At 71.9% G+C, this 100,416-nt stretch carries 99 protein-coding genes and 1 pseudogene (1 of these 100 running past the window's edge); 53 read left to right on the top strand and 47 right to left on the bottom strand.

Features of this window, described 5'->3' with window-relative positions; genetic code table 11:
• Positions 1-349 precede the first annotated feature (349 nt).
• Entirely contained in the window at positions 350-1,183 is an 834-nt protein-coding gene (locus ACZ6S4_RS02830) for a class I SAM-dependent methyltransferase (protein ID WP_465473235.1), read from the bottom strand.
• A gap of 107 nt (positions 1,184-1,290) precedes the next feature.
• Here ACZ6S4_RS02830 and ACZ6S4_RS02825 point away from each other — a divergent pair, with 107 nt between their 5' ends.
• Both ACZ6S4_RS02825 and ACZ6S4_RS02820 read left to right on the top strand, forming a co-directional pair.
• Positions 1,291-1,977, top strand: coding sequence for a winged helix-turn-helix transcriptional regulator (locus ACZ6S4_RS02825; protein ID WP_465473234.1), 687 nt, complete (start codon positions 1,291-1,293; stop codon positions 1,975-1,977).
• A 110-nt stretch (positions 1,978-2,087) separates the two neighbouring features.
• Positions 2,088-2,819 (top strand): SDR family oxidoreductase, encoded by a 732-nt coding sequence (locus tag ACZ6S4_RS02820; protein ID WP_465473233.1) that lies wholly within the window; start codon positions 2,088-2,090, stop codon positions 2,817-2,819.
• Between the two features lie 6 nt (positions 2,820-2,825).
• Here ACZ6S4_RS02820 and ACZ6S4_RS02815 read toward each other — a convergent pair whose 3' ends face one another.
• From ACZ6S4_RS02815 to ACZ6S4_RS02795, 5 genes are all read right to left on the bottom strand, one after another.
• Positions 2,826-3,095 carry a hypothetical protein gene (locus ACZ6S4_RS02815; RefSeq protein ID WP_465473232.1) on the bottom strand — a complete coding sequence of 90 codons (270 nt, stop codon included), beginning with the start codon at positions 3,093-3,095 and terminating at the stop codon, positions 2,826-2,828.
• Between the two features lie 90 nt (positions 3,096-3,185).
• Positions 3,186-3,764, bottom strand: a complete 579-nt coding sequence (locus ACZ6S4_RS02810) for a DsbA family protein (RefSeq protein ID WP_465473231.1) — start codon at positions 3,762-3,764, stop codon at positions 3,186-3,188.
• A 20-nt stretch (positions 3,765-3,784) separates the two neighbouring features.
• Positions 3,785-4,804, bottom strand: a complete 1,020-nt coding sequence (locus ACZ6S4_RS02805) for an aldo/keto reductase (RefSeq protein ID WP_465473230.1) — start codon at positions 4,802-4,804, stop codon at positions 3,785-3,787.
• Positions 4,805-4,813: 9 nt separating this feature from the next.
• Positions 4,814-6,199, bottom strand: a complete 1,386-nt coding sequence (locus tag ACZ6S4_RS02800) for a sensor histidine kinase (protein WP_465473229.1) — start codon at positions 6,197-6,199, stop codon at positions 4,814-4,816.
• Positions 6,196-6,861, bottom strand: coding sequence for a response regulator transcription factor (locus ACZ6S4_RS02795; protein WP_465473228.1), 666 nt, complete (start codon positions 6,859-6,861; stop codon positions 6,196-6,198). The genes ACZ6S4_RS02800 and ACZ6S4_RS02795 overlap by 4 nt, the downstream gene beginning before the upstream one ends.
• 144 nt (positions 6,862-7,005) lie before the next feature.
• On the opposite strand from ACZ6S4_RS02795, the gene ACZ6S4_RS02790 reads away from it, so the two are divergent.
• Together ACZ6S4_RS02790 and ACZ6S4_RS02785 are read left to right on the top strand one after the other, a co-directional pair.
• Positions 7,006-7,575 carry a hypothetical protein gene (locus ACZ6S4_RS02790; protein ID WP_465473227.1) on the top strand — a complete coding sequence of 190 codons (570 nt, stop codon included), beginning with the start codon at positions 7,006-7,008 and terminating at the stop codon, positions 7,573-7,575.
• A gap of 145 nt (positions 7,576-7,720) precedes the next feature.
• A complete protein-coding gene (locus tag ACZ6S4_RS02785) occupies positions 7,721-9,637 on the top strand; it encodes a glycosyltransferase family 2 protein (RefSeq protein WP_465473226.1) in 1,917 nt (638 codons plus the stop codon).
• Between the two features lie 61 nt (positions 9,638-9,698).
• Here the strand turns inward: ACZ6S4_RS02785 and ACZ6S4_RS02780 are convergent, their stop codons facing one another.
• The 3 genes from ACZ6S4_RS02780 to ACZ6S4_RS02770 form a co-directional block, all read right to left on the bottom strand.
• Positions 9,699-11,528 carry an anthranilate synthase family protein gene (locus ACZ6S4_RS02780; protein ID WP_465473225.1) on the bottom strand — a complete coding sequence of 610 codons (1,830 nt, stop codon included), beginning with the start codon at positions 11,526-11,528 and terminating at the stop codon, positions 9,699-9,701.
• 161 nt (positions 11,529-11,689) lie between these two features.
• Positions 11,690-12,334 carry a hypothetical protein gene (locus tag ACZ6S4_RS02775; protein WP_465473224.1) on the bottom strand — a complete coding sequence of 215 codons (645 nt, stop codon included), beginning with the start codon at positions 12,332-12,334 and terminating at the stop codon, positions 11,690-11,692.
• A 94-nt stretch (positions 12,335-12,428) separates the two neighbouring features.
• On the bottom strand, positions 12,429-12,668 hold the full coding sequence (locus ACZ6S4_RS02770) for a hypothetical protein (protein ID WP_465473223.1): 240 nt from the start codon (positions 12,666-12,668) through the stop codon (positions 12,429-12,431).
• 197 nt (positions 12,669-12,865) lie between these two features.
• Between ACZ6S4_RS02770 and ACZ6S4_RS02765 the strand changes: the two genes are divergently transcribed.
• From ACZ6S4_RS02765 to ACZ6S4_RS02735, 7 genes are all read left to right on the top strand, one after another.
• Positions 12,866-13,240: a response regulator transcription factor gene (locus ACZ6S4_RS02765; RefSeq protein ID WP_433727191.1), complete on the top strand. Its 375-nt coding sequence runs from the start codon at positions 12,866-12,868 to the stop codon at positions 13,238-13,240.
• A gap of 10 nt (positions 13,241-13,250) precedes the next feature.
• Positions 13,251-15,242: an ATP-binding protein gene (locus tag ACZ6S4_RS02760; protein ID WP_465473222.1), complete on the top strand. Its 1,992-nt coding sequence runs from the start codon at positions 13,251-13,253 to the stop codon at positions 15,240-15,242.
• Positions 15,243-15,282: 40 nt separating this feature from the next.
• Positions 15,283-16,191, top strand: a complete 909-nt coding sequence (locus tag ACZ6S4_RS02755; protein WP_465473221.1) for a serine hydrolase domain-containing protein — start codon at positions 15,283-15,285, stop codon at positions 16,189-16,191.
• 30 nt (positions 16,192-16,221) lie between these two features.
• Positions 16,222-17,283, top strand: a complete 1,062-nt coding sequence (locus tag ACZ6S4_RS02750; RefSeq protein WP_465473220.1) for a LacI family DNA-binding transcriptional regulator — start codon at positions 16,222-16,224, stop codon at positions 17,281-17,283.
• A 69-nt stretch (positions 17,284-17,352) separates the two neighbouring features.
• Positions 17,353-19,068: a glycoside hydrolase family 13 protein gene (locus tag ACZ6S4_RS02745; protein ID WP_465473219.1), complete on the top strand. Its 1,716-nt coding sequence runs from the start codon at positions 17,353-17,355 to the stop codon at positions 19,066-19,068.
• A complete protein-coding gene (locus ACZ6S4_RS02740) occupies positions 19,055-19,822 on the top strand; it encodes an aminoglycoside adenylyltransferase domain-containing protein (protein ID WP_465473218.1) in 768 nt (255 codons plus the stop codon). The genes ACZ6S4_RS02745 and ACZ6S4_RS02740 overlap by 14 nt, the downstream gene beginning before the upstream one ends.
• Positions 19,823-19,868: 46 nt before the next feature.
• A complete protein-coding gene (locus tag ACZ6S4_RS02735; protein WP_465473217.1) occupies positions 19,869-21,044 on the top strand; it encodes a sialidase family protein in 1,176 nt (391 codons plus the stop codon).
• Positions 21,045-21,072: 28 nt separating this feature from the next.
• On the opposite strand, the gene ACZ6S4_RS02730 is transcribed toward ACZ6S4_RS02735, so the two are convergent.
• The 4 genes from ACZ6S4_RS02730 to ACZ6S4_RS02715 form a co-directional block, all read right to left on the bottom strand.
• On the bottom strand, positions 21,073-21,684 hold the full coding sequence (locus ACZ6S4_RS02730) for a DNA-3-methyladenine glycosylase family protein (protein ID WP_465473216.1): 612 nt from the start codon (positions 21,682-21,684) through the stop codon (positions 21,073-21,075).
• Entirely contained in the window at positions 21,681-21,872 is a 192-nt protein-coding gene (locus ACZ6S4_RS02725; protein ID WP_465473215.1) for a hypothetical protein, read from the bottom strand. Before ACZ6S4_RS02725 ends, ACZ6S4_RS02730 begins: the two co-directional genes overlap by 4 nt.
• Before the next feature lie 112 nt (positions 21,873-21,984).
• The gene (locus ACZ6S4_RS02720) at positions 21,985-22,797 is read right to left on the bottom strand and encodes a hypothetical protein (protein ID WP_465473214.1); all 813 of its coding nucleotides are present in this window, start codon (positions 22,795-22,797) and stop codon (positions 21,985-21,987) included.
• Positions 22,794-23,342: an RNA polymerase sigma factor gene (locus ACZ6S4_RS02715; protein ID WP_465473213.1), complete on the bottom strand. Its 549-nt coding sequence runs from the start codon at positions 23,340-23,342 to the stop codon at positions 22,794-22,796. The genes ACZ6S4_RS02720 and ACZ6S4_RS02715 overlap by 4 nt, the downstream gene beginning before the upstream one ends.
• Positions 23,343-23,410: 68 nt before the next feature.
• Between ACZ6S4_RS02715 and ACZ6S4_RS02710 the strand changes: the two are divergent.
• Positions 23,411-23,790 (top strand): annotated as a pseudogene (locus tag ACZ6S4_RS02710) (VOC family protein).
• Here the strand turns inward: ACZ6S4_RS02710 and ACZ6S4_RS02705 are convergent.
• Positions 23,784-26,012 (bottom strand): serine hydrolase, encoded by a 2,229-nt coding sequence (locus tag ACZ6S4_RS02705; RefSeq protein ID WP_465473212.1) that lies wholly within the window; start codon positions 26,010-26,012, stop codon positions 23,784-23,786. The pseudogene ACZ6S4_RS02710 and the gene ACZ6S4_RS02705 sit on opposite strands and share 7 nt — an antisense overlap.
• 149 nt (positions 26,013-26,161) lie before the next feature.
• On the opposite strand from ACZ6S4_RS02705, the gene ACZ6S4_RS02700 reads away from it, so the two are divergent.
• A complete protein-coding gene (locus tag ACZ6S4_RS02700; protein WP_465473211.1) occupies positions 26,162-26,881 on the top strand; it encodes a mycothiol-dependent nitroreductase Rv2466c family protein in 720 nt (239 codons plus the stop codon).
• 28 nt (positions 26,882-26,909) lie between these two features.
• Here the strand turns inward: ACZ6S4_RS02700 and ACZ6S4_RS02695 are convergent, their stop codons facing one another.
• Positions 26,910-28,118 (bottom strand): pyridoxal phosphate-dependent aminotransferase, encoded by a 1,209-nt coding sequence (locus ACZ6S4_RS02695; protein WP_465473210.1) that lies wholly within the window; start codon positions 28,116-28,118, stop codon positions 26,910-26,912.
• Between the two features lie 10 nt (positions 28,119-28,128).
• Positions 28,129-29,880, bottom strand: coding sequence for a sensor histidine kinase (locus ACZ6S4_RS02690; RefSeq protein WP_465473209.1), 1,752 nt, complete (start codon positions 29,878-29,880; stop codon positions 28,129-28,131).
• A gap of 143 nt (positions 29,881-30,023) precedes the next feature.
• On the opposite strand from ACZ6S4_RS02690, the gene ACZ6S4_RS02685 reads away from it, so the two are divergent.
• Genes ACZ6S4_RS02685 through ACZ6S4_RS02675 form a run of 3 tightly spaced genes read left to right on the top strand, consistent with a single transcriptional unit; the run spans position 30,024 to position 32,964 of the window.
• Positions 30,024-30,398 carry a response regulator transcription factor gene (locus ACZ6S4_RS02685; protein ID WP_465473208.1) on the top strand — a complete coding sequence of 125 codons (375 nt, stop codon included), beginning with the start codon at positions 30,024-30,026 and terminating at the stop codon, positions 30,396-30,398.
• Positions 30,398-31,504, top strand: coding sequence for a HEAT repeat domain-containing protein (locus tag ACZ6S4_RS02680; RefSeq protein ID WP_465473207.1), 1,107 nt, complete (start codon positions 30,398-30,400; stop codon positions 31,502-31,504). The genes ACZ6S4_RS02685 and ACZ6S4_RS02680 overlap by 1 nt, the downstream gene beginning before the upstream one ends.
• Positions 31,501-32,964 carry a glycosyltransferase family 2 protein gene (locus tag ACZ6S4_RS02675; RefSeq protein WP_465473206.1) on the top strand — a complete coding sequence of 488 codons (1,464 nt, stop codon included), beginning with the start codon at positions 31,501-31,503 and terminating at the stop codon, positions 32,962-32,964. Before ACZ6S4_RS02680 ends, ACZ6S4_RS02675 begins: the two co-directional genes overlap by 4 nt.
• Here ACZ6S4_RS02675 and ACZ6S4_RS02670 read toward each other — a convergent pair.
• Entirely contained in the window at positions 32,929-33,585 is a 657-nt protein-coding gene (locus ACZ6S4_RS02670) for a DUF3159 domain-containing protein (RefSeq protein ID WP_465473205.1), read from the bottom strand. The genes ACZ6S4_RS02675 and ACZ6S4_RS02670 overlap by 36 nt on opposite strands.
• A 204-nt stretch (positions 33,586-33,789) precedes the next feature.
• Between ACZ6S4_RS02670 and ACZ6S4_RS02665 the strand changes: the two genes are divergently transcribed.
• Positions 33,790-34,971, top strand: coding sequence for a PP2C family protein-serine/threonine phosphatase (locus ACZ6S4_RS02665; protein WP_465473204.1), 1,182 nt, complete (start codon positions 33,790-33,792; stop codon positions 34,969-34,971).
• Here ACZ6S4_RS02665 and ACZ6S4_RS02660 read toward each other — a convergent pair.
• Complete coding sequence (locus ACZ6S4_RS02660; protein WP_465473203.1) at positions 34,952-35,647, bottom strand: phosphatase PAP2 family protein; 696 nt, start codon at positions 35,645-35,647, stop codon at positions 34,952-34,954. The two genes, ACZ6S4_RS02665 and ACZ6S4_RS02660, sit on opposite strands and share 20 nt — an antisense overlap.
• A gap of 414 nt (positions 35,648-36,061) precedes the next feature.
• On the opposite strand from ACZ6S4_RS02660, the gene ACZ6S4_RS02655 reads away from it, so the two are divergent.
• The gene (locus ACZ6S4_RS02655; RefSeq protein WP_360547465.1) at positions 36,062-36,667 is read left to right on the top strand and encodes a response regulator transcription factor; all 606 of its coding nucleotides are present in this window, start codon (positions 36,062-36,064) and stop codon (positions 36,665-36,667) included.
• A 33-nt stretch (positions 36,668-36,700) separates the two neighbouring features.
• A complete protein-coding gene (locus ACZ6S4_RS02650; protein ID WP_465473202.1) occupies positions 36,701-37,297 on the top strand; it encodes a VanZ family protein in 597 nt (198 codons plus the stop codon).
• On the opposite strand, the gene ACZ6S4_RS02645 is transcribed toward ACZ6S4_RS02650, so the two are convergent.
• Positions 37,273-38,373, bottom strand: coding sequence for a glycosyltransferase (locus ACZ6S4_RS02645; RefSeq protein WP_465473201.1), 1,101 nt, complete (start codon positions 38,371-38,373; stop codon positions 37,273-37,275). The two genes, ACZ6S4_RS02650 and ACZ6S4_RS02645, sit on opposite strands and share 25 nt — an antisense overlap.
• Before the next feature lie 411 nt (positions 38,374-38,784).
• Here ACZ6S4_RS02645 and ACZ6S4_RS02640 point away from each other — a divergent pair, with 411 nt between their 5' ends.
• Genes ACZ6S4_RS02640 through ACZ6S4_RS02625 form a run of 4 tightly spaced genes read left to right on the top strand, consistent with a single transcriptional unit; the run spans position 38,785 to position 43,736 of the window.
• Positions 38,785-40,770, top strand: a complete 1,986-nt coding sequence (locus ACZ6S4_RS02640; RefSeq protein WP_465473200.1) for a polysaccharide biosynthesis protein — start codon at positions 38,785-38,787, stop codon at positions 40,768-40,770.
• 29 nt (positions 40,771-40,799) lie between these two features.
• Entirely contained in the window at positions 40,800-42,056 is a 1,257-nt protein-coding gene (locus ACZ6S4_RS02635) for a nucleotide sugar dehydrogenase (RefSeq protein WP_465473199.1), read from the top strand.
• Complete coding sequence (locus ACZ6S4_RS02630; protein ID WP_465473198.1) at positions 42,053-42,685, top strand: sugar transferase; 633 nt, start codon at positions 42,053-42,055, stop codon at positions 42,683-42,685. Before ACZ6S4_RS02635 ends, ACZ6S4_RS02630 begins: the two co-directional genes overlap by 4 nt.
• Positions 42,675-43,736, top strand: a complete 1,062-nt coding sequence (locus tag ACZ6S4_RS02625; RefSeq protein ID WP_465473197.1) for a hypothetical protein — start codon at positions 42,675-42,677, stop codon at positions 43,734-43,736. The genes ACZ6S4_RS02630 and ACZ6S4_RS02625 overlap by 11 nt, the downstream gene beginning before the upstream one ends.
• Here ACZ6S4_RS02625 and ACZ6S4_RS02620 read toward each other — a convergent pair.
• The gene (locus ACZ6S4_RS02620) at positions 43,658-44,674 is read right to left on the bottom strand and encodes a helix-turn-helix domain-containing protein (protein WP_465473196.1); all 1,017 of its coding nucleotides are present in this window, start codon (positions 44,672-44,674) and stop codon (positions 43,658-43,660) included. The genes ACZ6S4_RS02625 and ACZ6S4_RS02620 overlap by 79 nt on opposite strands.
• A gap of 74 nt (positions 44,675-44,748) precedes the next feature.
• Here ACZ6S4_RS02620 and ACZ6S4_RS02615 point away from each other — a divergent pair, with 74 nt between their 5' ends.
• The 10 genes from ACZ6S4_RS02615 to ACZ6S4_RS02570 all read left to right on the top strand — a co-directional run bounded on the left by ACZ6S4_RS02615 (position 44,749) and on the right by ACZ6S4_RS02570 (position 53,002).
• On the top strand, positions 44,749-45,702 hold the full coding sequence (locus ACZ6S4_RS02615) for a helix-turn-helix domain-containing protein (RefSeq protein WP_465473195.1): 954 nt from the start codon (positions 44,749-44,751) through the stop codon (positions 45,700-45,702).
• A 116-nt stretch (positions 45,703-45,818) separates the two neighbouring features.
• Positions 45,819-46,100: a hypothetical protein gene (locus ACZ6S4_RS02610; protein WP_465473194.1), complete on the top strand. Its 282-nt coding sequence runs from the start codon at positions 45,819-45,821 to the stop codon at positions 46,098-46,100.
• On the top strand, positions 46,033-46,830 hold the full coding sequence (locus ACZ6S4_RS02605) for a helix-turn-helix domain-containing protein (RefSeq protein WP_465473193.1): 798 nt from the start codon (positions 46,033-46,035) through the stop codon (positions 46,828-46,830). The genes ACZ6S4_RS02610 and ACZ6S4_RS02605 overlap by 68 nt, the downstream gene beginning before the upstream one ends.
• Positions 46,831-46,867: 37 nt before the next feature.
• Positions 46,868-47,668 carry an alpha/beta fold hydrolase gene (locus ACZ6S4_RS02600; RefSeq protein WP_465473192.1) on the top strand — a complete coding sequence of 267 codons (801 nt, stop codon included), beginning with the start codon at positions 46,868-46,870 and terminating at the stop codon, positions 47,666-47,668.
• Positions 47,668-48,477, top strand: a complete 810-nt coding sequence (locus ACZ6S4_RS02595; RefSeq protein ID WP_465473191.1) for an alpha/beta hydrolase — start codon at positions 47,668-47,670, stop codon at positions 48,475-48,477. The genes ACZ6S4_RS02600 and ACZ6S4_RS02595 overlap by 1 nt, the downstream gene beginning before the upstream one ends.
• Positions 48,474-49,265: an MBL fold metallo-hydrolase gene (locus ACZ6S4_RS02590; protein WP_465473190.1), complete on the top strand. Its 792-nt coding sequence runs from the start codon at positions 48,474-48,476 to the stop codon at positions 49,263-49,265. Before ACZ6S4_RS02595 ends, ACZ6S4_RS02590 begins: the two co-directional genes overlap by 4 nt.
• Before the next feature lie 48 nt (positions 49,266-49,313).
• Positions 49,314-50,114: an SDR family NAD(P)-dependent oxidoreductase gene (locus ACZ6S4_RS02585; protein WP_465473189.1), complete on the top strand. Its 801-nt coding sequence runs from the start codon at positions 49,314-49,316 to the stop codon at positions 50,112-50,114.
• A gap of 35 nt (positions 50,115-50,149) precedes the next feature.
• Positions 50,150-51,334, top strand: coding sequence for a spore photoproduct lyase family protein (locus ACZ6S4_RS02580; RefSeq protein ID WP_465473188.1), 1,185 nt, complete (start codon positions 50,150-50,152; stop codon positions 51,332-51,334).
• Positions 51,335-51,368: 34 nt separating this feature from the next.
• Entirely contained in the window at positions 51,369-52,115 is a 747-nt protein-coding gene (locus ACZ6S4_RS02575; RefSeq protein ID WP_465473187.1) for an MBL fold metallo-hydrolase, read from the top strand.
• Positions 52,116-52,174: 59 nt separating this feature from the next.
• The gene (locus tag ACZ6S4_RS02570) at positions 52,175-53,002 is read left to right on the top strand and encodes a DUF72 domain-containing protein (protein ID WP_465473487.1); all 828 of its coding nucleotides are present in this window, start codon (positions 52,175-52,177) and stop codon (positions 53,000-53,002) included.
• 316 nt (positions 53,003-53,318) lie between these two features.
• Here the strand turns inward: ACZ6S4_RS02570 and ACZ6S4_RS02565 are convergent, their stop codons facing one another.
• The 3 genes from ACZ6S4_RS02565 to ACZ6S4_RS02555 form a co-directional block, all read right to left on the bottom strand.
• The gene (locus tag ACZ6S4_RS02565) at positions 53,319-54,071 is read right to left on the bottom strand and encodes a hypothetical protein (protein WP_465473186.1); all 753 of its coding nucleotides are present in this window, start codon (positions 54,069-54,071) and stop codon (positions 53,319-53,321) included.
• A gap of 234 nt (positions 54,072-54,305) precedes the next feature.
• Positions 54,306-54,647 carry a hypothetical protein gene (locus ACZ6S4_RS02560; RefSeq protein ID WP_465473185.1) on the bottom strand — a complete coding sequence of 114 codons (342 nt, stop codon included), beginning with the start codon at positions 54,645-54,647 and terminating at the stop codon, positions 54,306-54,308.
• Positions 54,648-54,767: 120 nt separating this feature from the next.
• A complete protein-coding gene (locus ACZ6S4_RS02555; RefSeq protein WP_465473184.1) occupies positions 54,768-55,499 on the bottom strand; it encodes a carbon-nitrogen hydrolase family protein in 732 nt (243 codons plus the stop codon).
• Positions 55,500-55,660: 161 nt separating this feature from the next.
• On the opposite strand from ACZ6S4_RS02555, the gene ACZ6S4_RS02550 reads away from it, so the two are divergent.
• Both ACZ6S4_RS02550 and ACZ6S4_RS02545 read left to right on the top strand, forming a co-directional pair.
• Positions 55,661-56,206 carry a GNAT family N-acetyltransferase gene (locus tag ACZ6S4_RS02550; RefSeq protein ID WP_465473183.1) on the top strand — a complete coding sequence of 182 codons (546 nt, stop codon included), beginning with the start codon at positions 55,661-55,663 and terminating at the stop codon, positions 56,204-56,206.
• Positions 56,207-56,773: 567 nt separating this feature from the next.
• A complete protein-coding gene (locus ACZ6S4_RS02545; protein WP_465473182.1) occupies positions 56,774-57,238 on the top strand; it encodes a DIP1984 family protein in 465 nt (154 codons plus the stop codon).
• A 333-nt stretch (positions 57,239-57,571) separates the two neighbouring features.
• Here the strand turns inward: ACZ6S4_RS02545 and ACZ6S4_RS02540 are convergent, their stop codons facing one another.
• The 11 genes from ACZ6S4_RS02540 to ACZ6S4_RS02490 all read right to left on the bottom strand — a co-directional run bounded on the left by ACZ6S4_RS02540 (position 57,572) and on the right by ACZ6S4_RS02490 (position 69,954).
• Positions 57,572-58,186: an SGNH/GDSL hydrolase family protein gene (locus ACZ6S4_RS02540; protein WP_465473181.1), complete on the bottom strand. Its 615-nt coding sequence runs from the start codon at positions 58,184-58,186 to the stop codon at positions 57,572-57,574.
• Positions 58,187-58,215: 29 nt separating this feature from the next.
• Entirely contained in the window at positions 58,216-59,004 is a 789-nt protein-coding gene (locus ACZ6S4_RS02535) for a GNAT family N-acetyltransferase (protein ID WP_465473180.1), read from the bottom strand.
• Between the two features lie 2 nt (positions 59,005-59,006).
• A complete protein-coding gene (locus ACZ6S4_RS02530; protein ID WP_465473179.1) occupies positions 59,007-60,251 on the bottom strand; it encodes an FAD-dependent monooxygenase in 1,245 nt (414 codons plus the stop codon).
• 9 nt (positions 60,252-60,260) lie between these two features.
• Entirely contained in the window at positions 60,261-61,274 is a 1,014-nt protein-coding gene (locus ACZ6S4_RS02525; RefSeq protein WP_465473178.1) for a GNAT family N-acetyltransferase, read from the bottom strand.
• 14 nt (positions 61,275-61,288) lie between these two features.
• Complete coding sequence (locus ACZ6S4_RS02520; protein ID WP_465473177.1) at positions 61,289-62,455, bottom strand: hypothetical protein; 1,167 nt, start codon at positions 62,453-62,455, stop codon at positions 61,289-61,291.
• A complete protein-coding gene (locus ACZ6S4_RS02515) occupies positions 62,452-63,681 on the bottom strand; it encodes an O-antigen ligase family protein (RefSeq protein WP_465473176.1) in 1,230 nt (409 codons plus the stop codon). The genes ACZ6S4_RS02520 and ACZ6S4_RS02515 overlap by 4 nt, the downstream gene beginning before the upstream one ends.
• Before the next feature lie 73 nt (positions 63,682-63,754).
• Positions 63,755-65,059 (bottom strand): lipopolysaccharide biosynthesis protein, encoded by a 1,305-nt coding sequence (locus tag ACZ6S4_RS02510; protein ID WP_465473175.1) that lies wholly within the window; start codon positions 65,057-65,059, stop codon positions 63,755-63,757.
• Positions 65,052-66,770, bottom strand: a complete 1,719-nt coding sequence (locus ACZ6S4_RS02505) for a tyrosine-protein kinase domain-containing protein (protein WP_465473174.1) — start codon at positions 66,768-66,770, stop codon at positions 65,052-65,054. The genes ACZ6S4_RS02510 and ACZ6S4_RS02505 overlap by 8 nt, the downstream gene beginning before the upstream one ends.
• Positions 66,757-68,064 carry a glycosyltransferase family 4 protein gene (locus tag ACZ6S4_RS02500; protein ID WP_465473173.1) on the bottom strand — a complete coding sequence of 436 codons (1,308 nt, stop codon included), beginning with the start codon at positions 68,062-68,064 and terminating at the stop codon, positions 66,757-66,759. Before ACZ6S4_RS02500 ends, ACZ6S4_RS02505 begins: the two co-directional genes overlap by 14 nt.
• Entirely contained in the window at positions 68,061-69,191 is a 1,131-nt protein-coding gene (locus ACZ6S4_RS02495) for a DegT/DnrJ/EryC1/StrS family aminotransferase (RefSeq protein WP_465473172.1), read from the bottom strand. The genes ACZ6S4_RS02500 and ACZ6S4_RS02495 overlap by 4 nt, the downstream gene beginning before the upstream one ends.
• Positions 69,184-69,954 carry a polysaccharide deacetylase family protein gene (locus tag ACZ6S4_RS02490; protein WP_465473171.1) on the bottom strand — a complete coding sequence of 257 codons (771 nt, stop codon included), beginning with the start codon at positions 69,952-69,954 and terminating at the stop codon, positions 69,184-69,186. The genes ACZ6S4_RS02495 and ACZ6S4_RS02490 overlap by 8 nt, the downstream gene beginning before the upstream one ends.
• 205 nt (positions 69,955-70,159) lie before the next feature.
• On the opposite strand from ACZ6S4_RS02490, the gene ACZ6S4_RS02485 reads away from it, so the two are divergent.
• The 5 genes from ACZ6S4_RS02485 to ACZ6S4_RS02465 all read left to right on the top strand — a co-directional run bounded on the left by ACZ6S4_RS02485 (position 70,160) and on the right by ACZ6S4_RS02465 (position 74,749).
• Positions 70,160-71,173 carry a lipid II:glycine glycyltransferase FemX gene (locus ACZ6S4_RS02485; RefSeq protein ID WP_465473170.1) on the top strand — a complete coding sequence of 338 codons (1,014 nt, stop codon included), beginning with the start codon at positions 70,160-70,162 and terminating at the stop codon, positions 71,171-71,173.
• 42 nt (positions 71,174-71,215) lie between these two features.
• Positions 71,216-71,785 carry a DinB family protein gene (locus tag ACZ6S4_RS02480; protein ID WP_465473169.1) on the top strand — a complete coding sequence of 190 codons (570 nt, stop codon included), beginning with the start codon at positions 71,216-71,218 and terminating at the stop codon, positions 71,783-71,785.
• Between the two features lie 90 nt (positions 71,786-71,875).
• The gene (locus ACZ6S4_RS02475; RefSeq protein ID WP_465473168.1) at positions 71,876-72,283 is read left to right on the top strand and encodes a YciI family protein; all 408 of its coding nucleotides are present in this window, start codon (positions 71,876-71,878) and stop codon (positions 72,281-72,283) included.
• Positions 72,283-73,512 (top strand): RNA polymerase sigma factor, encoded by a 1,230-nt coding sequence (locus ACZ6S4_RS02470; protein WP_465473167.1) that lies wholly within the window; start codon positions 72,283-72,285, stop codon positions 73,510-73,512. The genes ACZ6S4_RS02475 and ACZ6S4_RS02470 overlap by 1 nt, the downstream gene beginning before the upstream one ends.
• A 70-nt stretch (positions 73,513-73,582) precedes the next feature.
• Entirely contained in the window at positions 73,583-74,749 is a 1,167-nt protein-coding gene (locus ACZ6S4_RS02465; protein WP_465473166.1) for a MarP family serine protease, read from the top strand.
• 420 nt (positions 74,750-75,169) lie between these two features.
• On the opposite strand, the gene ACZ6S4_RS02460 is transcribed toward ACZ6S4_RS02465, so the two are convergent.
• Positions 75,170-75,430: a hypothetical protein gene (locus ACZ6S4_RS02460; RefSeq protein ID WP_465473165.1), complete on the bottom strand. Its 261-nt coding sequence runs from the start codon at positions 75,428-75,430 to the stop codon at positions 75,170-75,172.
• A 177-nt stretch (positions 75,431-75,607) separates the two neighbouring features.
• Here ACZ6S4_RS02460 and ACZ6S4_RS02455 point away from each other — a divergent pair, with 177 nt between their 5' ends.
• Positions 75,608-76,096 carry a GNAT family N-acetyltransferase gene (locus ACZ6S4_RS02455; protein ID WP_465473164.1) on the top strand — a complete coding sequence of 163 codons (489 nt, stop codon included), beginning with the start codon at positions 75,608-75,610 and terminating at the stop codon, positions 76,094-76,096.
• 5 nt (positions 76,097-76,101) lie between these two features.
• Here the strand turns inward: ACZ6S4_RS02455 and ACZ6S4_RS02450 are convergent, their stop codons facing one another.
• On the bottom strand, positions 76,102-78,453 hold the full coding sequence (locus ACZ6S4_RS02450) for a glycoside hydrolase family 65 protein (protein ID WP_465473163.1): 2,352 nt from the start codon (positions 78,451-78,453) through the stop codon (positions 76,102-76,104).
• 202 nt (positions 78,454-78,655) lie between these two features.
• On the opposite strand from ACZ6S4_RS02450, the gene ACZ6S4_RS02445 reads away from it, so the two are divergent.
• Entirely contained in the window at positions 78,656-79,615 is a 960-nt protein-coding gene (locus ACZ6S4_RS02445) for a redoxin domain-containing protein (RefSeq protein ID WP_465473162.1), read from the top strand.
• Between the two features lie 6 nt (positions 79,616-79,621).
• On the opposite strand, the gene ACZ6S4_RS02440 is transcribed toward ACZ6S4_RS02445, so the two are convergent.
• The gene (locus ACZ6S4_RS02440) at positions 79,622-80,020 is read right to left on the bottom strand and encodes a hypothetical protein (RefSeq protein WP_465473161.1); all 399 of its coding nucleotides are present in this window, start codon (positions 80,018-80,020) and stop codon (positions 79,622-79,624) included.
• Positions 80,021-80,180: 160 nt separating this feature from the next.
• Here ACZ6S4_RS02440 and ACZ6S4_RS02435 point away from each other — a divergent pair, with 160 nt between their 5' ends.
• Together ACZ6S4_RS02435 and ACZ6S4_RS02430 are read left to right on the top strand one after the other, a co-directional pair.
• Positions 80,181-80,783 carry a hypothetical protein gene (locus ACZ6S4_RS02435; protein ID WP_465473160.1) on the top strand — a complete coding sequence of 201 codons (603 nt, stop codon included), beginning with the start codon at positions 80,181-80,183 and terminating at the stop codon, positions 80,781-80,783.
• 675 nt (positions 80,784-81,458) lie between these two features.
• Positions 81,459-82,121 (top strand): hypothetical protein, encoded by a 663-nt coding sequence (locus tag ACZ6S4_RS02430; protein WP_465473159.1) that lies wholly within the window; start codon positions 81,459-81,461, stop codon positions 82,119-82,121.
• A 5-nt stretch (positions 82,122-82,126) separates the two neighbouring features.
• On the opposite strand, the gene ACZ6S4_RS02425 is transcribed toward ACZ6S4_RS02430, so the two are convergent.
• The gene (locus ACZ6S4_RS02425) at positions 82,127-82,822 is read right to left on the bottom strand and encodes a phosphatase PAP2 family protein (RefSeq protein WP_465473158.1); all 696 of its coding nucleotides are present in this window, start codon (positions 82,820-82,822) and stop codon (positions 82,127-82,129) included.
• A gap of 131 nt (positions 82,823-82,953) precedes the next feature.
• Here ACZ6S4_RS02425 and ACZ6S4_RS02420 point away from each other — a divergent pair, with 131 nt between their 5' ends.
• The 3 genes from ACZ6S4_RS02420 to ACZ6S4_RS02410 are packed head-to-tail and all read left to right on the top strand — an operon-like array spanning position 82,954 to position 86,278.
• Positions 82,954-84,396, top strand: coding sequence for a glycosyl hydrolase family 79 C-terminal domain-containing protein (locus ACZ6S4_RS02420; RefSeq protein WP_465473157.1), 1,443 nt, complete (start codon positions 82,954-82,956; stop codon positions 84,394-84,396).
• Between the two features lie 47 nt (positions 84,397-84,443).
• Entirely contained in the window at positions 84,444-85,733 is a 1,290-nt protein-coding gene (locus tag ACZ6S4_RS02415) for a BNR-4 repeat-containing protein (RefSeq protein WP_465473156.1), read from the top strand.
• A gap of 29 nt (positions 85,734-85,762) precedes the next feature.
• Positions 85,763-86,278, top strand: a complete 516-nt coding sequence (locus ACZ6S4_RS02410; protein ID WP_465473155.1) for a GNAT family N-acetyltransferase — start codon at positions 85,763-85,765, stop codon at positions 86,276-86,278.
• Positions 86,279-86,292: 14 nt separating this feature from the next.
• Here the strand turns inward: ACZ6S4_RS02410 and ACZ6S4_RS02405 are convergent, their stop codons facing one another.
• A complete protein-coding gene (locus tag ACZ6S4_RS02405) occupies positions 86,293-89,580 on the bottom strand; it encodes a TIR domain-containing protein (protein WP_465473154.1) in 3,288 nt (1,095 codons plus the stop codon).
• A 144-nt stretch (positions 89,581-89,724) separates the two neighbouring features.
• Between ACZ6S4_RS02405 and ACZ6S4_RS02400 the strand changes: the two genes are divergently transcribed.
• From ACZ6S4_RS02400 to ACZ6S4_RS02390, 3 genes are all read left to right on the top strand, one after another.
• The gene (locus ACZ6S4_RS02400) at positions 89,725-90,690 is read left to right on the top strand and encodes a tetratricopeptide repeat protein (RefSeq protein WP_465473153.1); all 966 of its coding nucleotides are present in this window, start codon (positions 89,725-89,727) and stop codon (positions 90,688-90,690) included.
• 155 nt (positions 90,691-90,845) lie between these two features.
• The gene (locus ACZ6S4_RS02395; protein ID WP_465473152.1) at positions 90,846-91,304 is read left to right on the top strand and encodes a hypothetical protein; all 459 of its coding nucleotides are present in this window, start codon (positions 90,846-90,848) and stop codon (positions 91,302-91,304) included.
• A complete protein-coding gene (locus ACZ6S4_RS02390; protein WP_465473151.1) occupies positions 91,301-91,861 on the top strand; it encodes a hypothetical protein in 561 nt (186 codons plus the stop codon). Before ACZ6S4_RS02395 ends, ACZ6S4_RS02390 begins: the two co-directional genes overlap by 4 nt.
• A 57-nt stretch (positions 91,862-91,918) precedes the next feature.
• On the opposite strand, the gene ACZ6S4_RS02385 is transcribed toward ACZ6S4_RS02390, so the two are convergent.
• The 3 genes from ACZ6S4_RS02385 to ACZ6S4_RS02375 form a co-directional block, all read right to left on the bottom strand.
• Positions 91,919-92,491, bottom strand: coding sequence for a hypothetical protein (locus tag ACZ6S4_RS02385; protein ID WP_465473150.1), 573 nt, complete (start codon positions 92,489-92,491; stop codon positions 91,919-91,921).
• On the bottom strand, positions 92,488-92,997 hold the full coding sequence (locus ACZ6S4_RS02380; protein WP_465473149.1) for a SigE family RNA polymerase sigma factor: 510 nt from the start codon (positions 92,995-92,997) through the stop codon (positions 92,488-92,490). The genes ACZ6S4_RS02385 and ACZ6S4_RS02380 overlap by 4 nt, the downstream gene beginning before the upstream one ends.
• 97 nt (positions 92,998-93,094) lie before the next feature.
• Positions 93,095-93,541: a MarR family winged helix-turn-helix transcriptional regulator gene (locus ACZ6S4_RS02375; RefSeq protein ID WP_465473148.1), complete on the bottom strand. Its 447-nt coding sequence runs from the start codon at positions 93,539-93,541 to the stop codon at positions 93,095-93,097.
• Positions 93,542-93,614: 73 nt separating this feature from the next.
• Here ACZ6S4_RS02375 and ACZ6S4_RS02370 point away from each other — a divergent pair, with 73 nt between their 5' ends.
• Complete coding sequence (locus tag ACZ6S4_RS02370) at positions 93,615-93,980, top strand: VOC family protein (RefSeq protein WP_465473147.1); 366 nt, start codon at positions 93,615-93,617, stop codon at positions 93,978-93,980.
• The gene (locus ACZ6S4_RS02365) at positions 93,977-94,885 is read left to right on the top strand and encodes a DNA-3-methyladenine glycosylase family protein (protein ID WP_465473146.1); all 909 of its coding nucleotides are present in this window, start codon (positions 93,977-93,979) and stop codon (positions 94,883-94,885) included. The genes ACZ6S4_RS02370 and ACZ6S4_RS02365 overlap by 4 nt, the downstream gene beginning before the upstream one ends.
• Here the strand turns inward: ACZ6S4_RS02365 and ACZ6S4_RS02360 are convergent.
• Together ACZ6S4_RS02360 and ACZ6S4_RS02355 are read right to left on the bottom strand one after the other, a co-directional pair.
• On the bottom strand, positions 94,875-96,311 hold the full coding sequence (locus ACZ6S4_RS02360; RefSeq protein ID WP_465473145.1) for an aldehyde dehydrogenase family protein: 1,437 nt from the start codon (positions 96,309-96,311) through the stop codon (positions 94,875-94,877). The two genes, ACZ6S4_RS02365 and ACZ6S4_RS02360, sit on opposite strands and share 11 nt — an antisense overlap.
• Positions 96,312-96,690: 379 nt before the next feature.
• Positions 96,691-97,107, bottom strand: coding sequence for a hypothetical protein (locus ACZ6S4_RS02355; RefSeq protein WP_465473144.1), 417 nt, complete (start codon positions 97,105-97,107; stop codon positions 96,691-96,693).
• A gap of 783 nt (positions 97,108-97,890) precedes the next feature.
• Here ACZ6S4_RS02355 and ACZ6S4_RS02350 point away from each other — a divergent pair.
• Positions 97,891-99,261 carry an FAD-binding oxidoreductase gene (locus ACZ6S4_RS02350; RefSeq protein WP_465473143.1) on the top strand — a complete coding sequence of 457 codons (1,371 nt, stop codon included), beginning with the start codon at positions 97,891-97,893 and terminating at the stop codon, positions 99,259-99,261.
• 17 nt (positions 99,262-99,278) lie between these two features.
• On the opposite strand, the gene ACZ6S4_RS02345 is transcribed toward ACZ6S4_RS02350, so the two are convergent.
• From ACZ6S4_RS02345 to ACZ6S4_RS02335, 3 genes are all read right to left on the bottom strand, one after another.
• Positions 99,279-99,836 carry a dihydrofolate reductase family protein gene (locus ACZ6S4_RS02345; RefSeq protein ID WP_465473142.1) on the bottom strand — a complete coding sequence of 186 codons (558 nt, stop codon included), beginning with the start codon at positions 99,834-99,836 and terminating at the stop codon, positions 99,279-99,281.
• A gap of 94 nt (positions 99,837-99,930) precedes the next feature.
• Complete coding sequence (locus ACZ6S4_RS02340) at positions 99,931-100,188, bottom strand: hypothetical protein (protein ID WP_465473141.1); 258 nt, start codon at positions 100,186-100,188, stop codon at positions 99,931-99,933.
• A gap of 13 nt (positions 100,189-100,201) precedes the next feature.
• Positions 100,202-100,416 carry the 3' portion of a hypothetical protein gene (locus tag ACZ6S4_RS02335; RefSeq protein ID WP_465473140.1) on the bottom strand. Its footprint extends 751 nt past the window's final position, so 215 of the gene's 966 nt are visible here — the last part of the coding sequence; its start codon lies off the right edge, out of view — the gene reads right to left on this strand; it ends in the stop codon at positions 100,202-100,204.

The raw sequence follows: 100,416 nt of genomic DNA, 5'->3' as shown, positions 1-100,416 counted from the left end.
CGTGCGGCCGGGCAGCCTGTCGGGCCCTGCGGCCGGGCAGCCTGTCGGGCCGTGCGGCCGGGCAGCCTGTCGGGCCGTGCGGCCGGGCAGCCTGTCGGGCCGTGCGGCCGGGCAGCCTGTCGGGCCCTGCGGCCGGGCAGCCTGTCGGGCCCTGCGGCCGGGCAGCCTGTCAGGCTCCGCGGCCGCCGCGCAGCCTGTCGGGCCCACCGCGGCCGCCGGGCTCAGGTATGGTGCGCGATCATGGGCGCGATCAAACCGTGGCATCTGCTGATCTGTCTCATCGTCGTGGCGGTGATCATCGGCGGGCTCGTGGTCGCGGGCCGGGCCAGCCGCCGCAAGTAGGCGCGGCTCAGCCCGTCCGGCGGCCGGTCCACAGCAGGTAGTCCCAGTGCATGACGCCGTTGCCGCGGTCGTGGCTGCGGGCCAGGCCGGCCAGGTCCTCATCGAGCGCGGCCACGCGTTCCGGGTCGCCGGCCAGGTTGCGGTAGGCGGCGACGGTCGGGCCGTAGTGGGCCTTGAAGAAGTCGCGGAACTGCTCCCCGTCGGCGAAGCGGTCGATGACCGCGCTGTCCACCGTGGCGGTGACCTCGGCGACCCGGTCGCCGAAGAGGTCGCGGACGTGCTCCGCGCTGCCCCACAGCGGCGGCGGCTGGGTGCCCGGCGGGGGCGGCGGCGTGTACGCCTTCATCCGGCCGAAGAGCTGCCCGATGAAGCCCGGCGGCGTCCAGTTGATCATGCCGATCGTGCCGCCCGGCCGGCACACCCGCACCAGCTCGTCCGCGGCGGCTTGGTGGTGTGGTGCGAACATCACGCCGACGCACGACAGGACCACGTCGAACGAGCCGTCGGCGAACGGCAGCGCCTCGGCATCACCCTCGCGCCAGTCCACCACCGCGCCGCGCCCGGCGGCCAGGGCCCGGCCGGCCTCCAGCAGCGACGGGGTCAGGTCGCAGGCCACCACCTCGGCGCCGGTGAGCGCGGCCGGGATCGCGGCGTTGCCGGTGCCGGCGGCCACGTCGAGCACCCGCTGCCCCGGCCCGGTACGGCAGGCCTCGACCAGCGTCGCGCCGAGCCCCGGGATCACCTCGGTGGCGACGCTGGGATAGTCGCCGAGTGCCCACATCGCCCGGTGGCGGGCTTTCAGGGCACGGTCGGCCCCGGTCGTGTCCGGCTGAACGGTCATCAGCTGAGCTCCCTTCCTCGGCAGCGACGCTACGGAGCCGCCGGGAACCCGGACCAGTACAGGATGTGTACTGCCCGCACCGGCGGAACGGGCCTACGCTGCTGGCCATGGGCGCCTCGTATCACCAGTTCTGCCCCGTGGCGAAGGCCATGGAGCTGCTCGACGAACGCTGGACCCTGCTGATCGTCCGCGAGCTGGTGTCCGGCAGCAGCCGCTTCAACGACCTGCGCCGGGGACTGCCCCGGATGTCGCCGACCCTGCTGTCCAAGCGGCTGCAACAGCTGGTCGCGGCCGGCGTCGTCGAGCGGCGGCCGGCCGACGGCGAGGTCCAGTACACGCTGACCGTGGCCGGACAGGAACTGCGGCCGATCGTCGAGGCGGTGGGCGCCTGGGGAGTGCGCTGGGTCGGTGAACTCGGCGACGCGGACCTGGACCCGAAGCTGCTGCTGTGGGACATGCACCGCAACATCGACCACGCGGCGGTGCCGTCCGGCCGTACCGTCGTCGCCCTGACCTTTCCCGACGTGCCGGCGCCGCATCCCCGCTCGTGGTGGCTGGTGATCGCCGACGGCGAGGCCGACGTGTGCGACGCGGACCCGGGCCACGAGATCACCGTCAGCCTGACCGCGGACCTGCGCGCGCTGGTCGAGGTCTGGCGCGGCGACCGCACCTGGACCGAGGCGCTGCGGATCGGGCAGATGCGGGTGCACGGACCCGAGGCGGTACGCCGGGCGCTGCCCGGATGGTTCACGCTGTCGCTGTTCGCATCGGTGCCCCGGCCCGCGACGGTGTGAGGGGGTCCTGGCACTCCCAGGATCAGCGGGGATCTCCCGGCCGCCGGGAGCCCGGGGGAGTCTCCAGGTAGACGGTTCGGCAGTCGCCGGACAGCTACAAGGAGGCCCTGGTGGAGATCACCCAGCGCACAGTTCTCATCGTCGGCGGCACCTCGGGGATCGGGCGCGGGCTCGCGCGGCGGTTCGTGGACGCCGGCAGCACGGTCATCGTCGGCGGCCGCAGCCCGGAGCCGCGGGAGGGGCTGGAGACCGTCCGGATCGACGTCACCGATCCGGAGTCGGTCCGGCGCGCCCGCGACGAGGTGCTGGCGGCGCACCCCGGTCTCGACGTCGTCGTCACGATGTCCGGCGTCATGCTCACCGAGGACCTGCGCGATCCGGCGCACTTCGCCGCGGCCGAGACGACGATCGCCACGAACCTGCTCGGCACCATCCGCGTGGTCGACGCCTTCACCCCGCACCTGCTGACCCGGGGCGCCGCGACGATCATCACGGTGAGCTCGGGCATCGCCTTCCTGCCGTTCCCGCTCATGCCCAGCTACGGCGCGTCGAAGGCGGGCGTGCACGCCTACACCGAGGCGTTGCGGGCTCAGCTCGCGGGAACCGGCGTCGAGGTGGCCGAGCTGGTTCCGCCCGCCGTCGCCACCGCGGGACAGGAGCAGGTCAACCCGGCGGCGCTGCCGCTCGACGGCTACCTCGACGAGGTCATGGGGCTGCTGGCGACGGAGCCGACACCGCCGGAGATCCTGGTCGAGGGCGTACGGATGCACCGGTGGGCCGAGCGTGACGGCACCTACGCCGAGCTGGTGGAACGGCGCTCGCAGGCGCTGGCCGGCCGCTGAGCAGGATCAGTCGTTGTGGACGATCGCCTCGGCGACGCGGCGCAGCTCGCCCTGGTCCGGGCTGAAGCCCGCGGCGATGTCCGGGTGCAGGCCCGCGCGGGTCTGCTTCAACAGCTGGCCGGTCACCGTGTCGACCGGCTCGCCCGCGTAGTCGTGGCTGACCTTGTCGGTCGCGTTCTGCAGGGCGGACGTGAGCTGCTCCTCCAGCGGGCCGCGCAGCCTCTCCTCCACCGGGCTCAGCGATGCGGGGTCCAGGTGGATCTGCGGCTCGTGCATGGAGTTCTCCTCGTTGTACCGGTGACGGGTCGTACCGGTTGCGGCGCGACGCTGTGTTACCCAACCACGTCGCGCCGGCAAACCTGGTATCTAGGAGCGGCCGCGCTTGAGTTCGAAGAACGTGTCGCTGCGGGCCAGCGGGACGACCGCGTCCCAGATCGCCAGGGCTTCCTCGCGGCCCGGGACCTCGTCGATGATCGGCCCGTGCACGCCGCGCCCGGCGCCCTCGATCAGCAGCACCGGGGAGCCGATGTCCGGGCCCGCCGAGCCGAACGCCAGCTCGTGCGACGCGCGGACCGCCTCGTCCCAGGACTCGTCGTCGAGCACGGTCTTGGGATCGGGGACGCCCGCGGCCTCGGCGGCGGCCACCACGATCTCGTCGGTGAGCGCCTCGCCCGCCTCGAACGTCCGGTTGCCGAGCTCGGTGTAGAACGTGGCGATGGTGTCGTCGCGGTGGTCCGCGCGCAGCGCCTCGACCAGCCGCAGCGCCCGCGACGACGCCGCCATCATGGGCTTGTACTGGTCCGGGACGTTGTCGCCGTTGAGGATGGACAGGCTGAATGCGCGCCAGTGCAGTGTCACGTCGCGCTCCGGCGCCACGCCGACCAGCCAGCGCGAGGTGCGCCAGGTGAACGGGCATGCCGGGTCGAAGAAGTAGGTGGCCTCCATGGCTGCGATACTAGGCCGGGTCACAGAGTGCGGTTGCGCTGGTCGAGCCCGAGCGGCCCGTACGGGTAGTCCGGCGCGTGCAGGTCGCTCGCCTCGTCGAGAGCCGCGATCTCCGCCGCCTCGAGGTGCAGCTCCGCCGCCCGCAGGTTGGTCTCCAGCTGCTCGACCGTGCGGGCCCCGAGGATCGTCGAGGTCACGCCGGGCCGGTCGGTGACCCAGGCCAGCGCCACCTCGGCCATCGACACGCCGCGGGCCTCGGCCACGGACTGCACCGCGTCGATGATCGCCCAGTTCCGGTCGGTGCCGCGCCGCTCCCACGCCTCCATGCCGCGCCCGGGGTCCTCGCCGAGCCGGGTCGCGCCGCTGGGCCGCTGGTCGCGTCGGTACTTGCCGCTGAGCCACCCACCACCGAGCGGGCTCCACGGCAGCAGCCCGAGGCCGGCGTCGCGGGCGGCGGGCACGATCTCCCACTCGATCTCGCGCACCAGCAGGCTGTACTGCGGTTGCAGGGTCACCGGGGCGGCCAGGCCCAGCTCGCGGGCCAGGTGCACCGCCTTGGTGAGCTGCCAGCCGGTGAAGTTGGAGAAGCCGTAGTAGCGGATCCTGCCCTGGCGCACGAAGCTGTCCAGGGTGCGCAGGCTCTCCTCCAGCGGGGTCACCGGGTCCCAGGAGTGCGCCTGGTAGAGGTCGACGGTGTCGAGGCCGAGCCGGGTCAGCGAGGCGTCGAGCGCGCGGGTCAGGTGCCGGGCGGACAGTCCGGCGCCGTTCGGGTCGGCGGCCATCGGGAAGCGGCCCTTGGTGGCCAGCACGATCGGTTCGGTGACGTCGGTGCTGCGCGAGGCGAACCAGCGGCCGATGATCCGTTCCGACTCGCCGGCGGAGTAGACGTCGGCGGTGTCCACGAGCGTGCCGCCGGCCTCGGCGAACCGGTCGAGCTGGGCGTGCGACACCTCCTCGTCGGACTCGGCGCCGAAGGTCATGGTGCCCAGGCAGAGACTGGAGACGGCGCAGCCGCTGCGGCCGAGAGTGCGGTATTCCATTCCAGCAACCTACGTCGCGGCGGGCAGTTCCACCCGGAAGCGGGCGCCGGCCGGGCTGTCCACGTACGTCAGCTCACCGCCGTGCGCCGCCACCAGGCCGCGGGCGATCGGCAGGCCCAGCCCGGCACCGCCGGTGTCGCGGGAGCGGGAGGTGTCGCCACGGCCGAACCGTTCGAAGATCAGTGCCCGGTCGGCGGCGGGCACGCCGGACCCGGTGTCGGCCACGTCCAGCACCACGCGTTCGCCGTCGCGCCGCACGGTGACCGTCACTGTCCCGCCCGCCGGGGTGGCGTGCCGGGCGTTGTCGAGCAGGTTGGTGACGATCTGGCCCAGCCGCACCGGATCTCCGTGCACCACGGGTGCCGGCTCGGCGGAGACGGCGAAGCTCAGCTGCGGCGCCAGCGTGCGGGCGCGGGCGACCTCGGCCTCGGCCAGCCGGGCCAGGTCGACCGGTTCGGTGGCGAGCCGGATGCCGCCCTGGCCGAGCCGGGCCGTGGTGAGCAGGTCGTCGACCAGCCGGGCGGCGCGGCGGGTCTCGCGGATCATGGCCACGGCGACCCGTTCCCGCTCCGGGCGGTCCAGTTCCTCGCGCAGCAGCAGCTCGGCGTTCGCCTGCAGCCCGGCCATCGGGGTCCGCAGCTCGTGCGACGCGTCGGCCAGGAACGAGCGCATCCCGGCCTCGGCGGCGTTCGCGGTGGCCAGGGCCGCCTCCAGCTCGTCGAGCATCGAGTCGAACGCGGCCGCGGTACGGCCCAGCTCGGAGTCGGTGCGCGGGTGGCCCAGCCGGCGTCCCCGGTCGCCCGCGGCGATCCGCCCGGCCAGCGCGGTCATGTCCTCCAGCGGGCGCAGCGCCGCGCGCGACAACCGGGCGGCCGCGAGTCCGGCGAGCAGCAGGGCCAGCAACCCGCCGACAACCTCCAGGAAGACCAGCCGGCGCAGCGCGTCGGTGATCTGGCTGGTGTCCAGGCTCAGCGTGAGGACCTGGTTCCCGCTCAGCTCGGTGCGCACGAAGATGACGCTGCCGGCCGTCTCCACCGGCACCTCGGCACGGACGCCGGTGGGCCGCTGCCGGGCCGGGCCGCCGGTGGGGAAGCGCCGGCCCGGTGGCGCCGGGTCGGACGCCGCCGCGACACAGCCGCCGCCGTCGCGGACGCACAGCCGGGCGGTCACCCCGTCCCCGCGCAGCCGGTCCACGAGCTGCTGGGCGCTGAGCCGCGGGTCGAGCTGCCCGGCGAGCGCGACCCGGTCGGCCAGCCGGGTACGGGCATCAGAGTGCAGCCGGGCGGAGAGCACGATGTCGACCACGGTGAAGAGCACCACCAGGATCACGGCGAGCAGGCCGAGCACCGCCCAGGTGACCCGGCCACGCAGCGACAACGGCCGCAGCAGCCTCACGGGCGGACGACGTAGCCCAGGCCGCGGGCGGTGTGGATGAGCCGCGGGCCGTGCTGCTCGAGCTTGCGGCGCAGCGCGCTGACGTGCACCTCGACCAGGTTGGGGTCGTACTCGTCGTAGCCCCAGACCTGGGTGAGCAGCTGGGTCTTGGACAGGACCCGGCCGCGGTGCCCGGCGAGGTAGGCCAGCAGCTTGAACTCGGTCGCGGTGAGCTCCAGCGCCTGTCCCGAGCGCACCGCCAGCCGGGCGTCCTCGTCCACCACCAGGTCTCCGACCTGCACGGTGGAGGGCACTCGGCCGAGCCGGCGCAGGATCGCCCCGACCCGGGCCAGCACCTCGACGGTGGCGAAGGGCTTGACCACGTAGTCGTCGGCGCCGGCGGCGAACCCCCGGAGCCGGTCGTCGACGGCGTCGCGGGCGGTGACCATCAGCACCGCGCAGTCGCTGCGCCCGCGCAGCGCCGCGGCCAGCGCGAAGCCGTCGCGGCCGCCGGGCAGCTGCACGTCGAGCAGGGCCAGATCCGGCCGGTACGCGTCGACGACCTGCTCGAAACCGGCGCCGTCGGCCGCCTCCCGCACCTCGTGCCCCGCACCGCGCAACGCCGCCGCGAGCGGTGCCCGGATCGCGTCCTCGTCCTCCACGACCAGCACTCTCGCCACCATGGCCGAAGTATCCGCAGCGCGCCTGTGCGTGTTCGAGCACCGAGCTGAAGAACAGCTGAAGACCGCCGCCGATTCAGGCCTGCTTCAGTTTCGCGGGCGACGGTGGGACGAGCACCGAAACCGACATCCAGCACTGGAGGAGCTTTGCCACCGAACTTCAGCACCCAGCGGGCCCGGCGCGTCGCCGTGGCCGTGGCTCTCGGCGGCGGTCTCGCGCTCGGCGTCGCCGGGCTGGCCCAGGCCGCGGACACGCCGGCACCCAGCGGCTCCGCGGCGCCGTCGGCGGGCGCGGCCGCCCCCGGCCGCGGCCCGGGGCATGAGCACACACCGCACCTCGCCGGCACGGTGAAGTCGATCAGCGACACCCAGATCCTGATCACCGACCACAGCGGCTTCACCCGTCAGATCAACATCACGAGCAAGCCGGACGGGGTCGCGGTCGGCACCCGGATCCACGCCGTGGGCACGGTGAACGCGGACGGCGTCTCGCTGGACGCCACCTCGGTCGTGGTCGCGCCCGAGGGCGAGGGCAAGCGGGGCGGCGGCTGGGGCCACCGCGGCGGTGGGGGACCGGACGGTCGGGGACCGGGCGGCGAACGCGGCGGACCGCCGGCCGCGCCGAGCACGCCACCGTCGGCCGGATCGACCGCACCGAGCACGCCACCGTCAACCGGCTCGGCCGCACCGAGCGCCCCGGCACCGTCAGCGAGCTGACTGTGCGGTGAGACACCGGTGCGGGCGGCAATCCTCAACCCGCCGCCCGCGCCGTCGATTGCTCGGGAGTGAACCCACGCGCCCGCCGCGCAATCCCCGGCCTGCTGCCCGCACCGCTGTCCCGTCCCGCGTCCCCGAGGCGCCGATGAGCCCCGGGCCCGCGCCCGAGCAGATCCTCGAGCGCCGCATCCCCGGCAAGCTCTACGGCCGGACCGCCACCGAGATCACCGGCCCGGTGCAACCGGCCACCGAGGTCGTCCGCTACCGGCGGGTGCTCGGCCGCGGCCAGCACCGGCTGATGCTGGGCATCGCCTCGCTGCACATCGCGCTGGCCGCCGCCCTGGTGGTCTACCTGCTGCTGCCGGGCAACCTGCCCCGGTTCCAGCCCGGGCAGCCGATCGCCAACACCGTCATGGTCGTCGGGCTGTTCCTGATGATCGGGTTGCAGGTCATCGTCGGCCTGCGGACCTGGGTGCTGGCCTTCTTCGCCGCCCGGGCCTGCGACCCGGTGCCGATCCCGGCGCCGCCGGGCCTGCGGGTCGCCGTGCTGACCACGATCGTGCCCGGCAAGGAGCCGGTCGACCTGGTGATGACGACCCTGCGGGCGATGAAACGGGTACGCCACGAGGGCCCCGTCGACGTCTGGCTGCTCGACGAGGGCGACGACGAGGAGGTCCGCCGCCGCTGCGAGGAGATCGGCGTACGGCACTTCAGCCGTAAGGGCCACCCGGAGTGGAACCAGCCCAGCGGCGAGTTCAAGGCGCGGACCAAGCACGGCAACCACAACGCCTGGCGGGCCGCACACGAGGCCGACTACGACGTGGTGGCCCAGATGGACCCCGACCACGTGCCGTACCCGAACTTCTTGGAGCGGACGCTCGGCTACTTCGCCGACCCGGACACCGCGTTCGTCGTCGCGCCGCAGGTGTACGCGAACATCAGCGAGTCCTTCGTCGCCAAGGGCGCGGCCGAGCTGGCCTACATCTTCCACGGGATCATGCAGCGCGGCGGCAACGGTCACGGCGCACCGCTGCTGATCGGCACCAACCACCTCTACCGGCCGGCCGCGTTCCAGCAGATCAAGGGTTATCAGGACTGCATCATCGAGGACCACCTCACCTCGATGGTGATCTACGGCGCGGTCAACCCGGTCTCCGGCAACACCTGGCGCGGTGTGTACACCCCGGACATCCTGGCGGTGGGCGAGGGGCCGGCGACGTACTCGGACTTCTTCAGCCAGCAGAGGCGCTGGGCGTACGGAATCTGGGAGATCGCCCGCCGGCACTCGCCGCGGTTGCTGCCCCGGCTGCGGTCCGGGCAGCGGTTGTCGTTCTTCGCCCTGCAGTCGCACTACCCGACCACCGCGCTGTCCTGGGTGATCGGCGTCGTGCTGAGCGCGGTCTACCTGGTCGGCGGGGTCACCATCACCCGGCTGCCCGCGCTGGCCTGGGGGGTGCTGTTCGTGGCCAACATCGTCGTCGGGATGGTGTTCTACCAGTTCACCCAGCGGTTCAACCTGGTCGAGCACGAACGCCGCTCGTGGGGGCTGGCCGGGATGGCGCTGGAGCTGATCACCGCGCCGATCTACGTGGCCGCGGCCGCGGCGCAGCTGGCCGGCCGGCCGCTGGCCTACGTCGTCACGGCCAAGGGCGCTGCCGCCACCGGCGACACCTGGCGGACCTTCCGGCCGCACCTGGGCTGGGCGGCGCTGGCCGCGGGCTGCATCATCACCGGGCAGCTGCTGGACCACGACTACCCGTCGCTGTACGTGTGGGCCGGTCTCACCCTGCTCATCTCGCTGGCGCCGGTGCTGCACCTGCTCACCGTGGCGGGTGTGGCGGCGGGCTCCCGGCTGCTGTCGCGGGTGCCGCGGCCCTCGGTCACCGCGCAGCGGCGCATCGGCGAGCGTCTGGTCGCGCAGGGCCTGTTGACCGTACGGGAACTGGAGGAGCTGCTCGACCTGCAGGCGACCTCGGACCTGGCCTGGCAACGCCTGGGTGACCTGGCCGTCCAGCAGGGGTACGTCGACGAGCGGCAACTGGCGGCGGCCACCGGCCGGTAGGAGTGGGTCGGTGGTCCAAGCGGAGGCTCTCGATCCGCTTGAACCACCGACTTCACTATCGCTACCCCGCAGCGGCAGGACTAACCACTTGAGTGACAAGTGGTGGGATCAGTTCAGTGAGGACGGTGATGCCGTCCGCGCTGAGCACCGACTCCGGGTGGAACTGCACGCCGGCGAATCCCTGGCCGCGCAGCGCGTGCACCGTGCCGTCCACCTCGTCGCGGGCGATCTGCACCTCGCCGTACTCGGTGCTGAGCCGGTCGTCCGGGCTGAGCGCCGTGAAGCTGGAGTAGAAGCCGACCCGGCGGACCGCGCCGAACAGCGGGATGTCGCGGGCCACTCCCTGGTACGGGCTGTCGCGGCGGTGCAGCCGCAGTCCCAGGGCGGCGGAGAGCACCTGGTGGCCCAGGCACACGGCCAGCAGCGGCTGCCGGGTCGCCAGCAGCTCGGCCACCAGCGCGCGTACGCGGACCATCTTGGGCTCGTCCGAGGCGGGGTCGCCGGGGCCGGGTCCGACGACCACCAGATCCGCCGGCGGTACGACGGGCACGGTCCACGGCACCACGGTGACGGCCAGGCCCAGGGCTTTGAGCTGGTGGGCCAGCATCGCGGTGAACGTGTCCTCGTTGTCGACGATCACGGCCGTACGGCCGTCGAGGTCGGGGACGGTCAGGGCGCCCGGGCGGCGCTGGTCCAGCCAGAAGCGGGCGAGGCCGTCGTTGCGGGCAGCCAATGCCGCCTGGATCGCCGGGTCGTCGTCGTTCGGGCGTACCGGTGGGTGTCGCAGCGAGGACGCGCCCAGCGCGGCCAGCACGCCCGCCGCCTTGGTGTGGGTCTCGGCCACCTCGCCCGCCGGCGTCGAGTGCCGGACCAGCGTGGCCCCGACCGGCACCCGCAGCCGGCCCGCCGGGGAGATCTCCGCGGTGCGGATCAAAATCGGGGCGTCCAGCGTCTGCCGGCCCTCGTCGTCGTGGCCGAGCAGGGCCAGCACGCCCGCGTAGTAGCCGCGGCCGCGGCGCTCGTGCCGGGCGATCACCCGGCAGGCGTTCTCCACCGGGCTGCCGGTGACGGTCGGGGCGAACATCGTCGCGCGCAGCACCTCGCGCACGTCCAGGGAGCCGCGGCCGGCCAGCAGATACTCGGTGTGGGTCAGGTGCGCCATCCGCTTGAGGTAGGGCCCGACGACCTGCCCGCCGTGCTCGGCCACCGCGGCCATCATCTTGAGCTCCTCGTCGAGCACCATGTACAGCTCGTCGATCTCTTTGCGGTCGGCCAGGAAGTCGGTGAGCTCGCGGGTGCCGTCGTGCCGGAACGTGCCGCTGATCGGGTTCATCATGGTCAGCCCGTCGGTCACGCTGACGTGCCGTTCCGGGGTGGCGCCGACGAGCGTACGGGTGCCGGTGTGGACCAGGAACGTCCAGTAGGCGCCCTGCTCGTGGGTGAGCAACTGGCGGAACGCCGACCGCGCGGCTGCCAGCGGGTCGCCGTCCACGTCGGCCGTGAAGACCCGGTGGATGACGAAGTTGGCGCCCTCGCCGTGGCCGATCTCGTCGCGCAGCACCTCGGCGACGATCTCGCCGTACGCCTCGTCGGAGAGGTCGAACCCGCCGTCGCGCAGCGCCACCGGCGCCTCGGGCAGCTCGGCGATGATCTCGCCGAGCGGCCGGGTGGTCCGCGAGCCGATCCGCAGGCACTCCAGCGGCGCGCCGTCGTCGACGCAGGCGAAGCCACGTTCCGCGATCTGCCGGTACGGCACCAGCGCGAGGGTCTGCGGCCCGGGCCGGCCCGGGGTCAGCGGGATGTCGGCGAGCGTGTCGACGGTGACGACATCGCCGGTCAGCACGTCGACGTGGTCGGCGCCGTCACGGTGCAGCAGGGCGAAGGGTTGCATCGGGTCCTCGTTCCGGGCTGGGGTCGCCGCCGAGGACCGGGCCGTACGAAAAAGGCCGCCTCGTCGGAGGCGGCCGCGATGGTGTGATCTACACGCGGGTGGGTGTGGCCGCCGGGTCGGCGGGCCACCACATGCTCAATCGCGCGTGCATGCCGGTCATCCTAGGGGCCGTCGCGGTAGCAGCGCCAGCTCCGGGCGTCACCGGCGCGTCCGAGATCCGCCCACGCGGCAGTGCCGTAGCGCCAGCGGCAGAGCGCGTCCATGTCGACCGCGACCCCGGCCCGGCCGATCCGCGCGCAGGCCCAGGTGTCCGCGGTGGCGGTCGCGAGGCTGAACCGGCCGTGCGTGGCCCGGCAGTAGGACCCGACCAGCGGGCCCACGTCGGCGTCCGCGCCGGGGCCGAGCAGCACCGGGGCGGGAGCGCTGGGGGACGCGGAGGGCGACGCGGAGGAAGGTGCCGGGCTGAGCTTGGCGGCCTGCCGGACCGCCCGCAGCTGCGGCCGCGTGGCGGTCGGGGCCGGCGGGTCGGTCCAGGTCGGCGGCGGCGGCACGGAGACGGTCGGCAACGGTACGGCGGCCCGCGGCGTCCCGGACCCACGCGCCAGCATGGTGACCGCCGCCAGCAGCAGCACGGCGAGCACGGCCGGCACCCACAGCAGCCGCCGCCGGGAGCGGGGGAGGCGGAACTCGACGGTCGCCCGGTCGGCGAAGGGAGCCTCGGCAGCGTGCCGGGGCGCCGCCGTACGCACCGCGAGCAGCCGGCCGATTCCGCCGGCCCGGTGACGCGCTGTGACGTCGACTGGCATTCAGCCACCGTACGAGCAGCGCGGACATCCCGGTTCCGTCGTCACGGTGCGTATTCGAGGCGAAGGGGTGAGCGCCTGTCGCCGTACGGGGGAGTCAGGCGGCGGCGTACGCCCGGCGTACCGCGGTGCGGGCCCACTGCATGCGGCCGAGCGCGCAGTCCGGGTGCTCGCCGAACTCCTGGGCGACCAGGGCGGCGCAGCCGCGCTCGCCGAGGCGGTCCACCGTCGCGGTCACCGCCGCTCGGATGAGCTCGGGCGTCGGCTGCTGCGAGCGCTGCAGGTGGGAGACGAACAGAGCCTCGGTACGGATGTCGTCGGGGTTCACGGAAGTCATCAGATCCTCCTGCCGTGCGTCTCGGTCGGGTGTCGTGGTTCCAGGACACCCCGGCGGGGCTGCGAGAGCGGCTGCGCACCAGTTGCTGTGCGGTTGCGCCGAGCGGCAGTCACACCCGGTACTAACCGGATATCGTGCGATTAAGTAGCGTAAGTAGGCCGAGCTTTCCCGGGCGGCCTCGACGAGGGGAAATGGCCGTGACGGTGGTCCTGGTCGCCGACGACGACGCCGACATCCGTGACCTGGTGGCGTTCAAGCTCGAGCAGTCCGGCCTCGAGGTGATCGCGGTGGAGGACGGGCAGGCGGCTCTCGAGCAGGCCCGGGCCCACCGCCCCACGCTGGCCGTGCTGGACGTCTCGATGCCCGGGCTCTCCGGCATCGACGTGTGCCGGATGCTGCGGGCGGAGCCGGCCACCGCCGGCATGCTGATCATCATGCTCACCGCCCGGGTGCAGGAGCAGGACGTCGAGGGCGGCTTCAGCGCCGGCGCCGACGACTACGTGACCAAGCCGTTCAGTCCCCGCGAGCTGGTCTCCCGGATCCAGGCCCTGCTGAGCCGAGCCCGGGCCTGAGCCGGCTCCCATGCGCCGTGACCCCTCTGTCGGGCGCCTGCTGACGAGGTCGTTCGCCGTCCTGGTGGCCCTGATCGTCTGTTCCGGGCTGGCCGAGATGACCACGGTCCTGGTGCAGCACCGGGTGGTCCGCGAGCTCTCGACCCACGTGCAGCCGCTGGAGCTGGCCAACGCCCGGCTGCGGGCGGTGCTCGGCGACGCCCAGCGGGGCCTGCGCGGGTATCTGCTGACCGGCGACGCTCAGGTGCTGGACACGTACCTCGCCGCCCGCGGCGAGTACACGCTCGCGAGCCTGAACCTGCTGGAGCTGGCGACCGACGCCGAGGAGCCGGCCGTCGACGCCCAGCTGATCCGGGCCGACATCTGGTGGGCCCTGGCCGAGCAGCAGCGCCGGGCGCCGCCCCGCAGCGACGCCGCGGCAGAGTACGTGACCGAGGGCAAGCCGCTGTTCCAGGCCTTCGTCAGCGAGAACGAGGCCTTCGACCGGGCCCTGGCCCGGCGCGTCACCACCCTCCAGCGGCGCAGTTCCTGGCTGGGCGGCGTCACCGTGGTCGTCGTGATCGTGCTGACGCTGGTGGCGGCGGCGACGGCCGGGGTCACGGCGCTGCTGACGGCCCGCCGGATCACCCGTCCGCTCGGTGGTGTGGCCCGGGTGCTCGACGAGCGAGGTGCCGGCCGGCTCGACGCCCGGGCCGACACGAGCCGGGGGCCGACCGAGATCCGGGCGGTCGCGGCCGCGGTCAACGCCATGGCCGACGAGCGCGAACGGATCCGCGCCGCCGACCGTGACGTGGCTCGGCTGCGCAGCGAGGTCCGCGAGCTCGGCTACCGCATCCGTGCGCACCTGCGGGTGCAGGACGCGATCGGCGAGGCGATCCGCGGCCTGGCCGCCACCATGAACGCCGACCACGTGCTGGTCCGGATGGCCCCCGGGCAGACCGGCGTGCCGCAGCACGCGAGCCTCGATGACGAGCACGTGGCCGGCCGCCTCGCCCCGCTCGCCGCCTGCGACGTCGGCTGGCTCTCCGGCGGTGACGTGTGGACCACCGACGACGCCGCGCCCGCCGGGGACGTGCAGCCGCCGGAGGCCGAGATCCGGGCCTGCGCCGAGGCCGGGGCCGAGGCGGTGCTGACCGTGGCGGTCAGCGTCGGGGAGGAGTGCCTGGGTGCGCTCACCCTGCTGCGCGATCACGGCCCGGCCTTCACCCCGGTCGACGTGCGGCTCGTCGAGGTGGTCGCCGCCGACCTGGGCCGCGGCGTGCACCTGGCCCGCCTGTACGAGCGCGAGCAGCACCTGGTCGCCCGCCTGCAGGAGCTGGACACCGCCAAGACCGACTTCATGTCCACCGTCTCGCACGAGCTGCGCACCCCGCTGACCAGCATCTCCGGCTACGTCGAGCTGTTGCTGGACGCCGAGGCCGGCGAGCTGAACGCGCCGCAGGCCAAGATGCTGGACGTGATCGGCCGCAACACCCGGCGGTTGCGGGACCTGATCGAGGAGATGCTCATCCTCTCCAAGATCGAGTCCGGGGCGTTCTCCACCTCGCGGGAGCCGGTCGAGCTGGTCTCGCTGGTCGAGCACGCGGTCGAGGTGATCGCGCCGGCCGCGGCCAAGGCTCAGGTCACCCTGCACACCGACGTGCAGGGCCCGCTGCCGCTGCACGCCGATCCCGATCAGCTCGACCGGGTCCTGATGAACCTGCTGGCCAACGCGGTGAAGTTCACCCCGGCCGGGGGCGAGGTGCGGGTGGCGGCCCGCCGCGAGGGGGCCGAGATCGTCCTCGTGGTCGCCGACACCGGCATGGGCATCCCGGCGGGGGAGCAGAAGGCACTGTTCACCCGCTTCTTCCGGGCCAGCAACGCGGTCCGCCAGGCGGTTCCCGGCACCGGCCTGGGCCTGGCCATCGTGAGCACGGTGGTGGACAACCACGACGGCCGGATCGAGGTGGAATCGACCGAGGGCGCCGGTACGACCTTCACCATCCGGCTCCCGGCCGCCTGAGGCCTCCGCATCCGTGCTGAACAGGGATAGCCTGTCGGCCATGCGCACACTCGAGGGCCTGCGCGGCGCCGCGCTGGTGACCGTCGGCGGGTCCGTCGCGGTGCAGTCCGCCGGCCCGCCCGTCACGCTCGCGACCCGCTTCCCGATCGCCTCGGTCGGCAAGCAGTTCGCCGCCGTGGCCGCGCTGCTGCTGGCCGAGCGCGGCCGGCTCGCCCTGGACCGGCCGGTCGCGCCCTGGCTGCCCGGCAGCCCGCCCTGGTGGCGTGAGGTGACCCTGCACCACCTGCTGACCCACACCTCCGGCCTGCCGCACTGGGGTGCCGAGCCGGGATTCGACGTGAGCGCGGCGATGGCGATCGCCGACCGGCTGGGGCTGATCCCGCAGGGGACGCCGGCCAGCCGCCCGGGCCTGCGCTGGCTCTACAGCAGCCCGGGCTACCTGCTCGTGGCGTCCATTGTCGAGCAGGCGGCGCAGCAGCCGTACGGCGACTTCCTCGCCGAGCACGTGTTCGCGCCGCTCGGGATGACGGCGACCACGATCGGCCGGCCCGCCGACGACGCGGTGGCCGGGGAGACCCTGCCCCCGCTGGCGGGCACCAGCGACGTGTGGTCGACGGTCGGCGACCTGGCCCGCTACCAGGAGCAGCTCCACGCCGGCGCGCTGCTGGGCTTCGAGTCGTACGCGGTGCTGACCGGCCCGCTCGCCCCCACGGCCGAGGAGCCGCGCCCGGGGCGTTCCTACTTCGCCGGCCACTACGGCTACGGCCTGTTCGTCGGCACGGTCGGCGGTCACCGGGCCTACTTCCATCCGGGTGACCTCCCGGGATTCGTGTCCTTCGCGGCCTGGCTGCCGGAGCGGCGGGCGAGCGTGGTGCTGCTGAGCGACGACGAGCACGCCGACGTGCACGCGGTGACCCGGCTGCTGCTGACCGCCGCTGCGTTATCGTAAGCGCTCACCTACTGCAGCGAGGTCGGGCGGATGCCGTCGAGAAGCACCGGCGAGCAGCCGCGCCGTCGCGGTAAGCCCACGTCCAGCGACGTGGCGGCGGCCGCGGGGGTGTCGCGTTCGGCGGTGTCCTTCGCCTTCAACAACCCGCAGCGCATCTCCACCGCGACCCGCGACCGGATCCTCGCGGCGGCGCAGGAGCTCGGCTACACCCCAAACACGCTGGCCCGGATGCTGCAGTCCGGTGCCACCCAGTCGCTGGGCGTGCTGCTGCCGCAACGGCTGGCCCGGATCCTGGAGAATCCGTACTACGCCCGGTTCCTGATGGGCGTCGGGCAGGTGTGCGACCAGGAGGGCTACACGCTGCTGCTGACCCCGCCGCTGCAGGACTCAGTTCTCAAGGCGATCCCGTACGCGGCGGTGGACGGCTTCATCGTCTGCGGGCTGGAGACCGACCGCGGTGAGGTCGCCGAGCTGGTCCGCCGCGACATCCCGTTCGTGCTGATCGACAGCGACCGGTACGAGAACGCGCCCAGTGTGGACGTCGACGACCACGGCGGCGCCCGCGAGGTCACCCGCTATCTGCTGGAGCTGGGCCACCGGCGGCTCGCGGTGGTCTCGATGGATCCCGGCCCGGACCGGGCGGTGCGCGGTTACCGGGGGCCGCTGGCCCGGCGGATGGCCGGTATCACCGAGGCGCTGGCCGAAGCCGGGCTGAGCCTGGACGACATCCGGCTGGCCGAGGTGCCGGTGACCCGGACGGACGGCTACCGCGCGACCCGCGCGCTGATGACCGGGCCGCGGCCGCCGACGGCGATCCTGGCGCTGTCCGATGTGCTGGCCTACGGGGCGGTGGACGCCCTGCAGGAGCTGGGCGTCGCGGTGCCCGGCGAGGTGTCGGTGACCGGCTTCGACGACCTGGCCGAGTCGGCCTGGTTCCGGCCCCGGCTCACCACGGTCCGCCAGCCGATCGTGACCAAGGGCCGCACCGCGGCGGACTTCCTCATCTCGGCGATCCGCGGCGAGGACCAGCACCCGCACCAGTCGCTGGGCACCTCGCTGATCGTGCGCGACTCCACGGCAAAACCGGCCTGATCGAGACGGCCGAAAAAAGCGGTCGCGAGCTATGTAACACGAGTTAGTAACCTGCTAGCGTCAGCCGCCATGACCGATCAACTGACCGCAGACCCGACGGCTGAGCGCGACGGCGCCGCCGCGACCGCGCCCACCTCCTGGTGGCGGGACGCGGTCATCTACCAGATCTACCCACGCAGCTTCGCCGACTCCGACGGCGACGGCATCGGCGACCTGCCGGGCATCCGCAACCGCCTGCCGTACCTGCGTGACCTGGGTGTCGACGCCGTCTGGCTGTCGCCGTTCTACGCCTCGCCGCAGGCCGACGCCGGCTACGACGTGGCCGACTACCGCACGGTCGACCCGATGTTCGGCACCCTGGCCGACGCCCGCGCCCTGATCGGCGACGCCCACGACCTCGGCCTGCGGGTCATCGTCGACCTGGTGCCCAACCATTCCTCGGACCAGCACGAATGGTTCCGCCGGGCGATCGCCGAGGGCCCCGGCTCCCCGATGCGCGCCCGCTACCACTTCCGGCCCGGCCGCGGCGTCGCCGGCGAGCTGCCGCCCAACGACTGGCCGTCCATCTTCGGCGGCCCGGCCTGGACCCGCACCACCGACCCGGACGGCACCCCGGGCGACTGGTACCTGCACCTGTTCGCGCCGCAGCAGCCCGACTTCAACTGGGACCACCCGGCGGTGGCCGACGAGTTCCGCACCATCCTGCGCTTCTGGCTGGACCTGGGCGTCGACGGCTTCCGCATCGACGTGGCCCACGGCCTGGTCAAGGCCGCGGGCCTGCCGGACCTGGGCACCCGCACCGAATGGCACCTGCTCGACGTGGGCGTCAGCCCCTGCTTCGACCGCGACGGCGTGCACGACATCTACCGCAGCTGGCGCCGGATCCTCGACGAGTACCCGGGCGAGCGGATCGCGGTGGCCGAGGCCTGGGCGCCCACCCTGGACCGGGTCGCCAACTACGTCCGCCCCGACGAACTGCATCAGGCGTTCAACTTCAGCTACCTGGGCACCGCCTGGGACGTCGCCAGCCAGCGGCGGGTCATCGACGAGTCCCTCGAGGCCATGCGCCGGGTCGGGGCCCCGGCCACCTGGACCCTGTCCAACCACGACGTGGTGCGGCACACCAGCCGCCTGCTGCAGGCCGACGCGGGTGACGTGGCGGGACGCCGGCCGGCCGAGGTGGACCCGGTGGCCGGCCTGCGACGGGCCCGGGCGGCGACTCTGCTGCTGCTGGCGCTGCCCGGTTCGGCGTACCTGTACCAGGGCGAGGAGCTCGGCCTGCCGGAAGTGATCGACCTGCCGCCGGAGGTCCGCCAGGACCCGGCGTTCCACCGCGCGACCGGCCAGGACGGCTACCGCGACGGCTGCCGCGTGCCGATCCCGTGGGAAGGCGACCAGGCGCCGTACGGCTTCGGTCCCGAGGGCGGCGCGAGCTGGCTGCCGCAGCCGGCAAGCTGGGCCCGGCTGAGCGTGGCGGCCCAGCAGGGCGACCCGGCGTCCACGCTGGAGCTGTACCGGGCGGCGCTGGCGTTGCGCCGGGCCGATCCGGCGCTGGGCGCGGCGGACAACCTGCGCTGGTGCGAGGGGCCGGACGGACTGCTGGTCTTCGAACGCGGAGATTCGCTGCGGTGCACGGTCAACATGACCGGCGCGCCGATCCGCATCCCGCGCCCGGGTCAGGCCCTGCTGACCAGCGGACCGGTGGACCTGTTGGGCGCGGAGGCGGAAATTCCGGCGGACACGACCGTCTGGTGGGTGCCAGGATCGCCGGATGGAGCAAGTTGAGCGGGTCGCCGCACTGATCACCGAGGTCGCCGGGGTGGAGCTGGTCGGTGCTTACCTGCACGGCTCAGCCGTCCTCGGCGGCCTGCGGCCGGCCAGCGACGTCGACATCCTCGCGGTCACCCGGCGGTCGCTGGACGAGGATCAGCGGCGAGCCCTGATCACGGGCCTGCTGCCGGTCTCCGGTTCCGCGGCCGGGGCCCGGCCGGTGGAGCTCACCGTCGTGGTCCAGGCCGCGGTGCGCCCCTGGCGCTACCCACCGACCGGCGATTTCCTGTACGGCGAATGGCTGCGCGCCGACTACGAGGCCGGCCTGATCCCCGCGCCCGAACACATGCCCGGCCTGGCCCTGGAGGCCGCGGTGGCCCTGGCCGGGGACCGTACGCTGGCCGGGCCCCCGCCGGCGCGGGTGCTCGACCCCGTGCCCACCGAGCTGCTGTTCCGGGCCGGCGTGGACGGTATCCCCGGGTTGCTCGCCGACCTGGCCGAGGACACCCGCAACGTGCTGCTGACCTTCGCCCGTATCTGGACCACGCTGGGCACCGGCACGATCGTGGCCAAGGACACCGCGGCGGACTGGGCGCTCGCCCGGCTGGCCCCCGAGCACCGGCCGGTGCTCGCCTTCGCCCGTGACCTGTATCTGACCAGCTCCTATGCCGACGAGACCTGGAGCGACGAGCTGAAGGCTCAGGTCAGGCCGCACGTCGACGCGGTCCTGGCCCGGATCGGCCGCCTGCGGGACGCGGGAGGGCAATGACACAATCGGCATCGCCATGACCGTCCACAAGTGAGACAGGCGGAAGATGCGAATCGCACGAGTCCTCTACCGCGGCGCTGCCGCCGCGATGACCGCGGTGCTGGCAGTGACGCTGGCGCCCCAGCCGGCGCAGGCAGCCATCGGCATCATCGGCACGATCACCACGGAGGAGGACGGCTACGAGCCCCGGTTCCCGTCCTTCGTCGAGCTCCAGGACACCAACGACCGCATCATGGCGGTCTGGCACCGGGCCCTGGAGCACGAGTCGGTCGGCCGGATCGAGCTGTCGTTCTTCGACCCGGCCACCGGCAAGTGGGACGGCCCGGTGCCGGCGCTGGACAAGCAGACGCCGTGGCAGGGCATCGACACCCGGGACCCGAACCTGACCCGGATGCGCGACGGCAAGGTCGTCATGACCTTCTTCGCGCAGGGCAAGGTCTACTACTCGTACTGGCAGGCGCCCTGGACGCGCTTCACCGACCCGGTGGAGCTGCGCGTGGCGGGCATGCCGGCGAGCGTCGCCACCCACGGCAGCGTGCTGCCCCTGACGAACACGGCCACCTCGGTCGACGAGGTGCTGATCCCGTTCTACGCGGATGGCTCGGCCGGCGGCTCGTACTACATGCGGGCGAAGTACCAGCCCGGCACCGGCCAGCTCCTCGCACCGCAGTCGTTCCGCCGGATCATCGCGAACGACGACTCGCCGGCCACCGAGAACCTGCGGTACACCGAGCCCAGCTTCGTGCAGGTCGGTGACACCGTCGTGGCCGGCATCCGCGCCGAGGCCATCCTGGCCAGCCCGCCGGCCGGGCAGACCGGACGGCACGCCCGGGCGTTCGTCCTGGCCCGGTGGAACGCGTACAGCGACACGGCCGCCTTCAACATCCAGCGTCCGCAGATCAACGGCGCCGGCTTCTACGCCAGCTCGCACCACCTGCTGAAGGTCGGCGACCCCGCCGACCCGGACATCTTCCTCACCTACGGCAACCGTTACGACTACAGCCACCGGCCCACCCGCGGCGTGCTGTTCGACCCGCTCGCCGCGACGTGGAGCGCCACCGTGACCAAGCAGCTCTACGACTCCGGCCACTACGACCAGGCCAACCCGAGCAGCATCGAACGCGAGCGGGACTGGTACTGGACCCTCGGTTTCAACGTGAACACGAGCTCCCCGGACTACGCGAAGCTCCAGATCGTCCGCAGCCAGCGCGCGGACTTCTGACGTACCACCGGCACACCACGAGGCCCGGTCACCGACCGGGCCTCCGTGGTGTCGAGAGGTAGTAGTGCCACAGCAGCTTCGCCGCGATCGCCCGCCACGGGCGCCACGCCTCGGCGACCTCCAGCAGCTGCTCGGGGGTCGGGCGGCTCGGCAGGCTCCACAGCTCCGCGACCGCCTGCGCCACGGCGATGTCGTGGGCCGGCCACGCGTCCGGCCGGCCCAGCGCCATCAGCCGGTAGATGGTCGCGGTCCAGGGGCCGATGCCCGGGATTGTGCCCAGGGCCGCGTCGACCTGCTCGTCGTCCAGCGCGGCCAGCCCGTCCAGGTCGAGCGAGCCGTCCCGGACGGCCGTGGCCAGCGCCCGGGCGTAGCGGGTCTTCTGCCGGCTGAAGCCGACGGCCAGCAGCTGAGCGTCGTCCAGGAGCAGGAATCCGCCCGGCGTGAGCGGGTCGACCGCCGCGGTCAGCCGGGCGAAGGCCGCCTGCGCCGAGGCGAGCGAGATCTGCTGCTCCAGCACGATCCGCAGCAGCGTGCTGAAGCCGGGCTCGCGTTCCCACGCCGGTGGCGGCCCGAAGCGCTCGACGATGCCGGCGAAGGTGGGTTCGCGCCGGCTGAGCGCGGCGATGGCGGCTGCTGTCACTCCCCGGACTGGCCGGTGGCGCCGGGCTTGTTGGCGCCGGTCGCGTTGATGCCGGAGTTGCTGCTGCCGTGGGCCGGCGTGGTCGCGGTGGGCGCCTGGTCGGTGATGAAGTCGCCGGTCTCCGGGTTGCCGGTGATGTGCTGGTCGGTGCTGGCGGCGTTGGTGACGACGCGGTCCTCGCTGCTCATGGGGTTCCTCTCGGTGGTCGCTGCGGTGCCTCGCCACCGGTACTACCCCATCGGACCCGGGTGACTCGCGAACCGGCCGCGCCACCCGGTCGGGCGGCGCGGCCGGTACCGGTCAGTCCAGCTTCGGTGCGTCGTGCAGGTCCCTGGCGGCCAGGCCCGCGACCGTGCTGCCGTCGGCCAGCCGCAGGGTGAGGGTCGTGCCGCCCGGCGCGTCCACCGCCTCCGGGTACCAGGCGACGAAGTAGCGGTCCTTGACCGTGGCCTGCACCTTCTTGCCGCCCGGCAGCACGACGTCGACCCCGACGACGGCCGACCCCAGATGCCCGGCCATCAGCCGGGCGTAGCCCTCACTGGTCTTGAGCTGCCCCCAGCCCTGCAGCTCGACACCCTTGCGGCCGAGCGCGGCGTCGGTCACGGGCGACTCCATGATGCTGCCCTGGTGCACGTCGCCGGCCTTGTCGCGGAAGCACGTGGCGGTCCACCGCGGCGTGGCGATGGACAGGTAGCTGTAGTCGCCGCGGCGCTCGCCGAGGACCATCTTGGCCGCGGCGAGCTCGGCCGCGGTGTAGCTGTACTCGGGCTGCAGCTTCTCCCGTACGCACTCCTGGCTCAGCTCGCGGGTGTCGCCGGTCGGCAATGCGGCCGGGGTGGCGGTCCAGGACGCGTACGCCTGGTCGCCGCCGCCCAGGCCGGGCACGATCAGGGCGGCGCCGGTGACCGCCACGGCGGCCGCCCCGGCGAGGGCCCACCGGGTGCGCTGGCTCCGGCGGGCGGCGGGCACGGCCACTGCGCCCTCGGCGGTACGGGGAACCGTGACGATGTGCTCCAGCAGCGCCTGGGCGGACGCCTGCCGCACCCGTCCCCGGGTCACCGGCGTGGCCGCGGCGCGCAGCCGATTGTCGAGGTCGAGTCGGTTGTCGTTCATGAGCTGGCTCCCGGTTCGGTGGGGACGGCGGTGAGGTGTTTGCGCAGGCGGCGCCGGGCGCGCAGGAGCCGCAGGCTGAAGGCGGTGGCGGAGATGCCGAGCACCCGGGCGGCCTGCGGGCCGGTCAGGTCCTCGAACACGGTCAGGGTGAGCACCTGCTGGTCGCCCGGGCTGAGCCGGGCCCAGGCCCGGGTCAGGTCGATACGGGCGGCGACGTCGTCGGGCGGCGCCCCGCTCTCCGCGGCGCCGGGCTCGCGCAGGATGCGCAACGCGACGGCCTGCTGACGGTGGTCGCTGCGGCGGCTGTTGCGGAGCAGATGGTGCGCCACGGTGAACAGCCAGGCCCGGGCCTGATCGAGGTCGGGCGGGACGTCGTCGAGGCGGCGCCACGCGGTGAGGAAGACCTCGGCGACCACGTCCTCAGCGGCGAGGGCGTGCGTGCGCCGCTCGACGAAGAGGAGCAGATCGTCGTACGCGGCCTCGAACAGGGCTCGGAAGGCGGCCTCGGCGGCGGGCTCGGCACCCGCCGGAGGGTCGGCCGTCATGGGGGCATGGGATCTGGTCACGTCCACTCATGTCCATCACGGGGCGGATCACTACTAACCTGCTGACCATGGTCTCGCTGATCCGTAACGTCTCGTTCGACTGCGCCGACCCGTACGCGTTGGCGGTCTTCTGGGCCGAGGTGATCGGCCACCCGGTCCACCCGGAGTGCGCACCCGGCGACGAGGAGGTCGTCATCGAGCCGCCGGGCGGGCCCCGGTTGTACTTCCAGGCGGTGCCCGAGAGCAAGCAGGTCAAGAACCGGGTGCACGTCTGCCTCGAACCGAGCGACCGGGACCGCGACGCGGAGGTCGACCGCCTACTGGCGCTGGGCGCGTCGGTGCTGGGCGACCACCGCACGCCCGACGGCGCCGGCTGGGTCGTGCTGCTCGACCAGCCGGCAACGAGTTCTGCGTCACGCGCTCCAGCGCCGAACGGCATTCTCAGTAGGCCGAGATGGTCACGGGCCGGTAGCCCGCCTCCTTCTGCTGAGCCCAGCGCGGCTGGTACGTGTAGAAGTTCCAGGTGCTGAACGAGCGGGTCGGCGGCCCGTCATCCCGGGTGGCGATCGCCGCCCAGCGCACCGCCGGGCCCACGGTGTAGACATCCTTGTCGGTCAGCCGGAAGCCGTCGGCCGCAGCCGCGTCGAACCAGGCCTGGTACGCCGCCGCGGTCGCGCCGTGGATCGCCCGGTACGGCGTCGCCGTGCTCGTGCCGCCGGCCACGCCCGGGTCGGCCAGCCACACCGCCGCGTAGCGGGCCTGCCCGGCCAGCTCGTAGCCGTCCACCGAGATCAGGCGGTAGCCCTTGGCGTCGTACTCGTCGGCGTGCTGCTGGTATTCGGCGCCGGTCATCCGGATGTGGCTGAGCCAGGCCCGCTTGTCCGGGTTGGCCGTCCAGACCGAGGCGTAGCGCGGTTCGCCGTTGTCGAGCCAGCCGGAGACCTTGGTCATCCGGTAGCCGGCCTTGCTCAGCTCGTCGAAGCGGGTGGTGAACGCGGCGAACGTCTGCCCGTGGGTGGCGGCCCAGGGCGTGCCGTCGGTGTTGCGGACCCAGGTGCTGGCGTAGGTCGTACCGGTGTCGCCGAGGTGGCCGTTGACGTCGACGAGCCGGAAGCCGTCGGCCTTGGTGGCGTCGACCAGGGCCTGGTAGCCGGCGGCCGGGGTCGCGCGGTGCGAGCGCCAGTCACGCCCGTCGCGTTCCCAGATGGTCGAGTAGTACGGGCCCTGGGCCAGGAAGTCGTCGGCGGCCCGGCACAGCCGTTGCTCCACGGCGGCCCAGTCGAAGCTGCCCCAGGCGTGCTGGTTGGTCAGCAGCACCACGTTGAGCCCGTTGACGCAGCGGGCCGCCACGGTCTGGGTCGCCGCGAGCCGGCCGTTGTGCGAGTACGCGGTCTTCGTGCCGGCCGGGAAGTTCCAGTAGGTCCCGGCCGTCCGCGGGGTGCCGAAGTTCCACCAGTGCGCGTAGAACGTCGCCACCGCCGAGGCGGACATGGACAGCCCGCCGTGCGCGGCCATCGACTCCAGCACCCAGCCGCCGTCGGCGTAGCAGCGCCGCTGCCCGGCCTCGCCGGCGAACGTGCTGATCGGTACGTTGGCGTTCCAGTTCTTGTCGACGCACCAGTACGCGGGCTCGCGGGTGTTCCGGGTGAGCCGCTTGGTACGCGAGAGCACCACGTCACCGGACGCGATCCCGAGCGGGGCCAGCAGCCGCTGGAAGACGTAGTCGCGGTACGGCAGCCCGCCGGCCTTCTCGATCACCAGTCCCAGGATCAGGTATCCCAGGTTGGAGTAGTGGTACTCGGCGCCGGGGGCCACGTCGAGCCCGAGCCCGAGCATGAACTCGGTGAAGTCGCGCGGCGTCGGCGGCGCGTCCAGCTTGCGGGCCTGGTAGACCTCCCACGCGCGGAACAGGTAGTCGGTGGTCTTGTTGTTGTCGAAGCCGCCCCGGTGCCCGACGAGGTCCTTGACGGTCAGGTCGGCGATCCGCTCGTCGAAGCCGGCGGGCAGCTTGACCGTCAGGATGCAGTCGGCCGGACCGTCCGGGACGCAGAAGACGTGGTCGCTCTTCTTGAGCAGCTTCCGCTCGTCGAGGTCGTGGATCGCCGCCGCGGTGAGCGGCTTGGTGATGCTGGCGATGCGGAACAGCTCGTTGTCGGGTGTCACCGGGCCGAGGTCGGTGATGTCACCGGGCGGGGCGTTGCGGGCCCACCACGGGCCGACCCGGCCGTAGCCCTGGTCGTAGATGGTGCCGCACTCGTTGGCGACGGCGAGCGACGCCGTCATGAAGCCCCAGTCCTGCATCATCTTGGTGACCTGGGCGTCGAAGCCGGCGAACCGGGACTCGGCGAAGGCCGGCACCTCGCAGCCCAGCTCGCGGTGGCGGTAGAGCGGCGGTGCGGCGCCGTCGGTGAGCACGGCCGCGGGTGGTTGCCCGGCCGCCTCGACGCGGATCGCGTCCGCGCCGGCCGGTGGTGGAGTCACCTCCTCGCCCGGCCGCATCCGGTCGCCTGCCTTGTGCAGCAGGTCGCGGACGGTGCGGACGGACTGTTGCAGCCGGCCGGGATCAGGCTCCGCGGTGGGAGCCGCGGGAGCGGCGGGGGCCGGGGCTGCGGCGAGCCCCAGCCAGAGGATGGTCGCGGCGGCGACGGCCAGACCTTTACGCGTACGCATGCAGTGCCTCCTGGGTCGAAGAGCGGGTTCGTCCCAGGAGGCGTACCAGGGTTGAGCAGGCCGGACGGGCGAGTTCCGCGCTGAGCGGACGGACACCGGGGCCGGTGGTGCCGGTGGCTATTGGAAGGATGAGTGGGAGAGTCACCCTCGTGACATCTGACATCAACTTCTACTTCGATCCGATCTGCCCGTTCGCGTGGATGACGAGCAAGTGGATCCGGATCGTGCAGGCCCAACGGGACTACACCGTCGACTGGCGGTTCATCTCGCTGCGCCTCATCAACTCGCACCTCGACTACGGCAGCCACTTCCCACCGGAGTACGAAGCCCAGCACACCGCCGGGCTCCGGCTGCTGCGGGTGGCCTCGGCCGTACGGGAGAAGCACGGTCGCGAAGCGATCGGCCCGTTGTACGCCGCGTTCGGCGCCCGCATCCTCGAGACCGCCCCCGACGAGGGCCGGGCGCCCGGCTGGCAGGGCACGCCCGACCTGGCCGCCGCCGCGCTCGCCGAGGCGGGACTGCCGGTCTCGCTCGCCGGGTTCCTCGACGACACCTCCCGGGACGGCGAGATCCAGGCCGAGTCGGACGAGGCGCTGGCGTTGACGGGTAAGGACGTGGGGACGCCGATCGTGCACTTCGAGCCGCCCGGCGGCGTGGCGTTCTTCGGCCCGGTGATCAGCCGGCTGCCCGACGAGGAGCAGGCTGCCGAGCTGTGGGACCACGTCGTCGGCCTGGCCCGGTTCCCAGGATTCGCCGAGCTCAAGCGCAGCCTGCGCGAGCAGCCGCAGCTGCCGTCGTTCGGCGTCACCGCCGAGGAGACGGGCAAGATCGAGGACTGGCACGCCGGCAGCCGGCGTCTCAAGAAGTAGGCCCGTCATCCCTGGAGCCGAGGGGAGGTCATTGGCGGTATGTCTCGAGGAAGCGGCGCAGCCGGTCGGTGGCGTCGTCGAGCACGTCGACCGGGGCCAGGAAGACCATCCGCAGGTGGTCCGGGGTGGGCAGGTTGAAGCCGGTGCCGTGGGAGAGCAGCATCAGCTGCTGCTCCAGCAGGTCGATGATCATTTTCTGGTCGTCGCGGATCTTGTGGATCTCGGGGTCCAGCCGGGCGAACAGGTACAGCGCGCCGGCCGGCCGGACGCAGTCGACGCCGGGGATCTCGTTGATCTTGCGCCAGGCGTGGTTGCGCTGCTCGTAGAGGCGCCCGCCCGGGCGGATCAGCGTGGTGATGCTCTGGAAGCCGCCGAGCGCGGTCTGCACGGCGTGCTGGGCCGGCACGTTGGGGCACAGCCGCATGTTGGCCAGCAGTTGCAGGCCCTCCAGATACTCCGACGCGTGGGTGGTCGGCCCGCTGACCGCCATCCAGCCCGACCGGAAGCCGGCCGCCCGGTACGCCTTGGACAGCCCGCTCATGGTCAGCACGAGCAGGTCCGGCGCGAGCGCGGCGGCACACTCGTGCTTCGCGTCGTCGTACAGGATCTTGTCGTAGATCTCGTCCGCCAGAACCAGCAGGTTGTGGCGCCGGGCGATCTCCAGCAGGCCCAGCAGGGTCTCCCGCGAGTAGACCGCGCCGGTGGGGTTGTTCGGGTTGATGATCACGATGGCCCGGGTGTTCGGGGTGACCTGGGCGGCCACGTGCTCCAGGTCGGGTGCCCAGTCCTGGGTCTCGTCGCAGCGGTAGTGCACCGGCCGCCCGCCGCACAGCGTCACCGCGCCGGTCCACAGCGGATAGTCCGGGCTCGGCACCAGCACCTCGTCGCCGGTGTTGAGCAGCGCCTGCAGCGACATCACGATCAGTTCCGAGACGCCGTTGCCGAGGAACACGTCGTCGGGCTGCACACTGGAGACCCCGAGAGTCTGGTAGTACTGCGCGACGGCGACCCGGGCGGAGTAGATGCCCCGCGCGTCGCTGTAACCCTCGGCGTCGCCCAGGTGCATCACCATGTCAGCGACGATCGGCTCCGGTGTGCTCAGTCCCCAGGGCGCCGGGTTGCCCAGGTTGAGCTTGAGGATGCGGTGCCCCGCGGCCTCGAGCTCCTGGGCGCGGCGCAGCACCGGGCCACGGATGTCGTACCGGACGTTCTTGAGCCTGCTCGCCTGCTCGACCATGCGGCCCAGCCTAAGCCAGGTCGGCGGCCAGCAGCTCGGGTCCGGTGACCGGCGCCACCGGCGAGGCGGCCAGGGTGAACCAGAAGACGCTGCCGCCGCCCGGGTTGGCTTCGACGCCCAGCTCGCCGCCGTGCAGGGCGACGATCTTGCGGCAGACGGCCAGGCCCAGCCCGGTGCCGGGGAAGCCCTCGGCCGCGGGCGCCCGGTGGAACGGCGCGAAGATCCGGGTGCGCTGCTCCTCCGGTACGCCGATGCCGCGGTCGGCGACCTCGACGCGGACCAGGCCGGGGGCGTGCTCGCGGGCCGCCACGGTCACCCGGGCCGCCGTACCGTGCCGGACGAAGCGCACCGCGTTGTCGACGAGCTGGCTGAGCAGCTCACCGAGCAGATCGGGGTCGGCGGTGACGGCGGGCAGCTCACCGACGTCGATGCTGGGTCGTTCGCCCTCCACGTGGTCGAGGCGCGCGGCCACGACACCCAGGGCCAGCCCGCCCGCGTCGACCGGCACGAGCTTGAGGGCGGCGTCGTTCGTGGTCGAGTAGGTCAGCAGGTCATCCACCAGCGTCAGCATCCGGCCGGTGCTGCGGCCGATGCGATCCAGGAAGCCACGCGTGGCCGGGGCGAGCGACGGGTCGCTGTCCTCCAGCAGCAGCTCGGTGAAGCCGGCGATCGTGTGCAGCGGGGCGTGCAGGTGATCGGAGGCCGCCCGGGCAAAGCCGGCCAGTTCCTCCTCCTGCTCGCGCACCTGCTGCTCGGCGGCCAGCGCCTGCTCCCGCAGCCGCTGCTGGACCTCCTGCTCGCGGGCCAGCTCGGCCCGGTGCCGGTCGAGGTCGGCGCGGCGCTCGGCGGCGGCCCGCCGGGCCCGCGCCTCGGCCCGGGCGCGGCCCCGGTCCGCGGCCAGCAGGACCGTGGCGACCAGCATGCTGATCAGGGCGGCGCCCAGCAGGGTGAGCGGTGCGGCGGCGGTACGGGCGGCGCTGATCAGTTCGGTCGTCGGACGGACCCGGACCTGCCAGGTGTGCCCGGCGGTGGCGACCTCGACGGTGCTGCCGGCGTCCCCGATCGGGTCACCGCCCTCGGCCCAGCGGGCGACCTCGTGGGTCACGCCGTCCGGGGAGGTCTCGGTCAGCACGGTGGCGACCCCGGTGACGCCGGCCCCGCGCAGCGACTCGCGCAGCAGGTCCGGGGCCCGGACGGCGAGCACGACCCAGCCGCGGAACTCCCGGTCGTGCACGGGGGCGATGAGCTGGAACGCCGGCTGGCGGTGGGCCGGCGGCAGGCCGAGGTCGGCCGGCAGCACGTGCGCGGGACTGGCGATCAGCCGGCCGCTGTCGCGGGCCACTTCCAGGCCGCGGGCCAGCTCGGGCTCGGCGGACAGGACGGTGCGGGCCGGCGGGGTGCTGCCGTCGACGGTGTGCTGGGCGCGCACGGTGCGGTCGGCGCCCACCACGACGATCTGGTGGGCCCCGGGCAGGCGTTCGCCGGCGATCCGGGCCACCGTGGGGGCCAGGGAGGCGGTGGGCTGGGTGGCGGCGGCGGCCACGAGGTCGTGCATCGTGTCCGCGTACCGCTGGAAGGTCGTGTCCAGGGCGCCGCGCACGCTCGCGGTCCGCAGGGCGAGCGCCGCGGTGCCGGCGTCGCGCGCGGTCGCGGCGAGCCCGCCGGCCGCCGCCGCGCCGGTGCCGAGCCCGAGGGTCAGCACGGTCGCGGCGAGGGCGACGCCGCGCCGGCCGGGCGAGCCGGCCACCTTCCGGATATTCACGCACCCTCTATCGACGCCGGCCCGGGACGGTTGAGAGGCTGCGCCGGGCGTTGCCGCTTTGCTACCGTTCGCCGCGAACGATGCTCACAAAACGGATATATTTGGCGGTGCAGGTAGGCCGGACCGCGCGGAGTGGGAGGACGATGAGCACGATCCTCCTTGTCGAAGACGATCCGGACATCCGCCACCTGGTCTCGTACAAGCTCACCAAGGGCGGCTTCGACGTGGTCGAGACGGCCGACGGGCTGGCCGCGCTGCGCGCCGCCCGGGAGAACCCGCCGGACCTGGTCCTGCTCGACGTGCGGATGCCCCGGATGTCCGGTATCGAGGTCTGCCGCGAGCTGCGCGCCGGCCCGCTGCCGGCGACCGTCCCGATCATCATGCTCACCGCGCGGTCGCGGCCCCAGGACCTCGAGCTGGGGTACGCGGCCGGCGCCACCGAGTACATCGTCAAGCCGTTCAGCCCCCGTGACCTGCAGGAACGGGTGGAGGCCGCGCTGGCCCGGGTGAACAGCTGATGCTGGGCCTGTTCACTGTCGTGCTCGAGGTGCTGGCCGGTGTCGTCGCCGTGACCGTGGTCGCCATCGTCGGGGTCCGGGTGGCCCGCAAGATCCGGCACCGCCGCCAGGCCGCCTTGGCCGCCGGACCGCGCCGGGCGTTGCTGGCCTTCGTCGCGGACAACGGCGAGCACGGCGCCCAGGAACTGGTCGCCATCCCCGACGAGGCCTGGCGGGCCGCCGAGCCCGGCGCCCTGGCCCTGCTGGGCAAGCTGCGCGGGGAGGCGCACCTCGCGCTGGTCTCCGTCTTCCTGCAGCGCGGCATCGCCCGTACCGCCCTGGGGAACCTGCACTCGCACAGCCGGGTCAAGCGGGCCCGGGCCGCCCAGGTGCTCGGCGACCTCGAACTGCGCCAGGCCGTGCCGGAGCTGTGCCGGCTGCTCACCGACCGGCACGACGAGGTCCGGGTCGTGGCCGTCCGCGCGCTGGGCCGCATCGGTGACCCGGCCGCCGCCTGGCGGATCATCGCCAGCCTGGACCGCTCCGACCCGGTGCCCTCGCTGCTGGCCACGCACACGCTGGTGCAGCTCGGCGCCGAGGCCGAGGTGACCCTGTCGGCCGCGCTCGACCACCCGCAGGCCCGGGTCCGCGCGGTCTGCCTGGACGCGCTCGGCCTGCTCGGTGCCACCGGATCCGTGGACCGCATGGCCCGGGTGCTGCGCGAGGACAGCTACCTCGACGTACGGGTGGCCGCCGCCACCAACCTGGGCAAGCTCGGCACCCGCAGTGCCCTCGAACCGTTGCAGCAGGCGCTGAGCCCGTCGCGGCCCGCGGCGCTGCGGGCCGCCGCCGCCCGGGCCCTGGGGGAGCTGGGATCCCCCAGCGCGGTGCCGATCCTGGCCGACCTGCTCGGCGACGACGAGTTCCAGGTCGCCCACGAGGCCGCGCACGCGCTGCGCCGGCTCGGCCGGGCCGGCGCCGAGGCGCTCGCCGCCGCGATCGGGGCCGAGCGGACGCAGTCCGGGGCACACGCGCGGCCGTCGGCCTCGGCCAGCCACGCCCAGGAGGCCCTGGCGCTGTCGCGGGTCGGGGCCGAGCACGGGGAACGTGTGGGGGCCGTGGCGTGACGGCCGGGCTCATCCGCGACATCCTGCACTACACCGACGTCACGATCTTCGCCTACTTCGTCGCGCTGAACAGCAGCTACCTGGTGCTCATCGTGCTGGCCGGGCTGGAGTTCGGCCGGCACCTGCGGCGGGCGCCGTTCGCCGGGGCCGACGACATGTTCCGCAGCCCGCTGACGCTGCCCGTGTCGGTGATCGTGCCGGCGTACAACGAGGGGCCGGGGATCGTCGCCGCGGTCACGGCGATGACCGCGCTGCGCTATCCGCGCTACGAGGTCGTGGTGGTCGACGACGGCTCCAGCGACGAGACGTTCGAGCTGCTGCGGGCCGAGTTCGACCTGGTCGAGGTGCCGCGGGTGGTGCCGGGCGAGGTGCCGTACCAGTCGCGGGTGCTCTCCGTGCACGTCGCCCGGGCCAACCCGGAGACTCTGACCGTGGTCCGCAAGACCAACGGCGGCAAGGCCGACGCCCTCAACGTCGGCATCAACCTGGCCCGGCACCCGCTGATCTGCATGGTCGACGCCGACTCGGTGCTGGACCCGGACGCCCTGCTGTCGGTGGCCAAGCCGTTCGGTGACGACCCGCTGCGGGTGGCGGCGTGCGGCGGCGTGGTGCGCATCGCCAACGGGTGCAAGGTCGTCGGCGGCCGCGTGGTGGACGTCCGGATGCCCCGGCAGTGGCTGGTCCGCATCCAGGTGGTCGAGTACCTGCGCGCGTTCCTGATGGGCCGCACCGGCTGGTCCCGCCTCGGCGGCCTGGTGGTGATCTCCGGCGCGTTCGGGGTCTTCCGCCGCGACCTGGTCGTCGAGATCGGCGGCATGGCCACCGACACCATCGGCGAGGACGCCGAGCTGGTGGTGCGGCTGCACCACCACCTGCGCCGGCGGCGCCAGGACTACCGGGTCATCTTCGTCGCCGAACCGGTCAGCTGGAGCGAGGCGCCCGCCAGCCTGCGGGTGCTGGGCCGCCAGCGGCGGCGCTGGCACCGCGGCATCGCGGAGATCCTGCGCAAGCACCGCGGCATGATCGCCAATCCCCGGTACGGCCGGATCGGGCTGATCGCGCTGCCGTACTACGTGGTCTTCGAGCTGCTGGCGCCGTTCGTCGAGCTGGCCGCGCTGGTGCTGCTGCCGCTCGGGCTCTGGGTGGACGCCGTCGACCTCGCCTTCGTCTGGCGCTTCGTGCTGGTCGCCTACGGGTACGGGCTCCTGGTCAGCCTGGCCTCGCTGTTCATCGAGGAGGTGTCGTTCCACCGCTATCCGCGCTGGGGTGACCTGGTGCGCGGTGTGGTGGCGGCGATCCTGGAGAACTTCGGCTACCGGCAGATCCTCGCGGTGTGGCAGGTCCGGGGCGCGCTCGGAGCCCTGCACGGGCGCCGGGCCGAGTGGGGCGTGATGCACCGCGCGGGCTTCGACACCGGTCGCGAGTCAGCCGAGCCCGTCAGCGTGGGCGTCGACCGCTGAACGCGGATGCCGCAGGCCGGGGTGCCCGGCCGGCAGGCTGCGCCGGATCACCCACCAGCTCACCGCCAGGCAGGCGGCCACCAACGGCCAGGTGAGCAGGCCCCGGGCGATGCCCAGCGCCACCACGGCGTGCGCGGCCCAGAGCGGCAGGAAGACGGCGAGCCGGACGAGATACTGCGCGACCCACACCCAGCTGCCCAGCGAGTACGCCCGCAGCAGCGCCGGATCACGCCGCCAGCGGGTCCGCTGGCCGAGCACCGCGCCGACGATGACGCCCAGCAGCGGCCACCGGACGACGATGCTGACCGCCCAGGCCAGCGCGCTCGCCGCGTTCGTGACGATCTGCACCAGGAAGAAGTCCTCGGCCCGGCCGGTGCGCAGGGCGATGAGCGCGGCGACGCACACGCCGAGCAGCCCGACCAGGACCGCCCGCGGCTTGTCGCCCTGCCGCAGCCGCCACCCGGCGACGATCAGCGCGGCGACGATCGCGGCGCCGGCGCCGACCCAGATCGACCGGCCACCGGCCAGCCACCCGGCGACGAAGACGACCGGGGGCACGGTCGCGTCGAGCGCGGCCCGCCGCCCGCCCAGCAGATCGGCCAGCGACTCCGGTTGCGCCACGTCCCACCCCGCTCTCGACTTAGGCCAGCCTAACCGGCAGGCGGGGGCATCAGGGCACAGGGTGCTGCGCCGGTTCTGCGATCCGGCCGGCGCGCGCTACGGTGAGCCCGATCGGCGGCTGTCGCCGCCGGCAGGCGACGCGGCGAGCTGCGCGGGGATTGGCCGGGGCGTTGTCCGGGGAAGGGCATGGCGGGGGTGATCCGGGTGTCCGACTCGATGGAAGCGGTACGGCGACTGCTCGACCTGCGCTATCGGAGCCGGCCGGAGGATCTGCCGACGGCGCTGAGCGACGTCGCGCCGCTGCTCGACGCCGTCAGCGTCACCGTGCTGCTGGTCGACTACGAGCAGCTGTCGCTGTGGCCGCTGCACGGCACGTCGGGCAGCCTCAAACCGCGACCGGTGGACGGGACTCTCGCCGGGCACGCCTTCTGCACCGCGGAGACGACCAGCGAGAAGAAGTGTCTCTGGCTGCCGCTGCTGCACGGCGCGGAGCGTCTCGGCGTGCTCGAGGTGTGGTTGCGCGAGGCGCCGGGCGACCGCGAGCAGCGTGACTTCGGGGTGATCGCCGCGCTGGTCGCGGAGCTGATCGCGAGCCGGCGCTTCTACGGTGACGCGGTGGAGCGCACCCGGCGCCGGTTGCCGATGCAGCTGGCCGCCGAAATCATCTGGAACCAGCTGCCGCCGCTGACCTTCGCCGCGAACGGTGCCCTGGTCACGGCGGTCCTGGAGCCCTGCTACGACGTGGGCGGGGACGCGTTCGACTACGCGGCGAACGGCGACATCGTGCACGTCGCCCTCTTCGACACCGTAGGGCACGGGATCAGTGCGAGTGCGCTGACAACGTTGACTTTGAACACGTACCGCAATGCCCGTCGCTCCGGGCTGGGCCTGGCCGACACGTACCGCTCGATCGACAAGTGGATCCGCGCGCAGTATCCCGGCGCTTTCGTGACCGCCGTGCTCGGTGAGCTCGACACCGGCACCGGCCTTTACCGCCGGATCGCCGCGGGGCATCCGGCCGAGCTGCACATTCGCCGCGGCCGGGCGCTGCCCGCGTTGCCCACGCCGACGGCGTTGCCACTGGGCCTCGGGCACATGCTGCCGCGGCAGCCGGGCGTCACCGAGCTGCTGCTCGAGCCGGGCGACACCCTGATGCTGTACACCGACGGGATCACCGAGGCGCGCTCGGCCGACGGGGAGCTGTTCGGGCTGGACCGGCTGGCCGACTTCATCGTCAAGGCGATGGCCCAGGGCTCACCGGCCGAGACCATGCGCAAGCTGATCCACGCGATCGTCTCCTACGAGAACGGTGAGCTGCGCGACGACGCGACGGCTGCCCTGGTGCAGTGGCAGCCGTCGCCGGTCGTCACGCCTTCGCCGTGGTGAGCCGCCCCGGCCCGGTGCGCGACCCGCGGATGCCGGTGCGGTCGAGAACGGCGCGGGCCATGACCAGCACGCAGATGCCTCCGTTGAGGAACGAGGCGACCACGTCACTGGGGTGGTGCATGCCGCGGTACATCCGGGTCAGCGCCACGCCGATGGGCACGATCAGCAGCAGCCAGGCGGCCCGCTTGAGCCAGGTGCGGTTGGCCACCCGGAAGAGGATCAGGGCCAGGCCGAGGTAGAGCGCGACCGCCGCGGAGGTGTGCCCGGACGGGAAGCTCGACGTCGGCGGGGACGTGTCCATCTTCTCCACGTCCGGGCGGGGCCGGTCGATGACCAGTGTGGTCAGGTAGAAGACAACGGCCTGGGCGCAGACCGCGGCGCAGAGGAAGATCGGCTCGCGCCAGCGCTTGAGGACCAGGCGCAGCGCGAGCGCCGCCAGCACGGTCACCGCGATGATCGCCGGGGTGCTGGCCAGGGTGCTGAAGATCAGCGAGATCAGGCTGATGTCGTGGGTGCGGTCGCGCTCGAGCTCGCGGTTGACCGAGTCCTCGATCGTGAACGGCCACATGTGCATCATGACCTTGGTGATGAGCAGACCCAGGGTGATCATGACGCCCAGCAGGACGGCGACGGGGGCGAACACCCGTTTGAGGGCCTGAACCGCGATATCTGCCATGGCCGGCGCATTACCCGTCCGCGTTCCTCCGCGAAACTACACCGGCCTTTCCGGCTTGTCCCCAGTAATGCGACAAGGAGGGTTTTGAAATCAGATGGGGAGCTCACCGAACGCGTCAATACGGTTGCCGGCGGTGAAGATCCGGCAGACTTGCCTCGGTCGATCGGTCAACCCGGGTGTCGGCGACCGGTCCCAGCGATAGGTTGACATCCGTGGACGGTGCCGCAATTCATTGGCACAAATTCGTGTTGAGCTGCGGAAACTGTCGGTTCAACAACCGGACGTGTGAATTTGTCGATCCCGATGGGCCATCCACCGAGCTGGCGTCTCCGAAGTAGACCTGTGGGAGTAGGCAGGCCCGACAAGTGGACGACCCGGCCCGGTGCCGGGCGTCCCTCGCTGAAGGGTGGTGCGATGATCCGGGTCGCGGTGGTACGGGACGAGGGATATTTCGGTGTCCCGGTACGGGTACTTCTGGAATCCAAGCCTGATCTGCATTACGTCGGCACCCTGCCGTTCGCCGGTGATCTCGCCCAGCGGGCGGCGGAGCTGTGGCCGACGGTGATCGTCATCGACACCGAATACATGGTCAGTCAGGTGCTGCCGATGGCGGCCGAACTGCACGCCACCATCCCGTCCTGCGCCATGCTGCTGCTCTGCGACCCGGCCAAGCGCGGCATGCTCCCGCCGCGGCGCTGGGCCGGCGGGCTCAACTTCCTGCTCAAGGACGTCTCCGGGGCGGTGCTGGCCGACTCCGTGCGCCGCCTGGCCGCCGGTGAACGCGTCGTGTCGCCCCTGCTGCAGGCCGCCTCGCTCAACACCGACCGGGGTCTGAGCACCCGCGAGCTGGAGGTGCTCGGGCTGGCCGCCGAGGGGGAGTCGGTCAGCGACATCGCCGGCCGGCTCTACCTGTCCGGCGGTACGGTCCGCAACTACCTGTCCGCCGTCATCACCAAGACCGGTGCCCGCAACCGCCTGGACGCCATCCGGATCGCGCGCAAGGACGGCTGGTTGCGCTGAGCCGCGCCGGCCGGGCACGTACCGTTGACCGGGATGCCATTTCATCAGCTCGACGTGCCGGCGCTGCCCATCCTGCTGCCGCTGGGCGGCGTGCTCATGATCGTCTCCTGGGTGCTGCTGCACCGGCGCGGCCTGCTCAGCGCCCGGCGCCTGACCACGGCCTGGATCGCCGGCTGGTACGCGGTGGCCGTGGTCGGCGCGACCCTGCTTCCGCTGCACCTGGCCTGGGGTCCCGGCGCGGGTCCGCCGGAGCTCTACCGCATCATCCTGGTCCCGCTGATCACCATGCGGGTCGACGACTTCCTGCTCAACATCGTGATGACGCTGCCGCTCGCGGCCCTGCTGTATCTGGTCGCCGGCCTGCGCGAACGCCGCCGGGTGGTGCTGACGGGCTTTCTGGTCAGCCTGGCCATCGAGATCACCCAGGCGGTCATCTGCCTCGCCTGGCACGGCAACCGCTGGGCCGACGTGAACGACCTGACCGCCAACACCCTGGGCGCCTGGCTCGGCTTCCTGATCTTCTGGCGGGCCATGCGCCCGGCGCGGGTCCGCGAGCTGGTGCGGGGCTGGTCGCTGGTGGAGGATGAGCCCGCGGTGCCGCCGGTTCACCGTCCCGCGACCCGGTCGTAGAGCCTGGAGACCGAGGCGGCCACGGCGGCGGCGCTGTAGCGGTCACCGGCCGAGCGGGCGGGCAGCCGGGCGCCGTGGCGTTCCCGGTGACAGAGCACTTCGGTGCGCAGCGCCCGGACCAGCGACTGCGGATCGCGCGGGGAGAGTCGGTGGGCGCCGTCGAGGACGGTCCGCCCCGCGGCGAGCTGGTCCAGGGGCGGGCAGGTCGCGTACAGGGCGGGCAGGCCGGCGGCGAGCGCCTCGAGCACGACCAGCCCGGCGGTGTCCGGGCCGGGCGGTGACGCGAAGACGTCCATCGCGCAGAGCATCTCCCGGGCGTGGTCCACGGTGCCGGCGAACCGGACCCGGTCGGCCAGGCCCTCGATGACGGCGAGCCGCTGCAGCGCGACCCGGGCCGGGCCGTCGCCGACCAGCAGCAGGGTCACCCCGGGCAGCTCGCCGACCGCCCGGATCAGCCGGTCGAATCCTTCGCCGTACTCCAGCCGGCCCACCCCGCCGACGACGGGTACGCCGTCCGCGATCTCCAGCCGGGCCCGGGCGGCCGCGCGCAGGGCCGGGTCGAAGCGGAACTCGGCGGCGTCGACCGCCTTGGGAATGACGGTGATCCGGGCGTCCGGCACACCCCAGGCGCGCAGCCGCCCGGCGACCGTCGGTGTCACCGCGATCGTGGCCTGCCCGGCGCGCTCACCGGCGAGGTAGAGCGCACGGACGGAGCCGGACGCCGGACGGTCCTCGACGGACCGCGGGCTCAGGTGGTGGGCGGTGGCGACGACGGGCCGGACGCCGGCCAGCCGGGCGGCGAACCGGCCCTGCACGCAGGCGCGGTAGAGGTGGGTGTGCACGACGTCGAAGCGGCCGAGCCGGATGAGCCGGCGCAGCCGCACGATCGTGGCCGGGCCGCCGTCGGTGCCGAGCTCGTGCACCGCCGTACCGGTGGCACGCAGCGCCGTCGCGAGCGGCCCCGGCCGCGCCAGGGTGACCACCTCGCAGTCGTGCGGCAACCGGGGCACCAGCAGGCGCAGTTGTTGCTCGGCCCCGCCGGCCGCCAAAGTGCTGATGACGTGCAGCACCCTCATTTTCCCCTCTTTCCTCGGCGCGGCCCACTGGCGACGCTGCCAGAGTCGGGGCGGACAATGAAAGTCGCAGATGTCATGCCCAACATGAATGCCACCGAACGTGCAAAACGCATTACCGGCCCGGCCGAACGGATGTATCAGCGCGCCGAAAGTGCCTGTACAGCAGGCGATCGAGAGCGCGCGATCACCCCGCGTACTGAACATGAGCGAGGCTCATGTTGGCCGTGACAATTGCTACTGTGATCGATCTGGCGCGACTGGCACGCTTTATTCGCAAGCGCTGAAAAGCGACGAGCGACGAGCGGCACGCGCAATTGACGTCACCATTTGATGCGGCGCGCGCCCGCTCCCTTTCCTTGCCAGTTCTCACCGCGGCCGTCCACCGCCGGTATCCGTCCAGGGAGGAAATCCATGCAGGTACGGCGAGCAGCGCCCGACGCCACCGCGGGCGACCGGCGGGCCCGGAGGCCGGCCGGGACGCCCTGGTTACGCATGGTGGTACCCGGCCGGGTGGCCCGGGCCGGGGTCGACGCGGCCGCGCTGGGCCTGGCCCTGCTGATCGCCACCCTGCTGCGCCACGACGGCGACCTCGGCCACGTCCACCTGCTCCCGCTGCTGGTGCTGGCCTGCTTCGCCGCGGTCGTGCACACCGTGGCCGGGCTGCGCTTCGGCCTCTACACCGGGCGCTGGTCGTACGGTTGCTTCGAGGAGATCGCCGCGCTGGCCCGGACCGCGGTCGTGGCCACCCCGGTGATCTTCGTGCTGGACACCCTGCTGGGCCGGCTCGTGCCGCGCTCGGCCATCATCGCGGCCGGCCTGATCGCCCTGGTGCTCACCGCGGGCGTGCGCTACGCCGTCCGCTTGCTCAACGACCAGCGGCTGCGCCCGTCGCCCGAGCCGGGCACCCGGGTCGTGGTGATGGGCGCCGGCGAGGGGGCCACCCAGGTCATCCGCGCGATGCTGCGCAGCCCGTTCAGCCCGTACGTGCCGGTCGCGCTGCTCGACGACGACCCGGCCAAGCGCACCCTGCGGGTGATGGGGGTGCCGGTGGCCGGCAACCGGCAGGCGATGGCCGACGTGGTCCGCCGGTACAGCGCCGACGCGGTGCTGATCGCCATTCCCAGCGCGAGCGCCGACCTGGTCCGCGAGCTGACCGAGCTGGCCGAGCCGCTCAACGTCGACCTCAAGGTGGTCCCGCCGGTCGTGGAGCTGTTCGGCCGTACCGTCAGCGTCGAGGACATCCGGCCGGTCAGCCACGCCGACCTGCTCGGGCGCCGCGAGATCGGCATCGACCTGGCCGCGGTGGCCGGCTACCTGGCCGGGCGCCGGGTGCTGGTCACCGGGGCCGGCGGCTCGATCGGCTCGGAGCTGTGCCGCCAGGTCGCCCGCTTCCACCCGGCCCAGCTGGTCATGCTCGACCGCGACGAGTCCGGCCTGCACGCCGTGCAGCTCTCCCTGGACGGCCGCGGCATGCTCGACGACCGCAACCTGGTCGTCGCCGACATCCGCGACCAGCAGCGCCTCGACGAGGTCTTCGCCGAGCACCGGCCCCAGGTGGTGTTCCACGCGGCCGCCCTCAAACACCTGCCGCTGCTGGAGATGCACCCCTCCGAGGCGCTCAAGACCAACATCATCGGCACGTACCAGATCCTGCAGACGGCCCTGCGCCACGGCGTCGACCGGCTGGTGAACATCTCCACCGACAAGGCCGCCGAACCGGTCAGCGTGCTCGGCTACTCCAAGCGGATCACCGAACGGCTCACCGCGGCGGCCGACGAGGCCGCCCACGGCACCTACTGCAGCGTGCGCTTCGGCAACGTGCTGGGCAGCCGCGGCTCGGTGCTGACCGCCTTCGCCGCGCAGGTCGAGGCGGGCGGGCCGATCACCGTCACCCACCCCGAGATGACCCGCTACTTCATGACCGTGCAGGAGGCCGTCCGCCTGGTCATCCAGGCCGGCGCGATCGACAGCTCCAGCGAGGTGCTGGTGCTGGACATGGGCGAGCCGGTGCGCATCCACGACGTCGCCCGCCGGATCGCCGACGCGGCGGAACGGCACATCCAGATCGTCTACACCGGCTTGCGCCCCGGCGAGAAGCTCTCCGAGATCCTGCTCGGCCCGGACGAGCCGGACCACCGCCCGCACCACCCGCTGATCTCGCAGGCGCCGGTGCCCCCGCTGGACGGTGCCGTGCTCTCGCTGCTGGACCCCACCGTGCCACGCAAGGACCTGATAGCCGTGCTGCGCTGGCTGGCCGAGAGCCCGGCGCTGTCCCCGGCCCGGGAGACCCCGCCGCCGATGCCGGCGACCCGCAACGGGCGCCGGCCGGGCGCCCGCAACAAGACCACCGCGCCGCGGCAGCCCGAATTCACCGTACGCCCGGGACGGCAGCCGTGAGCCGCCCCGCGCAGGAAGGGAACACGCCCATGCGGGTCGTCATCGCCGGTCAGGGTTACGTGGGGCTGCCGCTGGCGGTCCGCGCCGCCCAGGTGGGTCATTCGGTCGTCGGCTTCGACGTCGACGAGGAACGCATCAAGCGCCTCGCCGCCGGGGAGTCCTACGTGGACGACGTGTCGTCGGCCGAGCTGCAGGAGATCCTCGACGCCGGCTCGTTCCATCCGTCGGCCGACCCGCGCTCGTGCGCCGGCTTCGACGTCGCGGTCATCGCGGTGCCGACGCCGCTGCGCGAGGGCACCCCCGATCTCAACTACATCGAACAGTCCGCCCGCACCCTGGCCCGCTATCTGCGCCCGGGCGCCACCGTGGCGCTGGAGTCGACCACCTACCCGGGCACCACCACCGACCTCGTCGCGCCGCTGCTGGAGGAGGGCTCGGGCCTGATCGCCGGGGTCGACTTCCACCTCGGCTACAGCCCCGAGCGCATCGACCCGGGCAACCGCACCTGGAACCTGGTCACCACCCCGAAGGTCGTCTCCGGCATCAACGCCGAGTCGCTGCAGCGCGTACAGGCCTTCTACGACTCGGTCGTCGAGCACACCGTGCCGGTCTCCGACCCGAAGGTCGCCGAGCTGGCCAAGCTCATGGAGAACACCTTCCGGCACGTCAACATCGCGCTGATCAACGAACTGGCGGTGTTCGCCCACGACCTCGGCATCGACGTCTGGGAGGCGATCGAGGCGGCGTCGAGCAAGCCGTTCGGCTACATGCCGTTCGTGCCCGGCCCCGGCGTCGGCGGGCACTGCCTGCCCATCGACCCGTCGTACCTGTCCTGGCGGGTGCAGCGGACGCTGGGCCAGAGCTTCCGGTTCGTCGAGCTGGCCAACGACATCAACAACCACATGCCCGACTACGTCGTCCGGCGCCTGGTCGGCGCGCTCAACCAGCGGCGCAAGCCGGTCAACGGCTCGACCGTGCTGCTGCTCGGGCTGGCGTACAAGAAGAACAGCGGCGACGCCCGCGAGTCGCCGGCCCGGCGGGTCGCCTCGCTGCTGCTGGACATGGGCGCCGAGGTCCGCGCGGCCGACCCGCACGTGGTCGAGGACGCCCACGTGGACCGCCGCGTCGTGCGGGTCGCCGCCACCGCCGAGCAGATCGCCGCGGCCGACGCCGTCATCGTGCTCGCCGACCACGACGCCTTCGACCTGGAGCTCGTGGTCGAGCACGCCCGCTACGTGCTGGACACCCGGCACCGCCTCACCGGACCGAATGTGGAGTCGCTATGACTGTCTCAGGTGGTTTTCACCGGCTGGCCGCCGCCGTCGCCCTCATCCTGCTGTCACCGGTGATCCTGGCGATCGCGGCCTGGATCCGGATCGCCGACGGCCCGGGCATCCTGTTCGTCCAGGACCGCGCCGGCCTCGGTGGCGTGCCGTTCCGGATGCTCAAGTTCCGCACCATGGTCCACGACTCGGTCGCGCTGAGCGCCCAGCTCGGCATCAGCGACCCGTTCGGCCTGGTCGAGAACGACCCGCGGATCACCCGCTGCGGCCGCTTCCTGCGCCGCACCAGCCTGGACGAGCTGCCGCAGCTGGTGAACGTGCTGCGCGGGCAGATGCGCCTGGTCGGGCCGCGCCCGGACGTGCTGCCGCAGGTCGCCAACTATTCGGCCGAGGACGCCCGGCGCCTGGAGGTCAAGCCGGGCATCACCGGCTGGGCCCAGGTCAACGGCCGCGATGACATCGACTGGCCGCAGCGCTTCGCCCTGGACCGCTGGTACGTCGACCACCGCTCGGTGGCGCTGGACCTGCGCATCATCTGGCGTACGGTGGCCACCCTGCACCGCGAGGAGGCCCCGGTGCACGTCGACGAACTCAACATCCAGCGGGCCCGGGACCTCGGCCGTGCGGCCTGAGGTCGGCTCGGAGTTCCACTGGGACCCGGCCGCCATCGCCACCACACCGCAATCCCTGCTGCCGCAACGGTTCGAGCTGTTCGCCACCGGCTGCGGGGCGCTGAGCACTCTGCTGCGGCAGTTGGCACCGCCGGGCCGGCTGCACGTGCCGTCGTTCTTCTGCATGGGAGTCGCCGAAGCGCTGTCCGCCGACGTGCCGATCACCTGGTACCGGCACCTGCCCGACGGCCAGGGACCACGCCTGCAAACCCTGCGCGCGTTGCCCGGCGACGTCGTCCTGGCCCAGAACCTCTTCGGCCGCGACCGGCCGGAGCCGTGGGCGGCGTGGATGAGTGCCCACCCCGGCGTCACCGTGGTGGAGGACCACTCACACGACCCGTTCAGCGACTGGGCCCGGGCCAGCGCGGCCCCGTACGCGGTGGCCTCCCTGCGCAAGACCCTGCCGCTGCCGGACGGCGGCCTGCTGTGGTCCCCGCCCGGCCGGGCCCTGCCCGGGCCGGTCGGGGCGGAAAGCCCCGGCGCGCAGCTGAAACTGGTGGCGATGCTGCTCAAAGGCGCGTGGCTGGACGGCCGGGAAGTGCCCAAGGACGGTTTCCGGGCCCTGCAACAGCGCGGCGAGCACGCCCTGCTCGGCAGCGAAGGTCCGGCAAGCGCGCTGACCGCGACGGTGCTGCCGCTGCTGGATCTGGCCGGTTTGCGCGCCGCGAGCACCCGTAGTGCGCACGCTCTGATCGACGCTCTGAAGGCTCGTAGCGGAGCGTGGCGGGTGCTGACCGGCGGGCCGGCCGGTGCGGTGCCGTTCCGGGTGCAACTGCTGTGTGAGTCGGAGCCGGTCCGCGACGCTCTGCTGGCCCATCTGGCGCGGCACGGGATCTACGCGCCGGTGCACTGGCGGCAGGACCGTGGCGGGGTGTGGAGCGGGGACGAGGAGGCGGCCGACCTGGCGGCAAGGATCCTGACCGTGCCGGTGGATCACCGGTGCGGGCCCGGCGATGTGCGCCGGGTGGCCGAGGTGCTCGGCGCGTTCGCCGCCGCGCCGGCCGCGGCCTGACTTGCGCTGCGCTGCCACTCCTGGGGCGTCATGCCGTACTCGTCGCGGAATCGCCGGGCGAAGTGGCGGGCGTTGGTGAATCCCCACGACCGCGCGATCGAGGACACCGTCGCCGTAGGAGCAGAAGCGAGCTCCCGGTGCGCGCCGCGCAGCCGCCCCCGGATCACCCATTCGGCGACCTGCTCGCCCTCCCGGGCGAAGGCGGCGTACAACGTCCGGACCGACACCGAGTGCTCGGCGGCCAGGCGGGCGGCGCTGAGGTCCGCGTCCCGCTGATGGAGGCGGATGTACGCGGTGACCCGGGTGAACAGCGTCCCGGTGCCCACCGTACGCAGCCACACCTCGTCCTCGTCCAGCACCGAGGCGATCAGGGCCCGGACGAGTTCGACCGTCGAGGACCCCAGCATCGTCAGCGCCGGGTCAGGGTGCAGCCGGTCCAGCAGTACGGGCAGTTCGAGCACGTGACGACGGACCAGTTCGTACATCGGGCTGGCGGCCAGGCGGGGAACCGCGGCGCGGACCGCGTCGACCGGGACACCGAGCCGGGCGTGGTCGACGATGACCGCCTGCACGCAGGACGGCCCCTCGACCAGGAAGTCGTACGGCGAGGTGAGGTCGATCAGCTGCAACTCGCCGATGCGGTCGCCGCCGGTCAGGTCCCGGTGGCGCATCCGCACCGAACCGCTGACCGGCAGGCCCAGCGAGACCCGCTCGGGGTTGTCCGACTGCAGGTGCCGGGAGGTACGGGTGAGCCGATGACCACTGGACACGTGATGCAGCAACTCCGCGCCGGAACCAAGCGCCCAGTGCGAGATCCGGGCCTGTGCCGGTGGAGCGACCGAGATGGCGGCCGGAGCCACGGATGAAGTCATGGCCGACCGGACCGCCTCGGCGCGTTGCGGCACCGGCAGTAGAGATGTGTCGAGCAGCACCGTCATCCGGCCTCCCATGCACCGATACTCTGAGGCGAACCGTATCGGTCGCAGGCCGCAGATTGCCCCCGGGAGCCGGCATGGCCGTGTTGATAGACACCCGTCACCTGCCACCCCACGAGTCGGCCGACGCCCTGCACGCCACCCTGACCCGGGCGGCCACCCCGGCATCGGTTGTCGTCCCGCCGGGGACGACGTGCGTGGTCGAGGGCTGGCGGATCGGCGCGGGGATCAATCTGCTCAGCACCGCCTACAGCGGTGGCCTGGCGATGAGACGCACGGCCCGGCACGTACGCGCCGACGCGCCCGAGCGGATCTCGTTGACCCTCGGCGTGCGGGGCGAATGCGAGACACGCCAGGTCGACAAGGTGCTGCGCCGCGAGAACCAGCTCCATCTGCTGGATCTGACAACCGAGTACGAATCGCGGTGGCCGGGCCCGTGCGCGGCGATCGCGTTCCTGGCCGACTACGCCGAACTGGACATCCCGGTGGGCCTGGTCCGCAACTCGGTCCCGCTGCTGCAGATGAGCCCGCTGTACGACCTGACCCGGCGCCACCTGAGGGAACTGCCCGCCATCGCCCGGCAGGCGCCGCACGCGGCAGCCCTGGCCATGCTCGGTCTCGCCAGCAAGGACCTGGTACGCGCGCTCATCGCGTCGGTCCATCCGGACAACCCGCACTCCCGGACCGCCCGCGCCGAGTCGCTGCGAACCGTGCTGCTCACCTACGTCGACGCGCACCTGCACGATCCGGGGCTGACCCCGGCCCGGATCGCCGCCGAGCACGGGGTCTCGCTGCGCTACCTGTATCAGCTGTTCGCCGACGAGGCGGAGTCCCCGGCCGAAGCGATCTGGCAGCGCCGTCTCGAGGGCGCCCGCCGGGAGCTGGCCGGCCGGGCGACCCACCGCACCCTGATCTCGGCGACGGCGCGCCGCTGGGGGTTCACCGACCCGCGGCACTTCGCCCGCCGGTTCCGGGCCGCCTACGGCGTCGCCCCCAGCGAATGGCTCCGCCGGCACCTCGGCGACACCTGACGTCGAACGCCCCGGCGCGCAATCGTGCACGCCGGGACCCGCATGTGCACACAGGGACCCTCCAGGAGCGGATCTGCCGACGTTAGATTCCGAACACCGCAGACCTGGGGGTAGCCGTGCTGGTCCTGGACACGCAATCACTGCCGGTCGCCGAACGCGCCGAGGCGTTCCAAGCCACCGTCAGCGCCAACTGCTCGTCGAGCATGGCCTCGTTCGAGGATCCGGCGTCGATCCACGCGAAGATGACGGTCTTCGAGTTCGGCCCGGCCAAGGTCTTCAACATCGAGGCGTCGGGCACCACGCTGCCGGACGCCCCGCATGTCCCGGGCCATGACGGAATCCTCCATAGCCCTGGCGCTGCCGATGCGGACCGACAACCACATGACCTGGGAGCGTGAGGAGCGCCTGTTCGGGCCGCGCGATCTCATTCTGGTCGACCTGTCCGTCCCGTACGTCTACGGCTGGAAGGGCGGCGGCGCCTCCTACGCCCTGCACGTCGACGTGGATCACCTCGGCCTGCCGCGTGACTCCATCCACGCCGCGGCCCGCGATCTTCGCCGCAGCCCGGTCTACGAACTCGTACGCGACCACGTGGCGCGGGTGACGGCCCAGGCGCACGAGTTGGCCGACAGCGCCGCAGCCCCGGAACTCGGTGCCGCCTCCGCCGAGCTGATGCGGGCCCTGGTGGTGTCCGCCGCCGGTGAAGGACGGCGGACGCGCGACGCTCTGCACTCCACCATGCAGGCGCGGGTCCAGGCGTACGTCCGCAACAACATCCGCGATCCGGATCTCACGCCGGCCCGCATCGCCGCCGCCAACGCCATCTCCCCGCGCGCGCTGTACAAGCTCTACGAGACTCTGGGCCAGAGCCTGGAGCAGTCGATCATCGAGCAGCGCCTGCAGGGTGCGCGCAGCGACCTCACAGCTTCCCGCCGTCGCTACACGTCCATCGCGGCTGTGGCGCGCGCCTGGGGATTCACCAACCCCAGCTTCTTCACGAGCAGATTCCGTACGGCCTTCGGCGTCACACCCCGGCAGCTGGTCGCCATGACGTCCGGAAGTCCGCACGCAGGCGTCAGAACTGTGCGTCCACAGAACACTTCCACCACCGCCGGAATGAAACGTTGAGGTCTGATCCGATCTTGCCTCCGCAGGGAAGGGAAACATGACCAGACCACTCAAGAGGTGGCCGCTGCTGAGCCTGTTGGTGGCGGCCGCCGTCCTGCTCGGTGTCACCGGCTCCGCGTCGGCCGCCGGCCACCGCCCTCCGAAGCCGACGGTCGTCCTGGTGCACGGGGCGTTCGCCGACGCCTCCGGATTCGCCGAGGTGATCAGAAGGCTGCAGCACAAGGGCTATCCGGTCCTCGCGCCGGCGAATCCGCTGCGGGGCGTCGAGTCCGATGCCGCGTACGTGCGCAGCGTCCTGGCCCAGGTGCCCGGCCCTGTCGTGCTGGCCGGGCATTCCTACGGCGGTTTCGTGATGACCAACGCGGCCACCGGCAACCCGAACGTGAAGGCGCTGGTCTACCTGGCCGCGTTCGCGCCGGACGCCGGCGACACCGTCGGCGGCCTGTCCACGATGTTCCCGGGCAGCAGCCTGGGGGAGGCCGCCCTGGATGTCCGCGCCCATCCGGGTGGCCTCGAGGGATACATCAAACCGGCCCTGTTCCGCGAGGTGTTCGCGGCGGACGTGAGCGCCTCCACGGCCGCCGTGATGGGCGCATCGCAGCGCCCGGCCGACCTGGCGACATTGCAGCAGCCGTCCGGCGCGCCGGCCTGGAAGACGATCCCGTCCTGGACCCTGGTGGCCCGCGGCGACCGGGTGATCCCGGCGGCCGCGCAGCGCTTCATGGCCCAGCGGGCGCATTCGCACGTGACCGAGGTGAACGCCTCGCACGTGGTGATGGTGTCCCGGCCCGGGCCCACCACCGACATCATTCTCGCCGCTGTCAAGGGAGTCTCCTGATGCCCCGATCTGCCAACGCCCCCGACACGATCGTGCTCGTCCACGGATTCTGGGTCACTCCCCGCAGCTGGGAGAACTGGATCGCCCACTACGAGGCCAAGGGCCTGCGGGTCATCGCGCCCTCGTATCCCGGCTACGAGGTCGAGGTCGAGGCGCTCAACGCCGACCCCGCACCGATTCTCGCCTCCACCGTGCCGCAGATCATCGACCACTACGAGCAGATCATCGGCGCGCTCGACACCCCGCCGATCATCATCGGGCATTCCGCCGGTGGGGCGTTCACCCAGATCCTGCTCGACCACGGCTTCGGCGCGGCCGGCGTGGCGATGAACTCCGCACCCACCGAAGGCGTCCGGGTGGTCCCGCTGTCGCAGGTGAAGTCCACCTTCCCGGTGCTCAAGAGCCCCGCGAACCGGCACAAGGTGGTGCCGCTGAGCTTCGAGGAGTGGCAGTACGCGTTCACCAACACCTTCACCGAGGAAGAGGGCCGGGCGCTGTGGCAGCGGTACGCCATCCCGGCCAACGGCGGCATCCTGTGGGGCAGTGTGCTGGCCAACTTCCAGCCCGGCCACCAGGACACCTGGGTCGACTACCACAACGACGACCGGGCGCCGCTGCTGTTCGTCTCGGGCTCCGAGGACCACATCATGCCGCCGGCGATCCAGGAGTCGAACGCCAAGCACTACAAGTCGAACACCGTCACGGAGCGCCGCGAGTACGAGGGCTACGCACACCTGCTGCCGGCCCAGAAGGGCTGGGAGCAGATCGCCGACGACGTCCTCGACTGGGCATTGACCCACGCCCGATGAGCGACCTGCGGATCACCCACATCGGCGGGCCGACCACCCTGATCGAGGTGGCCGGCTGGCGGATCCTGACCGATCCGACGTTCGACGCCCCCGGCCGGACCTACCGGTTCGGCTGGGGTACGGCGTCGCGCAAGCTGACCGGTCCGGCGGTGCCGGCGGCGTCGCTCGGCCCCGTCGACGTGGTGCTGCTGACCCATGACCACCACGCCGACAATCTGGACGACGCCGGCCGGGCGCTGCTGCCGGCCGCGGGCCGGGTCGTCACCACCGTGGCCGGCGGTCGCCGGCTGGGCGGGAACGCCACCGGGCTCGGCCCGTGGGCGACCACCGAGCTGGCGGCCCCGGGCCGGCCGGCGATCGAGATCACCGCGACGCCGTGCCGGCACGGGCCGCCGCTGAGCCGGCCGGTGGCCGGCGAGGTGACCGGCTTCGTGCTGCGCTGGGCGGGCCAGCAGCACGGCCCGCTGTGGATCACCGGCGACACCGTGCTCTGTCCGGGGGTACGGGAGGTGGCCGACCGGTTCGCCATCGGCACGACGGTGCTGCACCTCGGGGCGGTCAAGTTCGGCCTGACCGGTCCGCTGCGGTACACGATGACGGCCGCCGACGGCGCCGAGCTGTGCGAGCTGGTCAAGGCCCGCACGGTGCTGCCGGTGCACTACGAGGGCTGGGGTCACTTCAGCGAGGGCCGGCCGGCGGTCGAGGCCGCCTTCGCCGCGGCGCCGGCTCCGGTCCGGGAGAGCCTGCACTGGCTCATCCCCGGTACGGCCACGTCGGTGACTGTCTGACCCGGAATCCCGTTGCTCCACGGTCGCCGGGCGATACAGACTGCGCGGATGCCCCGACACGTCGCGCTGGTGACCGGCGCCAACCACGGCATCGGCGCTGCCACCGCCGAGGCGCTCGCAGCCGGTGGCTGCGCGGTCGTCTGTGCGTACCGGAAGATCCACGACCCGGTGGACCCGGCCGTCCCGGAGGCTTACCGGGCCGGCCGGGCCCGGACCGCCGACGCCGTCGTGGCCGCCATCCGCGCCGGCGGCGGCGAAGCGGTCGCCGCCGACGAGGACCTCACCGATCCGAAGGCCCCGCAGCGCCTGTTCGACCTGGCCGAGGCCACCGTCGGCCCGGTCGACATCCTGATCAACAACGCCACCGGCTGGGTGCAGGACACCTTCAGCCCGCAGACCCTCGACCAGCACGGCCGGCAGATGCAGCCCGTCACCGTCGCCACCTGGTCGCAGCAGTTCGCCGTGGACGCGATGGCACCGGCGCTGCTCATCGCCGAGTTCGCCCGCCGGCACGCCGCCCGCGGCGCGACCTGGGGGCGGATCGTGGGCCTGACCTCCGGGGCCGAGCTCGGCTTCCCGCAGGAGGTCTCGTACGGCGCCGCGAAAGCCGCCCAGACCAACTACACGATGTCCGCCGCCGTCGAGCTGGCTCCGCTGGGCATCACCGCCAACGTGGTCCATCCGCCGGTGACCGACACCGGATGGGTGACCGACGCGGTCCGCGACTTCGTGGCCCGGAGCACGGCCCTGGTGAACGTCGCCACCCCCGCCGAGGTGGCCGAGGTCATCGCCTACCTGGCCTCGGACGCCTCCGCGCTGATCACCGGCAACGTGATCACCCTGCGCTGACGGTAGATCCGTCCTGAGCAGGGTATCTGCCCGGGGTGACCGACCATGCCATCGACGTCGACCAGCCGCTCGCGCCGGACACCCCGGCCGCGCCGCACAGCGCCAGCGGGGAGGCGGTGCGCACCTTCGACCTCAGCGCCGTCGCGCCGCCCGCCCGGCCCGCGCGCCGGTGGACACCGCGGCGGGTGGTGGCCACCCCGGCCGCCTACGACCACCCGCACGGGCGGCGGATCATGGCGCTGGTCGAGGCCCGGGGGATCGAGGTCGAGCGGCTGCGGGCCAACCGGCTGACCGGGGTACGCGGGGAGACCGACCGGGAGACGTACGCCCGCGCGAAAGCCACCATGGCCATCGTGGTGAGCCCGCCCGCCCGGCGCACCCTGCAGCCGATCGCCCCCAGCGCCGACTGGCGATTCGACCTTGCCGAGGGCTGCCCGGCGCACTGCCAGTACTGCTACCTGGCCGGCTCGCTGTCCGGTCCGCCGGTGACCCGGGTGTACGCCGACCTGGACGACATCCTGGCCGGTCTGGCCGCGTACGAGGGGCGCGGGACGATCACCAGCCGCCGGGCCGCCCGCCGCGACGAGGGCACCACCTTCGAGGCCTCCTGCTACACCGACCCGCTGGCCCTGGAACATCTGACCGGCAGCTGGCGTCGCGCGGTCGAGCACTTCGGGGCCTGGGACGCGCCGGTGCAGTTGCGCTGGACGACCAAGTTCGACGACGTCGCCACGTTCGTGGGGCTGCCGCACGCCGGGCGTACCCGGGTCCGGCTCAGCGTCAACTGCGCGCCGGTCAGCGACCGCATGGAGGGCGGCACGAGCCGGGTGGCGGACCGGCTGGCGGCGTTGCGCAAGCTGGCGCTGGACGGCTATCCGGTCGGCCTGACCATCGCGCCGATCATGCCGGTCGAGGACTGGCGCACCCACTACGGCCTGCTGCTGGACCAGGTGGCGAGCGCGGTCGAGGGCGTACCGGGGCTTGATGTGACCGCGGAGCTGATCACCCACCGCTTCACCCCGGGCAGCAAGGAAGTGCTGCTGGGCTGGTACCCCCGCACGAAGCTGGAGATGGACGAGGAGTCCCGCAGCCGCAAGCACGGCAAGTTCGGCGCGGTGAAGTACGTCTACCCGGCCGGGACGATGGCCGAGCTGCGCGGCTGGTTCGAGGCGGAGATCGCGGCCCGGCTGCCGTCGTGCCGCATTCTCTATTGGACGTGACCCTGGGTTGACCGGCCTGTTTCAATCTGTGGTCATGGGGAATCTGTCGCTGTCTCGCCGCCGGCTGCTGTTCACGGCCGGGGCCGGCGCGCTCGGTGTGGCCGTGCTCGGCTCGTGCTCCTCGGAGTCGTCCGCGCCACCGGGGCCGGCCGCGTCGTCGGAGCAGCCCGTCCCGGCCGCCAGTGGCGCGGTGGCCGGCGACTGGCGGCGGGTGACCATGTCCTACGTGGCCGCATACATCCTGGTCCGCAACGGTGAGGCGGCGATCGTCGACCTGGGCACCGCCGGTTCGCAGTCGGCGATCGAGGAGGGCCTCAAGGCGGCGGGCGCGGGCTGGTCGTCGGTGAAGCACATCGTGCTCACCCACCTGCACGACGACCACATCGGCGGCCTGTCCGAGATCGCCCCGCTCGTCAAAGCCTCCATCTACGCCGGCTCCGGCGACCTCTCCTCGATCATCTCCGACAAGCCGCTGAAGCCCCTCGCCGAGGGCGACGAGGTCTTCGGGATGCGCGTCGTCGAGACCCCGGGCCACACCCTGGGCCACATCTCGATCTTCGAGCCGGCGACCGGCGTCCTGGTGGCCGGCGACGCCCTGCGGACGAGCAACGGCCTGGAAGGCTCCGCACCTCAATACACCGCCGACGAGGCCAAGGCCAACGCCTCGGTCCGCAAACTGGCCGCCATGGACATCAAGGCGATCCTGCCCGGACACGGCGAGCCGCTGACGGCCGGCGCCGCCCAGGCGCTGCGGACATTGGCGGCCGGCCTGCCCGCGTGAACCGGCCGGTCCGGCGCACCGCCTACCATTTCGGCATGCGGCTTCACGTGGGATGCGCGATGTGGTCACTGAAGTCCTGGCAGGGACGCTTCGTGGCGCACCCGCTGCCGTCACGCGAGCGGTTGCGGGCGTACGCCGGCTGGTGCAACGCGGTCGAGGGCAACACCACCTTCTACGCGACGCCGGCCCGCGACACCGTGCAGACCTGGGCGCAGCAGACCGACCCGGACTTCCGGTTCATGCTCAAGCTGCCCAAGGTCATCACCCACGAGCGCCGCCTGGTCGCGGCCGAGGACCCGCTGCGGATCTTCCTGAACGCGATCGAGCCGCTGGGTCCGCGGGCCCACGCCCTGTGGATCCAGCTGCCGGGATCCTTCGGCCCGGCCGACGTCCCGGCCCTGGAGACCTTCCTGCGGCAGCTGCCGACCACTCACCGGTACGCCGTGGAGGTCCGCCACCCGGCCTTCTTCGACGACCCCCGCGCGACAGCGCAGCTCGAACGCGCCCTCGCTCTTGTGGACGCGGAATGGGTGCCGTTCGACACGACCGTGTTTTTCGCGAAGCTTCCGACCAGCGCGGCGGAGCGCGACGCCTGGACCAAGAAGCCCCGCCTGCCGCGCCGCTCGCAGGCCCTCACCGACCGGCCGATCATCCGCTACCTGGGCCGGGACGCGGTCACGGAGACGGTCGAGGGCTGGCAGCACTGGGTGGACGTGACCGTCGGCTGGCTCCGCGAGGGTCGCGCGCCGACGGTGTTCGTGCACACGCCGGACAACGCGGATGCGCCGCAGTTGGCCCGCCGTTTCCACGACGCGGTGCGGGCCCGGGTGCCGGAGCTGGAGCCACTGCCCGAGCCGGAGCCGATCGAGCCGCTCACCCTCTTCTGAGCGAACCCCACGTGCCTGACGGTCGTCGCAACACCTGACTCGTCCCGGGGGGCTGCATTGTCCAGGCCCCGTCGCCTCATGGCGCAAGGCACCAACAACAGCGCGCTGTATCGGCCGGCTACTTGTCTGAGTATGAGCGCATCAAGATCGCCGAGCTGTGCTACCTGCTACACGACTGAGAACCCTGCCCAGCAGTTCACCCGCATGCTCGCTGAAGCCGCATGATCAGGCGTCCACTTTCGCCGACGAGAGTGCACGCGGCGCGCGCCTCTTCCTTCAGACGATTGAGTCGAGTCGTACGCCCTCGGCCAAGTGCCTAGTCGCTTGAATACTCATGTCGTGCATGGGTGAACAACCGATCAAAACGCTCAATGAAGTTATTTACCACTTCCCGGTTGTCGGTGCCCGTGGCACCGATAATGTTCGCTTTGGTGAAGCGTACGCCCGTACGGTCAGTCGGGTCCGCGATGTACATCCCCCACAAAACCATCTGGTCATCGAAGATTATCTCGTACTCCGTCGGAAGATTCGGATCGCAGCGGATCTCGAGACTGGCGATATTGTTGCGGGCGTGCCGGTCCTTCCAATCCTGCAGGACTGATTGAATGTTCGTATCCAGCCCTTTCGCGGCGCCCTTACCGGGTTGGAAAACCATGACATCACACTTGTCGATGACGAAGCCATGATTGAAGATTGCCTGCTGAATGACCTGGCTGGTGACCGCACGGATCCGCACTCGACTCACCGCAGGGCAGCGCCTGGCGGCAATCTCGAAGGCTTGCTTGAAATCCAAGGGTTCGAGCTGCGCGTCCAAGGAATCAGAGAGCCGCCGCGCCTGCGCGGTAAGCGCCGTCACCTCGCTCTGAAGGCCGTCCAACGAGCTCTTGACCTCAGAGTAGCGGGTCCACGTATAGACGGTAGATATCGCCATCAGTCCTAGTATGAACCCCAGTACCCGGCTCAAGTCTGCTTGCTTCGGCACCCAGGCGTCGAACACTCCCCAGACGAGGCCGAGCGTTAGAACTGCCGCAAGGCACAGATAGGCGAGCAGCCTTTCCAGCGTTCGCATTTCGCCCTCAACTCATAGCAAGTCTACAGAGCAGACATACAAATATGCCCGTACGCTCGTACAAGATAGCATTGACAAACGGCTAACCGCCGGTGCGATTCGTTTACGGCTGCCAGGGGTCGGCTCTGTCAGAGCACAGTGGCAAGTTTGTTATATCTTGCACCGTATTGCCGTAACTTAAGGCGTCGCCGACGTACTGTTCCGCCGCGATTCGCGCTGTCGCGTTGTCCGGTGCTACGCCTCGGTTGTGGAGCGCCACAGCGCAGTCGCCCGGTGACGAGTCGTCTGTGAGAACTGGAGTGAGTCTTTCGCCGTGGCCAGGGCATCGCTCGTCGTGGCATCGAGCGGCCAACCGGCCTCCAACCAGTCGAGGGCAAGCGAACGCCAGTAATCGCTCCAGGCTGTGAGGGCAAAGCACACCAGGGCGGTCAGCACGCTTCGATCGGCGCGGAGTTCGGGCGATGCGGATAGGACGTCGTCCGCGCTGCGCTCCAGCACCGGCAACAGCCACACCAGCCGTTCGCCGGCGGGATACACCAGTCCGTCCGCCGACCCTAGGATCAGCCATGTGCCCACGCCGCTACGGTTGAGAACCAGTCCGTCGTCGTTGACAACGAGAACGGCACGCGGTTCATGCCGAGGATCCACGCCGAGCATCCTGTCATGCCGCGATCCGCGTACCGGCTTGTGTATGCGCTATGGCTGGCGAATCTCGGCTATCACCATGCCGGTGAGCCCAGGCGGGACCTGAGCGACCACCTGGCCGGCGGGATTGATGACGCAGGTCGGGCCGAGGCCCACTCGGGTATCGTCCCGGTCGCCGGTGACGTCGGCCGATACCAGCCACATGCCCGTCTCGTGGACACGCTGTATCCGGATATCGTTGTGGCGGTGCTGCCACCACAATGCTCTGTCCCGGCGCATCATGTTCTGCGCCGGGACGAGCAGCACTCGCGCCCCGGCTGCGGCGACTGCGGCCGCGGCTTGCCGAAACTGGGTGTCGTAGCAGATGTTGATGCCGAAGCGCACGCCGCCGCAGTCGAAAACCGGATAACCGTCGCCCGGGGTGAACACCGCTTCCCCGCTGGTCAGGAATGTTTTGCGGTAGCCACCGAGGATGTGTCCGCCCGCGATGACCAGCGCTGTGTTGTAGTACCGGTGGTTGTGTCGTTCGATGATGCCCAGGACCAGCAGCTGGCGCACTGTGGCGAGCCGCGCCAGGACCGCGGCGAACTCGGGTGATTCCGCCTCGAGCGACTGGGTCTGCACATGCTGGTCGGTAACTAGATAGCCCTGCAGGAAGCACTCCGGGAACAGCAGCAGATCGACCCCTGCCGCGTCCGCCTGCCCGGCGAAGTCGCGAACGACGCGCACCGCCGCATCCACATCGCCGAGAATCTCCGGCGTCTGGCACGCACCGATCAGCATCAAGCGAACCTATCGGCCGCAGAATGCCTCCGGCGGCAGGCTCAGCCGCACGGCTCGCATATGCCTGAGCCGGCCGGCAGACGGCCGGGCACGCGCGTAGCCGCAAGGAGGTGGGACATTCCGGTTGCGGACGGCTTCAGTCGAGCAGCAAGCTCACCGACATGTTGCCGACGACGATGCCCTGCCTGACGCAGCCTCCCGCATGTCTTCGGGCTTTCCGATGGGATGACGCTCCGCTGATCGCATCTGTTGCGGCGGACCCGCTCATCCCGTTGATAACGTCCGTGCCGTCGTCGGGCACCAGCGAGGCGATCACCGCTTATCTGCGACGCCAGCGTCAGCGACTCGACGAAGGATCCGGCTACTCGTTCGCGATCGCCGACGCCGAAACTGATGTCGCCGTGGGCAGCATCGGCCTCTGGACCAGCAACGTTTCCACCGGGCGAGCGTCCACCGGCTACTGGATCGCACCCGAGTACCGGCGCCGCGGATACGTCAGCACTGCGCTGCGGATCCTCACGGCCTGGGCCAGCTCGCTCGAGGACATAAAGCGGCTGGAGTTGTTCGTGGAGCCCTGGAACGAAGGATCGTGGCGAGCCGCGGAAGCGTGCGGGTATCAGCGGGAAGGGCTACTACGCAGCTGGCAGCAGGTAGGGGCCGAACGAAAGGACATGTACGTCTACAGCTTCATCCCTCGCCGCAGCTGATCAACTCCCATGCCACGCCGAAGGCGCTGGGTGCTCTTTCTCGGAGCAGGTGCCGAATCGCGGGAGGGCACGCGCAGTTGTGCACTGATCTGCCGCGTAAAGGGCGGTGGCTCGTCCGCAGGCTGTGATGCACCGCGAGAGGTATGACCGCCTTCTCTTGTGATCCTCCAGCAGAAGATCCGCGCTACGTCTTGGTGCGGACTCGCCGCCGGCATCCTGGTGCGGGTCCTCGACCTCTCCAGTAGGGGCGACCGGTCCTCGGTGGCGGCGCTCTCGGGACAGCGTTCATGCTGTTCGCGGTGCCGGAGCAGGTCGCGATGCGGGATGCCCACAAGGTCGGAGGGCCGACAGGAAGCGTCGGATGTCCATCATCCCGACCGGCGATCTGACCGCGACCGAACATGCCCGGCTGCTGGCCGTCCTCCGTTCGCGCGGTACGGCGCTCGCGCACGCGCCGACCGTCTGAAATATCTGCCGGCGCTGCTGTCGCGCCACCACCGAAGACCAGCCACCGCACGCCGATGGAATTCGGAGGCGACGCCGATCTTGGATGGCCATACTGCTCCCATGAAACTTGCCGAAGCTCTCGCGCTGCGCGCAGATGCGTCGCGCCGTGCCGAACAGCTCCGCTCTCGCATCACCAGCAGCGCGCGCTTCCAGGAAGGCGAGGCTCCGGCTGAGGACGCAGAGTTCCTGCTCGCCGAGGCGGGCGAAGTGCTCACTGAGCTTGAAACGCTGATCAGGCGAATCAACCGTACCAATGCCGCGACTGTGGTTGAGGGCGGCACACTGACCGACGCGCTTGCCCGGCGAGACGTCCTGCGCCTGCGCCACAGTATGGTCACGTCCGCAGCTGACGCCGCGGCCGGTGAGGGCCAGCGCGGATACCGGCAGCTGCGGTCCGAGCTGAAGATGATCCCGGCGCTACCGGTCGCTGAGCTGCGCCGCCAGGCCGACGATCTTGCCCGGCAGGTACGGGAAGTGGACACGCTGATTCAGCGGGTCAACTGGGAGGTCGATCTGCTCGACTGATCGACGCGGAGCAGGTAACCGACGTGGAGGCGTGCGCAAACCCGAGAGCCGGCGGGTAATCCGGTTCACGCCTGGCGCGCCGGGGGCAGGCGCGGGGGTTCGATTCCCCGACTCACATTGCATGCCCAGCACGCGGCACAGGTGACGGCGCACAGGGCACGGCACACCACCGAGCGCAGATCCACGACGGCGAGGGCGGGATCGGGGAACTCCGCGTCGCTTCATGAATGGAACCATGCCGCTGAGCTCCTGCGGTCCACAGGCGCCCTCATCTGCCGCGGGGCGCGCGGTTCGTTCACCAGCAGTGTTGCGTCGGCAGGCTGACCGCGTACCTCAGCCTGCGCGGCCGGCCAGAGCCGCCGCAGCCGCAGCCCGCACCGCCGGGGCCAGCGACTCCGCAATCACCGCATAGCCGGCGCTGGACGGATGAAACCGGTCCGCACTGAACAAGCTCGCATCCACCGCGAACGCGTCAGCCGAACCCACCTCGATGTCCGCGACCCGAGCCCCGGCATCAACCGCGGCCCGGGTCTGAGCCTGCCGCATCGCCGCGCTGGCCGCCCGGACCAGCATCCGCGTCTGCGGCGGCACCCACGGCACCACGCTCAGATCCGGCGCCGGAGCCACGACCACCTCCGCGCCGGCCGCGCGCAGCGTCCGGACGGCGTCACCGAGGCTCGCCGCGGCCTGCGCCGGCGGCACGAAGTGCGTGAGGTCGTTGGCACCGATGATGATCAACGCCAGCCCGGGACGCCAGGTGGCGGCGCTGCGGGCCTGGCTGTGCAGGGCCTGGCTGCGGGCGCCGGGGACGGCGAACACCCGGCAGTCGGTCGTGATGCCGGCGGTGGCAAGGTCGGCGGACAGCCGCGCGCCGATGGTGTCGGCTTGGCGGGCGGCGCCCTGCCCGTACGCGATGGAGTCGCCCAGAACGGCGAAAGCAAGGGTCACGCTGTGGTACAACACCTCGGCGCGGCGATCTATTGCGGCGGCGTCCACTGGTAGTGCGTCGAGGTGGTGATCTCGTGGAAACCGCACCGGCGCAGGATCGGCGCGCTGGCCGGGGACGCGTCCACGTGCAGCAGCCGGAAGCCGCGGGCGACCGCCTCCCGGGCCCGGAAGGCGATCATGGCGCGGTAGAGACCGCGTCCCTGCCATTCCGGCAGCGTCGCGCCCCCGAGCAGCGCGACGAAGTCGGTGCCCGGATAGTACGTCGCGATGGCGGTGCAGACGATCCGGTCACCGGCCTCGGCGACCAGGATGGTGATCAGGCCGGGAGCGGCCGCCACCCGGGCGCCGAGGTCGGCCGCGACCCAGGAGCAGTCCTCCCCGATCACCTCGGTCTGGTGGTCGGCGAAGCGGCGCAGGTCCTCGGCCTCGCTGACCCGCCGCAGCACGACGCCGTCGGGCAGCACCGGCTCGGCGGCCACCTCCTCGGCGTGACCGAGCAGCACGGTTGACGGCTGCTCCGGCTCGAAACCGGCCGCGACCAGGCGTTCGGGCAGTTCCGCGGGTAGGTCGTGGGCCGCCAGCTTCCATTCGACGCCCTGGCCGCGGGCCCGGAAGTAGTCCCGTTGCCGGGCGATCAGCCGGTCGAGCTCGACGCCCCGGACGCCGACGTCGCGGGGCGTCCGGATCCGGCCGACGTGCGCGCCGACGATCCGCAGGATCGGGCCGTCGTACTCGTAGGTCATGCCGGACGGGACGGTGCCGTGTGCCATCCGCATCTGCTCGTCGTAGGCGGCCAGGAGAGCGGCGGTGTCGACCATGGTCACATGGTGCCGGACCCGACCCGGGCCGGTGGGACCCGGCGGCGGACCGTCGTGCTCGCCGCGGCCAACGCGGGCCGGCGCCGGGCCCGGTGCCAGCGCCGCCCGCTCAGCGTCCAGCGCAGCAACGCCCGCGGCACCGCGCTCTGGGTCGCCACGTGCAGCAGGTACCGCCACATCGGGTATTCGCCGCGGCGGTTCGACAGGGCGTACGAGAACTGCTTGGCCGGCAGGTCCACATAGTCCGGCACCCGCTCGAACCATTCGCTGCTGGCCTTCGCCGCCCGTTGCAGCGGGGCCAGCGCCGTCTTGCGGCGGTGTTCGTAGCGTTCCAGCGCCACCGCCAGGTCGTCGCCGCCGGCCACCATGTCGGCCAGGGCCATCGCGTCCTGCATGGCCAGTTTGGTGCCCGAGCCGATCGCGAAGTGGGTCGTGTGGGCCGCGTCGCCCATCAGCACCACGTTGCCGTGGTCCCAGCGCTGGTTGGTCAGCCGGCGGTAGTTCAGCCAGCCGGTGCCGCCGACCTCGGCGCGCTGGTCGATCAGCGGTTGCCCGCCCAGGTGGTCGGCGAAGATCTCCTGCAGGCGGGCGCAGCCCTGCACCGCGTCGAGGCGGTCCAGCTCCAGCCCGGCCCAGGTCTCCGGCGCGCACTCCACGATGAACGTGCTGGTGCCGTCGTCGAACGGGTAGGCGTGGTACCAGATCCAGCCGGCCGCGGTGCGTTCGAAACCGAACGTGAACGTGTCGAAGACGTGCGGCGTACCCAGCCAGATGTACTTGTTGCGGCCCGTCTCGATCTCCGCGCCGAAGTGCTCGGCGTGCTGGTCGCGGATCTTGCTGCCGGCGCCGTCGCAGGCCACCACCAGATCGGCGTCGGGGACCTCGGTCAGCTCGTCGCGGTAACTGATCTCGACGCCGAGCTCGACGGCGCGGGCGGCGAGGATGTCCAGCAGTTTGTGCCGGCCCAGGCTGAAGCCGTACCCGGCCAGGTGGGTGACCGCCTTGCCGGTGGCGCGGACCTCGTACTCGTCCCAGCGGCAGGCCGCCTCGGCGATGCGTCCGGCGCTGACCGGGTCGTAGCGGAACAGGTCGTCGAGCAGGTCGTCCCAGAAGACCACCCCCCAGCCGTACGTGACGCCGGCCGGGTTGCGTTCCAGCACGGTGACCTCGTGCGCGGGGTCGGCCAGCTTCGCCAGCACCGCGAAGTACAGGCCGGCGGGACCGCCGCCGATGCAGGTGATGCGCATGCCGGGCTCCTAACGGTAGGGCGGGAAGGTGGCGGACAGGTCGTCCGGGTCGGTACCGGGCCGGCGGTCGGCCACCAGCCGGCGGTACGCGTCCGGGTCGGCGACGATCCGCCAGGTGTGGAACGGGTGCCGGCCCGGCGAGAAACCGGCCTTGTACGAGAACAGCGAGTCGTTGCTGCCACCCTTGCCCCCGCCGAGGTGGAACACGGTGTCGCCACGGCTCTTGCACCACCGCCGTACCTCGTCGTACAGCAGCTCGTCGGCGTACCGCCTGGGGGCCCGCCGGGTCGACGACACGTAGCCGGTGGCGATGCCGTCGTGTTCGAAGAACGTGTTGCCGCCGACCACCTCGTCGCCCTCCAGCGCGACGGCCAGGTGCATGCGGTCGCCGACGGCGTCGTGCAGCGCGGCCAGGTGCTCGCGGGTGAAGAAGTAGTACGACGACGCGCCGACCCGCCGCATGTTGTCGTGGTAGACGGCCACCCATTCGCCGAGCCGGTCCCAGTCGTCGAAGACGATCCGGGTGCCTTCGCGGCGGGCGCGGTTGATGTGGTTGCGGTGGTCGCTGCGGGTCTGGGACCACATCTCGTCGAGGCTGACGGTCAGGTCCATCGAGACGGTCTCGCCGTGCCGGACCACCGCGCCGAAGCGTTCCAGGGTGCTCAGCGGCGCGTCCAGCAGCGGGTGCATCCGGACGAACGCCGTCACGATGCCCTCGGCGCGCAGCGTCTCGCGCATGGCGGCGCAGGCCCGGGCCCAGAAAGCGGGGTCGCCGGCGGCGATCGGCGCGGGATAGCCGTACGGCGAGATGGCGTCACGCAGCTCCGAGCCGGGCACGTCACGCAGGATCAGCGGCAGGAGCAGCCGGCGGCCCTCCTCGGCGTAGTGGAAGGCGGTCGGCGCACCGCCGTAGAGCTTCGCGTCGAGCTCGACGTACGCGGGCTCGTGGTACATGTCGTGCGGGGTCTGCTGCAGTGCCTCCTTCCACTCGCGGGCTGTCGGGTCCACCAGCGAAGCCTTCATCTCCGATTGCCTCCTTACGACCGCAGGATCCGGGCGTTGAGCGCCATGTTGGCGGCGAACTGGTCGTTGACGACCTGGTGCTGCTCCAGGCGCAGCTGCACGGCCGCGTCGTAGCGGCCCAGTTTCACGAAACCGTCGGAGAACCAGCCGTTGTCGGCGCCGGTGCCGTCCACGAAGTTGCGGTAGGTGGTGCCGCCGGGCCAGATCACCTTGGTCAGCAGCGCACCGAAGGCTGCCATGTCCGCGCCGGTCCAGGGCCGGCCACGGTCACGGGCCTCGACGACGTACGCCATGACGCCGTTGGCGTGGCTGACGTCCTGCCCCGGCCGCCGGGCCGAGCCCCAGACGTCGCTCCAGAAGTACGCGGTGGGCTCGGCGGGGTTGCGCCGCAGCTGGCCGCGCAGGCTCGCGCCGCTGCCGGGCAGGTGCAGGTCGATGTTGCCGACCACTTCGAGGTACCGCTTGCGGCGCGCGGGGTCGGTGGTGATCCGGGACAGGTTCAGCCCGATCAGCGCCCAGTGCGCGGCCATGTGGGTGCGCTCGCGGTAGATCGAGTCGCGGGCTCCCCGTGCGTACCATTTCTCGAAGATGTGGGTCTCCGCGAAGGTCAGCAGCCGCTCGTAGCGGGCGCGGTACGCCGGATCGCGGTCGATCTCAGGGGTTTCGCGCATGGCGAGCAGCAGCGCGGTCCCGTAGCGCCAGAAGTAGCTCTCGTAGAGCGGCACCTCGTTGCCGCCCTGCCCCGAACTGCTCGACGCCCAGCCGCGGTAGTCGTCGTGGAACCGGCTGTCCGGCAGCGACGACGAGGGCCGGGCCGAGGCGGCCACGTTCTCCACGAACTCCAGGGCCCGGTCGAGGTAGCGGTGCTCGCCGGTGGCCCGGAACATCGCGATGCAGGAGTCGACCGAGTAGGACAGGTCGTAGTGGTCCCAGCTGTCCGCCGACCGGCTCAGCGGCAGGCTGTTGTCGGCCATGTAGTCCCAGCTCTGCAGGAACACCGACGCCCAGTGCGACACCGGCTTGAGCTTGACCGTGAGATCGGGTCGTGGTGCGGCCGGCGGCGCCGGCAGCGGCTCCATGATGGACGGTACGTCGGTGCGCGGTGGCGCGCTCGCGGCGGTCAGCGAGGCGACGGCGAGCAGCAGCACCGCCCGGCGGCCGATCCTGGCGTGCGCGGTCATGACGACACCGGCTCTCTGACGGGTACAGCCAGCTCGGAGGTCACCGGGGCCAGGGGGACGACCGCCGCGGCAGCTGCCATGGCCGCGAACAGCCAGGCCAGCCGGGCATCGTAGTAGTCACCGGAGAACAAGCTGCTCAGCGCGACGAACACCGCCGCCGCCACGGCCAGGCCGGTCAGCTGCGGGCGCACGCCGCCGCCGCGCACCGTACGGGTCCACAGCACGATCGCCGCGGTCAGCAGGCCGATGCCGATCAGGCCACCCTCGGCCGCGACGCCCAGCACGTAGTTGTGCGGATATTCGACGCCCTGGTTGACGCCGATGAGGCCGTAGAAGCCGTCCAGTCCCGCGCCGGCGAGCGGGTGCTCGACGGCCAGGCGCCAGGCGGCCGCCCAGATGTCCGTACGGTCGGAGAGGTAACGCTGCTGCACGGTCTGCTCGACGAACCGTTCCTGGAACAGGTTGGTGAAGGCGGGCGGCGCGAACGCCCACACGGTGGCGGTGGCAAGCACCAGCACGGCACCCGCGGCGACGACCGGACCCGTGCGCAGCCGGCCGCGGATCTTGAAGAGCGCGGCGACACCGACGGCCACCCCGGCGAGCAGGCCGGCCCGCGAGCCGGACAGCACCGCGGCCAGCAGGAACAGCGGGATGACCAGCAGCGGCAGGATGCGCCGGGTGATCAGGAACAGGGCCACCGCGCTGATCACGCCGAGGATCTCGATGCGGACGAAGACGTTGGGACCGCCGCCGAACGCGGAATAGCGGCCCTGGTCGCCGGGGCCGTTGATGAACAGCGCGGCCAGGGCGAAGATGACCGCCGCCACGAAGAACAGCAGGAACGTGGTGCGGATGACCACCGCCGGGTCGCCGATCGTGTAGACGTAGAACGCCACGGTCAGCACGCCCAGCAGGATCAGGTCGAGCGTCTGCGGGCCGACCCGGGAGGCCTGCGGCGCCCACAGCCCCGAGGCGATCTGGAAGAGGAAGAACAGCACGGTCGTCACCAGCCAGCCCTCACGCCGGTGCCCGCCCAGCACGCGGGGCCGCCGGGCGACGTCGACCGCGAGCACGACCAGGGCGATTCCCAGCCCGATCACCCGCAGGTCGACCCAGGCCAGGTCGAGGAAGCCGGCCCGGTCCAGGGTGAACCGCCCGCCGATGGCGACCAGGATCATCACCAGGCCGGGGGCGAGAAAAACGCGCGGATTCCGCAGCCAGCTCATTGCCATCGCCTCCGCTGCGCTCCGGCGATGACATTCGTCCGGCGCAGAGTTGATGATTCGCTCGCAAGCTCGCTCATGGGGCCACCCGCGCGATCCGGTCCCGGGTGATCCGGCTGGTGACGAGCGCGAAGAGCAGGCAGGCGCCGTAGCCGATCAGCGAGCCGTACGCGGCGCCGAGGATGCCCAGCGACGGGATCAGCAGCAGGTACGCCGCGAAGCTGACCGCGAAACCGGTGATCTCGGCGGCGGACACCAGCCCGCTGTAGCCCCGGGCGATGAGCAGGCCCAGGCTGATCCGGGAGACGGCGTAGAGGCCGGCCGCGGCGACCAGCGGCAGCACGACGGCCTTGGCCGGGGCGTACTGCTCGCCGAAGACCGGCACGATGAGCAGGTACAGCCCGCCGGCCGCGATCGGGGCCACGACCAGGCAGTAGACAACCGCGGCGAGGACGATCGGACGGGTACGCAGCGCGCCCTCGCGGTGGCTGGCCCGCCACTTGCCGAGCCGCGAGTCCGCGTACGCGCGCAGCGGCCAGGCCAGCAGCTCGGTCATCGTGGCGACGCTGGCGTACAGGCCGAGGGCCGAGGTCGAGGCCAGCACGGGCAGGGCCAGCCGGTCCGACCTCAGCATGGCCATGTTGGACAGGGCGGCCGGGAAGAGCGCGAGGCCCTCCTGGCGGACCGTGCGGTTTTGGGCCAGCGGCGCGGCGGCGGGAGCCGGCAGACGCAGCCACAGCACCAGGTAGGCGACGGTCGGCACCACTCCGGAGAGCAGGTAGGCCAGGATCCACACGGCCGGCTGGGTGGTGCCCGCCACGAACAGCGTGACCAGCAGGGCCAGCAGGAGCAGGGATTCGATGATGCGGGCGTACAGGAAGTCGCGCACCCGGCCGACGCAGATCGCGATGGCCCGGGTCGCCAGGCTCGAGGCCTCCGCGGCCGCGTAGGCGATGATCAGGGTGACGACCACCGGCCCGGGGTTGAAGCGTTCCGGGGCCAGCGCGGCGAAGGCGGCCGCAGCCGACAGGGCCAGCCCGCCGGGCACGACGAGCAGCCGGGCGTACGCGCGGACCGCCGCCGCGGGCGTGACGTCGTGGTAGCACGCGACGAAGCTGCGTTCGGTGCCCAGCAGCAGCACCTGGGTCGCCAGGTACACGACCTGCAGGATGAGGGCGACCTCGCCGCGCCCGGACGGGCTCAGGGCGCGGACCATCAGGATGTTGGCCGCCAGCGCGACCCCGCCGGTCAGCAGCTGGGAGGCGACGAGCTTGACATAGGGCTCGCGCAGCTGGGCGAGCAGCCAGGCAGACGGGCCGCCGCGGCGTGGGAGAGCGAGCCCCGCCTCCGGCGCGGCGCGCTCCGCCTGCAGCTCACTCACCGGGCTGCGACTTCTCGTCCGGGGTCCGCTGGGCCGGCAGGTGCGGCGGCTCGGAGGGGCCGGCCGCGCCGGAGTCCTCGGCCGGCTCGATCACGACGGCGGGCTGAGCGGCAGCCGGTTGGGCCACGACGGGCTGGGCCACGACCGGCTGGGCCACGACGACCCGGGCCTGGCCGCGGGCCGCGGCCGCCCCGGCCGCGTCGCGCGGGTGCGCGGCGGCCTCCTCGGGCGTGCCGACGGTCGCCTTGACCACTTGGGCCCGGCCCCGCGCGGTGCCGCCGGCCGGCCGGGTGGCCACCGTCTGGTCGGCGGCGTCGGCCGGGCCGGCGAACTCGTCGTCCTGGCCGGTCGCGCCGAACAACTGGGTGACCAGCTCCGGATCGGACGCGGCCGGCACCTCAGCGCTGCGGTGCCAGGCGCCGCCGGTGGGCAGCTTCTTCGGCAGAGCGTTGAGCACCGCGCCGGCGAGCCGGGCCCCGACGCGTTCCAGCAGGTCCATCGAGCGCTCGACGTCGACCGTACGGGTGCGGTTGGCCCGCACCACCAGCAGCGCGCTGTCGGTCACCTTGCTCAGCACGGCCGCGTCGGCCACGCCGTGCAGCGGCGGCGCGTCCACGATCACCACGTCGAAGCGTTCGGTGAGGGTGCGTACCGTCGCGCCCAGCCGCGGCGACGCCAGGATCTCGCCCGGATCGGGCGGCTGCTCGCCGGAGGGCAGCACCGTCAGCCGGCCGTCCAGCGAATCCTGCAGCACATCGGGCACCTCCGCGCTGCCGGCCAGCACGTCGGACAGCCCGAGGCTGGTGTCCAGGGCCAGATAGCGGCCGACCCCGGGGCTGCGCAGGTTGGCGTCGACCAGCACCACCGTGGCGCCGGTCTCGGCCATGGCGATGGCCAGGCCGCAGGCGACGGCGGTGGTGCCCTCCTTGGGCTGGGCCCCGGTGAGCAGCAGAGACGTGCCGCGCCCGGCATCGCGGTGCATGCCGGCGACATCGGGCAGCAGGCTGCGCAGTCGCCGGAACGCCTCCGCGAGCGCCTCGTCCGGATGGCCGTTGCGCCCGAAGCGGCCGCCGAGCGAGATGAGGCCGACCGTGCCCAGTCCGAGCCGGCGCAGGTCGTCCTCCTCGCCGATGGTCTTGCGGGTGGCCTCGCGGACGGCGACGGCGACCGCGCCGATCAGCAGGCCCAGCACCGCGGAGAAGCCGATGTTGCGGACCAGGTTGCCGGGGACCTCGGTGGTGACCGGGTTCTGCGCGATGGACACCGACGGGGTGGGCCCGTCGGTGGGGGCGGTGCTCGGCGGATCGAGCTGCTTGGCCAGGCTCACCAGCGACGTGGTGGCGGTGGTGACGATCTCCTTGCTGCGCTCGGCGGACGCGTCGGTGGCCGAGACCACCAGCAGGTCGGTGCCCTCCTGCACCTGCGCCGACAGGCTGGCCTGCACCTGCGCGGTGGTCATCGGCAGCTTCAGCTTGGTGATCACGCTCTCGGCCACCCGGGGACCGGTGAGCAGCACGATGTAGGAGTTGAGCCGGCTCGCCTTGGCGTCCGGGTCACCGGTGCCGGTCGTCACGAACAGCACCATCGACGAGCGGTAGGCCGGCTGGGCGGTCAGGCTCAGGCCGGCCGCGGCGCCGGCGGCGAGCAGCACCGGTACGACGATCCACAGCCATCGCCGCCGGCAGGCCCGCACGTACTCACGCAGTTCCACTCTGGTTCTCCATCGTCACGCCTGCTCCGACAGGGCCGCGGCGACCCTGCTTCCGGCCGGCCGCCGACCGGTTCAGTACGGCCTCGAACTGCGCGAACAGCAGATCGCGGGAGAACCGCTCGACGGCGAGCCGATGGGCCGCCTCGCGCGCCTGCTTGAGCCACAGCTCGTCGCGGAGGTGCGCGGCCAGCACCGAGCCCGCCTGCTCGGCGTCGTACGGGTCCAGCACCAGCCCCGCCCCGGTCTCGGTCAGCAGGTCGGCCTGCCAGCCGCCGTAGTTGACGGCGATCGGCCGGGACGCGGCGAGCGCGTCGAAGAACTTGTTGGCCGAGTTGTCCCACAGGGCGCGCACCGGCCTGACGAAACTGCTCGACATGGTCGCCGCGCCGAGGATCACCGGCAGGTCGGCCTTGGGGACCTTCTCCCACATGTGCACGGTGCGGTCGAGCAGCCCGTACTCGGCGGCGAGCCGCTTGGTGGCGTCCCATTCCTTGCCGTGCCCGACGATGAGCACCTGCGCGTCCGGGTCGGTCCGGCCCATCCTGCGGGCCGCCCGCACCAGGTATTCCACGCCGTTCACCGCGCCCAGGGCGCCGGTGTAGACGATCAGCGGCCGGTCGCCGAGCCAGCGGTGCTCGTCGCGGAACCGCTGGACGGCCTCCGGGGCCACGTCGAACAGCGCCAGGTCGGCGGCGTTGGGGATGACGGTGGTACGGGTGCCGGGCCGGCGGGCGGTGACCCCCGCGGCCATCCCCGGCGAAAGGGCGACGACGTCCTCGGCGTTGCGGTAGGCGAAGTTGGCCAGGGCCCCGGCGAGCCGGCGGGCCAGCGGGTTGCGCAGCACGCCCATCTCGATCGGCACCTCCGGCCACAGGTCGCGGACCTCGAAGACGAACGGCACCCGGCGCAGCTTGGCGGCGACGACGCCGGGGACGGCGACGGTCAGCGGGGTGCTGGTGGCGAAGACCAGGTCGGCCTTCAGCGCGGTGGCCCTGGCCGCGGCCAGGACCATGAACTCGGCGAAGGCGCGCAGCCGCCGGGCGAAGGACATGTTGTTCGAGTAGGGCACGGAGAACCAGTGCACCTGGATGCCGTCGTCGTCGGTGCGCCGCCAGCCCAGCGACCGCTTGCCCGGCGTGATGTCGGTGGTGATGACGTGCACGGTGTGGCCCTGGGCGACCAGCCGGCGGGCCTGCTCATAGGAGCGGATGCCGCCGGTCATCGTGGGGTTGCAGTAGTACTGGTGGATGTAGACGATGCGCATCCCGCCGGCGTCCCTTCGCTGCGTGGTCATCGGGCCACCGCCCGCACGGCCGCGACGACGCGTTCCCGGTCGTGGTCGGTGAGGGCGGAGCCGCTGGGCAGGCACAGCCCGCGGCGGAACAGATCGGCGCTGACGGCGCCGCCGCGCATGACGCAGTCGCGGAACACCGGTTGCAGGTGCATCGGTTTCCAGGCCGGCCGGGCCTCGATGTTCTGCCGGCCCAGGTGCTCGATGATCCGGTCACGGTCCGCGCCGAACGTGCCCGCGTCGACCAGCAGGCAGGTGAGCCACCAGTTGGGCACGCCGTAGTCCGCCACCGGCATGAAGGTCAGGCCGGGCAGGTCGCCCAGCGCGGTGCGGTAGAACCGGGCGGTCCGCCGCCGGGCGGCGATGAGCTCGCCGAGGCGCTGCACCTGGCCGCGGCCCACGGCGGCCAGCAGGTTGCTGAGCCGGTAGTTGTGGCCGACGGCCCGGTGCTCGTAGTGCGCGACCGGCTCGCGGGCCTGGGTGGCCAGATACCGCGCCTGGGTCGCGATCCGGCCGTCGTCGGTGACGAGCATGCCGCCACCACCGGTGGTGATGATCTTGTTGCCGTTGAACGACAGCACCCCGGCCAGCCCGAACGACCCGGCGGCGCGACCCCGGTACGACGCGCCGAGAGCCTCCGCCGCGTCCTCGATCAGGGCGACGCCGTAGCGGTCGCAGGCCACGAGCAGGGGCTCGTAGTCGGCGCACTGGCCGTACATGTCGACGGCGATCACGGCCCGGGGCAGCTGGCCGCGGGCGGCGCGCACGCGCAGCTCCTCGGCGACCAGCCGGGGGTCGACGTTCCAGGTGTCGGCGGTGCTGTCCACGAAGACCGGCCGGGCGCCGAGATACATCACCGCGTTGGCGCTGGCCGCGAAGGTGAACGAGGGGACCAGCACGGTGTCGCCGCGCCGGACGCCGGCCGCCATCAGGGCCAGGTGCAGTGCCGCGGTGCCGCTGCTGAGCGCGACCGCGTGCCGCACCCCGACCAGCTCGGCCACCTGCGCCTCGAACGCGTCCAGGTCGGGGCCGACGGGGGCCACCCAGTTGGAGTCGAAGGCGTCGAGCAGCAGCTTGCGCTCGACGTCACTGACGTCGGGCGGGGACAGGTAGATCCGCGCGTCAGTCATGGACGCGGGTCCGTACGGCCCAGCCCGGCCAGGCCGGGTGCAGGCCCTGGCGCTGGATCCACATCGGGGAGTCGCCCGGGTGCATCGCGTCGCGCAACGTGGTGGCGAAGCTGCGGTAGCCCGCCTCGCGCACGATGCGCAGGTCACGCTTGCCGAAATCGACGGCGGGATTGCCGTACGGTGCGGCGAAGTCGCGCACCTCGACGCCGAGTTCGTCCTCGATCTCCCACTTCGAACCGGCGATCTCCCGGCGCGCGGCGTCGTCACCGGCGTCCGCCAGCCGCGGATGGGTGACGGTGTGCGAGCCGAAGCGGTGCCCGGCCGCGGCCAGGTCCCGGCAGTCCGACCAGGTGAGGTTGCCCGGCTGGCCGACCAGCCCGGAGGTGAGGAAGAAGGTGGCCGGCACATCCAGCTCGGCCAGGATCGGGGCGACCACGTCGCGCCAGCTGAGGTGCCCGTCGTCGAAGGACAGGCAGAACATCGGCCCGTCCAGCGGGCGGCGCCCGGCCAGGACGTCCAGCGCGTCGTCCCAGGAGACCAGCGGGCCGAGCCGGCCGAACGTGCGCAGGTGCCGGCGCAGGTCGCCGGCGTACTCGGCCGGGACGTCGTGGTAGAAGGGGAAGTAGAGCCCGGCGGTGGTCGGCAGCCGCTTGAACATCCCGGCCGGCGCCAGCACCCGGCCCTGGACGCGGGGGCGGGCCCGCAGCTTGCTGCGCAGTCCGAGCTCGTTCAGCCGTCGCTTGACGGTGGTCGGCGATCCCATGTTTCTCCCACCTGCGCTCGTCGACTTCTCCTCGTCCCGTTCACCCTGACAAATGCGGGGCGGGCAGCGTCAGTAGCAATTGTCATAACGAACGTGAGAAGCGTTCACATCAATTCGAGAAGGGTCCGGACGGTCCTTGCGAAATAGCCGGACAGCGAGGCATCCTCCGTCCCAGGGCCTTTTATCGAGCCGCCCGGGGAGAATCATGCTGCGACTGCGACGGGTGGCGCCGACGGCCGGGCTGTGGGCCGACCGGGCGACGTACGACGACCGCCTGATCTTCCACACCGAACAGTGGCTGCGCTTCGTCGCCGAGACCCAGCGCGCCGAGCCGGTCCTGGCCACGGTCACCGACGGCGCGCGTACCGTCGGGCACTTCACCGGGCTGGTCACCAAGCGTTACGGCCTGCGGATACTCGGCAGCCCGATGGCCGGCTGGACCACGTCCTACGTGGGCTTCAACCTCGACCCGGCGGTGCCGCGCCGCGCCGCGCTGGAAGCGCTGATGCCGTTCGCCTTCGGCGAGCTGGGCTGCGCCCACCTGGAGATCCGCGACCGCGGCCTGACCGAACCGGACCTGGAGGGCCTGGGCCTGCGCTGGGCCGCGGCCCCGACCGCGGTGATCGACCTGAGCCCACCGGAGGACACCCTGTTCGCCGCGATGGCCAGCGCCTGCCGGCGCAATATCCGCAAGGCGGCCAAGTCCGGAGTCGTCATCGAAGAAGCGCAGCCGGACGACGAAGCATTCGCCGACGATTTTTACAATCAGCTACGCGACGTATTCGCCAAACAAAATCTGGTACCGACTTATTCGATCGAGCGGGTCCGCGCCCTGATCCGCAATCTCGCCCCGGCCGGCCAGATCCTGCTGCTGCGCGCCCGCGACCCGGAAGGCCGCTGCATCGCCACCGCGGTACTGCCCTGGTACCACCGCACGATGTACTTCTGGGGCGGCGCCAGCTGGCGCGAGGACCAGCACCTGCGCCCGAACGAGGCGCTCATCTGGCATGCGCTGCGCTGGGCCAGGGAGCGCGGGGTCACGGAGTTCGACTTCGTCGGCGGCAACTCCTACAAGGCCAAGTACGGCACCACCGAGGTGCCGGTGCCGTGGGCCCGCCGGTCCCGATCGCCGCTGGTGGCCGGCCTGCGCGATGCGGCCAAGGAGGGGTTCGCGCTCAAGCAGCGAGCGGTGGCCCGCCTGACCCGGGTGAGCCACTGACCCGGCAGCTGTCCATTGGTGCCGCGTGGCAAGGTCGTCGCCATGATCGATGATGTCGCGAAGGACTTCCTGCACGGCCGGCTCAAGGCGGTCCGTGCGGCGCTGGTCTGGAAGCTCGACGCTCTGTCCGAGTACGACGTCCGGCGTCCCCTGACGGCGACGGGAACCAATCTCCTCGGCCTGGTAAAGCATATGGCAACCAGTGAGGCCTGGTATTTCGGTGAGGTTTTCGGTCGTCCGTCTCCGGAGTCATTGGGGCGATGGCAGGACGCCGACGGAAGCGATCTGTGGGCGAGCCCGGACGAGACACGCCAACAGATCATCGACTTCTATCAGCGTGCCTGGTCGCATGCCGACGCGACGATCGGAGAGCGTTCCCTCGACGCACCTGGCCACGTGCCGTGGTGGCCGCGGCCCGACGTCACGCTGTTCGGCGTCATGATCCACGTCCTTCAGGAGACCACCCGGCATGCCGGCCATGCCGACATCCTGCGTGAGCAGCTCGACGGCCGGACCGGGCTGAGAGCTGAGTACGAGGAAGAGATCGACACGGCCGCCCGCGCGACACACCGCGCGAAGATCGAGCGGGCTGCGCAGGCAGCCGCCAGCTAGATTCCTCCCGGGTCCGTGTCGATCTGCCCGCTGCCCGTTCGACATGGGGGTGCGAGGGTCGGAAGCGACCCGCCGGACGAGGAGAGCGCGATGCAGAAGTACATGCTGATCATGCGAGGCACGGACGAGACGAACGCGGCCATGATGGCCCGGATCGACGAGATGATGGCCTCGACCCGGCAGTTCATCGAGGAGATGGTCAAGGCCGGCGTCTACGTCGCCGCCGAGGGGCTGGACGATCCGGGTCAGGGCGCCGTGGTGCACTTCGGTGACGGCGCCCCGGTGGTCACCGACGGGCCGTACGGCGAGACCAGGGAGCTGTTCGGCGGCTACTTCACGGTCGAGGTCGCCTCGCAGCAGGAGGCAGTCGAGTGGGCCAAGCGGGTCCCGGCCGTTCCCGGCTCCAAGATCGAGGTGCGGCGGGTACCCGGGGAGGACGAGGTCCCGGCGGCCAGCGGGGAGTTCGTCAAGCAGGGCGAGAGCAGCGGCCGGGTCTGATGGGCGCCGCCGACGTCGAGGCCGTCTGGCGGAGCGAGTCGGCGCGGATCGTCGCCACGCTCACCCGGTTCACCGGTGATCTCGGGCTGGCCGAGGACGCGGCCCAGGAGGCGGTGACCGAGGCGCTGGTGTCGTGGCCGCGGGCCGCTCCGGCGAATCCGGCCGGCTGGCTGATGGCCACGGCCCGGCGGCGGGCGATCGACGCGATCCGCCGCCGGACCGCCCTCCAGGAGCGGTACGCCCTGCTGGCGGGCGACCCGGCGGCCGGTCCGGCGGTCGACGACGAGATCGACCCGGACCGGATCGACGACGACGTCCTGGCCCTGATGTTCATCAGCTGCCATCCGGTGCTCTCTCCCGAGGCCCGGGTGGCGCTGACCCTGCGGGTGGTCGGCGGCCTCTCCAGCGAGGAGATCGCCCGCGCGTTCCTGGTGCCGGTGCCCACCGTGCAGGCCCGCATCACCCGGGGCAAGAAGGCGATCGCGGCGGCCGGGGTGCCGTTCGAGCTGCCCGCGCCCGGTGAGCGGCGGGAGCGGCTGGGCGGTGTGCTCAGCGTCCTCTACGTGATCTTCACCGAGGGGTCGACGGCCACGTCTGGTGATCGGCTGCTGCGCCCGGATCTCGCGTACGAGGCGATCAGGCTGACCCGCATGCTGGCCGCACTGGTGCCGGACGAGCCGGAGGTGCACGGCCTGCTCGCGTTGTGCGAGCTGACGGCCGCGCGCTTCCTGGCGCGGACCGGGCCGGACGGTGCGCCGGTCCTGCTGGAGGACCAGGACCGGACGCTGTGGGATCTCGCGGCGATCCGGCGCGGGCTGGGCGCGCTGGCCCGGGCCGCTGCCGGCGGCCTCGGGCCCTACGGCCTGCAGGCCGCGATCGCGGCCTCGCACGCGTCGGCGCCCTCGGTCGAGGAGACCGATTGGGCGCAGATCGTGGTGCTCTACGAGGCGCTGGGCCGGGTGGCGCCCTCGCCGGTGGTCGAGCTCAACCGGGCGGTCGCCGTGGCCATGGCCTCCGGCCCGGCGCCGGCCCTGCTCCTGGTGGACGATCTGGTCGCCCTGGACCGGCTTCCCGGGTCGCATCTGGTCCCGACCGTACGCGGGGAGCTGCTGGCCCGCCTCGGCCGGCTGCCGGAGGCCCGCGCCGAGCTGGAACGGGCGGCCCGGCTGTGCGCGAACCAGCGCGAACGCTCGGTGCTGCTGCGCAAGGCGGCCGCGCTGGAGGCGTGAGCGACGTGCGCTTGGGTGTTCCCCTTACTGTGGCCGGCGTGGAAGCTTGCTGCCCGGCGGAGGGACGCCCGTGGTCGACGGCATTCTGATCCTGCTCATGCTGGGCTTCGCCATCGGTGGTTACCGGCAGGGTTTTGTCATCGGGGCGCTCTCCTTCGGCGGTTTCTTCAGCGGTCTGCTCATCGGGCTGCAGCTCGGCCCGCTGATCGCCGACCAGTTCGCCGACGGTGCGGTGCGGCTGGTCGTCGCGCTCGTCACGATGCTCGCGCTGGCGGTGCTCGGGCAGACCCTCGCGAGCTGGCTCGGCACCCGGGTCCGGGCGGCGATCGTGCACCCGTCGGTGCAACGCCTCGACGACGCCGGCGGGGCGGCTGTCTCGCTGGTCGCGGTGCTCGTCGTCGCGTGGCTGCTCGCCGTACCCCTGGGGTCGACGCCTTTCCCGGAGCTCAACAAGCAGGTTCGCAGCAGCGCGGTGCTGCAGGGGATGGACAGTCTGCTGCCGCGGCAGCCGCAGGCGCTGTCCGCCGCGTTGCGCGAGTCGCTGGACAGCGACGGTTTCCCGGACGTCTTCGCCGGCCTGACCGGCACCGCCGCCCGGCAGGTGCCGGCGCCGGATCCGCGGCTGGCCAAGGCCCGGGTCGTCGGCGACGCCCGCCGGTCGGTGCTCAAGGTGGTGGGTTCGGCCTGCGAGCAGCGCATCGAGGGCACCGGATTCGTGTACGCGGCCGAGCGCGTCATGACCAACGCGCACGTGGTGGCCGGCACCAGCACCGTGCAGGTGGAGACGACTGACGGCCCCCGCGACGGCACGGTGGTGGTGTTCGACCCCGAACGCGACCTGGCGGTGATCCACGTGCCCGGCCTGCGCGCGCCGGTGCTGCCGTTCGGGCGCGAGCCGGCGCGCACGGGGGTGGACGCGATCGTGGTGGGTTATCCGCTGAACGGGCCGTACAACGCGCAGGCCGCCCGGGTGCGCGAGTCCGGCGACATCACCGGCCCGGCGATCGACGACTCGGCCGACGTGACCCGGCAGGTCTACACGATCCGGGCCCTGGTGCGCCGCGGCAACTCCGGCGGCCCGCTGCTCGCCCCGAACGGTGACGTGCTCGGCGTGATCTTCGCGGTGGCCCGGGAGGACCGCAATGTCGGCTTCGCGCTGACCGCGGCGGAGGCGGCCGGCCCGGCGAAGCTCGGCGCGGAGCGTACCCGCGGCGTCGGAACCGGCGCCTGCGGCTGAGCGCCGGTCAACCCGTCGGCCAGCGGTGCAGCACGCCGTCGCGTACGGCGCCGAGCTGGCCGGCGCCGCGGTGGTGGCAGGTGGGCACGAAGCCGGGGCGGTGCCCGGTCACCGATCCCAGATCTCCAGGTGTGCAGCCCCGGCGTCAGGGGCAGGCCCGAGTACGACTCGTAGGCCGGCTCGGCGATCAGCACGCTCCTCGATCGCCGGTTGCCCGCGCCAGCCGGTGAAACTGCCGTCCTTGGCCTCCTCGTTCAGGTGCCCGACGCACCCCTCGCAGACCGGCCGGATGGGACAACACCGTTCGCGCCGGGACTATGCGCGTGATCGCCGCCGACCACCTCGAGTTTGCCGACCGCTACGGACACTGCCTACGTTTCCGTCTCCGGCCCGGGGCGACAGCCCCCACCGGATCTGCGCCTAGCAGAACTCCGTCCACAGGTACTTCTTGGAGGTGGGGAACCGCCAGCCACCGCGCGTGCCGGAGGCGACGGTGAAGCACCGGAAGCCGAGCTGTGCACCGAAGCTGATGACCCGGAAGCTGCGGTCCTCGGGGCAGTTGTTGTCGATCCACACGGTCTGTGTCACCCACCCCTTGGTCGGCGTGACGACCGCGCATCCGCCGAGCGTCACCGGGGCCGCGACGGCAGCGCCCGCCGTTCCGAGAACGAGGCCGGCCACGGCCGTGACACTGACGGCGATCCGACCCGACAAGCGAGATGCATTCAAGGCCTGCTCCTGGGGGGTTGAGGGCTGGACTGCTGACCGCAAGCCAAGCACTCTTCCCCGCAAATGTCCCGATAGGTCACCCAGGTGAGTGCACCGCCCGATGGCCCGGCGCGGTGGCATCATCGGCCGATGACGAGCGTGCACATCCGGGTCGCCGGACCGGGAGAACACCTCGACGAGGCGGCCACGATCTGGGCGGAGGCCACGGCGGCGCGCGACGGTGACGCGGAGATCGCGCCGTTGAGCGTGGCCCGGCCGATCATTCAGCAGGTCATCGAGAGCTCGCCCCGGTCACTGTTGCTGGTCGCGGTCGACCCGGCCGATCAGGTCGTCGCTTTCGCCGCGGTCGCACCGATGGCCGAGCACGTCTGGACGGCCGAAATCCGCTATTTGGGTGTGCGGCCTCGCCACTGGGGCGGCGGCGTTGCCCGGCAGCTGATGCAGGATCTGCCGGGCCTGCTCGCCGCGGCCGGATTCACCCGCGGTGAGCTCGACGTCTACCTCGACAACCCGCGGGCGATCAAGCTCTACGAGGGCCACGGCTGGCGCCCGTACGGCGACCCCTCACCGCACCCGCGCAGCGGCCGTCTGGAACAGCGCTACCGGCTCGACCTCTGAGCCGGTCACTGCCCGTCGCCGGGGCGGCGGCCCGGTGGCTGGTCCGGGGTGGGCAGGGCCGTCACCCGTCTGCGCAGGGACACGGTCTGCGGCCGGTCGTTCGCCACCTCCAGGCCGGTTCCGGCGTGCACGAGTGTCAGCGCGCGCGGATCCTCGTCGTGCAGCGCGTAGGTGGCCTGCGTCGAGGTCACGGTGACCCGCAGACTGCGGCCCTGCCAGCGGACCGCGAAGCTGAGCCGGTTGATGCCCGCCGGCAGTGCCGGGTCGAAGGAGAGCACGCCGCCGTGGTCGCGCAGGCCGCCGAAGCCGCCCACGATCGCGGTCCAGGCGCTGGCCAGCGAGGCCATGTGCAGGCCGTCGCGGCTGTTGTGGTGCAGGTCGAGCAGGTCCACCGTGGCGGCCTCGCGGGCGTAGCGGTGGGCCAGTTCCAGGTGGCCGACCTCGGCGGTCAGCACGGCCTGGGTGCCCGCCGACAGCGACGAGTCGCGGACGGTACGGCGTTCGTAGTAGTCCATGTTGCGGGCCTTCTGTGCGGGCGTGAACGCGTCGCCGCACCAGTGCATCGCCAGGACCAGGTCGGCCTGCTTGACCACCTGGCGGCGGTAGAGCTCGAAGTACGGCGCGCTCAGCAGCAGCGGGTACTGCGCGGGGTCGTCGGGGAAGGCCCACTCCGGGTGGCCGGTGAAGCCCGCCGACTGCTCGTGCACCTCCAGTTCGGTGTCGTAGGGCAGGTGGACCGCGGCTGCCGCCGTACGCCAGGACAGCGCCTCCTGGTCGGTGACGCCGAGCCGGTCCGCCAGGTCGGGGTGCCGGGCGACGGCGTCAGCGGCGCCGCGCAGGTTCCGGGCCGCCATCAGGTTGGTGAAGATGTTGTCGTCGGCCAGGGCGCTGTACTCGTCCGGTCCGGTGACGCCGGGCAGGTGCCAGACGCCGCGCCGGTCGAAGTGGCCGAGGGAGTCCCACAGCCGGGCGGTCTCGACCAGCAGTTCCACGCCGCACTCGCGGTCCAGCGTGTCGTCACCGGTGATCATGCGGTAGCGCAGGACCGCGTCGGCGATGTCGGCGTTGACGTGGAAAGCAGCCGTGCCCGCCGGCCAGTAGCCCGAGCACTCCTGGCCCCGGATCGTGCGCCACGGGAACGCCGCCCCGCGCAGCCCGAGCGCCTGCGCGCGTTCCCGGGCCAGCCAGAGCGTCGAGTGCCGCCAGCGCAACGCGTCGGCTGCGGCCTGCGGCTGGGTGTAGGTGAGCACCGGCAGGACAAAGCCCTCGGTGTCCCAGAACGTGTGGCCGTCGTACCCGGGACCGGTGAGGCCCTTGGCCGGGATGGCCCGCCGTTCCGCCCGGGCGCCGGACTGCAGCACGTGGAAGAGTCCGAAGCGGATCGCCTGCTGCAGCTGCGCGTCGCCGTCGATGACGACGTCGGCGTTGTCCCAGAACTCGCGCAGATATTCCTGCTGCTCGCGCAGCAGCCCGGCGAAGCCGGTGTGGCGGGCGCCGATCAGGGCGGCCGCGACCTGGTCGCGCAGCGACGGCACCGAGCGGATGCTGGACCAGCCGTACGCCATGGTCTTGACGACCGTGAGGGTCGCGCCCGGCTGCAGCACACCGGTGACATTGGTACGCGCCCAGCACGGCTCCCCGTCCGACTCGACGACGACCCCCTCGCCGCCGGTGACGACGTGTTCCATGCCCGCGGCCATGAGTTGCCTGCTCACCCGGGTCCGGTGCACGAGCAGGGCGCCGTGCGGGCCCACGACGTGCTCGACGGCTTCCAGCGGGTTCTCCAGCGCGGCGGCCACCCGCGGATCCGCCGAGGTGGTCGACTGCTCCTCGTTGGTGATCAGCTCGGACTGCACGATCACCCGTACGGCGGCGTCGACCGCCTCGACCTGGTACTCGATCGCGGCGACGGCACGCTGGGTGAACGACACCAGCCGGCGCGAGCGGACCCGGACCCGCTTGCCCGCCGGTGACGTCCAGTCCGCCTCGCGGGTGAGCACACCGTTGCGCAGGTCCAACCGGCGCTCGTGGTGGTGCAGGGTGCCGTAGCGGACGTCGAACGGCGCATCGTCGACCAGCAGCCGGATGATCTTCCCGTCGGTCACGTTGACCACGGTCTGGCCCGACTCCGGATAGCCGTAGCCACCCTCGGCGTACGGCAGCGGACGGCGTTCGTAGAACGAGTTGAGGTAGGTGCCGGCGATCCCGTGCGGCTCGCCCTCGTCGAGGTTGCCGCGCAGCCCGATGTGGCCGTTCGACAACGCCAGCACACTCTCCGACTGCGCCAGCCGGTCCAGGTCGAGGGCGGTCTCGCGGACGCACCACGGCTCGACGGGGAACGGCGGTTGCCCGGTCATCGCACTGCCAGGTACGTCGTCATGGTCTTGACCTTTCCACTCCGGCCGGGATGTTCGCGCCCGTGGAAGACCCTGGTGCGTCCCCGGTGCCGCCGTACCCGTGCGTGCGCCAGGGTGTTGACCGGTTCCGCCGGGCCCGCCCGGGCGCGATTGTGGAGGCAGTCCTGTCGTGAGAGGAGCTGCCATGGTGCGGAGTGCGGGAATGAAAGGGCTCACGGCGCTCGACAGCGCCACCGCGTGGCTCAATACGCCGCCACTGACGGCCACGGACCTGCGCGGGAAGGTTGTGGTGGTCAACTTCTGGACGTACACGTGCATCAACTGGATCCGTACGCTGCCGCACGTGCGGGCGTGGGCGGACCGCTATCGCGACCACGGACTCGTCCTGCTCGGCGTGCACTCGCCGGAGTTCGGCTTCGAGCACGACCTCGGCAACGTCCGGCGGGCCGTGGCCGGGATGCGCGTCGGCCACCCGGTCGCCGTCGACAACGACTTCCGGATCTGGCGGGCCTTCGACAACCACTACTGGCCGGCGTTGTACGTCATCGACGCCCGGGGCGAGCTGCGCCACACCCATTTCGGCGAGAACGACTACCAGCAGTCCGAGATGGTGATCCAGGACCTGCTGACCGAGTCGGGACGGCAGATCCCACCTCGCGGCCCGGGCGCGGTGGCCGCCGCCGGGCTGGAGCTGGCCGCCGACTGGGACAACCTGGCCTCTCCGGAGACGTACCTGGGCTACGAACGCGCGGAGAACTTCGCCTCACCCGGCGGCGCGGTCGCCGACGTCCCGCACAGCTACGTGGCGCCGGCCCGGTGGGCCGTGAACGACTGGGCGCTGACGGGGGACTGGACCGTCGGCCCGGGCGAGGCCCGGCTGAACGCGCCCGGCGGCTCGATCGTCTTCCGCTTCCACGCCCGCGATGTGCACCTGGTGCTGAGCTCGCAGCCACAGGGCGAGCCGGTGCGGTTCCGTGTCTCGCTCGACGGGCAGCCCCCGGGCGCGGCGGCCGGACTCGACGTGGATGCCGAGGGCCGCGGGACGCTCACCGAGCCGCGGCTGTACCAGCTCGTGCGCCGGCCGGGCCCGGTCACGGACGGCACCTTCGAGATCACCTTCCTTGATCCCGGCGCCCTGGCCCACGTGTTCACCTTCGGATGAGGGGCGCTAGCTTCCCGGGTAGCCCAGGCTGCTGTCGGTGCCCCAACCGACACCGCCGGGTGGCTGCTTCCAGGTGCGGCCGCGACGACCGCCGAGCGCGGCCGCGAGGTGCGGCCACCGTTTCCGGGCCGCCTGACGGCTGATGCCCACCGCCTCTCCCAGCTCGGGGTAGCCCGCGCCGTACGACGCGGCGTCGGCGGCGCTGGTGGAGATCAAATCGGCGAGCAGGGTGCGCATGTGCTCGCCCGCCGTCATCCGCGTGAGCTGCGAGCGTCGCCGCGCTTCCGGGTCCGGCTCCGATGAGCCACTGGTCGGGTCATCGTCGAGCTGTCGTGTCCAGCGCCGGACGAGTTCATTCAGTTCGGCCCGCAGCTGGTCCTGCTGGGTGGGGCTCATGGTGTCCATGCCTGACCTCCCTTGGCGCCAGCCTGTGCTCGACAACCAAGGTTGTCAAGAGCTTGCGAGGTCGGCCATTTGCGGCGCCGCGCACCAGTAGGACAGCGCATCGGACAGCCTGTCCGATGCGGTGTGGCCATTTCTTTTCCCGGTGGTCCACACTTGCCGGGTGCCGAATTCGGAGAGCAAGTCATTGGCCGAATCGGCCTCGACCTGGATGCAGGTGGTGTTCGGCGGATTGGGAGTGGCGATCGCGCTGGTCGCGTTGGTGATCGCGTATTTCGCCTGGGTGCAGCCGCATTCCCCGGCCGCCGGCGACAACAAGGCCGAGCCGGCACCGCCGGCGCCGGTGGCCAAGGCCGCCACGCCCGGGACGGCCGGACCCACCTCCGCGGGCGCCGTGGTGCCGCTGGTACGGCTCACCCCCACCGTCGGTGCCGGCAACGTCCGCCCGGCCGGCGATGACCTGGTGATCCACTGTGCTACCGGGCAGACCAGCGACCGTCAGAGGGTCGTCGAGTACGACCTGCTCGGCCGGTACACGGCGCTGAAGGCCGAGCTGCGGGTGTCCCGGGCACGCGACGGTGACACGCCGCTGCAGCTCAAGGTCTTCACCGATGACGCGATCGCCGCCAACCAGGTCGTCACCAAAGGGAAAAGCGCCCCGATGCGTATCCCGCTCGACGGCAAGCAGAAGATGCGGGTCCAGTTGACCTGTCAGTTCCCGGACGGCGAGATCAAACTCGACAATCCCGCACTCGATCATTCCTGATCGGGTTTCACCCGTTCGGGGATTGGTGATTGACGCCGGTTGCCCGTAACGTTCGTGCCTTCAGAAATGCCATTCAATCGGGGAGCGGCTTTGGCGGCGAATCCGCAGGCTCCAGTTCCGGCGCGGCCGAGCTCGCCGGCCGGCCCGGCACCGCACAGCGGACCGCCTTTCGAGGGGAACGCCGGGCCGCAGAGCGCCCAGTCGCCGCCCGGCGCGACCTACGGCCAGGCGCCGCAGTCCGGCGCGCCCTACGGCCAGCCGCCGCCATCCGGCACCCCCTTCGGCCAGCTGCCGCCATCTGGCACGCCGACCCAAGCCATGCCCACCCAGGCCATGCCCACCCAGGCCATGCCCACTCAGGCCATGCCCACTCAGGCCATGCCCACTCAGGCCATGCCCACTCAGGCCATGTCGACTCAAGCCACGCCCAGCCCGGCCATGCCGTCTGGGCGGCCGAATCGGCCGCTGTCATTCGGGCCGCCTGCTTCGTCTATGTCGGCGGGGTCCCCCAATCAACCGTCGATGTCGGCGGGGTCATCCCATCAACCGATGTCGGCGGGTTCGCCGACTCAGCCGGTGCAGGCTGGTCCGTCGGCCTCGCCTGGGCCGGCCATGTCAGGCGCTGCGGGCGCTCCGCCGGCCGCGGCGGGGTCGCGGAGTCGCAGCGGTCTGCAGGTGGCCACCCTGGTCGTCGCGGTGCTCGCGCTGGTCGTCGGCCTGGCCGGAGTCGTCATCGCGGCCATCGCGCTCGGCCGCAGCGACAAAGCCACCACGCTGGCGACCAGCGCGAACGAGCGCCCGCTGCCCCCGGCGGCAGCCGAGCCGACGGCGGTTCCCGAACCGACGACGGACCCGACTGATCCGCCCACCGAGACCCCGGAGCCGGGAGCGACTACCTCACCTGGGGACATCAGCCCGACCGCCGAGTTCGCGATCGCGTATCAGGACCAGCACCTGCGCGTGCAGACCGAGCAGTGCGGTCGTGGCTACGGAACCGGAGTCGATTTCGATGAACCGCGCGTGCTCGGTGGCAGCGACGGAGACATGGTTTACGAGCAGTGCAATCCCGGCGCCATCGAGACCAAGCTGCCGCTCGCGGAGATCTCGGGTCAGACCGCTACTCCGGCTGACTGCCTGGAGAACATCAGGACCACTCCGGCGCAGTCGCCGGTCGCCCCCTCGGAGGGATTGAGCATCTGCTTCCTGACCTCGCGCAATGACGCGGCGGCGCAGGGAACGACGCAGAAGCTCGTCATCGTGACCATCGACTCGATCAGCGAGAAAAACAACCACGGCATCCTGAACATCACGCTGAAGGCGTGGAACGTGCCGGAATGAGCCGCTCAGCGGGACGGTTGAGCGTCCGCCAGCTCCGGCTCCAGTCCTTCCTCGACGACCCGTTCCGGCCGTAGCCGCGGGAACGCCGCCGCCGTCACCGCCACCACCGCGATCCCGAGCAGCCAGCCCGCCACCACGTCGCTGGTCCAGTGCACGCCCAGCACGATCCGGCTCAGCCCGGTCAGCACCGTCACCGCGATCGCGGCCCCCCACAGCACCCAGCGTTTCGCGCCGCGGGCGACCGGCAGCAGTACCAGCACGAACACCCCGGCGGTGAGGGCCGCGTTGAGCGCGTGCCCGGACGGGAACGAATACCCGGTGGCGCGGGCGACCGGGTCCAGCAGGTCGGGGCGGTGCCGGCCGACCAGCAGCTTGAGCAGCGCGCCGAGCACGCCGCCGACCGCCATGGTCGTGGCCGCCCACAGTGCGAGTCTTTTCGCGTGGCGCCGGAGCAGCCAGATCACGAGGACCAGCGCCGCCGCCCGCAGCGGCATCGGGTCGAAGATGTTGGTCCACCAGATGTTGGCCTCGGTCCAGTGCGGATGGCCGAGGGCCCAGGTGTGCAGGGAGTCGGTGACCGCCCGGTCGAGGTCGTGCAGGGGTGGCCAGCCGCCGGCGACGAGCGCAGCGATCAGCGCGAACGGCACCAGCCCGAGCAGAGCCAGGGCGGACGCCGTCGTGAGCCGCATGCCGAGCTTCATCTTCCCTCTCTACCCCAGAAGCGCTTCCTGAACCCATACACATATGTGGACGCGTTTCCTGTACGTAGACACGGTGTTATGCTCCGCCTCCCATAGGCATCGAGCCACGACGATTGCCCGAGGAGTACCCCGTGCTGTTCTCATCCGTTGCCTGGCTGGCCACCGCCGTCCTGGCGCTGTCACCCACGCCCACCACCGTCGCCCCCGATCCGTTCACCGTCACGGTCGACACCCGGCATCCGGCCGGGCGGCTGCCCGCCGACTTCGTCGGGCTCTCCTTCGAGATGCGCGAGCTCGGCATCGGCAACCTCGACCCCGCCCAGGGCAACACCGCCGCGCTGCTGCGCACGCTGGGGCCCAGCAACCTGCGGATCGCCGGCAACACCCTCGACCGTGACACCCTCTGGGTGCCGCAGGGAGAGCAGGCTCCCGATCCGCTGCCCGAGTGGGTGCGGGACGTCGTGCGACCGGCCGACATCCGGCGGCTGGACGCGCTGCTGCGCACCACCGGCTGGCAGACCGAGGTCGGCATCAACGTCGGCCGCTGGGACGCCGAGCTCGGCGCCGACCAGGCTGCGGCGATGACCGCGATCCTCGGTCGCCGGCTGGTCGCCGTCGAGTGCGGCAACGAGCCGGACCAGTGGGCGGGCAAGGGGCTGCGCCCGGCCGGGTACGCGTACCCCGACTATCACGCCGACTGGCTGGCCTGCGCCGACGCCGTCGGGCACCACCGCATCGCCGGACCCGACACCGCGGGCACCTCCTCGGACTGGGCGGCCTCGCTGGCCCGCGACGAGCACGAGCGGATGGCCATGCTGACCGTGCACCAGTACAGCTCCGGCCCGGACGCCACCATCGCGACCCTGCTGGCCCCGCAGACGGTGACCGATCAGCTCAGGTCGGTGGCCAAGAACCTCGCCGCCGCGCAGGCCGCCGGGCTGCCGATGCGTATCGACGAGGCCAACTCCGCCTACAGCGGCGGCGTCGACGGGGTCAGCAACAAGTACGCCTCGGCGCTGTGGGGGCTGGACTACAGCATGCAGATGGCCCAGGCCGGGCTGGCCGGGGTCAACATCCACGGCGGGCTCGGCGTCTGCAACGAGCCCATCTGGAACGGCAAGTGGCAGCGCTACACGCCGATCTGCGCGGCGGACAAGGCCGACGAGGCGGCCCAGATCTACCGGGCCATGCCGATCTACTACGGGCTGTGGATGGCCCGGCAGATGGGTCCCGGCCAATTCCTGCCGGTCACGGTCTCGGCGGGGCGCAACATCACCGCGTACGCCGTCCGCGGCGACGACTGCAAGCTGCGGATCGCGGTGGTGCAGAAGGACGACACCTCGGCGGCGCCGGTCACCGTGACCCTGAACGTGGGTGGGCGCGACCGGCGCGGCCAGGTGCTGCGGATGACCGGGGAGAGCCTCGGCGCCGAACCGACGGTGGTGCAGGGCGCCACCGTCGACCGTTCCGGGCACCTGCGGCCGGGGCGTCCCGACGTCACCCGGGTCCACGGCGGCTCCTTGTCCCTCGACGTTGCCGCCGGCAGCGCCGCTGTCGTCACCCTCGACCGCTGAACGGGGCTGTCATGCGTACCGTCATAGCTTTTCTTTCCGTGTTGGCCGTGGCGACACCCGCGCAAGCGGTCCCGCCGCGGCCGGACCTGATGACCCCGGCCACGGCGGTCGCTGCCCGCAGCGACCGCCGGCCAGTCGCCGGAGGCGTCCACGACGCCGCCGTGGGCCGCACCTTCATCTCCTGGGCCGGGCAGTACGAGGACAATTACGTGCAGTCCTACGAGCACCGCACCGGCATCTGGAGCGCTCCGGTACGGGTGGCCGGCGGCGACAACGACTCACACAATTACCCGACCATGATCCAGGCCGCCGACGGTCACCTGCTGGTCTTCCGCGGCCTGCACAACCGTGAGCTGTGGGTGGCCCGCTCGCCGCGACCGCACTCGATCGAGGGCACCTGGACCGATGTGAACATCGCGGAAGGGCTCGGAGCGACGTACCCGATGCCGTTCCGCACCACCGACGGCACCATCTTCGTCTTCTTCCGCGAGACCGCCGGGGATTTCGACCCGGCCTTCCCGACCGACACCCGGCCGATGAAGTACGTCCGGTCGACCGACGACGGGCGCACCTGGCAGAGCTCGACCACGCTGACCGGGGACCGCTGGGCGATCGCGCCGCTGAACCGGGCCGACAACATGAACGAGATCTACCTCGGCCAGCTGCGCTACGAGCCGGCGACGCTGCTGCACCGTGAGCGGGTCGGCATCGTCTACACGCTCGCCGGCGGTGGTCCCGAGGGTCACCTGCACGACCGCTACCACCGCAACATCTACTACACGGCGTTCGATCCGGGCTCGCTGACGTTCCGCTCGGCCGCCGGGCGGTCGCTGGGCACCTCGATCGACGACACCGACCAGGAGACCCACCTGAAGGTGGTGGAGACGCCGTTGCAGACGGTGAACCCGCGTTCGCCGGACTACATCAATCTGGTCGGCACGACACTCGGGGTGGCGCCGTTCGTGGTGTGGATGCAGCTCGACGCGGCCGGCGTGGTGCATACCCGTACCGGGACGTGGGCCGGGCCCGCCGGCTGGCGCACCCGGGAGGTTGCCACCGGTGTGCGGGTCCGCGACATGGAGCCGGCCGGGCCGGCCGGCTGGCGGATCTACGCGACCCCGGCGGACGGCACGCCCGGCATCGGCGCCTACCGGCTGACCGCCGGCAGCTTCTGGCGGTACGAGACGACGATCGCCACGCCCAGGTCCGTGCAGCGCATCGAGGTGATCGACGGCCACCGTGATCCGGCCTGGATCCTGGCCACCGGGGCCAGCAGCGCGCGCGACGTGGCGGTGGCCGATGGCGATATTTACGTCGCGGGCCGCCCCCGGCCGTGATAGTCCTGGCAACCATGCTGGGTGATCTGGTGCGACTGCGAGCCATGGAACCGTCCGACGCCGAGGCGCTGTGGCGGTGGAACCACGACCCGGAGGTCATGCGCTGGATGCAGGACAGCCACCCGCAGTCGCTGGCCCAGGTGACGCGGTGGCTGGGCGAGGAGCGGGGCCGCAACGAGTACGGCGACCTGCTGCTGGGCGTCGAGGTCCAGGCCGATGACAAGCTCATCGGCCTGGTCCGGCTGCACGGCGCCGAGCCCGAGCTCGGCATCGCCGAGCTCGACATCTACCTGGGCGAGAAGAACTACTGGGGCAAGGGGTACGCGACGGACACGGTCCGCGCGGTGTGCCGCTACGGCTTCGACAAGATGCGCCTGCACAAGATCACCCTGACGGTCGTGACGGAGAACGAGGCGGCCTGGCGCGCGTACCGCAAGGTCGGCTTCGTGCGGGAGGGCCGCCTGCGCGAGGTCTTCCGCCGCGACGGCCGGTGGTACGACCAGTACACGATGGGCCTGCTGGCGGGCGAGCTGACCGACGCCTGACTCCCCGCCCGCTCTCACCTCTGCTGACAGGTCCTCTCGTACGGCACGTCGGTCACGTAGCGCGCCCATTCAGCCCGGGTCAGGCCGCCGTTGACGGCACAGGCGCGCTCGGTCGCGTGCCGGCGGAGATCATTGAGGCCGGCCAGGTCCCACACCCCGGCGGTGCGGCGCAGGCCGCCGGCCAGGCTGTTGCCGTCGGCACTGAACGCCATCGTCGACGTCGAACTGACCTGGCCGTCGAGCTGGACCAGGCGGCGCGGGTGGCTGCGGTCGGTCAGGTCCCACAGCAGCACGGCACCGTCCGGACCGCTGTTGGCCAAGGTGCGCCCATCCGGGCTGAGCGTCACCGCGTGGCCCGAGCCGAAGTCGCCGACGACCTGGGTGAGCTGACGGGGGCGACTTCGATCGGTCGTGTCCCACAGCAGCACCACCCCGTACGAGCCGCCGGCGGCGAACGTCCGTCCGTCGGCGCTCAGCGCCAGGCTGTCCAGGGCGCCGGAGGAATCGCTCAGCAACGCCGCCTTCCGGGGCGAGGCGGGCCTGGTCAGGTCCCACAGCTGGACGTGCACGCCGTTGCCGGCGGCCAGCGTCTTACCGTCGGCGCTGAGTGCCAGCACGTCCAACCCGATCCGGACCCCCTCGAAGCGGGCCAGTCGTCGCGGTGCGCGGCGGTCGGTCGTGTTCCACAGCTCGACCGTTCCGTCGGCGAGGCCCACGGAGAGAAGCCGGCCGTCCCGGCTCAGCGCCGACGCGGCCACCGAGTTCGGCCCCCCGTTCATCGTGACGACGGGGTGACTGACGGAGAGGTCGGCGGTGTCCCACAGCCGTACGGTGTCGGTGCTGCTGGTGATGACGGTGCGTCCGTCGGCGCTGAGCGCGACCGCGTCCAGCGAGTCGAGGTGGCCCTCCAGCCGGCCCAGCAGACGGGGGGCGGCGGGCCGGGACAGGTTCCACACCTGCGCGGTGCCGTCGTAGCTGCCGGTGACGAAGGTCCGTCCGTCGGCACTGAGGGCAACCCCGCTGATCGCGTCGCGGTGGCCGGCGACCTCAGCGACGCGTCGCGGACCGGTGCCGTCGGTCAGATCCCACAACTGCTCGGTGTAGTTGCGGCCCTCCATGGCCAGCGTCTGTCCGTCGGCGCTGACGGCGATCGCGTTCAGCGACCCGGAGTTGTGGGTGAGCTGGGCGCTCTTCACGGGCTTGCCGGGACGCGTCAGGTCCCACCCCAGCACGGCGTGGTTCACGTAGCTGGCCACGAGGGTGTGCCCGTCGGCGCTGAGCGCGATCGCGGTCACCCATCCGGTGCCGTCGGTCAGCTGGGCCACGCGGCGGACGTCAGCGCGGTCGCTGAGATCCCACACCGAGACGGGAAGGTCCTGCTGGCTGACGGCGAGCGTACGCCCGTCCGCGCTGAGCGTCAGGTCGACCGACGAACGCGTGAGCTCGTCCAACGTGTCGAGGCGCTGCGGCTTGCCGCGGTCGCTCAGATCCCACACCACGGTGCCGCTCCACCTGCTGGTCACCAGGGTGCGCCCATCGGCGCTGAGGGCCAGATCCCCCAGCTGCGAGTCGCTCTCGGCGAGGCGGGCCAGGCGGTGCGGCTGACGGCGATCGGTCAGGTCGTACACCAGCGCGGAGCCGTCCGCACTGCCGCTGACCAGGGTGCGCCCGTCGGCGCTGAGCGCGACCGCGGTCACGGCATCGGTGTGCTCGGCGAGCTGGGCCAGGCGGCGGGGGTGACGGCGGTCGCCGAGGTCCCACAGCAGAACTGTCCCATCCTGACTGGCCGTGGCCAGGAGCGTGGCGTCCTTGCTGAGCGCGACGCTCTCCACGAAGTCGGTGTGGTCGGTGAGCTGGGCCAGGCTCCGCGGGGTGCCGCGGTCGGGCAGGTCCCACAGCCGTACGGTGCTGTCGGCGCTCCCGGTCACCAGCAGACGCCGGTCGGCGCTGAACGCCGACGCGATGAGCGATCCGGTGTGGCCGGTGAGGGTCCCCGCGTAACGGGTTCCGACCACCGTGTTGACCAGCCCGGCCTCGGCCGGGTCGCCCGGGTTGAGCTGCTCCGCCGCGAGACCCAGTTGCGTGGCCGTACGCGGATCCTGCTGCCGGACCGAGTCGGCCTGGCTGATCAGACGCTGGCTGATGCCGATCCTCTGCTGGGTCCGGGCCGCCTGTTCCTGCCGTCGCGCCTCGGCGGCAGCCGCCGCCGCCTTGCGCCGCTGCTCGGCGGCGAGGGTTCGCTGGCGTTCGGCCTCGGTCGCGGCGCGGTCGGCCCGGGCCTGCTGCCGATCGGCGGCGTCGCGTTGCCGCCGCGCGTCGGCGGCGGCCTGCGCCGCCTTGCGCTCCTGCTCGGCGGCGAGGGTTCGCTGGCGTTCGGCCTCGGCCGCGGCGCGGTCGGCGCGGGTCTGCTGCTGACGCGCTGCGGCTGCGGCCTGCGCGGCGTTGTCCTCCTGCCGGTCCGCCTCGGCTGCCGCCTCTCCCGCCTTGCCCTGTTCCCGGCGGGCGTCCGCGGTGGCCTGCTGGGCGCGGCGCTGCTCGTCCCCGGCGATCTGCTGCTGACGTTGCGCCTCAGCCGCGTAGACCGTGGCGGAGACGCGATGCTGGTCGGCCAGCTGCTGCTGCCGCGACGCCTCGACCGCCGACGCACTCGCCGTACGGGCGTTGCGTACCGCGAGCGCGCCGGTGACCCCGGCCAGCACGAGGAGCAGGCCCACGACCGCGAGCACGCCGCGGCGCAACCGGATCATCCCGCGGTGCCGGGCGACGTCCTCGCTGTCCAGGTCTTCTTTGCTCACGCCGTGGATGGACGCGGCCAGTTCGGCGACGGCGTCGCGGAACCGGCCGTGGCGCAGGTCGAGTTCGCTCTCCGAGCGGGCCCAGCGCAGGTCCAGGTGCCGCGGCTCCTCCTGGAACACACCGCGCAAAGCGGGCGGTACGGCCGTTGACCGCTCCCAGTCGAAGTCACCTCGGGCGGAGTCCCAGACCCACTCCCCGGAGGTCACGACGGGCAGGAGCCGGTCCACCGGGTGTTCCGCCAGCCAGGCTTCGACCTCCTGGTTCACCCAGCGGGAGTCCGCTGCCTCCGGGCAGGCCAGCAGGACGAAGTACTCGGATCCGGCGAGGGCCTTCTGAATGGACGACCACAGCGCCGGGCTGGTACCGAGGCCGGTCTGGTCGCGGAACACCTCCAGCGCCCGCCGGCGGTGCCACGGCCGCGCCAGCCGTTGCAGACCGCGCTGCAAGGTGGGTGCCAGTGCCCCGTCGGCCGCATGACTGTAGGAGATGAAAGCGTCATAAGGCATGTCGAGGCCCTTCCCCGTAGCAAGGTCGCGCCAGATTGTGCCGCACCACCATGGCGTACGTCGATGGGTTACTTGCTCCACGGCAACTGACGGCACCGTATCGGTCCTTTAGGATCTCCGGCCATCACGGGGAGGAAATTTCACATGTGGCCATTCAAGAAGCGCGGACCGGCGACGGCCGGCCTGACGATCGACCCGACCAACGGTGACCCGCAGGTACGGGCACTCGTGGCGGCCGTGGCGGCCCGCGACAGCGCCACGATCCGGGCCATCCTCGACGGAGCGCCCGATCCCGACACGCACGCCTACCTGATGGAGTCCGCCGCCGAGGTCGACGGCGTGCAGGACTGGATCGGCGGGTGGATCGCCGCCGAGCCGCACTCCACGCTGCCGACGCTGCTCAAGGGCTGCCACGGCGTGTTCTGGGCCTGGGAGGCCCGCGGCGCTGCACGGGCCGAGCACACTCGCGAGGAGCAGTTCCGCGAGTTCCACCGCCGGCTGCGGATCGCCGAGAACGCCCTGGACGAGGTCGTCGACCGGGATCCGGACAACGTGACCGCGTGGACCTGGCTGGTGACCTCGGCCCGGGGGCGGCAGGTCGCCCCCGACGAGGCCGCCGCCCGCTTCGCCGAGGTGGTCAAGCGCCACCCGGCGCACGTCGTCGCGCACGAGCAGCACCTGCAGTACCTGTGCGCCAAGTGGTTCGGCAGCGACGAGCAGATGTTCGCCTTCGCCCGGGAGGCCACCGCGGCCGCCCCGGACGGCAGCCTGGTGCCCGAGGTCCTGGTCGTCGCCCACATCGAGAAGTGGCTGTCGCTGCCGCGCGGGGAGGACGACCAGTACATGCGCAGTGCGCCGGTCCGCGCGGACATGCTGACCGCGGTGCACAAGTCGCTGTTCCATCCGGCGTTCCGGCCCGGCGTGGGCTGGTTCCCGCGGGCCAACTCGTTCGCGATGGGCCTGGCGAAGGCCGGCGAGTCCGCGGCGGCGGCGCGGGTCTTCGACATGATCGGCGACCAGGTGACCGACTGGCCGTGGAGCTACTGCGGCAACGTCGTCAAGGAGTTCGCGGCCGCGCGGGAACGGGCGTACGCGAACCGCGTCCGGTGAACGGATCATGCGGCAGCGCCGTGCCTGTGCGAGGATGTCGCGAACGATCTTGTCCAGTGCGGACATAAGCACCGCTAAAACTGCGCTTGCCACGCGTTATCGGTCCTTGTCGCCCGGGACATCGCGGGATAGACGTTCGTGGCTATGTTCCGGGCATGACATCCGAGAGAGTCCTCAGAGGACTGAGATCCGTCCGCACTCTGGTAGGGACGGTGGCGGCCACGACGGTCGCTGCCGGGATCATCGGCTTCGCGTGGATGGGTTCGGCCGGAGCGGCGCAGCCGGCCGAGCCCGCCGCCCCGGCGGCCCCGGCCGCCCAGCCGGCCGGCGCCGAGCCGGTCAACCCCAAGTCGTTGCAGCCGGCCAACATCAACCCCGAGAAGTCGCCGGTGCTCAACCCACCCGCGGTCAAGAAGGCGAAGCAGCCGTCGAAGGCGGAACTGCTCCATGAGGCGCGGGACCTGGCGGCGGAGGATCCGGGTGCCAGCCTCGTCTGCTTCCACCCGGACGGAACGGTCGCCGGCGTCGCCACGGTCAGCAAGGTCGACAAGAACGCCCCCATCGCGGATCCGAAGGCGATCTGTGACCGCGGCTGGCCCGGGAGCCACTCATGAAAATGTCACCCCGCCGATTCGGCGCCCTGCTCGTTCCCTTCGTCCTGCTCTTCGGCCTGCTGGTGAACCAGTCGCCGGCATCCGCCTCGCACGTCACCGGTAATCACTGGGCGCACGACGGCCTGGCCCACTCGCAGATCTACTTCGTCGACCACACCCCGGCGTTCTGGCCGGTCTCCTCGTCGGTCTACAAGTGGAACGAGGCCCGCGGCGTCGACTCGTACTACAACTGGGCGACCTGTGCCAACACCCGGCTGCATTGTGTGCACGTATACGAGTACCTCAACGACGACGGCAACTACGGGGTGACCTACCGTTCCGTCTCCGGCGGGCACTACACGAGCGCGACCGTCTACCTGAGCCGGGTCCGGGTCACGAACGCCCACCAGGCCCGCAAGACCACCTGTCATGAGCTCGGCCATGTGCTCGGCCTGGAGCACCGGACCGTGTCGAGCAGTTGCCTGCGCTCGGGAAATGCCGTTGATCTCAACATCTCCCGGTATCCCGACACCCACGACTTCGATGCCCTGCACGCCCTGTACAACCACGCCAACTGAGCTCTCGCGGACGTCATGCCGGCGGTCGGGCCTCACGGCCCGGCCGCCGGTGCCGGGTCAGTCGCAGGGCTCGGGATCGCCGGCCAGCGGCCGGAAGGTGGCGTCCACCGTCGGTGTGTCGCTGGTGAAGCGGGCCTCGTCGGCGGCGACGAGCGCCATCGTCCCCGGCACGTAGAGGCCGCCGCCGTAGGTTGTCCGCGGCTCGGGTTGCTCCCGCTCGGCCTGCCACCATCGCCCGCCGAACCTGGCGTACCGGATCCCGCAGTGCACGAACAGGTCGTAGCGATAGGAGCTGCCGACGGCCGGCTCGGCCGGCCCGGTCGCCAGCTCCGTTCCCGGCGGCGCCGGTGGGTTGCTGTCCACTCTGTCCTCCTCGGTGGTGGCAGGGCTCGGCGCGGACGGTCCTGCCACGGCCGGGGCCGGTGGTGTCCCGGCATCCCGCGTCATCAGCACACTCGGTACGGCGATCGCGGCCACCACCAGCACCGCGAGCCCGGCCAGCCCGGCCCGGTCCCGTCGCCGCCGGGCGTGCGCGGCCACGATCGCGTCGCCGGCCGGAGTGACCCGAGGCGGATCGGCCACCATCGCGTGCAGCCCCCGGCGCAGTGCGTTCTCCTCCTGCTCGTTCATCGCCCCTCCACCGCCGTGTCGTGCAGGTCCGCGCTCTGCCGCAGCCGGGCCAGCGCACGGAAGGTCAGGCTCATGACTGTCCCGGGTGGGCACTGCAGGACCCGGGCGGCCTGTTCCACCGACAGGTCGTCGTAGTACCGCAGGACCACCGCCGCCCGCTGCCGCCGGGGGAGATCCGCGAGCGCCCGGGCCAGCGCGTCCGTGGTGGCCACGGTGTCCGCGGTGTCCCGTTCGTCGGCGCGGTCGGGCAGTCGTTCCCGGGGCAGTTCGTGCCGCCAGCGCCGCCGGTGCCAGGTGCAGTACGTGTTGACCATGACGGTCCGGGCGTAGCCGGTGGGGGAGTCCCACCGGTCGGCCTGGGACCAGCGCAGGTAGACCTTGGTCAAGGTGACCTGCAGCAGGTCCTGGCCCAGGTGCCAGTCGCCGGTGAGCAGGCGCGCCGTCCTGAGCAGCGGCAGGTTCGCGGCCTCGGCGAACTCCTGGAACTGCGGGCCGGACGGCTTCACGGGCTTCCCCTCGGCGAGCCGGCGGGTGCCGGGCCCTCACTTGTTCCAGACAACCTCACACCCCGGCCGCATTGCACCCGCAGGCGACGAAGTTTCCTCAGGCCGGGCTGAGGTTGCGAGCGCAGGCGGCCAGCGTTTCGAGGAGTTCCTGCTGTCGTGCGGGGCTCAGGCCCGCGCACATCCTTTTCTCGACGGCCCGCACCGCCGTGCTGGCCGCGAGCAGCTGATCCCGGCCGGCCGGGGTCAGCTCGGCCGGCAGTTCGCGGCCCCGGGCGGCGGTCGCGGGCCGGGTGACCAGCCCCCGCTCCTCGAGGCCGTGCAGCACCACGTTCATCGACTGGCGGGTGACGAAGGTGCCGCGGGCCAGTTCGGCGTTGGACAGGCCGGGCCGCTGGCCGAGCAGTTCCAGGCAGGAGTACTGCGGGACGGTCAGCTGCAGCGGCCGCAGCACCGCGTCCATCGCGGTGCGCAGCGCCACCGCGGCCTCCTTGAGGACGTAGCCGACGGCGTTCTCCACCGGCCCGACCGTTTCCTGTTGCACCATGTCAGCATCCTGACATACGCTGCTGGATGTCAGGACTTTGACATAGCCAGATTCGAGACGCCAGGAGTGCACCATGACGGTCACCGGACCCGACTTCGTCGCCCTGCAGGTGCGTGACCTGCAGCGATCCGCCGCCTTCTACGAGCAGCACCTCGGCCTGCGCCGGATCCCGGCGAGCCCGCCGGGCGCGGTCGTCTTCGCCACCCAGCCCGTGGCCTTCGCGGTGCGCGAGCCGCTGCCCGGCGTTGATCTCGACGCCGGCCGGCCCGGGCTGGGCGTCGCCCTGTGGCTGCACAGCACCGACGCCCAGGCGTTGCACGACACGCTCGACGCCGCCGGCGTGCCGATCGTGACGCCGGCCTTCGACGGGCCCTTCGGCCGCACCTTCACCTTCAGCGACCCCGACGGGTACGCCGTCACGATCCACGACAAGGCGTGAACACCTTCCGGATGCGGGCGCGCGGCCCGTTCTCACTGCGCAGCGCCGCCCGCTTCGTCGCGGGGTTCTCGGCCGGGCAGGGCGGCGGTGACGAGGCGCGGCTCGATCTGGCCTTCCCCGCCGAGCACGGCTGGACCCCCGTCGGGGTCCGGGTCACCGGGGACGGCGCCGAGCCGGTCGCCGAGGTCGTGGCCAACCCGGGCTCGGTGCCGGCCGATCGGATCCGCGGCCAGGTCGAGCGCATCCTGTCGCTGGACGTCGACGGCACCGGCTTCCCGGCGGTGGGCGAGCGGGACCCCGTCGTCGGCGAGCTGCAGGCCCGCTGTCCGGGGCTGCGGCCGGTGCAGTTCCACAGCCCGTACGAGGCCGCGGTGTGGACGATCATCGGGCAGCGCATCCGCCGGAGCCAGGCCGCGGGAATCCGTACCCGGCTCGCGACCCAGCTCGGACAGCAGATCGACTTCGGCGACGGGCAGCTCCCCTCGTTCCCGGCACCCGACCGGCTCGCCGGCCTGCGCGAGTTCCCCGGCCTCACCAGCCGCAAGATCGAGCAGTTGCAGTCCCTCGGCCGGGCCGCCGACGACGGACAGCTCGACGCCGCCACCCTGCGCGCCCTGCCGCCCGAGGAGGCACTGACCCGGCTGCAGACCCTGCCCGGCATCGGGCCGTTCTCCGCCGAACTGATCCTGCTGCGCGGCGCCGGCGACCCCGACGCGTTTCCCCGCAACGAGAAACGGCTGCACCAGGCCATGACCGGCGCCTACCGGCTCGGCGACGACCCCGGCCTCGCGCGGCTCGAGGCCATCGCCGAGCAATGGCGTCCGTACCGGACGTGGGTCGCGCTCTTGCTGCGCGCCTCGCTGGCCGAGCAGAGCAAGGGCGATCAGGTACGGCTCAGCCGATGATCACCGTCTGCAGCTCGGTGAACGCCTCCATCGGGTGCGCGCCGCCGACCCGCCCGAGCCCACTGTCGGAGCCGGAACGCCCACCGAAGGGCAGGTGGCTCTCCCAGTAGTTGGTGGACTCGTTGATGTTGACCCAGCCGGTGCGCACCGCGTCGGCGAAGGCGAGCCCGGTGCTCAGGTCGGCGGTGTAGACGGCGGCCAGCAGCCCGTACCGGGAGGCGTTGGTCAGCTCGATCGCCTCCTCGAGGCCCGAGACGGCGACGATCGGGGCGATCGGGCCGAAGGTCTCCTCGGTGGCCGCCGCGGCGTCGGCCGGTACGTCGGTGAGGACGGTGGCCGGCCAGTACAGGTCGGTGGCGAAGCCGGTGGCGCGGGCGCCGCCGGTCAGCGCCGAGGCCCCGCGGCGCAGGGCGTCGGCGACGTGCTCGTCCATCTTGGCCGCTACACCGGCGTTGTTGAGCGGGCCCATCGTGGTGGCGTCGTCGAGCGGATCGCCCAGCCGGATGCGGTCGGTGACCGCGCGGGCGAGCCGTTCGGCGAAGTCGTCGCGCACCGCGTGGTGCACCAGCAGCCGCTCGCCGGCGGTGCAGCTCTGCCCGGCGCACAGGAAGCAGGCCTGCAGGGCGCCCTCGACGGCCCGGTCCAGGTCGGCGTCGGCCAGCACCACGAGCGGGCCGTTGCCGCCCATCTCCAGCAGCGTCGCCTTGCCCGCCGCCGCGCTCGCGACCGACCGGCCGGTGGCCGTGGAGCCGATGAAGGCGACCGCGTCCGTACCGGGGTGGCGCGCGATCTCGTCACCCACCACCGGCCCGGGGCCGGTCACCAGGTTGAGCACGCCGGGCGGCAGGTCGGCCTCGGCAACACATTCGGCCAGCGCGACAGCCGAGATCGCCGTCGACGGCGCGGGCGTCCAGACCACGGTGTTGCCACTGGCCAGCGCGGGCGCGATCAGCTCGGCGGGCATCGTGTACGGCCAGTTCCACGGCGTGATCACCCCGACCACCCCGCGCGGGCGCCGGACCAGCAGCGCCCGTTTGCCGGTACTCGCCGAGTTCGGCAGCAGCCCGCCCAGCCGCTTGCCGTCCTCCGCGGCCATCCGCCAGTACGTGACCAGCTCGTCGACCTCGTCATAGGCCTCGGCGCGCAGCGGCTTGCCCTGGTCCAGGGTCAGCGTGCGGGCCAGGTCGTCGCGCCGGGACTCGATGACGTCCGCGACCCGGTGCAGCAGGGCGGCACGCTCGAAGGCGGACAGCCGCGCCCAGCCACCGGTGGCCCGGCGGGCGGCGGCGATGGCGGCGCGGGCGTCCTGGCGGTCACCGTCGGGCACGGTGCCGAGCTGCTCACCGGTCGCCGGGCTGGTCGCGACGGTGGTGGCGCCGGACAGCGCGGAGATCCAGGCGCCGTCGACGAACATCTGATGGTGCATGACTCTCCCAGCCGGCCGGACGATGAGGCGAGCCCACCCTAGTCGGCGAGCGCGGCGGCAGTGGGAGTCGCTCACCCGGCTTGAGTCGTACCGACGCCTGCACCGCTCGACGGCGCGGTACGGTCGCGGGCCGGTGATCGTGTTTTTGGCGTCCGTCGCAGTTCCGCATTCTGGCTGAGACTGATGTGGGTTTCTGCTTGTCTCGTACTCGAGATTAGTAGACCTAGTGGAGCCCGCTCGCGTACCTCTCGTTTGATCTTGTCGCACAATTCGGTCGCCTTGGCCGTCGGGTTCTCGGCTTCGTGATCCGCTCGCGCGGAGCCGTCGATCAAGCCCGCCTCGCTTCACGGGTGTAATGCCTGATTGTGGTCGGCCGCGACTACACGCAGATCTGGCCGCTCGGCAGGATTCCAGTGCCGCGCGAGACCTCCACCGTCACCGAAGTGTTGGCTCTCAGCCGAAGAACCGCCACGCGGAACCAATACCCCGACGGATCTCGGACGGCCAGCGACTGACCGGTGCTAGGGTCGCCACTGCATTCGCCGTCCGACGTTGCGAGATTCAGGTCCACGAAGCTGTCGTATACGGTCGAGACGCCGACTCGCAATGCCCCGCCGAAGAATGTCTTCGATTGAGCCTGCTTGATCTCACCCGTTGCCGTGTCAACCACAGCCTGCGAGGCATCGGTAGGAGGCGGCGCCGCCGACTCGACGCTGGGGGCGACTCCGACGATGCCGGGCACGGTGGGCGTAGATGACACAGTCACTGTGACCGACGGTGTGACCGTGTGGGTCACGGTGACTGTGGGCGAAGGTCTTGCATTGCGCACCGGGTCTCCCGCGGCAACGGTTTGACTCAGTACCAAGCACACGACGGTGCCGAGCCAACACAGTGGCGCTGCCCACCGCCTCGCAGGGCGTTCATGTCGAAAGACCCACAGGCCGCCAAGGCCAAAGGCTATGGCGAAGATGGCTAGGACGGCGCGTAGGGGCTCCAGCTGATTCCATGTGAGTACCGCAGCGATGAAGCCAAAGACCCAAGCGGTGTAGTCGGGATTGTTCGATGGTGCCGACGGCTGAATTATGTGGACATTATCGAGAACCGTGGTACCCGCGTCGCCCGACGTAGGCTCTCCGCTCGCCTCAGGCGAGCCGGCATTCCGGAGCTTCGACTGAGTGCCTGCTCTTCGCTTGCGCCTCGGTTGGCCGGCACTCGTCACAAAACAAGTCTACCTGTGTCCGTCTTCTTCTCGGCCTTCTCCCCGTTCAGATACGTCGCAAGACGGCCGGCGCCTGCGTCGATGCGCTCCGCAACCGTCTGCTTGCGCGGTCCGGCATCACACCGATGGCCGGCATAGTCAGATCCATGCCGAACCGTAAGGGCATGGTGACCCGCTCCTGTGCCTCAGCGGCGCCGTCCACGAACATCTGATGGTGCATGACTCTCTCAGCCGGCCGGACGAGGCGAGCCCACCCTAGTCGGCGGGCGTGTCGTCGGCGGACGTCGTGTTGGCGACATCACCGTGCGTGAACTCGCGGTACGGTCGCCGGACCCCACCCACGCGCGCATCGGAGTCGCCATGACCGCCACCAGCACCCCGGCCGACCTCGCCGGCGCCGTCCGCGTCCTGCGCCCGCTGCTCGCCGAGCGCCTGTTGCTGACCCAGGACGCCGGGTTCCCGGCCGCCCGCCAGGTCTGGAACGCCGCGGTGACCCACCAGCCGGCCGCGATCGCCCGCTGCACCACGGTGGCCGAGATCAGCGCGGCAGTGCGTGTCGCCCGGGACGCCGGCATGCCGCTGTCGGTGCGAGCCGGCGGACACGACTGGGCGGGGCGGGCCCTGCGCGACGGCGGCCTGGTCATCGACCTCACCGCCATGCGCGAGGTCACCGTGGACGCGCCGGCCCGTACCGCCACGGCCCAGGGCGGCGCGATCACCGCTGATCTGGTGGCCGCGTCCACCCCGTACGGGCTGGCCACCGCGACCGGCGTGGTCCGCGCGGTGGGCCTGACCGGTCTGACCACCGTCGGCGGCTACGGCCCGCTGATCGGCCGGTACGGCCTGACCCTGGACAACCTGCTGGGCGCGACGGTGGTGCTGGCCGACGGCACGACGGTCGTGGCGGGCCCGGACGACGACCCCGAACTGTGGTGGGCCCTGCGCGGCGGAGGCGGCAACTTCGGCGTCGTGACGGAGCTGCGCTACCGGCTGCACGAGGTGCCGTCGATCCTCACCGGCATGCTGATGTTCCCGTTCGAGCAGGCGGCCGCGGTCCTGTCCGGCCACGCCGAGATCATGGCCGACGCCCCGGACGAACTGAGCGTCATGACCGGCTTCCTGCCCGGTCCCGAGGGCCGTCCGCTGGCGTTCCTGTGCCCGTTCTGGTGCGGCGACCTCGCGGCGGGGGAGCAGGCGATCGCCCGCCTGCGTTCGCTGGGCCGCCCGATCGTGGACCAGATCGCCCCGATGCCGTACGAGGCGGCGCTGAGCATGTTCGACCGCAGCATGGTCGACGGCAACCACTACCTGCTGCGGACCCGCTGGCTGCCCGACGTGCCGGCCCCGGCGGTGGACGCCCTCATCACCGCGGCGAGCGAGATCAGTTCGCCGTTCTCGGCCCTGATCCTGAACCGCTTCCACGGCGCCGCGTCGAGAGTGGAACCGTCGGCGACGGCCTTCGCCCAGCGCACGCCGCACACCGTGCTGGAGGTGATCGCCGCCTGGCAGCCCGGGGATCCGGTCGAGCCGCACCGCACCTGGGCCGACTCGGTGGCGACGTCGCTGGACGAGCTGTCGCTGCCGGGCGGCTACCCGAACCTGCTGGGCCCGGACGACGAGGACCGCTCCCGCGACTCGTACGGCGCCAACCTGAGCCGGCTGCTGGCGGCGAAACGCCACTACGACCCGGACAACACCTTCGCCTCGGCCATCCCGTCCCTGCTCGGCTGACGCCGGGCTCCTGCGATTCAGCGCGCGCGGCGGTAGTGCAGGGCCACCACGCCGTTGCTGAGCGGCTGCGCCGAAAGCAGCTCGAGCTCGCGCGTGCCGGGCAGCCCGCCCTGGTACAGCGTCGGGCCGTGGCCGGCGATCCGGGGATGGACGAGCAGCTTGTACTCGTCGATCAGGTCCCATCGGTCGAGCTCGGTTGCCAGGTTGCCGCTGCAGAGGAGAACCCCGTCCGGGGTCGCGTCCTTGAGCTTCTGCACTTCCTCACGCAGATCGCCGGCGATGTGGTGGCTGTTGGTCCACGGGAAGTCCTTGCGCGTCGACGACACCACGTACTTGGGTTTGGCCTCCAGCTTGGCCGCCCACTCCCGCATGGCCGGCGGCGCCTCCACGTCGCCGCGGGCGACGGCCGGCCAGTGGCTCTCCATCATCTCGTAGGTGACGCGACCCCACAGCATCGCCCCGCTTTCGTCCATGAGACGGGTGAAGAGGGCATGCGTCTCATCGTCGGCGATCCCCTCCTGGTGGTCGACACAACCGTCCAGGGTGACGTTGAGGGTGAAGGTGAGGAGTCCCATGGCCGCAGAGTCTAGGGCCACGACGGCGTCGCGGTGCCCGAGTGCATCCAGGCTCAGCCGAGGGTGAGCAGCCCGTTGTCCAGCGCCGCCGGGATCAGATGCCGGTCAGCTCGTGCTCGTCGCGCGACAACAACGTCCCCGTACCCCACAGCCGATCGTGCATCCCGACCCCCGGCCCGGCCCGGCCACCCGCGACGGCGATGGCGGCGGCGAGGCAGCGCCCGCGCGTTGACCGCTGTGCAGGCTGGAGTTGAGCAGCGCGGCCCGTAACCGCAGTCTCGGCGGCGCGGCGCTGGGTGGGCCGCAGGTCGAAGCCGAACACGGACCGGGCCAGCTCAGCGACGTCGGGCATGGGCCGGCTCCAGCTAGAACGGGTCCATGTGGGGCCGGCTGCGTACCCGGTCATGGAGCTCGCGCAGCCACGGCCGGCGGACCGCGGGCATGCGCGCGAGGGTGGAGACGAACACGCCCCAGTCGGGCCGGAACGGTCCGGGCGGCTGCCGCGGCGACGGGTCGTCGCGCCGGGCCTCGTCGGGCATCGCGCCGGCCCCGGGCACCGGCCGGCGCTCGCGGTGCAAGG

It is taken from the genome of Actinoplanes sp. NPDC051405, assembly GCF_055586185.1.
This window is presented reverse-complemented; position numbering and strand designations above follow the sequence as displayed.

Coding starts and splice junctions, on each gene's coding strand:
- ACZ6S4_RS02830 (WP_465473235.1), bottom strand. CDS start 1,183: ATGACCGTTCAGCCGGACACGACCGGGGCCGACCGTGCCCTGAAAGCC.
- ACZ6S4_RS02825 (WP_465473234.1), top strand. CDS start 1,291: ATGGGCGCCTCGTATCACCAGTTCTGCCCCGTGGCGAAGGCCATGGAG.
- ACZ6S4_RS02815 (WP_465473232.1), bottom strand. CDS start 3,095: ATGCACGAGCCGCAGATCCACCTGGACCCCGCATCGCTGAGCCCGGTG.
- ACZ6S4_RS02810 (WP_465473231.1), bottom strand. CDS start 3,764: ATGGAGGCCACCTACTTCTTCGACCCGGCATGCCCGTTCACCTGGCGC.
- ACZ6S4_RS02805 (WP_465473230.1), bottom strand. CDS start 4,804: ATGGAATACCGCACTCTCGGCCGCAGCGGCTGCGCCGTCTCCAGTCTC.
- ACZ6S4_RS02795 (WP_465473228.1), bottom strand. CDS start 6,861: ATGGTGGCGAGAGTGCTGGTCGTGGAGGACGAGGACGCGATCCGGGCA.
- ACZ6S4_RS02785 (WP_465473226.1), top strand. CDS start 7,721: ATGAGCCCCGGGCCCGCGCCCGAGCAGATCCTCGAGCGCCGCATCCCC.
- ACZ6S4_RS02780 (WP_465473225.1), bottom strand. CDS start 11,528: ATGCAACCCTTCGCCCTGCTGCACCGTGACGGCGCCGACCACGTCGAC.
- ACZ6S4_RS02775 (WP_465473224.1), bottom strand. CDS start 12,334: ATGCCAGTCGACGTCACAGCGCGTCACCGGGCCGGCGGAATCGGCCGG.
- ACZ6S4_RS02770 (WP_465473223.1), bottom strand. CDS start 12,668: ATGACTTCCGTGAACCCCGACGACATCCGTACCGAGGCTCTGTTCGTC.
- ACZ6S4_RS02760 (WP_465473222.1), top strand. CDS start 13,251: ATGCGCCGTGACCCCTCTGTCGGGCGCCTGCTGACGAGGTCGTTCGCC.
- ACZ6S4_RS02755 (WP_465473221.1), top strand. CDS start 15,283: ATGCGCACACTCGAGGGCCTGCGCGGCGCCGCGCTGGTGACCGTCGGC.
- ACZ6S4_RS02750 (WP_465473220.1), top strand. CDS start 16,222: ATGCCGTCGAGAAGCACCGGCGAGCAGCCGCGCCGTCGCGGTAAGCCC.
- ACZ6S4_RS02745 (WP_465473219.1), top strand. CDS start 17,353: ATGACCGATCAACTGACCGCAGACCCGACGGCTGAGCGCGACGGCGCC.
- ACZ6S4_RS02740 (WP_465473218.1), top strand. CDS start 19,055: ATGGAGCAAGTTGAGCGGGTCGCCGCACTGATCACCGAGGTCGCCGGG.
- ACZ6S4_RS02735 (WP_465473217.1), top strand. CDS start 19,869: ATGCGAATCGCACGAGTCCTCTACCGCGGCGCTGCCGCCGCGATGACC.
- ACZ6S4_RS02725 (WP_465473215.1), bottom strand. CDS start 21,872: ATGAGCAGCGAGGACCGCGTCGTCACCAACGCCGCCAGCACCGACCAG.
- ACZ6S4_RS02720 (WP_465473214.1), bottom strand. CDS start 22,797: ATGAACGACAACCGACTCGACCTCGACAATCGGCTGCGCGCCGCGGCC.
- ACZ6S4_RS02715 (WP_465473213.1), bottom strand. CDS start 23,342: ATGACGGCCGACCCTCCGGCGGGTGCCGAGCCCGCCGCCGAGGCCGCC.
- ACZ6S4_RS02705 (WP_465473212.1), bottom strand. CDS start 26,012: ATGCGTACGCGTAAAGGTCTGGCCGTCGCCGCCGCGACCATCCTCTGG.
- ACZ6S4_RS02695 (WP_465473210.1), bottom strand. CDS start 28,118: ATGGTCGAGCAGGCGAGCAGGCTCAAGAACGTCCGGTACGACATCCGT.
- ACZ6S4_RS02685 (WP_465473208.1), top strand. CDS start 30,024: ATGAGCACGATCCTCCTTGTCGAAGACGATCCGGACATCCGCCACCTG.
- ACZ6S4_RS02680 (WP_465473207.1), top strand. CDS start 30,398: ATGCTGGGCCTGTTCACTGTCGTGCTCGAGGTGCTGGCCGGTGTCGTC.
- ACZ6S4_RS02660 (WP_465473203.1), bottom strand. CDS start 35,647: ATGGCAGATATCGCGGTTCAGGCCCTCAAACGGGTGTTCGCCCCCGTC.
- ACZ6S4_RS02655 (WP_360547465.1), top strand. CDS start 36,062: ATGATCCGGGTCGCGGTGGTACGGGACGAGGGATATTTCGGTGTCCCG.
- ACZ6S4_RS02650 (WP_465473202.1), top strand. CDS start 36,701: ATGCCATTTCATCAGCTCGACGTGCCGGCGCTGCCCATCCTGCTGCCG.
- ACZ6S4_RS02645 (WP_465473201.1), bottom strand. CDS start 38,373: ATGAGGGTGCTGCACGTCATCAGCACTTTGGCGGCCGGCGGGGCCGAG.
- ACZ6S4_RS02640 (WP_465473200.1), top strand. CDS start 38,785: ATGCAGGTACGGCGAGCAGCGCCCGACGCCACCGCGGGCGACCGGCGG.
- ACZ6S4_RS02635 (WP_465473199.1), top strand. CDS start 40,800: ATGCGGGTCGTCATCGCCGGTCAGGGTTACGTGGGGCTGCCGCTGGCG.
- ACZ6S4_RS02630 (WP_465473198.1), top strand. CDS start 42,053: ATGACTGTCTCAGGTGGTTTTCACCGGCTGGCCGCCGCCGTCGCCCTC.
- ACZ6S4_RS02620 (WP_465473196.1), bottom strand. CDS start 44,674: ATGACGGTGCTGCTCGACACATCTCTACTGCCGGTGCCGCAACGCGCC.
- ACZ6S4_RS02615 (WP_465473195.1), top strand. CDS start 44,749: ATGGCCGTGTTGATAGACACCCGTCACCTGCCACCCCACGAGTCGGCC.
- ACZ6S4_RS02605 (WP_465473193.1), top strand. CDS start 46,033: ATGACGGAATCCTCCATAGCCCTGGCGCTGCCGATGCGGACCGACAAC.
- ACZ6S4_RS02600 (WP_465473192.1), top strand. CDS start 46,868: ATGACCAGACCACTCAAGAGGTGGCCGCTGCTGAGCCTGTTGGTGGCG.
- ACZ6S4_RS02595 (WP_465473191.1), top strand. CDS start 47,668: ATGCCCCGATCTGCCAACGCCCCCGACACGATCGTGCTCGTCCACGGA.
- ACZ6S4_RS02590 (WP_465473190.1), top strand. CDS start 48,474: ATGAGCGACCTGCGGATCACCCACATCGGCGGGCCGACCACCCTGATC.
- ACZ6S4_RS02585 (WP_465473189.1), top strand. CDS start 49,314: ATGCCCCGACACGTCGCGCTGGTGACCGGCGCCAACCACGGCATCGGC.
- ACZ6S4_RS02575 (WP_465473187.1), top strand. CDS start 51,369: ATGGGGAATCTGTCGCTGTCTCGCCGCCGGCTGCTGTTCACGGCCGGG.
- ACZ6S4_RS02570 (WP_465473487.1), top strand. CDS start 52,175: ATGTGGTCACTGAAGTCCTGGCAGGGACGCTTCGTGGCGCACCCGCTG.
- ACZ6S4_RS02565 (WP_465473186.1), bottom strand. CDS start 54,071: ATGCGAACGCTGGAAAGGCTGCTCGCCTATCTGTGCCTTGCGGCAGTT.
- ACZ6S4_RS02555 (WP_465473184.1), bottom strand. CDS start 55,499: ATGCTGATCGGTGCGTGCCAGACGCCGGAGATTCTCGGCGATGTGGAT.
- ACZ6S4_RS02550 (WP_465473183.1), top strand. CDS start 55,661: ATGTTGCCGACGACGATGCCCTGCCTGACGCAGCCTCCCGCATGTCTT.
- ACZ6S4_RS02545 (WP_465473182.1), top strand. CDS start 56,774: ATGAAACTTGCCGAAGCTCTCGCGCTGCGCGCAGATGCGTCGCGCCGT.
- ACZ6S4_RS02535 (WP_465473180.1), bottom strand. CDS start 59,004: ATGGTCGACACCGCCGCTCTCCTGGCCGCCTACGACGAGCAGATGCGG.
- ACZ6S4_RS02530 (WP_465473179.1), bottom strand. CDS start 60,251: ATGCGCATCACCTGCATCGGCGGCGGTCCCGCCGGCCTGTACTTCGCG.
- ACZ6S4_RS02525 (WP_465473178.1), bottom strand. CDS start 61,274: ATGAAGGCTTCGCTGGTGGACCCGACAGCCCGCGAGTGGAAGGAGGCA.
- ACZ6S4_RS02520 (WP_465473177.1), bottom strand. CDS start 62,455: ATGACCGCGCACGCCAGGATCGGCCGCCGGGCGGTGCTGCTGCTCGCC.
- ACZ6S4_RS02515 (WP_465473176.1), bottom strand. CDS start 63,681: ATGAGCTGGCTGCGGAATCCGCGCGTTTTTCTCGCCCCCGGCCTGGTG.
- ACZ6S4_RS02500 (WP_465473173.1), bottom strand. CDS start 68,064: ATGACCACGCAGCGAAGGGACGCCGGCGGGATGCGCATCGTCTACATC.
- ACZ6S4_RS02495 (WP_465473172.1), bottom strand. CDS start 69,191: ATGACTGACGCGCGGATCTACCTGTCCCCGCCCGACGTCAGTGACGTC.
- ACZ6S4_RS02490 (WP_465473171.1), bottom strand. CDS start 69,954: ATGGGATCGCCGACCACCGTCAAGCGACGGCTGAACGAGCTCGGACTG.
- ACZ6S4_RS02485 (WP_465473170.1), top strand. CDS start 70,160: ATGCTGCGACTGCGACGGGTGGCGCCGACGGCCGGGCTGTGGGCCGAC.
- ACZ6S4_RS02480 (WP_465473169.1), top strand. CDS start 71,216: ATGATCGATGATGTCGCGAAGGACTTCCTGCACGGCCGGCTCAAGGCG.
- ACZ6S4_RS02475 (WP_465473168.1), top strand. CDS start 71,876: ATGCAGAAGTACATGCTGATCATGCGAGGCACGGACGAGACGAACGCG.
- ACZ6S4_RS02470 (WP_465473167.1), top strand. CDS start 72,283: ATGGGCGCCGCCGACGTCGAGGCCGTCTGGCGGAGCGAGTCGGCGCGG.
- ACZ6S4_RS02455 (WP_465473164.1), top strand. CDS start 75,608: ATGACGAGCGTGCACATCCGGGTCGCCGGACCGGGAGAACACCTCGAC.
- ACZ6S4_RS02450 (WP_465473163.1), bottom strand. CDS start 78,453: ATGACCGGGCAACCGCCGTTCCCCGTCGAGCCGTGGTGCGTCCGCGAG.
- ACZ6S4_RS02445 (WP_465473162.1), top strand. CDS start 78,656: ATGAAAGGGCTCACGGCGCTCGACAGCGCCACCGCGTGGCTCAATACG.
- ACZ6S4_RS02440 (WP_465473161.1), bottom strand. CDS start 80,020: ATGGACACCATGAGCCCCACCCAGCAGGACCAGCTGCGGGCCGAACTG.
- ACZ6S4_RS02425 (WP_465473158.1), bottom strand. CDS start 82,822: ATGAAGCTCGGCATGCGGCTCACGACGGCGTCCGCCCTGGCTCTGCTC.
- ACZ6S4_RS02405 (WP_465473154.1), bottom strand. CDS start 89,580: ATGCCTTATGACGCTTTCATCTCCTACAGTCATGCGGCCGACGGGGCA.
- ACZ6S4_RS02400 (WP_465473153.1), top strand. CDS start 89,725: ATGTGGCCATTCAAGAAGCGCGGACCGGCGACGGCCGGCCTGACGATC.
- ACZ6S4_RS02395 (WP_465473152.1), top strand. CDS start 90,846: ATGACATCCGAGAGAGTCCTCAGAGGACTGAGATCCGTCCGCACTCTG.
- ACZ6S4_RS02390 (WP_465473151.1), top strand. CDS start 91,301: ATGAAAATGTCACCCCGCCGATTCGGCGCCCTGCTCGTTCCCTTCGTC.
- ACZ6S4_RS02385 (WP_465473150.1), bottom strand. CDS start 92,491: ATGAACGAGCAGGAGGAGAACGCACTGCGCCGGGGGCTGCACGCGATG.
- ACZ6S4_RS02375 (WP_465473148.1), bottom strand. CDS start 93,541: ATGGTGCAACAGGAAACGGTCGGGCCGGTGGAGAACGCCGTCGGCTAC.
- ACZ6S4_RS02370 (WP_465473147.1), top strand. CDS start 93,615: ATGACGGTCACCGGACCCGACTTCGTCGCCCTGCAGGTGCGTGACCTG.
- ACZ6S4_RS02360 (WP_465473145.1), bottom strand. CDS start 96,311: ATGCACCATCAGATGTTCGTCGACGGCGCCTGGATCTCCGCGCTGTCC.
- ACZ6S4_RS02350 (WP_465473143.1), top strand. CDS start 97,891: ATGACCGCCACCAGCACCCCGGCCGACCTCGCCGGCGCCGTCCGCGTC.
- ACZ6S4_RS02345 (WP_465473142.1), bottom strand. CDS start 99,836: ATGGGACTCCTCACCTTCACCCTCAACGTCACCCTGGACGGTTGTGTC.
- ACZ6S4_RS02340 (WP_465473141.1), bottom strand. CDS start 100,188: ATGCCCGACGTCGCTGAGCTGGCCCGGTCCGTGTTCGGCTTCGACCTG.